Annotated in this window: 108 protein-coding genes and 2 pseudogenes (2 of these 110 only partly in view); 61 read left to right on the top strand and 49 right to left on the bottom strand. The window is 61.1% G+C overall.

What is annotated here, in order from left to right; genetic code table 11:
* From PYR71_RS07340 to PYR71_RS07315, 6 genes are all read right to left on the bottom strand, one after another.
* A protein-coding gene (locus tag PYR71_RS07340) for a branched-chain amino acid ABC transporter permease (RefSeq protein WP_183918872.1) crosses the window boundary here: on the bottom strand, positions 1-117 show its start. Its footprint begins 873 nt before the window's first position; the window shows 117 of its 990 coding nt (coding positions 1-117); its start codon is at positions 115-117; the stop codon falls past the left edge of the window.
* A gap of 1 nt (position 118) precedes the next feature.
* Positions 119-1,006 carry a branched-chain amino acid ABC transporter permease gene (locus PYR71_RS07335; RefSeq protein ID WP_012490600.1) on the bottom strand — a complete coding sequence of 296 codons (888 nt, stop codon included), beginning with the start codon at positions 1,004-1,006 and terminating at the stop codon, positions 119-121.
* 4 nt (positions 1,007-1,010) lie between these two features.
* Positions 1,011-1,712 (bottom strand): ABC transporter ATP-binding protein, encoded by a 702-nt coding sequence (locus PYR71_RS07330; protein WP_275618813.1) that lies wholly within the window; start codon positions 1,710-1,712, stop codon positions 1,011-1,013.
* Positions 1,712-2,494, bottom strand: a complete 783-nt coding sequence (locus tag PYR71_RS07325) for an ABC transporter ATP-binding protein (RefSeq protein WP_275618812.1) — start codon at positions 2,492-2,494, stop codon at positions 1,712-1,714. The genes PYR71_RS07330 and PYR71_RS07325 overlap by 1 nt, the downstream gene beginning before the upstream one ends.
* Positions 2,495-2,499: 5 nt before the next feature.
* Positions 2,500-3,705 carry an ABC transporter substrate-binding protein gene (locus PYR71_RS07320; protein ID WP_004678062.1) on the bottom strand — a complete coding sequence of 402 codons (1,206 nt, stop codon included), beginning with the start codon at positions 3,703-3,705 and terminating at the stop codon, positions 2,500-2,502.
* A gap of 332 nt (positions 3,706-4,037) precedes the next feature.
* Positions 4,038-4,277 (bottom strand): hypothetical protein, encoded by a 240-nt coding sequence (locus tag PYR71_RS07315; protein ID WP_183918876.1) that lies wholly within the window; start codon positions 4,275-4,277, stop codon positions 4,038-4,040.
* Between the two features lie 220 nt (positions 4,278-4,497).
* Between PYR71_RS07315 and PYR71_RS07310 the strand changes: the two genes are divergently transcribed.
* A complete protein-coding gene (locus tag PYR71_RS07310; RefSeq protein WP_275618811.1) occupies positions 4,498-5,451 on the top strand; it encodes a LysR family transcriptional regulator in 954 nt (317 codons plus the stop codon).
* Here PYR71_RS07310 and PYR71_RS07305 read toward each other — a convergent pair whose 3' ends face one another.
* The gene (locus PYR71_RS07305) at positions 5,452-5,790 is read right to left on the bottom strand and encodes a cupin domain-containing protein (protein WP_275618810.1); all 339 of its coding nucleotides are present in this window, start codon (positions 5,788-5,790) and stop codon (positions 5,452-5,454) included.
* 173 nt (positions 5,791-5,963) lie between these two features.
* On the opposite strand from PYR71_RS07305, the gene PYR71_RS07300 reads away from it, so the two are divergent.
* The 4 genes from PYR71_RS07300 (at position 5,964) to PYR71_RS07285 (ending at position 9,673) form a co-directional block, all read left to right on the top strand.
* Entirely contained in the window at positions 5,964-7,151 is a 1,188-nt protein-coding gene (locus tag PYR71_RS07300) for an acyl-CoA dehydrogenase (RefSeq protein WP_275618809.1), read from the top strand.
* Between the two features lie 91 nt (positions 7,152-7,242).
* Positions 7,243-7,704, top strand: coding sequence for a DUF4126 domain-containing protein (locus tag PYR71_RS07295; RefSeq protein WP_183918880.1), 462 nt, complete (start codon positions 7,243-7,245; stop codon positions 7,702-7,704).
* Entirely contained in the window at positions 7,701-9,062 is a 1,362-nt protein-coding gene (locus PYR71_RS07290; RefSeq protein WP_275618808.1) for an FAD-containing oxidoreductase, read from the top strand. The genes PYR71_RS07295 and PYR71_RS07290 overlap by 4 nt, the downstream gene beginning before the upstream one ends.
* A 41-nt stretch (positions 9,063-9,103) precedes the next feature.
* Positions 9,104-9,673 (top strand): DedA family protein, encoded by a 570-nt coding sequence (locus PYR71_RS07285; protein ID WP_275618807.1) that lies wholly within the window; start codon positions 9,104-9,106, stop codon positions 9,671-9,673.
* A gap of 15 nt (positions 9,674-9,688) precedes the next feature.
* Here PYR71_RS07285 and PYR71_RS07280 read toward each other — a convergent pair whose 3' ends face one another.
* Entirely contained in the window at positions 9,689-10,732 is a 1,044-nt protein-coding gene (locus tag PYR71_RS07280) for an NAD(P)-dependent alcohol dehydrogenase (RefSeq protein WP_275618806.1), read from the bottom strand.
* Positions 10,733-11,199: 467 nt separating this feature from the next.
* On the opposite strand from PYR71_RS07280, the gene PYR71_RS07275 reads away from it, so the two are divergent.
* From PYR71_RS07275 to PYR71_RS07240, 8 genes are all read left to right on the top strand, one after another.
* Positions 11,200-11,562, top strand: coding sequence for a copper resistance CopC family protein (locus tag PYR71_RS07275; protein ID WP_011428121.1), 363 nt, complete (start codon positions 11,200-11,202; stop codon positions 11,560-11,562).
* Positions 11,563-11,859: 297 nt separating this feature from the next.
* Entirely contained in the window at positions 11,860-11,949 is a 90-nt protein-coding gene (gene kdpF / locus PYR71_RS07270) for a K(+)-transporting ATPase subunit F (protein WP_020923123.1), read from the top strand.
* Positions 11,950-12,002: 53 nt separating this feature from the next.
* Positions 12,003-13,706, top strand: coding sequence for a potassium-transporting ATPase subunit KdpA (kdpA, locus tag PYR71_RS07265; protein ID WP_275618805.1), 1,704 nt, complete (start codon positions 12,003-12,005; stop codon positions 13,704-13,706).
* Between the two features lie 65 nt (positions 13,707-13,771).
* Positions 13,772-15,832, top strand: coding sequence for a potassium-transporting ATPase subunit KdpB (gene kdpB / locus PYR71_RS07260; RefSeq protein WP_275618804.1), 2,061 nt, complete (start codon positions 13,772-13,774; stop codon positions 15,830-15,832).
* 60 nt (positions 15,833-15,892) lie between these two features.
* On the top strand, positions 15,893-16,462 hold the full coding sequence (gene kdpC, locus PYR71_RS07255) for a potassium-transporting ATPase subunit KdpC (protein WP_275618803.1): 570 nt from the start codon (positions 15,893-15,895) through the stop codon (positions 16,460-16,462).
* A 296-nt stretch (positions 16,463-16,758) separates the two neighbouring features.
* On the top strand, positions 16,759-19,467 hold the full coding sequence (locus PYR71_RS07250) for a sensor histidine kinase (protein ID WP_275618802.1): 2,709 nt from the start codon (positions 16,759-16,761) through the stop codon (positions 19,465-19,467).
* Entirely contained in the window at positions 19,464-20,156 is a 693-nt protein-coding gene (locus PYR71_RS07245) for a response regulator transcription factor (RefSeq protein ID WP_275618801.1), read from the top strand. Before PYR71_RS07250 ends, PYR71_RS07245 begins: the two co-directional genes overlap by 4 nt.
* A 53-nt stretch (positions 20,157-20,209) precedes the next feature.
* Entirely contained in the window at positions 20,210-20,665 is a 456-nt protein-coding gene (locus PYR71_RS07240; protein ID WP_275618800.1) for a PTS sugar transporter subunit IIA, read from the top strand.
* Between the two features lie 48 nt (positions 20,666-20,713).
* On the opposite strand, the gene PYR71_RS07235 is transcribed toward PYR71_RS07240, so the two are convergent.
* On the bottom strand, positions 20,714-21,730 hold the full coding sequence (locus tag PYR71_RS07235) for a porin (RefSeq protein ID WP_275618799.1): 1,017 nt from the start codon (positions 21,728-21,730) through the stop codon (positions 20,714-20,716).
* 358 nt (positions 21,731-22,088) lie between these two features.
* Here PYR71_RS07235 and PYR71_RS07230 point away from each other — a divergent pair, with 358 nt between their 5' ends.
* The 5 genes from PYR71_RS07230 to PYR71_RS07210 all read left to right on the top strand — a co-directional run bounded on the left by PYR71_RS07230 (position 22,089) and on the right by PYR71_RS07210 (position 26,944).
* Entirely contained in the window at positions 22,089-23,114 is a 1,026-nt protein-coding gene (locus PYR71_RS07230; RefSeq protein WP_275618798.1) for a sulfate ABC transporter substrate-binding protein, read from the top strand.
* A gap of 8 nt (positions 23,115-23,122) precedes the next feature.
* Positions 23,123-23,980: a sulfate ABC transporter permease subunit CysT gene (gene cysT / locus PYR71_RS07225; RefSeq protein WP_275618797.1), complete on the top strand. Its 858-nt coding sequence runs from the start codon at positions 23,123-23,125 to the stop codon at positions 23,978-23,980.
* The gene (cysW, locus tag PYR71_RS07220; RefSeq protein ID WP_275618796.1) at positions 23,970-24,842 is read left to right on the top strand and encodes a sulfate ABC transporter permease subunit CysW; all 873 of its coding nucleotides are present in this window, start codon (positions 23,970-23,972) and stop codon (positions 24,840-24,842) included. The genes cysT and cysW overlap by 11 nt, the downstream gene beginning before the upstream one ends.
* Positions 24,843-24,852: 10 nt before the next feature.
* Entirely contained in the window at positions 24,853-25,893 is a 1,041-nt protein-coding gene (locus tag PYR71_RS07215) for a sulfate/molybdate ABC transporter ATP-binding protein (protein ID WP_275618795.1), read from the top strand.
* Between the two features lie 232 nt (positions 25,894-26,125).
* A complete protein-coding gene (locus PYR71_RS07210) occupies positions 26,126-26,944 on the top strand; it encodes a cell wall hydrolase (protein WP_275618794.1) in 819 nt (272 codons plus the stop codon).
* A gap of 30 nt (positions 26,945-26,974) precedes the next feature.
* Here PYR71_RS07210 and pepT read toward each other — a convergent pair whose 3' ends face one another.
* Positions 26,975-28,207 carry a peptidase T gene (pepT, locus tag PYR71_RS07205; RefSeq protein WP_275618793.1) on the bottom strand — a complete coding sequence of 411 codons (1,233 nt, stop codon included), beginning with the start codon at positions 28,205-28,207 and terminating at the stop codon, positions 26,975-26,977.
* 305 nt (positions 28,208-28,512) lie between these two features.
* Between pepT and PYR71_RS07200 the strand changes: the two genes are divergently transcribed.
* Positions 28,513-28,827 (top strand): DUF982 domain-containing protein, encoded by a 315-nt coding sequence (locus PYR71_RS07200; protein WP_275618792.1) that lies wholly within the window; start codon positions 28,513-28,515, stop codon positions 28,825-28,827.
* Between the two features lie 173 nt (positions 28,828-29,000).
* Entirely contained in the window at positions 29,001-31,649 is a 2,649-nt protein-coding gene (ligD, locus tag PYR71_RS07195; protein WP_275618791.1) for a DNA ligase D, read from the top strand.
* 34 nt (positions 31,650-31,683) lie between these two features.
* On the opposite strand, the gene ligD (PYR71_RS07190) is transcribed toward ligD (PYR71_RS07195), so the two are convergent.
* From ligD (PYR71_RS07190) to PYR71_RS07150, 9 genes are all read right to left on the bottom strand, one after another.
* A complete protein-coding gene (ligD, locus tag PYR71_RS07190; protein WP_275618790.1) occupies positions 31,684-32,745 on the bottom strand; it encodes a non-homologous end-joining DNA ligase in 1,062 nt (353 codons plus the stop codon).
* A 3-nt stretch (positions 32,746-32,748) separates the two neighbouring features.
* Positions 32,749-33,567 carry a non-homologous end joining protein Ku gene (gene ku, locus PYR71_RS07185; protein ID WP_275618789.1) on the bottom strand — a complete coding sequence of 273 codons (819 nt, stop codon included), beginning with the start codon at positions 33,565-33,567 and terminating at the stop codon, positions 32,749-32,751.
* Between the two features lie 12 nt (positions 33,568-33,579).
* On the bottom strand, positions 33,580-34,479 hold the full coding sequence (gene ku, locus PYR71_RS07180) for a non-homologous end joining protein Ku (protein WP_275618788.1): 900 nt from the start codon (positions 34,477-34,479) through the stop codon (positions 33,580-33,582).
* 228 nt (positions 34,480-34,707) lie between these two features.
* Positions 34,708-35,766 (bottom strand): ABC transporter ATP-binding protein, encoded by a 1,059-nt coding sequence (locus PYR71_RS07175; protein WP_275618787.1) that lies wholly within the window; start codon positions 35,764-35,766, stop codon positions 34,708-34,710.
* Between the two features lie 6 nt (positions 35,767-35,772).
* On the bottom strand, positions 35,773-36,603 hold the full coding sequence (locus PYR71_RS07170) for a carbohydrate ABC transporter permease (protein WP_011428101.1): 831 nt from the start codon (positions 36,601-36,603) through the stop codon (positions 35,773-35,775).
* A gap of 4 nt (positions 36,604-36,607) precedes the next feature.
* Complete coding sequence (locus tag PYR71_RS07165) at positions 36,608-37,543, bottom strand: carbohydrate ABC transporter permease (protein WP_275618786.1); 936 nt, start codon at positions 37,541-37,543, stop codon at positions 36,608-36,610.
* Between the two features lie 219 nt (positions 37,544-37,762).
* Positions 37,763-39,022: an ABC transporter substrate-binding protein gene (locus PYR71_RS07160; RefSeq protein WP_275618785.1), complete on the bottom strand. Its 1,260-nt coding sequence runs from the start codon at positions 39,020-39,022 to the stop codon at positions 37,763-37,765.
* A 30-nt stretch (positions 39,023-39,052) separates the two neighbouring features.
* Complete coding sequence (locus PYR71_RS07155) at positions 39,053-40,225, bottom strand: PLP-dependent transferase (protein ID WP_275618784.1); 1,173 nt, start codon at positions 40,223-40,225, stop codon at positions 39,053-39,055.
* On the bottom strand, positions 40,222-40,944 hold the full coding sequence (locus tag PYR71_RS07150; RefSeq protein ID WP_275618783.1) for a FadR/GntR family transcriptional regulator: 723 nt from the start codon (positions 40,942-40,944) through the stop codon (positions 40,222-40,224). The genes PYR71_RS07155 and PYR71_RS07150 overlap by 4 nt, the downstream gene beginning before the upstream one ends.
* 358 nt (positions 40,945-41,302) lie before the next feature.
* Between PYR71_RS07150 and PYR71_RS07145 the strand changes: the two genes are divergently transcribed.
* The 4 genes from PYR71_RS07145 to PYR71_RS07130 all read left to right on the top strand — a co-directional run bounded on the left by PYR71_RS07145 (position 41,303) and on the right by PYR71_RS07130 (position 46,969).
* Entirely contained in the window at positions 41,303-42,052 is a 750-nt protein-coding gene (locus PYR71_RS07145; RefSeq protein ID WP_275618782.1) for a sulfite exporter TauE/SafE family protein, read from the top strand.
* Positions 42,053-42,305: 253 nt separating this feature from the next.
* Positions 42,306-43,337, top strand: a complete 1,032-nt coding sequence (locus PYR71_RS07140; RefSeq protein WP_275618781.1) for a PAS domain S-box protein — start codon at positions 42,306-42,308, stop codon at positions 43,335-43,337.
* A gap of 215 nt (positions 43,338-43,552) precedes the next feature.
* Complete coding sequence (locus PYR71_RS07135) at positions 43,553-46,081, top strand: methyl-accepting chemotaxis protein (RefSeq protein ID WP_275618780.1); 2,529 nt, start codon at positions 43,553-43,555, stop codon at positions 46,079-46,081.
* A gap of 276 nt (positions 46,082-46,357) precedes the next feature.
* Positions 46,358-46,969 carry a septation protein IspZ gene (locus PYR71_RS07130; protein WP_275618779.1) on the top strand — a complete coding sequence of 204 codons (612 nt, stop codon included), beginning with the start codon at positions 46,358-46,360 and terminating at the stop codon, positions 46,967-46,969.
* Between the two features lie 350 nt (positions 46,970-47,319).
* Here the strand turns inward: PYR71_RS07130 and PYR71_RS07120 are convergent, their stop codons facing one another.
* A complete protein-coding gene (locus PYR71_RS07120) occupies positions 47,320-48,135 on the bottom strand; it encodes an endonuclease/exonuclease/phosphatase family protein (RefSeq protein WP_183918912.1) in 816 nt (271 codons plus the stop codon).
* A 92-nt stretch (positions 48,136-48,227) separates the two neighbouring features.
* Positions 48,228-49,691, bottom strand: coding sequence for a phospholipase D-like domain-containing protein (locus PYR71_RS07115; RefSeq protein WP_275619058.1), 1,464 nt, complete (start codon positions 49,689-49,691; stop codon positions 48,228-48,230).
* Between the two features lie 165 nt (positions 49,692-49,856).
* Here PYR71_RS07115 and PYR71_RS07110 point away from each other — a divergent pair, with 165 nt between their 5' ends.
* The 6 genes from PYR71_RS07110 to PYR71_RS07085 all read left to right on the top strand — a co-directional run bounded on the left by PYR71_RS07110 (position 49,857) and on the right by PYR71_RS07085 (position 53,145).
* Complete coding sequence (locus PYR71_RS07110; RefSeq protein WP_275618778.1) at positions 49,857-50,498, top strand: UdgX family uracil-DNA binding protein; 642 nt, start codon at positions 49,857-49,859, stop codon at positions 50,496-50,498.
* A gap of 143 nt (positions 50,499-50,641) precedes the next feature.
* A complete protein-coding gene (locus PYR71_RS07105; RefSeq protein ID WP_275618777.1) occupies positions 50,642-50,911 on the top strand; it encodes a DUF2934 domain-containing protein in 270 nt (89 codons plus the stop codon).
* Between the two features lie 323 nt (positions 50,912-51,234).
* Positions 51,235-51,414 (top strand): hypothetical protein, encoded by a 180-nt coding sequence (locus PYR71_RS07100; RefSeq protein ID WP_183918915.1) that lies wholly within the window; start codon positions 51,235-51,237, stop codon positions 51,412-51,414.
* Positions 51,415-51,753: 339 nt separating this feature from the next.
* Entirely contained in the window at positions 51,754-52,068 is a 315-nt protein-coding gene (locus PYR71_RS07095; protein ID WP_040111419.1) for a hypothetical protein, read from the top strand.
* 54 nt (positions 52,069-52,122) lie between these two features.
* Entirely contained in the window at positions 52,123-52,413 is a 291-nt protein-coding gene (locus tag PYR71_RS07090) for a DUF3175 domain-containing protein (protein WP_275618776.1), read from the top strand.
* A 6-nt stretch (positions 52,414-52,419) separates the two neighbouring features.
* A complete protein-coding gene (locus PYR71_RS07085) occupies positions 52,420-53,145 on the top strand; it encodes a glutathione S-transferase (protein ID WP_275618775.1) in 726 nt (241 codons plus the stop codon).
* Positions 53,146-53,154: 9 nt separating this feature from the next.
* Here PYR71_RS07085 and ligD (PYR71_RS07080) read toward each other — a convergent pair whose 3' ends face one another.
* The 9 genes from ligD (PYR71_RS07080) to PYR71_RS07040 form a co-directional block, all read right to left on the bottom strand.
* Complete coding sequence (gene ligD, locus PYR71_RS07080; RefSeq protein WP_275618774.1) at positions 53,155-54,033, bottom strand: non-homologous end-joining DNA ligase; 879 nt, start codon at positions 54,031-54,033, stop codon at positions 53,155-53,157.
* Positions 54,030-55,037, bottom strand: coding sequence for a DNA topoisomerase IB (locus PYR71_RS07075; protein ID WP_183918920.1), 1,008 nt, complete (start codon positions 55,035-55,037; stop codon positions 54,030-54,032). The genes ligD (PYR71_RS07080) and PYR71_RS07075 overlap by 4 nt, the downstream gene beginning before the upstream one ends.
* Positions 55,038-55,052: 15 nt before the next feature.
* A complete protein-coding gene (gene glgX, locus PYR71_RS07070; protein WP_275618773.1) occupies positions 55,053-57,209 on the bottom strand; it encodes a glycogen debranching protein GlgX in 2,157 nt (718 codons plus the stop codon).
* A gap of 101 nt (positions 57,210-57,310) precedes the next feature.
* Positions 57,311-58,105: an SDR family NAD(P)-dependent oxidoreductase gene (locus tag PYR71_RS07065; protein ID WP_275618772.1), complete on the bottom strand. Its 795-nt coding sequence runs from the start codon at positions 58,103-58,105 to the stop codon at positions 57,311-57,313.
* Positions 58,106-58,299: 194 nt separating this feature from the next.
* A complete protein-coding gene (locus PYR71_RS07060) occupies positions 58,300-59,514 on the bottom strand; it encodes an MFS transporter (RefSeq protein ID WP_275618771.1) in 1,215 nt (404 codons plus the stop codon).
* 126 nt (positions 59,515-59,640) lie between these two features.
* Complete coding sequence (locus PYR71_RS07055; RefSeq protein ID WP_275618770.1) at positions 59,641-60,123, bottom strand: GNAT family N-acetyltransferase; 483 nt, start codon at positions 60,121-60,123, stop codon at positions 59,641-59,643.
* 42 nt (positions 60,124-60,165) lie between these two features.
* Positions 60,166-61,371, bottom strand: a complete 1,206-nt coding sequence (pcaF, locus tag PYR71_RS07050) for a 3-oxoadipyl-CoA thiolase (protein ID WP_183918925.1) — start codon at positions 61,369-61,371, stop codon at positions 60,166-60,168.
* Between the two features lie 10 nt (positions 61,372-61,381).
* Positions 61,382-62,071: a CoA transferase subunit B gene (locus PYR71_RS07045; RefSeq protein WP_183918926.1), complete on the bottom strand. Its 690-nt coding sequence runs from the start codon at positions 62,069-62,071 to the stop codon at positions 61,382-61,384.
* On the bottom strand, positions 62,068-62,775 hold the full coding sequence (locus PYR71_RS07040) for a 3-oxoacid CoA-transferase subunit A (protein ID WP_275618769.1): 708 nt from the start codon (positions 62,773-62,775) through the stop codon (positions 62,068-62,070). Before PYR71_RS07040 ends, PYR71_RS07045 begins: the two co-directional genes overlap by 4 nt.
* A 158-nt stretch (positions 62,776-62,933) precedes the next feature.
* Here PYR71_RS07040 and PYR71_RS07035 point away from each other — a divergent pair, with 158 nt between their 5' ends.
* Positions 62,934-63,692, top strand: coding sequence for an IclR family transcriptional regulator domain-containing protein (locus tag PYR71_RS07035; RefSeq protein WP_275618768.1), 759 nt, complete (start codon positions 62,934-62,936; stop codon positions 63,690-63,692).
* Between the two features lie 48 nt (positions 63,693-63,740).
* Here the strand turns inward: PYR71_RS07035 and PYR71_RS07030 are convergent.
* A pseudogene (locus tag PYR71_RS07030) lies at positions 63,741-63,905 on the bottom strand (acid phosphatase); the annotation flags it as partial.
* 496 nt (positions 63,906-64,401) lie between these two features.
* On the opposite strand from PYR71_RS07030, the gene PYR71_RS07025 reads away from it, so the two are divergent.
* The 18 genes from PYR71_RS07025 to PYR71_RS06940 all read left to right on the top strand — a co-directional run bounded on the left by PYR71_RS07025 (position 64,402) and on the right by PYR71_RS06940 (position 84,805).
* The gene (locus PYR71_RS07025) at positions 64,402-64,929 is read left to right on the top strand and encodes a DUF4291 domain-containing protein (RefSeq protein WP_275618767.1); all 528 of its coding nucleotides are present in this window, start codon (positions 64,402-64,404) and stop codon (positions 64,927-64,929) included.
* 146 nt (positions 64,930-65,075) lie between these two features.
* Positions 65,076-66,002, top strand: a complete 927-nt coding sequence (locus PYR71_RS07020) for an ArsR/SmtB family transcription factor (RefSeq protein ID WP_275618766.1) — start codon at positions 65,076-65,078, stop codon at positions 66,000-66,002.
* Positions 66,003-66,212: 210 nt separating this feature from the next.
* Entirely contained in the window at positions 66,213-67,721 is a 1,509-nt protein-coding gene (arfA, locus tag PYR71_RS07015) for an arabinosylfuranosidase ArfA (RefSeq protein WP_275618765.1), read from the top strand.
* A 184-nt stretch (positions 67,722-67,905) separates the two neighbouring features.
* Positions 67,906-69,810: an ABC transporter substrate-binding protein gene (locus PYR71_RS07010; protein ID WP_275618764.1), complete on the top strand. Its 1,905-nt coding sequence runs from the start codon at positions 67,906-67,908 to the stop codon at positions 69,808-69,810.
* 109 nt (positions 69,811-69,919) lie between these two features.
* The gene (locus PYR71_RS07005) at positions 69,920-70,924 is read left to right on the top strand and encodes an ABC transporter permease (RefSeq protein WP_183918932.1); all 1,005 of its coding nucleotides are present in this window, start codon (positions 69,920-69,922) and stop codon (positions 70,922-70,924) included.
* A 3-nt stretch (positions 70,925-70,927) separates the two neighbouring features.
* Positions 70,928-71,785, top strand: coding sequence for an ABC transporter permease (locus tag PYR71_RS07000; protein ID WP_183918933.1), 858 nt, complete (start codon positions 70,928-70,930; stop codon positions 71,783-71,785).
* Position 71,786: 1 nt separating this feature from the next.
* The gene (locus tag PYR71_RS06995) at positions 71,787-72,776 is read left to right on the top strand and encodes an ABC transporter ATP-binding protein (RefSeq protein ID WP_275618763.1); all 990 of its coding nucleotides are present in this window, start codon (positions 71,787-71,789) and stop codon (positions 72,774-72,776) included.
* Positions 72,773-73,585: an ABC transporter ATP-binding protein gene (locus tag PYR71_RS06990; protein WP_275618762.1), complete on the top strand. Its 813-nt coding sequence runs from the start codon at positions 72,773-72,775 to the stop codon at positions 73,583-73,585. The genes PYR71_RS06995 and PYR71_RS06990 overlap by 4 nt, the downstream gene beginning before the upstream one ends.
* A gap of 8 nt (positions 73,586-73,593) precedes the next feature.
* On the top strand, positions 73,594-73,755 hold the full coding sequence (locus PYR71_RS06985; protein ID WP_275618761.1) for a hypothetical protein: 162 nt from the start codon (positions 73,594-73,596) through the stop codon (positions 73,753-73,755).
* On the top strand, positions 73,756-74,100 hold the full coding sequence (locus tag PYR71_RS06980; protein ID WP_275618760.1) for an ArsR/SmtB family transcription factor: 345 nt from the start codon (positions 73,756-73,758) through the stop codon (positions 74,098-74,100).
* A complete protein-coding gene (locus PYR71_RS06975) occupies positions 74,093-74,596 on the top strand; it encodes an SRPBCC family protein (protein ID WP_275618759.1) in 504 nt (167 codons plus the stop codon). The genes PYR71_RS06980 and PYR71_RS06975 overlap by 8 nt, the downstream gene beginning before the upstream one ends.
* A 297-nt stretch (positions 74,597-74,893) precedes the next feature.
* The gene (locus PYR71_RS06970) at positions 74,894-77,506 is read left to right on the top strand and encodes an AMP-binding protein (protein WP_275618758.1); all 2,613 of its coding nucleotides are present in this window, start codon (positions 74,894-74,896) and stop codon (positions 77,504-77,506) included.
* A 108-nt stretch (positions 77,507-77,614) separates the two neighbouring features.
* Positions 77,615-80,623, top strand: a complete 3,009-nt coding sequence (locus tag PYR71_RS06965; RefSeq protein WP_275618757.1) for an ATP-binding protein — start codon at positions 77,615-77,617, stop codon at positions 80,621-80,623.
* 129 nt (positions 80,624-80,752) lie between these two features.
* Positions 80,753-81,913 carry a YcaO-like family protein gene (locus PYR71_RS06960; RefSeq protein ID WP_275618756.1) on the top strand — a complete coding sequence of 387 codons (1,161 nt, stop codon included), beginning with the start codon at positions 80,753-80,755 and terminating at the stop codon, positions 81,911-81,913.
* Entirely contained in the window at positions 81,903-82,667 is a 765-nt protein-coding gene (locus tag PYR71_RS06955; RefSeq protein ID WP_275618755.1) for a TfuA-like protein, read from the top strand. The genes PYR71_RS06960 and PYR71_RS06955 overlap by 11 nt, the downstream gene beginning before the upstream one ends.
* 42 nt (positions 82,668-82,709) lie before the next feature.
* On the top strand, positions 82,710-83,930 hold the full coding sequence (locus PYR71_RS06950; RefSeq protein WP_416340277.1) for a gluzincin family metallopeptidase: 1,221 nt from the start codon (positions 82,710-82,712) through the stop codon (positions 83,928-83,930).
* A 19-nt stretch (positions 83,931-83,949) separates the two neighbouring features.
* Positions 83,950-84,417 carry a hypothetical protein gene (locus PYR71_RS06945; RefSeq protein ID WP_275618753.1) on the top strand — a complete coding sequence of 156 codons (468 nt, stop codon included), beginning with the start codon at positions 83,950-83,952 and terminating at the stop codon, positions 84,415-84,417.
* A 25-nt stretch (positions 84,418-84,442) separates the two neighbouring features.
* Positions 84,443-84,805 carry a hypothetical protein gene (locus PYR71_RS06940; RefSeq protein WP_275618752.1) on the top strand — a complete coding sequence of 121 codons (363 nt, stop codon included), beginning with the start codon at positions 84,443-84,445 and terminating at the stop codon, positions 84,803-84,805.
* Positions 84,806-84,825: 20 nt separating this feature from the next.
* On the opposite strand, the gene PYR71_RS06935 is transcribed toward PYR71_RS06940, so the two are convergent.
* The 5 genes from PYR71_RS06935 to PYR71_RS06915 all read right to left on the bottom strand — a co-directional run bounded on the left by PYR71_RS06935 (position 84,826) and on the right by PYR71_RS06915 (position 89,514).
* Positions 84,826-85,722 (bottom strand): GGDEF domain-containing protein, encoded by an 897-nt coding sequence (locus PYR71_RS06935; RefSeq protein WP_275618751.1) that lies wholly within the window; start codon positions 85,720-85,722, stop codon positions 84,826-84,828.
* Positions 85,723-85,851: 129 nt separating this feature from the next.
* Positions 85,852-86,346: a GNAT family N-acetyltransferase gene (locus PYR71_RS06930; RefSeq protein WP_275618750.1), complete on the bottom strand. Its 495-nt coding sequence runs from the start codon at positions 86,344-86,346 to the stop codon at positions 85,852-85,854.
* On the bottom strand, positions 86,343-86,639 hold the full coding sequence (locus PYR71_RS06925) for a type II toxin-antitoxin system TacA family antitoxin (protein ID WP_275618749.1): 297 nt from the start codon (positions 86,637-86,639) through the stop codon (positions 86,343-86,345). Before PYR71_RS06925 ends, PYR71_RS06930 begins: the two co-directional genes overlap by 4 nt.
* A gap of 106 nt (positions 86,640-86,745) precedes the next feature.
* A complete protein-coding gene (locus tag PYR71_RS06920; protein ID WP_275618748.1) occupies positions 86,746-88,863 on the bottom strand; it encodes a carboxy terminal-processing peptidase in 2,118 nt (705 codons plus the stop codon).
* A gap of 405 nt (positions 88,864-89,268) precedes the next feature.
* A complete protein-coding gene (locus PYR71_RS06915; protein ID WP_183918951.1) occupies positions 89,269-89,514 on the bottom strand; it encodes a hypothetical protein in 246 nt (81 codons plus the stop codon).
* A gap of 733 nt (positions 89,515-90,247) precedes the next feature.
* Between PYR71_RS06915 and PYR71_RS06910 the strand changes: the two genes are divergently transcribed.
* From PYR71_RS06910 to PYR71_RS06900, 3 genes are all read left to right on the top strand, one after another.
* On the top strand, positions 90,248-91,021 hold the full coding sequence (locus PYR71_RS06910; RefSeq protein ID WP_275618747.1) for a hypothetical protein: 774 nt from the start codon (positions 90,248-90,250) through the stop codon (positions 91,019-91,021).
* A 297-nt stretch (positions 91,022-91,318) separates the two neighbouring features.
* Positions 91,319-91,585, top strand: coding sequence for a DUF1488 family protein (locus tag PYR71_RS06905; protein WP_096477657.1), 267 nt, complete (start codon positions 91,319-91,321; stop codon positions 91,583-91,585).
* A gap of 38 nt (positions 91,586-91,623) precedes the next feature.
* Entirely contained in the window at positions 91,624-91,890 is a 267-nt protein-coding gene (locus tag PYR71_RS06900; RefSeq protein ID WP_096477656.1) for a BON domain-containing protein, read from the top strand.
* A 106-nt stretch (positions 91,891-91,996) separates the two neighbouring features.
* On the opposite strand, the gene PYR71_RS06895 is transcribed toward PYR71_RS06900, so the two are convergent.
* Positions 91,997-92,320: an ATPase inhibitor subunit zeta gene (locus tag PYR71_RS06895; RefSeq protein WP_275618746.1), complete on the bottom strand. Its 324-nt coding sequence runs from the start codon at positions 92,318-92,320 to the stop codon at positions 91,997-91,999.
* A complete protein-coding gene (locus PYR71_RS06890; protein ID WP_275618745.1) occupies positions 92,317-92,607 on the bottom strand; it encodes a hypothetical protein in 291 nt (96 codons plus the stop codon). Before PYR71_RS06890 ends, PYR71_RS06895 begins: the two co-directional genes overlap by 4 nt.
* Positions 92,608-93,059: 452 nt before the next feature.
* On the opposite strand from PYR71_RS06890, the gene PYR71_RS06885 reads away from it, so the two are divergent.
* Positions 93,060-93,425: a hypothetical protein gene (locus tag PYR71_RS06885; protein ID WP_275618744.1), complete on the top strand. Its 366-nt coding sequence runs from the start codon at positions 93,060-93,062 to the stop codon at positions 93,423-93,425.
* 44 nt (positions 93,426-93,469) lie between these two features.
* Here the strand turns inward: PYR71_RS06885 and PYR71_RS06880 are convergent, their stop codons facing one another.
* On the bottom strand, positions 93,470-93,685 hold the full coding sequence (locus PYR71_RS06880; RefSeq protein WP_096477652.1) for a hypothetical protein: 216 nt from the start codon (positions 93,683-93,685) through the stop codon (positions 93,470-93,472).
* 942 nt (positions 93,686-94,627) lie between these two features.
* On the opposite strand from PYR71_RS06880, the gene PYR71_RS06875 reads away from it, so the two are divergent.
* Together PYR71_RS06875 and PYR71_RS06870 are read left to right on the top strand one after the other, a co-directional pair.
* A complete protein-coding gene (locus PYR71_RS06875) occupies positions 94,628-94,936 on the top strand; it encodes a hypothetical protein (RefSeq protein WP_096477649.1) in 309 nt (102 codons plus the stop codon).
* 306 nt (positions 94,937-95,242) lie between these two features.
* On the top strand, positions 95,243-95,554 hold the full coding sequence (locus tag PYR71_RS06870; protein WP_275618743.1) for a hypothetical protein: 312 nt from the start codon (positions 95,243-95,245) through the stop codon (positions 95,552-95,554).
* 57 nt (positions 95,555-95,611) lie between these two features.
* Here the strand turns inward: PYR71_RS06870 and PYR71_RS06865 are convergent, their stop codons facing one another.
* From PYR71_RS06865 to PYR71_RS06855, 3 genes and pseudogenes are all read right to left on the bottom strand, one after another.
* Entirely contained in the window at positions 95,612-96,475 is an 864-nt protein-coding gene (locus tag PYR71_RS06865; RefSeq protein WP_275618742.1) for an NmrA family NAD(P)-binding protein, read from the bottom strand.
* Positions 96,476-96,624: 149 nt separating this feature from the next.
* Positions 96,625-98,586 (bottom strand): elongation factor G, encoded by a 1,962-nt coding sequence (locus PYR71_RS06860; RefSeq protein ID WP_275618741.1) that lies wholly within the window; start codon positions 98,584-98,586, stop codon positions 96,625-96,627.
* A gap of 466 nt (positions 98,587-99,052) precedes the next feature.
* Positions 99,053-99,962, bottom strand: a pseudogene (locus tag PYR71_RS06855) (HNH endonuclease).
* A gap of 177 nt (positions 99,963-100,139) precedes the next feature.
* On the opposite strand from PYR71_RS06855, the gene PYR71_RS06850 reads away from it, so the two are divergent.
* Positions 100,140-100,439 carry a hypothetical protein gene (locus tag PYR71_RS06850; protein WP_009986922.1) on the top strand — a complete coding sequence of 100 codons (300 nt, stop codon included), beginning with the start codon at positions 100,140-100,142 and terminating at the stop codon, positions 100,437-100,439.
* Positions 100,440-100,536: 97 nt separating this feature from the next.
* Here PYR71_RS06850 and PYR71_RS06845 read toward each other — a convergent pair whose 3' ends face one another.
* The 6 genes from PYR71_RS06845 to PYR71_RS06820 all read right to left on the bottom strand — a co-directional run bounded on the left by PYR71_RS06845 (position 100,537) and on the right by PYR71_RS06820 (position 109,612).
* Positions 100,537-101,907: an alpha-glucosidase/alpha-galactosidase gene (locus PYR71_RS06845; RefSeq protein WP_275618740.1), complete on the bottom strand. Its 1,371-nt coding sequence runs from the start codon at positions 101,905-101,907 to the stop codon at positions 100,537-100,539.
* Between the two features lie 24 nt (positions 101,908-101,931).
* Positions 101,932-103,599: an ABC transporter ATP-binding protein gene (locus PYR71_RS06840; protein WP_086156553.1), complete on the bottom strand. Its 1,668-nt coding sequence runs from the start codon at positions 103,597-103,599 to the stop codon at positions 101,932-101,934.
* Positions 103,600-103,609: 10 nt separating this feature from the next.
* Positions 103,610-104,746, bottom strand: coding sequence for an ABC transporter permease (locus PYR71_RS06835; protein ID WP_275618739.1), 1,137 nt, complete (start codon positions 104,744-104,746; stop codon positions 103,610-103,612).
* Position 104,747: 1 nt separating this feature from the next.
* Positions 104,748-105,755 (bottom strand): ABC transporter permease, encoded by a 1,008-nt coding sequence (locus PYR71_RS06830; protein ID WP_275618738.1) that lies wholly within the window; start codon positions 105,753-105,755, stop codon positions 104,748-104,750.
* A gap of 178 nt (positions 105,756-105,933) precedes the next feature.
* Positions 105,934-108,021, bottom strand: a complete 2,088-nt coding sequence (locus PYR71_RS06825; RefSeq protein ID WP_275618737.1) for an ABC transporter substrate-binding protein — start codon at positions 108,019-108,021, stop codon at positions 105,934-105,936.
* 124 nt (positions 108,022-108,145) lie between these two features.
* Complete coding sequence (locus tag PYR71_RS06820) at positions 108,146-109,612, bottom strand: alpha-glucosidase/alpha-galactosidase (protein WP_106795690.1); 1,467 nt, start codon at positions 109,610-109,612, stop codon at positions 108,146-108,148.
* Between the two features lie 244 nt (positions 109,613-109,856).
* On the opposite strand from PYR71_RS06820, the gene PYR71_RS06815 reads away from it, so the two are divergent.
* Positions 109,857-110,699, top strand: a complete 843-nt coding sequence (locus PYR71_RS06815; protein WP_077995015.1) for an AraC family transcriptional regulator — start codon at positions 109,857-109,859, stop codon at positions 110,697-110,699.
* Between the two features lie 25 nt (positions 110,700-110,724).
* Here the strand turns inward: PYR71_RS06815 and PYR71_RS06810 are convergent, their stop codons facing one another.
* Positions 110,725-111,786, bottom strand: a complete 1,062-nt coding sequence (locus PYR71_RS06810) for a methyltransferase domain-containing protein (RefSeq protein WP_275618736.1) — start codon at positions 111,784-111,786, stop codon at positions 110,725-110,727.
* Positions 111,787-111,983: 197 nt separating this feature from the next.
* Between PYR71_RS06810 and PYR71_RS06805 the strand changes: the two genes are divergently transcribed.
* The 4 genes from PYR71_RS06805 to PYR71_RS06785 all read left to right on the top strand — a co-directional run.
* Entirely contained in the window at positions 111,984-112,301 is a 318-nt protein-coding gene (locus PYR71_RS06805; protein ID WP_275618735.1) for a helix-turn-helix domain-containing protein, read from the top strand.
* Positions 112,302-112,562: a hypothetical protein gene (locus tag PYR71_RS06800; RefSeq protein WP_097581874.1), complete on the top strand. Its 261-nt coding sequence runs from the start codon at positions 112,302-112,304 to the stop codon at positions 112,560-112,562.
* Between the two features lie 10 nt (positions 112,563-112,572).
* Positions 112,573-112,812: a hypothetical protein gene (locus PYR71_RS06795; protein WP_275618734.1), complete on the top strand. Its 240-nt coding sequence runs from the start codon at positions 112,573-112,575 to the stop codon at positions 112,810-112,812.
* A gap of 259 nt (positions 112,813-113,071) precedes the next feature.
* On the top strand, positions 113,072-115,343 hold the 5' portion of the coding sequence (locus tag PYR71_RS06785) for a GcvT family protein (protein WP_275618732.1). It continues 290 nt past the right edge of the window; 2,272 of the gene's 2,562 nt are visible here — the first part of the coding sequence; it begins with the start codon at positions 113,072-113,074; the stop codon falls past the right edge of the window.

Below are 115,343 nucleotides of genomic sequence, written 5' to 3'. Positions count from 1 at the left end.
ATAGAAGAAAAACGGCGCCAAGAGCAGGAGCAGCAATCCCACGAGGAGGAAGCCCGCCTGCACCGAAAAAGCGGTTCGGCTTTTTTCCGTTCGGAGAGTTTCGGTGATATCGGTCATGTCAAGCATCCCGGCCGAAGAGGCCCGCGGGCCTGATGAGAAGCACGATCGCCATGATGACGAAGATCACGATGTTTGAAGCCTCGGGATAGAAGACCTTGGTCAGGCCCTCGGCTATGCCGAGCACATAACCGGTGATGATCGCGCCCATGATCGATCCCATGCCGCCGACCACGACGACAGCGAAAACGACGATGATCATGTTCGAGCCCATCAGCGGCGAGACCTGATAGATGGGTGCGGCCAGCACGCCGGCAAAGGCGGCAAGGCCGGCGCCGAGCGCGTAGGTCAGCGTCAGGAGCACCGGCACGTTGACGCCGAAGACCTGTACCAGCACGGCGTTTTCGGTGGCGGCCCGGAGATAGGCGCCGAGTTTGGTCTTTTCGATCAGCAGCCATGTGCCGAGGCAGACGACGAGCGAGACGACGACCACCCAGCCGCGATAGATCGGCAGGAACATGAAGCCGAGATTGGCGCCGCCGGCAAGGGCTGCCGGGGTAGCATAGGGCTGGCCGGACGAGCCGTAGAGATAGCGGAAGGTGCCTTCGACCGCGAGCGCCAGCCCGAAGGTGAAGAGCAGGCCGTAAAGCGGATCGAGATCGTAGAGCCGGCGCAGGAACAGTCGCTCGATGATCGCCCCGGCAAAGCCGACGATGACGGGCGCCAGGATCAGCGACGGCCAGTAGCCGATGCCGGCATAGGTCAGCAGGAGATAGGCAACGAAGGCGCCGAGCATATATTGTGCGCCGTGGGCGAAGTTGATCACCCTGAGCAGACCGAAAATGATAGCGAGGCCGAGGCTGAGCAGCGCATAGAAGGAACCGTTGATCAGGCCGATCAACAGCTGGCCGAGCAGCGCCTGCAGGGGAATGCCGAAGATCATCGTCATCTGGTCACACTCCCAGAACCTTGTGCAGCGTATCCATGCGCTGCGGCAGTTCGCCGACCGGGAATTCCGACACCATCTGCCCATGATCCATCAGATAGAAGCGATCGGCAATACGGCTGGCGAAGCGGAAGTTCTGCTCGACGAGCAGGATCGTCATGCCGCGCCCTTTCAGCGTCTGCAGCACCTCGCCGATGCGCTGGACGATGACCGGGGCAAGCCCCTCCGTCGGTTCGTCGAGAATGAGCAGCCGCACGCCGGTGCGCAGGATCCGGGCGATCGCCAGCATCTGCTGCTCGCCGCCCGAAAGCTTGGTGCCGGGGCTGCCGCGGCGCTCGTAGAGATTGGGGAAAAGCTCGTAGATCTCGTCGAGCGTCATGCCGCCCTTCGCCACGACAGGCGGCAGCAGCAGGTTTTCCGACACGGTGAGCGTCGAGAAGATGCCGCGCTCCTCCGGCACGAAGCCGATACCGCGATGCGCCGTCTTGTGCAGCGGCACCTGCATCATGTCGCTGCCGGCAAAACTGATCCTGCCCTTGCGGGCGCGCACGATGCCGGTGATGGTGCGCAGCGTCGTCGTCTTGCCGACGCCGTTGCGGCCGAGAATGGTGATCGTCTCGCCTTCGGCCACCCGCATGTCGACGCCGTGCAGGATGTGGCTTTCGCCGTACCAGGCATTCAGTCCCTGGACTTCGAGGAGATCGGCCATCAATGCTCCTCCGTGCCCATATAGGCGACGCGCACGCGCTCGTCCTGGCTGACCGTGGCATAATCCCCCTCGGCGAGGATCTCGCCACGCTGCAGCACAGTGACATGCTGGCAGATATTGGCGACGACGGAGAGATTGTGCTCGACCATCAGCACCGCCCGGTCGCGGGCGACGTCGCGGATGATCGCCGAGACGACGCCGACATCCTCCAGCCCCATGCCGGCCATCGGCTCGTCGAGCAGCAGCACCTTGGGATCGAGCGCCAGCGTCGTAGCGATTTCCAGCACGCGCTTGCGGCCATAGGAAAGGTCGGCGGCGATATGGTCGCGCTCCTTGGAAAGGCCGACGCTGGCGAGCAACTGCTCGGCGCGCTCGTTCAGCCGGTCGAGCGCCGAAAGCGGCCGCCAGAACTGGGTAGACAGATTGTTCGGCCGCTGCAGCGCCACGCGCACATTGTCGAGAACGGAAAGATGCGGGAAGACCGCCGAGATCTGGAAGGAGCGCACCAGTCCCATGCGCGCGACCTTGTCGGGCGGCGTGTAGGTGATGTCGGTGCCCATCAGCGTGATCGTGCCCGCCGTCGGCTGCAGGAACTTCGTCAGCAGATTGAAGACCGTAGTCTTGCCGGCGCCGTTTGGGCCGATCAGCGCATGGACGCTCGCGTCATGGACGTCGAGATCGACGTTCTTGACGGCCGTGAAGCCGCCGAAATCGCGGCGCAGGCCGCGGGCGGATAAAACCACCCGCGGCTTGGCCTGACTTTCAATCGCGGAAACCGCCATCGCGCTCACTTCACCAGATCGCAGCCGCTCTTGGCGGGGTCGATATAGGCTTCCTTGCCGGGAATGGTGGCGAGCACGTTGAAGTAATCCCACGGCTCCTTGCTGTCGGCAGGCTTCTTGACCTGCAAGAGGTACATGTCGTGGATCATCCGGCCATTGGCGCCGACCGTGCCGCCGCGGCCGAAGACGTCATCAACAGGCATTTCATGCAGCGTTTTGGCAACGGCTTCCGTCTCGTCGGTGCCGGCCTTCTGCACCGCCTTCAGATATTGCGTCACCGCCGAATAGGTGCCGGTATGGATCATGTTCGGCATCTTGCCTGTGCGGGCGAAGAATTTCTTGGCGAAGGCGCGGCTTTCGTCGTCGCGGTTCCAGTAAAAACCTTCCGTCAGCGTCAGGCCCTGCGCCGCCTCGAGCCCGAGGCCATGGACTTCGGCAAGGGTGAAGAGCAGCGCCGCCAGATGCTGGCCGCCCTGGGTGATGCCGAATTCGGCCGCCTGCTTGATGGCGTTGGAAGTATCGAGGCCGGCATTGGCAAGGCCGATCACCTTGGCGCCAGAGGATTGCGCCTGCAGCAGGAAGGACGAGAAGTCCTGGGTCGACAGCGGATGGCGGACGGCGCCGACGACCGTGCCGCCGCTCGCCTTAACGTAGTCGGTGGTCTGCTGCTCCAGCGAATAGCCGAAGGCATAGTCGGCGGTCAGAAAGAACCAGCTGTCGCCGCCCTGCTTCACAAGCGCGCCGCCGGTACCGACGGCCAGCGCATGCGTATCGTAGGCCCAGTGGAAGCCGTAGGGCGAGCAGGCCTTGCCGGTCAGATCCGTCGTCGCAGCACCGGTGACAATGTCGATCTTCTTCTTTTCCTTGGCGATCGCCTGCACAGCGAGCGCCACCGACGAGGTCGTCAATTCCATGATCGCATCCACCTGCTCGGTGTCATACCATTGGCGGGCGATGTTGGAGGCGATATCCGGCTTGTTCTGGTGATCGGCATCGACGATCTCGACCGGAACGCCCAATACCTTGCCGCCGAAATCCTCGACCGCCATCTTGGCGGCTTCGACGGAGGATTTGCCGCCGAAATCCGCATAGACGCCCGACTGGTCGTTCAGGATGCCGATCTTGACCTTGCCGTCGGTCGCGCTTTGCGCGAGCACAGCGGTGCTGCTGGCGAGCAAAAATGCAACGGACGCAATGAGATTCTTTCGCATATTCTCTCCTCCCAGAGATGAGCAAGATTACCGGTCTGTTCATATTTGGCCGGTCGCACTCCTCAGAACGACGGCTCTCGTCTTACGATCATGGAAATTTCTCCCTGAGGCAACGGGCGGAGTACAACTAATTCCAAACAGTATCTGTTCATTTTTGCACAGAAACACAGCCGCACAACGTCAAACCAAGCCTCGGGATGCGCAGGACGTAAGCGCTAAGCACTAGACTTAGGGCAGTTCCGACGGTTGTGCAGGGTTAGTGGCGTTAGACGAAGGACCAATTATCTATTGGTCCTTCGTCGCCGGCAGATTTGACGCATTTCCGCCTGCCGTTACTTCCATTGCGTCCCGTTGTCGGCGGCGCAGCCATAGGGAGGCAAGGCGCTGCCGAACGTCGCTTTCAGTTTGGCACAGCCCCAGGCATTCAGCGGGCCAGGCATCGACGAGTTGAGCGTAATGCCGACTTCGTCATAGGGGCTGTCGGTGTTGGTGATGTAGCGATACCAGCGAAAACCGATGACCACGACGAATGCGAGCACGATCGTCAGCAGCAGGCGAACCAATTTTTTCATCAATATTTCCTCAGAATGCAAACGTGGCCGTGTAGCACTCACCAATAGCAACTGAAAGCACCGTCTCCGGGGATCAACCGGTTTCCAACAAGCGTCTCGGCTTCTCCTTGCGGTGATTTCTCCGTTCTTCGCGACGTAAAATGCAAATCAAAACAATGAATTGTTTAAACATCTGAAGATCGTGCTATGCGTTAGCGCTTGTTGAACGGAGGAAATGGCGATGAACAATCCGCCGCAGTTCACCTGGGACGATCTGCAGTTTTTTCTCGCCGTCGCCCGTACCGGGCAGCTGTCGACGGCTGCCCGGCAGCTGCGTTCCAGCCACGCCACCGTTTCGCGGCGCATCGACCGGCTGGAATTCACCCTCAAGGTCAAGCTGTTCGAGCGCAATCCACGCGGCTATGTGCTGACCGCGATGGGCACGCGCTTCGTCGAAACGGCAGAGCGGATGGAGCAGGAGACCGAGCGGCTGCGCGCCGATCTCGCCGATGGCTCGATGGCGCAGCGCGGCCTGGTGCGCCTCAGCGCACCGGAAGGCTTTGCCAATTTCTTCTTCGCCACCGTGCTGCCGCAGTTTGCCGCCCAGCATCCGCATCTCTCGCTCGAACTGGTGACCATCCAGCAGATCATGTCACTGTCACGCAAGGAGGCCGATCTTTCCGTCGTGCTCGACGAACCGAAGGGAGGGCCTTATTTCGCCGAGAAGCTGACCGACTATCACCTGCAGATCTATGGCTCCCGCCACTATCTGGCGAAGGCGCCGGCGATTACCTGCCGCGACAACCTGCTTGAGCACCCCTTCGTCAGCTATATCGAGGAGATGATTTTCGCGCCGGGCCTGGATTATCTCAGCGACGTGCATCCGCGCATCAAGCCGCAGTTCCAGAGCTCCAGCATCTTCGCGCAGCTGACTGCCACCCGAAATGGCCTCGGCCTCTGCATCCTGCCCTATTTCTTCGCCAGCCGTTATCCCGAGCTCGTGCGTGTGCTGCCCGAGGAAATCGACCTCAAGCGCCAGTACTGGATCACTTGCCATCGCGACCTGAAACAGGTGCCGCGCGTGCGCGCCGTCATTGACTTCCTGCGCGAGGCCGTGCGCGGCGAGGACGCACGCTTCGTGCCGCCCTATGTCACCGCCGCCGGCTCGGCGCGCCGGTCGGAGCCCGAAAGCTGATTACTTGAGAAATTCGGCACGATGTGGCGTGAAGCTATCGATCAGCCGGCCCTTTTCCAGCGCCTTGACGCCATGGACGAGATTGGGGGGCACGATGAAGCTGCCGCCCCGCCTGAGCACTTCGGTCCGGCCATCAATCGTCACTTCGAAGCTGCCCTCGGCGATATAACTTGCCTGAATGTGCGGATGCGAATGAGCCGCACCGATAGCGCCGCTTTCGAATGCCACTTCCACCATCATCATCTCCGGCAGATAGGTCATGATGCGCCTGGTAACGCCGGGCTCCGGATTGACCCATTCGGCGCCTTCGGCCGATACGAACAGATCGCTTGACGACATTTCCGCCTCCTCATGCCAGAATCAAACGCGGGCAAAGTGGAGCATGCCGACGCTTTTGAAAAGATGGCAAGGCTCGTCTTTCCGATAGGCTGGCTTGTGTTGACGCGGTTGGCTGGCGGGTCTATGCGACCTTGAACGAGGCAAGCCTGAATCGTGAGTGAGGAGACGCCGCCATGCAGCAGACGCGCGAGGTTTTCGACTGGGCCGATCCGTTCCGCCTGGTGGAGCAGCTGACCAACGAGGAGCGCATGGTGCAGGATACCGCCCATGCCTATGCGCAGCAAAAGCTCGCGCCCCGCGTTCTCGACGCCTTCCGCCATGAAAGGACGGATCCCGCAATCTTCCGCGAAATGGGTGAACTCGGCCTGCTCGGCCCGACGATCTCCCCCGATTATGGGGGCGCCGGTCTTGGTTACACCGCCTACGGCCTGATCGCCCGCGAGGTCGAACGGGTCGACAGCGGTTATCGTTCGATGATGAGCGTGCAGTCCTCGCTGGTCATGGTGCCGATCGAAACCTTCGGGTCTGAGGCACAGAAGCAGAAATACCTGCCGAAACTCGCCACGGGCGAATGGGTCGGCTGTTTCGGTCTGACCGAGCCCGATTACGGCTCCGATCCCGGCTCGATGGCGACCCGCGCCAAGAAGGTCGATGGCGGCTATAGCCTCACCGGCTCAAAGACCTGGATCTCGAATGCGCCGATCGCCGATGTCTTCGTCGTCTGGGCAAAGACCGAGGACGGCCTCATCCGCGGCTTCATCCTGGAAAAGGGCTGGAAAGGCCTTTCGGCTCCCGCCATCCACGGCAAGGTCGGCCTGCGCGCCTCGATCACCGGCGAAGTGGTGATGGACGGGGTGTTCGTGCCGGAGGAAAACCTGCTTCCCAATGTTACCGGCCTCAAGGGTCCTTTCACCTGCCTCAACTCGGCCCGTTTCGGCATCGCCTGGGGCGCGCTCGGGGCTGCCGAAGATTGTTACGCCAGGGCACGGCAATACACGCTCGAGCGCAAGCAGTTCGGCCGGCCGCTTGCCGCCAACCAGCTGATCCAGAAGAAGCTCGCCGACATGGCGGCAGAAATCTCGCTCGGCCTGCAGGGCTGCCTGCGGCTCGGCCGCATGAAGGAGGAAGGCCATCCACCGGTCGAGCTGACCTCGATCCTCAAGCGCAACAGCTGCGGCAAGGCGCTGGAGATCGCGCGCGCGGCCCGCGACATGCTCGGCGGCAACGGCATCTCCGACGAATTCGGCATCGCCCGCCACCTCGTCAACCTCGAAGTGGTCAACACCTATGAGGGCACACACGACATCCACGCGCTGATCATCGGCCGGGCGATCACCGGCATCGCCGCCTTTGCGAACTAAACCGTCGGTTCGGCTGGGCGAATTGCCACGCGCCTGACAATGTGCAACCTTCCCTCTCGCGGCACGACGCCGGCAATGAGGGGGATCGCGCATGTTTCTTTTTCTTGCATTGCTGATCGGTGTCATCTCCGGCCTGCGCGCCATGACCGCGCCCGCCGCCGTCGCCTGGGGCGCGGCACTCGGCTGGTTCGACGTGTCGCAAACGCCGCTTGCCTTCATGGGTTACCGCTGGACGCCGTGGGTCTTCACGGTTCTCGCCATCGTCGAGCTGATCACCGATCAGCTGCCGTCGACACCGTCGCGCAAGGTGCCGTTGCAGTTCGGCGCCCGTATCGTCACCGGGGCGCTCGCCGGGGCGACGATCGGCGCCGCCAGCGGCCTGCTCTTCGGCGGCCTGATCGCCGGCGTGATCGGCGCCGTCATCGGCACCTATGGTGGCGCCGCCCTGCGCGGCAGGCTTGCTGCTTCCTTCGGCAGGGACCTGCCGGCGGCCCTGATCGAGGATGCCGTCGCCGTCATCGGTGCGGCGCTGATCGTGGGAGCCGTGTCATGAAAAGCTTCGACGCCATCGTTATCGGCGCCGGCCAGGCCGGCCCCTTTCTGGCCGCCCGCATGGTCGAGAAGGGCATGAAGGTGGCGCTGATCGAGCGCAAATTCCTCGGCGGCACCTGCGTCAATGCCGGCTGCATGCCGACGAAGACGCTGGTCGCCAGCGCCCGCGCCGCCCATGTGGCCAGAAGCGGCGCCGCCTACGGTGTTAAGATCCCCGGCGAGATCGGCATCGACATGAAGGTGGTCAGAGCCCGCGCCGAAACGGTGACGATGAACGCCCGCAACGGCCTGATCGGCTGGTTTGCCGGTATGGATGGCATGCGCGTGATCTATGGTCATGCGCGTTTCGAGGGACCGAGATCCGTCCGCGTCAACGGCGAAACGCTCACCGCGCCGCGCATCTTCCTCAATGTCGGCGCGCGGCCCATCATCCCCGAGCTGCCGGGCATTGCCGATATCGATTACCTCACCAGCACCTCGATCATCCAACTCGACATGCTGCCGCGGCATCTTGCGGTCATCGGCGGCAGCTATATCGGGCTGGAGTTCGCGCAGATGTATCGCCGTTTCGGCGCCGAAGTCAGCGTCATCGAGCACGGCCCGAAGCTCGCTTCGCGCGAGGACGAGGATATATCCGATGCGATCGCCGAGATCCTGCGTTCAGAAGGCATTGGCGTCCATACCGACGCCGATAACATCGCCTTCGCAAAAAACGGCGGTGGCGTGAGCGTCACCGCCGGCGCGGCGAAGATCGATGCCAGCCATGTGCTGATCGCCACCGGCCGAAAGCCGAATACCGACGATCTCGGCCTCGATGCCGCCGGCGTGGCTACGGATAAGCGCGGCTATATCACCGTCGACGATCGGCTCGCCACCAATGTCGAGGGCATCTTTGCGCTTGGCGACTGCAACGGCCGCGGCGCCTTCACGCACACGTCTTACAATGATTTCGAGATCGCCGCCGCCAATCTCTTGGACGGCGACGACCGCAAGGTCTCGAGTCGCATCCCGGCCTATGCGCTTTATATCGACCCGCCGCTCGGCCGCGTCGGCATGACGGAAAAGCAGGCGCGAGAGTCGGGGCGCAGGATCATGGTCTCGACCCGCCCGATGAGCCGCGTCGGCCGCGCCAATGAGCGCGGCGAGACGAAGGGCTTCATGAAAGTGGTGGCCGACGCCGAAAGCAAGGAAATCCTCGGTGCGGCGATATTGGGCATCGAGGGCGACGAGGTGATCCACGGCCTGATCGACGCGATGAATGCCGGCACAACCTATCCCACGCTGAAATGGTCTGTGCCGATCCATCCCACGGTCTCGGAGCTGATCCCGACGCTGCTCGGGGATTTGAAGCCGGTTTAGCCTTGACCTGACGCTTCGGAAACAGCTGGGGGCGGGTCGCCATGTCTATCGAACTGCTGATTGAGAATTACGGCCTGCTGGCAATTTTTCTGGGGGCTGCTTTCGAAGGCGAAACGGCCGCTTTCCTAGGCGGCGTGATCGCTCATCGCGGCTTGCTTACCTATTGGGCGGCAGCGTCTGCGGCAATCGCCGGATCCTTCGCCGGCGATCAGTTCTGGTTTTTTGCCGGCCGTTACGCCGCCCGATGGAGCCTCGTCCGCCGGCTGCTGGAAAGACCGGCGCTTGCCCGCGTCACCCAGCTTCTGGAAACATATCCCACAGGCTTCATCCTTGCCTTTCGTTTCCTGGTCGGGTTGCGGACGATCAGCCCCGTCGTCATTGGGACGACTAGGATATCGACCGGGAAATTCGTCGTCCTGAATGCGGTAGCCGCACTGGTCTGGGGACAGCTTTTCACCGCGCTCGGTTATCTCTTCGGGCACGGAATCCAGCAGACATTGGGCCACCTCCCCCTTCACCACCATCTGCTCATCGCGGTCGGAGCGGCGGCCTTTGTCGCAGCCGCCGCTCTTGCCGTTCGCAAGATGAGACCGAGTGCCGGGCACTCATAGAGGTGGTCCGGCGCCCTACTCCATCACGATCTGCAGCTTCACGTCGCTCGGCCGGGCCTCGACGGCGCGATCGAAGGCCTTGATCGAATCCTCGAATGTGAAGGTCTCCGATATCAGCGGCTTCAGATCGACGCGGCCCGAGCCGAGCAGCGCGATCGAGCGCTCGTACTGATGGGCGTAACGGAACACCGTTTCGATGCGGATTTCTTTGGTCGTCGCCGTCGAGACGTCAAAACCAACAGGATTGACCGGCAGGCCGACGGCGACGATGACGCCGCCCGGGCGCGGCAGCGCCATAATCGTCTCCCAGGCCTTCGGCGAACCGGAGCATTCGAAGACGACATCGGCGCCCCAGCCGTCGGTCAGCCTGCCCACTTCTTCGATCAGATTCGTCTCGCGGATATTGACCGGGATGACGCCCTGATACTGCGCGGCGATATCGAGCTTCGGCTGGGCGAGATCGGCAACGATCGCCCGGGCGCAGCCGCCGGCAAGGGCGGCAATCGCCACCATCGTGCCGATCGGGCCGGCGCCAAGAACGATGGCGGTATCGCCCGGCGCAATCTTCGCCTTGCTCGCCGCCTGCATGCCGACCGCGAAGGGCTCGACCATAGCGCCTTCGGCAAAGCTGACATTGTCGGGCAGCTTGAAGGTATAATTGGCGGGATGCACGACCTCCGGCGTCAGCACGCCATGAACCGGCGGCGTCGCCCAGAAACTGACGGCGGGATCGATATTGTACATGCCGAGCCGGCTTGCCTTGGAATTCGGGTCGGGGATGCCGGGCTCCATGCAGACGCGGTCGCCGACTTTCAGATGCGTGACACCGGACCCGACCTCGACCACCGTGCCCGCCGCCTCATGGCCGAGCACCATCGGCGCGTTGACGATGAAGGGACCGATCTTGCCGTGGGTATAATAATGCACGTCCGAACCGCAGACGCCGACTGTATGAACCCTGATCTTGACCTGCCCCGGTCCTGTCTCCAGCGGCAGATCGATATCGCGAAGCGCAAGTTCATGCTGGCGCTCCAGTACCAGCGCACGGACTTTGGTCATGATCGGTTTCCTTCCCTTTTCGCCCCGCGATTTATCGGGGTGCCGTCGACACGGATTATAAGACGGTAAGCGGCGGCAATTCAATCGCACCGATCAAGCTTTTGCTCAACTCGTGATGAAATGCCCATTTTCTGTAATCCGAAAGATTCACGCTCCAAAACCTCCGTATGATTCCAGCCGGAGCCGACGGGGAGTACATTCTCAATTCCGAGATCTCGGCGATGAGGACAGGCGGAGAGATGAAAAACGGCCCAACATTATCAAGGTCATTCCGAAAATTCTGGCAGCGGCTTACTGACCTGATCGCCGCGCTGCCGAAAGGCCGCCAGCCGCGGCCGGTGCGCGCTATCGCAAAAACTAGGGATCGAAATCATCCCCCGCAGCGTTCATAGTGACACGTCGGCATGGCGTCACGGAAGCATGAGGGCTCCGGGCACATGCGGATCGGCACGATAAGGAAGACCATCATGAAGTCGATCGCGTCATTCTGTCTGTTCGCCTTCCTTCTCTTCACCGCAAGTGAAGCGTCCGCGGCCTTGGAACAAGCCTCGCTCCCATCGCAACAGCAGGAACAACAGCTCGTTCCTGCCAATCTCGAGCTCACTTTCACCGGCCCGGTCGATCTTGCCCGCTCGACGGCCGTCCTGCTGGATGCCCAGGGGATGGCGCTTCCCACCGGCAAGCCGTTTCTTTCCGGCCCTGAAGGATCGATCTTCAAGATCCCTCTCGATCCTGCCATGGCGCCCGGCCTCTATACCGTCGACTGGCGCGTGCTCTCGATGGACGGCCGCAGCGCCGAAGGCCGATACCAGTTCCGGGTCGACCCTTAGCTCGCTTACTGAAAGCCTTTATAAGATTTTTATATAGATGGCCGCTTGCCCGTCTCGAACCTTTATGCCCTTCCGATCCATATTCATGGCCGAGAGATCGAACGATCCTCTCCACGCCAGAAAGCATAAAAGGCGGCCGTCCTGCGGGATGGCGCCCTTTGTCTTATCTGACTCCAGGACGAACGACAGGAGTCACCATCATGATGGATATCATTCTACTCGGCACCGCGATCATCTTCTTCGCGCTGTGCTTTGCCTACACCAGAGCCTGCGACAGGCTTTAGCGGGAGAAACGCCATGACCCTCGATTACGTCTTGAGCGGCGCGGTGACCGTGTTTCTCACCCTTTACCTCACCTACGCTCTGCTTCGCCCGGAGCGCTTTTGAAGAAAGCCGGCGCTTTCAGTTGCGAGGCGGCCGGTCATAGAAAGTCTACCTCCATGACCCTCAACGGATGGCTTCAGATCCTGCTTTATTGCGGGATCGTTCTCGCGCTCGTTAAACCGCTCGGTGGTTATATGACGCGTGTCTTCGGCGGCGAGCGCACTTTTCTCTCCCCGGTCCTCGTTCCCATCGAACGCGGGCTTTACCGCGTCGCCGGCACCAGCGAGAGCGAGGAGCAGCATTGGACCTCTTATGCCTTCGCCATGCTGACGTTCAATCTTCTCGGCGTCATCGTGCTTTATGCACTGCAGCGGCTGCAGGCCGGCCTCCCCTATAATCCGGCCGGCATGGCAGCCGTCCCCCCGGAGCTTTCCTTCAATACTGCCGTCAGCTTCGTCAGCAATACCAACTGGCAGAACTACGGCGGCGAAAGCACGATATCCTATTTCACCCAGATGGCCGGCTTCACCGTCCAGAACTTCGTTTCAGCGGCAACGGGCATCGCTATCGCGCTCGCCTTTATCCGCGCCTTCTCGCGCGCCTCGGGCAAGGCTATCGGCAATTTCTGGGTCGATATGACCAGGGCAACCTTCTATGTGCTGCTGCCGATCTCGATCGCGCTGACGCTCGTCTATGTCTATCTCGGCGTGCCGCAGACGCTCGGACCCTATGTCAATGCGACGACGCTCGAAGGCGCCAAGCAGACGATCGCCGTCGGCCCCGTCGCCTCGCAGCTGGCGATCAAGATGCTCGGCACCAATGGCGGCGGCTTCTTCAACGCCAATTCCGCCCATCCCTTCGAAAATCCCGATGCAATCTCCAACCTCATCCAGATGGTGTCGATCTTTGCGATCGGTGCGGCTCTCACCAACGTCTTCGGCCGCATGGTCGGCAACCAGCGCCAGGGTTGGGCGATCCTTGCTACCATGGGCGTGCTGTTCCTCACCGGCGTTGTCGTCACCTATTGGGCAGAAGCCGCCGGCAATCCGTTGATGCATGCCTTCAGCCTTCAGGGTGGCAATATGGAGGGCAAGGAAGTCCGCTTCGGCGTGGCCCTCTCGTCGCTCTTTGCGGTCATCACCACCGCTGCCTCCTGCGGCGCGGTCAACGCCATGCATGGCAGCTTCACCGCGCTCGGCGGCCTCGTTCCGCTGATCAACATGCAGCTCGGCGAGATCATCGTCGGCGGTGTCGGCGCCGGCTTGTACGGAATCCTGCTGTTCATCATCGTCGCCGTCTTCGTCGCCGGCCTGATGGTCGGCCGCACGCCGGAATATCTCGGCAAGAAGATCGAGGCGAAAGAAATGAAGATGGCCATCCTCGCCATTCTCTGCCTGCCGCTCGCCATGCTTGTCTTCACCGCGATCGCCACGGTGCTTCCTTCCGCCGTCGCCTCGGTCGGCACCGCCGGTCCGCACGGCTTCTCCGAAATCCTCTATGCCTATACCTCGGCTGCAGCCAATAACGGCTCAGCTTTCGGCGGCCTGACCGGCAATACACCCTGGTACAACGTGACGCTCGGCATCGGCATGCTCGCCGGCCGCTTCCTCGTCATCATTCCGGCGCTCGCCATTGCCGGCTCGCTGATCGCCAAGAAGGCGGTTCCGGCCTCTGCAGGCACCTTCCCGACCGACGGCCCGCTCTTCGTCGGCCTGCTCGTCGGCACGATCCTGATCGTCGGCGGCCTGACCTTCTTCCCGGCGCTGGCGCTCGGGCCTGTCGTCGAGCACCTCGTCGGCCTCGCCGGCCAGACTTTCTGAGGCGATGCCGTGATTCTGCGTCACAGGATTCGGTCGCCATCCTCGTTTCAAAGCTGGAGTCTCCTATGAGCCAGGCAAAATCCGCGAGCATCATCGATTCTCGCATTCTCGTTCCGGCCGTCGGCGCCGCCTTGAAAAAGCTCGACCCCCGCGCGCTGGCCAGAAATCCTGTTATGTTCGTCGTGGCCACGGTCTCGGTGCTGACCACCGTGCTCTTCCTGCGCGACCTCGTCACCGGCAACGGCAATCTCGGCTTCTCCTTCCAGATCAATCTCTGGCTCTGGTTCACCGTGCTCTTCGCCAATTTCGCCGAAGCCGTCGCCGAAGGCCGCGGCAAGGCGCAGGCGGATTCGCTGCGCAAGGCGCGCACCGAAACCCAGGCAAAGCTGCTCACCGGCAATAATGGCAGCGATTATCGCATGGTGCCGGGCACCAGCCTCAAGGTCGGCGATATCGTGCTTGTCGAAGCCGGCGACATCATCCCGTCGGACGGCGAAGTGATCGAAGGCGTCGCCTCCGTCAACGAAGCGGCGATCACAGGCGAATCCGCCCCGGTCATCCGCGAATCCGGCGGCGACCGCTCGGCAGTGACCGGCGGCACGCAGGTGCTGTCCGACTGGATCCGCGTGCGCATCACCGCGGCCGCCGGCGCTACCTTCCTCGATCGGATGATTTCGCTCGTCGAGGGCGCTGAGCGCCAGAAGACGCCGAACGAGATCGCGCTCAACATCCTGCTCGCCGGCATGACGCTGATCTTCGTGCTCGCCACGGCGACGATCCCGAGCTTTGCCATCTATGCCGGCGGCTCGATCCCGATCATCGTGCTCGTCGCCCTTTTCGTCACTCTGATCCCCACGACGATCGGCGCGCTTTTGTCGGCGATCGGCATTGCCGGCATGGACCGCCTCGTCCGCTTCAACGTGCTCGCCATGTCCGGCCGGGCGGTCGAAGCCGCCGGCGACGTCGATACGCTGCTGCTCGACAAGACGGGCACGATCACGCTCGGCAACCGCCAGGCGACGAACTTCCGGCCGGTGCGCGGCGTCTCCGAACAGGACCTTGCCGATGCCGCCCAGCTCGCCTCGCTTGCCGACGAAACGCCGGAAGGCCGCTCCATCGTCGTGCTCGCCAAGGAAAAATATGCGATCCGCGGCCGCGACATGGCGAGCCTCAAGGCGACCTTCGTCCCCTTCACCGCCCAGACCCGCATGAGCGGCGTCGATCTCGAAGGCGCCTCGATCCGCAAGGGTGCGGTCGATACGGTGCTGACCTACGTCAATAGCGACGTCCCCTCAAAAAACGGCAGCGAGGTCGTGCGCGAGCTGCAGTCGATCGCCGACGAGGTAGGCAAATCGGGCGGCACGCCGCTCGCCGTCGCCCGCGATGGCCGGCTGCTCGGCATCATCCAGTTGAAGGACATCGTCAAAGGCGGCATCCGCGAACGCTTCACGGAGCTGCGCCGCATGGGCATCCGCACGGTGATGATAACAGGCGACAACCCGCTGACGGCGGCCGCCATCGCCGCCGAAGCCGGCGTCGACGATTTCCTCGCCCAGGCAACGCCGGAGATGAAACTGGCGCTGATGCGCGAGGAACAGGCCAAGGGCAAGCTGGTCGCCATGTGCGGCGACGGCACCAACGATGCCCCTGCGCTTGCCCAGGCCGATGTCGGCGTCGCCATGAACACTGGCACGGTCGCCGCCCGCGAGGCCGGCAACATGGTCGATCTCGACAGCGATCCGACCAAGCTCATCGAGATCGTCGAGATCGGCAAGCAGCTTTTGATGACGCGCGGCGCGCTGACGACGTTCTCGATCGCCAACGACATCGCCAAATACTTCGCCATCATCCCGGCGATGTTCCTGACCTTCTACCCGCAGCTCGGCGTGCTCAATGTCATGGGACTGTCGACGCCGCAAAGCGCCATCCTGTCGGCGATCATCTTCAACGCATTGATCATCATTGCGCTGATCCCGCTGTCCTTGAAGGGCGTGCGCTACCGCCCGATCGGCGCCGGCGCACTGCTGTCGCGCAACCTGCTGATCTACGGCCTCGGCGGCATCATCGTCCCCTTCATCGGCATTAAGGCGATCGACATGGCCGTCGCCGCCCTCGGCCTCGCCTAGCGGAAGATACGGTTCCTCACCGGAACCGGTCTCCACGTGAACTTTCCAAGGAGCAGAACAATGTTGAAAGAATTTCGCCCGGCGGTCGTCATGATCCTTGCCACCACCGTGATCACCGGCCTTCTCTACCCACTCGCCATGACCGGCGCTGCACAGGCCCTGTTCCCCACCCAGGCGAACGGCAGCCTCGTCGAGAAGAACGGCGCGGTGATCGGCTCGACGCTGATCGGCCAGTCTTTCACCAGCGACAAATATTTCCGCGGCCGTCCCTCGGCTGCCGGCGACGGCTACAATGCCGCCGCCTCCAGCGGCTCCAACCTCGGCCCGACCAGCCAGAAGCTGATCGACCGGGTCAAGGGCGACTACGAGGCGGCCAAGGCGGAGAACCCGAATGCGGCGGTGCCCGCCGACCTCGTCACCGCCTCGGGCAGCGGCCTCGATCCCGATATTTCGCCGGAGGCCGCCTATTTCCAGGTGGCACGTGTCGCCAAGGCGCGGAGCCTTGACGAGGCCAAAGTGAAGGCGCTGGTCGACGGCGCCGTTCAAGACCGCGAACTCGGCATTCTCGGCGAACCCACAGTCAATGTTCTGGCGTTGAATCAGAGCCTTGATGCTTCTATGACTGAGTGATGTTCGTTGGCTGGGTGGAGAGTAAGCAGGCGGCCTGATGAGCATCCGAGACGCGGTGCGCTTGCTGGCCGGGGCGCCTTTGGCGAGAAGGCCAACCCCGCCCTCCGTCATGCTCGGCTCAAGGCCGAGCATGACGGAGGGCGGGGCGGGCTTAAGGAGCTATTCGCAGCTAGAGGCCCTGGATGCCTTCCGCCAACTGAGCCAAGCGACGTCGGCCCGTCGGCTGAAGTGATTTAACGAGGGGTCGCGAGGAGAACCCATCCTCAAGCACAGGTATCTGCAGAAAGACCACACGCATGCCAGACGACAATCGCGACCCGGCCGGCAGGCCCTCGCCCGACGCGCTTCTCGAAAAAGCCCGGGCGGAAACGCGCGGCCGTCTGAAGATTTTCCTCGGCGCCGCCCCCGGTGTCGGCAAGACCTACGAGATGCTGATCTCCGGCCGCGCCAAGATCGCCGATGGTCTCGACGTCGTCATCGGCGTCGTCGAAACCCATGGCCGCAAGGAGACGGAGGCGCTCGTCGCCGGCTTCGAGATCATTCCCCGCGTCGAAATCGACTATAAGGGCCGGCTGCTCGAGGAAATGGACCTCGACGGCATCCTCGCCCGCCGGCCGGATCTCGTGCTCGTCGACGAACTCGCCCACACCAATGCCGAGGGCAGCCGCCACCCGAAGCGTTACCTCGACGTCAAGGAGCTGCTCGATCGCGGCATCGACGTCTATACGACGCTCAACATCCAGCATGTCGAGAGCCTGAACGACGTCGTCTCGCAGATCACCCGCATCCGGGTGCGCGAGACGGTGCCGGATTCGATCATCGATCTTGCCGACGATGTCGAGATCATCGATCTGACGCCGGACGATCTGATCAAGCGCCTGCATGACGGCAAGGTCTACATGCCGCGCACGGCCGAGCGGGCGCTGACCAATTATTTCACGCCGGGCAACCTGACGGCGCTCCGCGAGCTGGCGCTGCGCAAGACCGCCCAGTGCGTCGACGACCAGTTGCTGACCCACATGCAGGCTCACGCCATATCGGGCCCCTGGGCGGCGGGCGAACGCGTTCTCGTCTCCGTCGATCATCACCCGCGCTCGGCCTCTCTGGTGCGCTATGCCTCGCGCATGGCCTCGCGGCTGCGGGCGCCCTGGGCCGCCGTCTATATCGAGACCAACCACTCGATCAACCTCAGCGAAGCCGAGCGCGATACGATCGCCGCCACCCTACGGCTTGCCGAACAGCTCGGCGGCGAGGCAATCACCATTCCTGGCCGAGAGGTGGCCGAGGAGCTCGTCCGCCATGCCACCGCCAACAACGTGACCCACATCGTCATCGGCGCCCCGAAGAAGCCGACCTGGCGCGACTGGTGGGGCCGCTCGATCACCGACGAGCTGATCCGCAAGACAGGTGAGATCAGCGTCCATGTCATCTCGGGCACCGAGAAGGACGGCACCACCGCGCGCGGGATCAAGGCCGCCGCCGCCGCGCCGCAACTGGATTTCCGGGCCTATCTGCTGGCGACCGGTTATGTCGCCATCGCGCTGGGCGTCAGCATCGTCCTCGACCAAGTGCTTGACGTGCGCAACCTCGCCCTGGTCTTTCTGATGGCGGTGCTGACCTCCGCCGTCCTCAACGGCCTGCGGCCGGCGCTCTACAGCTGCATTCTCGGCGCGCTATCCTTCAACTTCTTCTTCCTGCCGCCGCGCTACACGCTGACGATCAGCGATCCGGAAAGCGTGCTCGCTTTCTTCTTCTTCCTCGGCGTCGCCATTATCGCCAGCAACCTGACCGCGACCGTGCAGCGCCAGGCTGCCGCCGCCCGGCAGCGGGCGCGTACGACGGAAGATCTCTATCTCTTCTCGAAAAAGCTCGCGGGCACCGGCACGCTCGACGACGTGCTCTGGGCGACGGCCTTCCAACTCGCCTCGATGCTGAAGGTTCGCGTCGTGCTGCTGCTGCCCGAGGAAGGCACTATCGCCGTCAAGGCCGGCTATCCGCCCGACGATACGCTCGACGATGCCGATATCGCCGCTGCCCGCTGGGCCTGGGAGCACAATCACGCCGCCGGCCGCGGTGCCGACACCCTGCCCGGCGCCAAGCGCCTGTATGTGCCGCTCCGAACCGGGCGCACCGCCGTCGGCGTCATCGGCCTCGACAGCGACCGCCGCGACGGGCCGCTGCTGACGCCCGAGCAGCAGCGGCTGCTCGATGCGCTGGCCGACCAGGCAGCCCTTGCCATCGAACGCGTCCAGCTCGTCGCCGACGTCGACCGGGCAAGACTTGCGGCTGAAGCCGACCGGCTGCGCTCGGCCCTGCTCACCTCGATCTCGCATGATCTGAAGACGCCGCTTGCCGCCATCCTCGGCGCCGCCGGCACGCTGCGCGATTATTTCGCCTCGATGCCGGAGGAGGATCGCGCTGACCTGCTTTCCACCGTCGTCGACGAATCGGAGCGTCTCAACCGTTTCATCGCCAATCTGCTCGACATGACCAAGATCGAGTCCGGCGCAATGGAGCCGAACTCTGCGCTGCACTATGCCGGCGATATCGTCGGCAGCGCGCTGGCCCGCGCCGCAAAGATCCTGGAGCATCACAAGACCGAGATGAGCATCCCCGCCGAGCTGCCGATGGTGCGGGTCGATCCTGTCCTGTTCGAGCAGGTGATCTTCAACCTGCTCGACAATGCCGCCAAATACGCGCCTGCGGGATCGGTGATCCAAATCGAAGGCTGGGCCGATGCCGACAATGTCGTCGTGCAGGTCTCGGACGAAGGCCCGGGCATTCCGCCGCCCGACTTTGCCCGCGTCTTCGACACTTTCTACCGGGTCCGCAAGGGCGACCAGGTGCGCGCCGGCACCGGGCTTGGCCTGTCCATCTGCCGCGGCTTCATCGAGGCGATGGGCGGCACGATCGCGGCCGGAAACCGGAGGGGACGCCCGGGCGCCGTCTTCACCATCCGCCTGCCGAAACCCAACGACATTCCGAAACTGGATGAACTCAAATGACCGGTTCAGCCGTCAAAATCCTCGTCGTCGACGACGAGCCTCCGATCCGCAAGCTGCTCCGCGTCGGCCTGACCGCGCAGGGCTATGACGTGCAGGAGGCGCCGAATGCCGAGAGCGCCCGCCAGTCGGTCGCCGACGACATGCCCGACCTCGTCGTGCTCGACCTTGGCCTGCCCGACACGCCGGGCCATGACCTCTTGCAGGAGTGGCGCGGCGGAGGGCTTTCCATGCCTGTTGTCATCCTGTCCAGCCGCACCGACGAGGCCGGCATCGTCAAGGCGCTGGAAAGCGGCGCCGACGATTATGTCACCAAGCCCTTCGGCATCAACGAGCTCGGCGCCCGTATCCGGGTGGCGCTGCGTCACAGACTGCAGCAACAGGGGGAAAAGGCGATCTTCCAGACCGGCGGGCTGTCGATCGACCTCGTCAAGCGTATCGTCAAGGTCGACGGCGAGGAACTAAAACTGTCGCCGAAAGAATACGACATTCTGCGCGTGCTGGCCCAGCATGCGGGCAAGGTGCTGACCCACCAGTTTCTGTTGAAGCAGGTATGGGGGCCGGCGGCTGACGTGCAATATCTGCGCGTCTACATCAGACAGATCAGGCAAAAGGTCGAGAAAATTCCGGATCAGCCGCACTATATTACCACCGAGACCGGAGTCGGCTACCGGCTCAGGGAACCGGACTGACATCCCTCCCCTTCCCCGTTGCTGACCTTCGAGCCGACTATATCGAGAATGACATGAACCTTCCCAACATCATCCGGCCGGAACACACTTTCATCGGCGTGTCGGCTCCGGCGAAATGGCGAGCGCTGCAGACCATCGCGGACAAGGCGGCCATGGCCTTTTCCGTCGACGCGCAGATCATTCTGAAGGCGCTCGAAGCCCGTGAAAAGCTTGGCTCCACCGGGATCGGCAACGGCATCGCCATTCCGCATGCGGCGATCGAGACCATGAGCAGCCCGCGCGGTCTGCTCATCCGCTTTTCCCGGCCGCTGGATTTCGAGCCGATCGACGATATCCCGGCCGACATCGCCGTGGTGCTGCTTTTCGGGGAGGACAACCGCGGCGAATATCTGAACGTGCTGTCCGCCATCGCCCGGCGGCTGCAATCGGACGACGTACTCGCCGCCATGCGCAAGGCAAGGACGGCCGACGAATTCTATTCCGATTTCATCTCCGACCCGCGGACATGAAAAAGGCGCGGCCCGAAGGCCGCGCCGCTCGTCTGCAATCAGGCGATCTTAGAAATCGCGCTGGAAGCGCAGGAAGCCGAAGACTTCGTCGTCGCCTTCGTCCTCATCGTGATACTGCACGCTCAGCTTCGAACGCAGGTCTTCGACGATCTGGTAGTCGATCGTGACACCGGTCGTGTAGGCGCTACCGCCGGTGAAGCCATTGCCGTCAGCCTCGAGAGCGATGTTTTCGAAGTACTGGAAGCCGGGGGTGACCGACCACTTGTCGTTGATCTTCAAGGCATATTCTGCTGCGATCGTCCACTCGGACTCTTCGTAGTAGTAGTTGGCGCCGCTTGCCCAGATGCCGGCGATGCCGAGCGTGCCCGGACCGATGTCGGCATAAACGATGCCGCGGACGGCGACTTCGCTGGTGTCGGTGTCATAACCGGCAAGCAGGTAAGCGCTGATGGCGCCGGCCTTGTAGGAAACCTGGCCTGCGACACCGAAGTTGTTCGGGCCTTCGCCCGGCTTGGTGGCATAGTCTTCTTCCAGCTCGTCGACCGAGAGGCCGGCGGCGAAAGCGCCATTCTCGTACTGATAACGGATCGAGTTGTGGGTTGTCTCGTTGCTGGCGAGCGTATCGGTCTCGCCACTCATGTCGTCATCCCACCAGCTATAGAGCTTACCGACGCGGAAGCCGGCGATATCGAGATAGCCTTCGTCCAGCAGCGCTTCCTGATCGGAGGCGTTGTCGGCATTGTAGCGCAGGGTCATGACGCCGGTCAGCGTGCCGAACTCGGTGTCGTTCTTGGCCTGGAAGGTGACCTGACCGCGGGTCCAGAAGTTTACGTCGGAATCGCCGGAAATGTTGTCACCGAAGCGCACTTCGGTACGGATGTAGCCGCCGATCGAAAGGCATGTTTCCGTTCCCGGAATATAAAAATAGCCGGTGCCGTAGGCGTCGCAAACGCGAACATATTCCACGGGCTCGGGTTCCGCCGCCACGATGGCGTCGGCTGCGCGTGCTCCGGAGGCCGCGGCAAGGGCGGCAACGGAGGCAAACAGGATAGTTCTGATAGTCATTTTGAATGGCCCTAACAGGTTGGAATGCGAGGCGCATTTCAAGGGATGCCCCCACGTAGCGGCCGGCAAATACGACCGCACTGCCGCCATATAGGAATCCGCAAATGTCATCGCGGCAGAATCCGGGCAAAAATCAGCATCGCCCGCGTCTGTTGTGGAGAAACTGTGGCCAAAAAAACACGGTTTCGCGGCAGGGTGGCGGCAACGGCCCCGATTGGCCGCGGCCAACTCCGGCATCTCCATTTCAAAATCTCCCTTGAAATGGAATGACATTCTAACTGGCCCGGCAGAACCGGAAGATGTTTCGTTTCATTATACGACTAACTTGATAGAGTAAGACATAAACAGGAGGGTTCCCATGCAGACACAACGGCTCACCCGGCTCCTCGCGGCTGCGGTCATGGCGGGCAGCTTCGCGATCGGCAGCATTGCTCCGGCCTTCGCGGATCAGACGCTTCTTAACGTTTCCTATGATCCAACCCGGGAATTGTATAAGGATTTCAACGCCGCCTTTGCCGCCAAGTGGCAGAAGGACAGCGGTGAAGCCGTGACCATCAAAGCGTCTCATGGCGGTTCGGGCGCCCAGGCGCGCTCCGTCATCGATGGCCTCGACGCCGATGTCGTGACACTGGCGCTCGAAGGCGATATCGACGCCATCGCCAAGGCGACCGGCAAGATCCCGGCAGACTGGAAGACGAAGCTTCCGAACAATTCAACGCCCTACACCTCAACGATCGTCTTCCTCGTCCGCAAAGGCAATCCGAAGGGCATCAAGGATTGGGGCGATCTGATCAAGGATGACGTGCAGGTGATCACCCCGAACCCGAAGACCTCAGGCGGAGCGCGATGGAACTTCCTCGCCGCCTGGGCATGGGCCAAGCAGGCGAATGGTGGCGATGACGCCAAGGCGCAGGATTACGTGACGAAACTGCTGCAGCACGTTCCCGTCCTCGATACCGGCGCGCGCGGCGCCACGACCACCTTCGTTCAGCGCGGCCTTGGCGACGTGCTGCTCGCCTGGGAAAACGAAGCCTATCTTTCGCTCGAAGAGCTCGGCCCCGACCAGTTCGAGATCGTAACACCGAGTTTCTCCATCCGCGCCGACCCGCCGGTCGCCGTCGTCGACGGCAATGTCGACAAGAAGGGCACGCGAAAGGTCGCCGAAGCTTATCTCAACTACCTCTATTCGGACGAGGGCCAGAAAATTGCCGCCAAGCACTATTACCGGCCGATCAAGCCCGAAGCCGCCGATCCGGCCGACATCGCCCGCTTCCCGAAGCTGACACTTGCCACCATCGACGATTTCGGCGGTTGGAAGGAAGCGCAGCCGAAATTCTTCGGCGACGGCGGCGTATTTGACCAAATCTACGAGCCGGCTCAATAATAGACTTCATGAAAGCACATAGCCCCACGCGGTGGCGGTTCAGGCGGCCGAGCGTCATTCCGGGTTTCGGAATGGCGCTCGGCCTTACCTTGACCTGGCTCACCCTTCTGATCCTCATTCCGCTCTCCGGCCTTGCCGTCCGGTCGAGCGCACTCGGCTGGGAGAAATTCTGGTCGATCGCGCTCGATCCGCGCACGCTGAACGCGTTGCGCATCAGCTTCGGCAGCGCCTTCATCGCCGCGGTCGTCAATGCCGTCTTTGGCATCATCCTCGCCTGGGTGTTGGTGCGCTACCGCTTCCCGGGCAAGCGCGTCATTGATGCCATGGTCGACCTGCCCTTCGCACTGCCGACCGCGGTTGCCGGCATCGCGCTGACGACGCTCTATGCGCCGAACGGCTGGGTCGGCCAATTCCTGACGCCGCTCGGCATCAAGATCGCCTTCACGCCGGCCGGCATCGTCGTGGCGCTGATCTTCGTCGGCCTCCCCTTCGTCGTGCGCACCGTGCAGCCGGTCATGGAGGAAATCGACAAGGAGGTCGAGGAGGCCGCCGCGACGCTCGGTGCCAATCGCTTCCAGACGATTTTCCGTGTCCTGCTGCCGGGGCTGGCGCCGGCCGTGCTCACCGGCTTCGCGCTCGCCTTTGCCCGCGGCGTTGGCGAATATGGTTCGGTCATCTTCATCGCCGGCAACTTGCCGTTCAAATCGGAGATCGCGCCGCTGCTGATCATCATCAAACTCGAAGAATATAATTACGCGGCGGCGACCGGCATTGCGGCGATCATGCTGATCCTCTCCTTCACCATGCTGCTCGTCATCAACCTCATCCAGAGCTGGAGCAGGCGGAGGTACGGCTATGGCGCTTGATACGATCGCGCAACCCGCTAAGCTGCGTTCGGTGACAACGGAACACCGGATCGCGCGCTACAGCCTGATCATTCTGTCGCTGATCTTCCTGCTGCTGATCCTGCTGCTGCCCCTTGCCGCCGTCTTCGTCGAAGCCTTCCGCAAGGGGGCCGGCCCCTTCATAGAAGCGCTGCAGGATGCGGAGACCTTCTCGGCGATCCGCCTGACGCTGATCGTCGCCGGCGTCAGCGTGCCACTCAATCTCGTCTTCGGCGTCGCCGCCGCCTGGGCGATCGCCAAGTTCGAGTTCAAGGGCAAGGCCTTCCTGACGACGCTGATCGACCTGCCCTTCTCGGTCTCCCCCGTCATCTCCGGCCTGGTCTTCGTCCTTCTCTTCGGCGCCAATACGTGGCTTGGTCAGTGGCTCAGCGCCCATGACATCAAAATCCTGTTCGCCGTGCCGGGGCTGATCCTCGCGACCATGTTCGTTACTTTCCCCTTCGTCGCCCGCGAACTAATCCCGCTGATGCAGGAACAGGGAACGGCGGACGAGGAGGCAGCCCTTTCGCTCGGCGCCAGCGGCTGGCAGACCTTCTGGCATGTAACGCTGCCGAACATCAAATGGGGCCTGCTTTATGGCGTGCTGCTGTGCAACGCCCGCGCCATGGGCGAGTTCGGCGCCGTCTCGGTGGTATCAGGCCATATTCGCGGCCAGACCAACACCATGCCGCTGCAGGTCGAGATTCTCTATAACGAATATAATTTCACCGGCGCTTTCGCCGTGGCCACGCTTTTGGCCTTGCTCGCGCTCGTGACTCTTGTTTTGAAGACGCTGCTGGAAATGCGTTACAGCGCGGAGATCTCCGCCAGCCGGCGGCACTGAAGGATTTGCAATGGAAGTACGCGTTCAAAACATTCGCAAGGAATTCGAGCGGTTTCCGGCACTGCACGATGTCTCGCTCGACATCCGCTCCGGCGAGCTGATCGCCCTGCTCGGTCCTTCGGGTTCCGGCAAGACGACATTGCTGCGCCTGATCGCCGGCCTGGAAAGTCCGACGGAGGGGCAGATCTTCTTCGGCGACGAGGACGCTTCGAAAAAATCAGTGCAGCAGCGCAATATCGGCTTCGTCTTCCAGCATTATGCCCTCTTCCGCTACATGACGGTGCTCGACAACGTCTCCTTCGGCCTTAGGGTCAGAAGCGGCGCCCGGCGTCCGGCGAAGGCCGATATCCGCCGGCGGGCGCTGGAGCTGCTCGATCTCGTGCAGCTTTCCGGCCTTGAAACACGTTATCCGGCGCAGCTTTCCGGCGGCCAACGCCAGCGGGTGGCGCTCGCCCGCGCCATGGCCGTCGAACCGAACGTGCTGCTGCTTGATGAACCCTTCGGCGCGCTCGACGCTCAGGTCCGCAAGGACCTGCGCAAATGGCTGCGCGAGATCCACGACCGCACCGGCCACACCACGGTTTTCGTCACCCACGACCAGGATGAGGCGCTGGAGCTTGCCGACCGCGTCGTCGTCATGAGCCAGGGCGCGATCGAACAGGTCGGTACGCCGGATGAGGTCTACGACTATCCCAACTCTCCCTTCGTCTTCGGCTTCATCGGCCAGTCGAACTGCCTGCAGGTCGAGATATCGGACGGCGACATCCGCTTCGAAGGCCGCTCGCTCGGCCTCAATGCCGAAGGCGAGCCGGAGGGACCGGCGCAGCTCTACTTCCGCCCGCATGATGTCAGGCTCTGCGAATCGGCGGAAAACTGCATTGCCGGCCAGCCGGTCTCCAGCCGCCGCGTCGCCGGTACGCGCCACATCGAACTCGATATCGGCAATGACCGGCCAAATATCGAAATCGAGCTGCCGCCGAGCGAGGCCGACAGGCTCGACCGCAACCGCGTCGCGTTCAAGCCGACCCGCTGGAAGCTGTTTCGCAGCTGATCTCGATTGCGAGCGTCTTCCTGACGCGCGCACGGCGCCTTGCTTAATATCTCGTTAACCCTTCGGATTTATGCAGCAGTGGGCTGCAGGATCGACGCCGCAATCGCATTTGACGCGAGTCCTTCCAGCCTTTTGTTATCTAAGGTTGTTTGAATTTCATTCATATGACGAGTAAAAGATTTTTCGCGTTAATCATAAAGGGCTGGACTAATCCCATAGGAGGCACCTGGCGTTGAGGGCGGAGATTTCCTTTGGAAAATCCCTGATCGGGATTTTATTCGTAGGACTGGCGGCCGCAGGCTGCACCACAACACCGAAGCCGGCGACGACGCCGGCAAAGACAAAACAGGCTCAAGCGGCGAAAGTCACTTTCAATTATACCGCCAAGGATCGCGACTGCCTGAAGCGCGCGATGTATTTCGAATCGCAGCATTCCGACGAGGATGGTTATCTGGCCGTCGGCACCGTCGTCATGAACAGGCTGACGTCGGGCGCCTATCCACCGTCGATCTGCGGTGTTGTCGCCCAGGAGAAGCAGTTTGCGCCTGGGGTCATGACGCGGGAAGTCAAGCCGCAGGCCGAACCAGAACTCGCCACGGCGGCCGATGCGATCCTGCTGAAGGGTGCGCGCCATCCGGCGGTGAAGGATGCGATGTTCTTCCACACCGACGGTTTGAAATTCCCCTATGACAACATGCACTATGTGACGGTCGCCGGCGGCAACGCCTTCTACGAGAAGCGCGACTCCAACGGAATGCTCGAAACGCCGCCGCCGCTGCCCTCCTACGAAGTGGCGATGAATTATGTGCCCGGCGAAAGCATGCTGCCGCCGCAGTTCGACGCGCTGATCCCTTCGGCCGTTCCCGTTCCTCTGCCGGCGCCCGATCCCATGGCCACGGCGAGCACGGCGCCGATGCGGATAACCGCGCCGGTGACCCCGCCGGAACCCTCGATCGCGCCCGAGCCGGGAATGCCGATCGCCATCCCCACGCCCCGTCCCGCCTATGATAGCGTGATGCTACGCGGCGAGTTCCCGGTAAATGGTGGCTGAAACTGGATTTCGTTCAGCAGGAAGAGCGCCTTAAGCGCGCTCTTCCCAGATCTTCGCAAGCTCCACGATCGTTGCGACCGCTTTTTCCATATCCTGGCGACTCACCCATTCGAGCGGTGAGTGGAAGGCATGGCCGCCGGCAAAAATGTTCGGGCACGGCAGCCCCATGAAGGAAAGGCGCGAGCCGTCCGTGCCGCCGCGAATGCTGCCGCGCACCGGCGTCATGCCGGCACGACGCACGGCTTCAAGCGCGTTCTCGACAATCTCCGGATGGCGGTCGAGCACCGTCTTCATGTTGCGATATTGTTCCGACACCTGGAAATGGTAGGTCGAGCCGGGATAGGCCGACATCACCTCCTTGACGATGGTTTCGAGCATCGCCTCTTTTTCCACGAGGCCCGCCTCGGTGAAATCGCGGATGATGAAGCTCAGCGACGCCTTCTCCATCGAGCCGGTCACCCCGACCGGATGGATGAAGCCCTGCTTGCCCTCGGTCGTCTCCGGCGCCAGGTCATTCGGCAGCCGGTCGATGATGGCGCCGGCGATCTTGATGGCATTTTCCATACGGTCCTTGGCGAAGCCCGGATGGATTGGCACGCCTGTTATGCTGATCTCGACGCCGTCTGCCGAGAAGGTTTCGTCCTCGATGTGACCCGCCGTCTCGCCGTCCATCGTATAGGCGAAGTCTGCTCCGAGTTTACCCAGATCGACCTTGTTGACGCCGCGGCCGACCTCTTCGTCTGGCGTGAACAGGATCTTGATCGCTCCGTGCCGGATATCGGGATTGTCGACAAGGATCTGAGCCGCAGTCATGATTTCCGCCAGTCCCGCCTTGTCGTCGGCGCCGAGCAATGTCGTTCCATCGGTCGTGACGATGTCGTTGCCGATCTGGTTGCTGAGCTCGGGATGCTCGGCGACGCGGATCACCCGGCTAGAATCCCCGACAAGCCTGATATCGCCGCCCGCATAATTCCTGACGATCTGCGGCTTGACGTTGGTGCCGCTGAAGTCGGGCGCCGTGTCCATATGCGAACAGAAACAGATAACCGGCACTGTTTTGTCGCTATTGGCCGGAATGGTCGCATAGACATAGCCATGCTCATCGAGATGGGCGTCGGAGAGCCCAATCCGCAGCAGTTCATCGACGAGCAGCCGCCCGAGATCCTTCTGCTTCTCGGTGGTCGGCTGCGTCGATGAAGAGGGATCGGATTGGGTGTCGATAACGACATAACGAAGAAAACGGTCGAGAACGGTGTCGGTCATTTCAATCCAGTCCAGTGAGATCACCAGAGGATATAGCCCTCCCGGGCGAAGCGGCAAAAGATTTTTGCGCTCGGCGATGGTGCTGGGACGGCGTTTCACTGAGGAGCCGGGATGACCTGGCTCCCCGAGCGTCCAGCCGCGGCGCTATTGCAATCTTTCTCTCGCATCCAACGGCGGCAGGCGGAATTTGTCCTGAAGGCAGCATCCGACTCACTCCATTAACGGAATATCGCTGCGGTCTTGAACAGCCGGAAGCCATTTCCAATATTCTTGGGGATCAAGCTGGCATCGAAAGGAGGAAGAAAATGCCGCTGAACGATGTGCTCTGGACTCGTCCAGTGACGGTCCGGCTGCAGTGCGGCCTGGAACGAACTTTTACGAGCGTCTATGATGCCTTGGATTTCCTGGAAAACGAATGGCCATTGGGCCACGGAGAGCGCCACCAGCGAGCTGTCAAGACCTGTCGCGGCGCTCTAAACCGGGTTATTGCCCCGTTGATCGCGCGGGAGGCTTTCATGGCCGCGTGCGTCGAAGCCGGCATGCCGGCAGTCGTGGCACCCTGGCAGGTGCAGGCCACCCGCCGCCCGGCGCGGCCCACGCGTGTCGCCGCACTCCGCTAAAGGTCAAGGGTGCGCAGGTCACGTCGGGATCCGGACTTCGAGATATTGGTCGCGCGGCCCCGGAAGGAGCCGCGCCAGCTCAAAACCCGAGGCACCTCGATCTCCTTCGCCTTCTGCGGCTGGAACAACGATCACCGCTATTTCGTTTGAGGAACGAATGTCCGGGAACAGCCATGGCCAGCGACAAGCTATCAACCTACCGATCAAAACGCGACTTTCAGAAGACCGCTGAGCCCAGCGGCGAGCGGTCCCTCAAACAGAGCAACCGCCGTCGCTTTGTCATCCAGAAGCATGATGCGACACGGCTGCACTACGACCTGCGGCTCGAGCTCGACGGCGTGTTCAAGAGCTGGGCAGTCACCAAAGGGCCATCGCTCGATCCGCATGACAAGCGGCTGGCGGTCGAGGTCGAGGACCATCCGCTCGACTATGGCGACTTCGAAGGCACTATTCCGAAAGGCCAGTATGGCGGCGGCACGGTCATGCTGTGGGATCGCGGCTATTGGGAACCGGAGGGGAAGAAGAGCCCGGAGCAGGCGCTTTCCAAGGGCGATTTCAAGTTCACGCTCGAAGGCGAGCGCCTGCATGGGAGCTTCGTGCTGGTGCGCATGCGCAACGATCGCGAGCGCAGCAAGCGTACCAACTGGCTGTTGATCAAGCATCATGACGAGTTCTCCGTTGAGGAGAACGGTGCTGCCATCCTCGAAGACAACGTCACCTCGGTGGCCTCAGGCCGCAGCATGGAAATGATCGCAGCCGGCAAGGGGCGCAAGCCGAAACCGTTCATGGTGGAGGGCGGAAAGGTCCAGGCTGACGCCGTCTGGGACAGCAATCACGGATTGGCCGCCGAGGAGCGGCAGTCGGAGGCGAGTGCGGGAAAGCGCGCCGGTACTGCGACGGCGGTTGATCTTCCCGATTTCATCGCGCCGCAACTCTGCGAGAAGGTCGAGCGACCGCCCGGTGGGGACGGTTGGATCCATGAGATCAAGTTCGACGGTTACCGCATTCAAATGCGCGTGCTCGATGGCGAAGTCACCTTGAAGACCAGGAAAGGCCTCGACTGGACGGCCAAGTACCCCGAAATCGCCGAGGCGGCGTCTGCGCTTCCGGATTGTATCGTCGATGGCGAGATTTGCGCTCTCGACGAGCAAGGTGCACCTAACTTCGCGGCACTGCAGGCGGCGCTATCGGAGGGCAAGACAGCCAGTCTCGTCTACTTCGCCTTCGACCTGCTCTATGACGGCGGCGAGGATCTCCGTTCGAGGCCCCTGATCGAGCGAAAGAGGCGATTGCAGGAGCTCCTCACCGAGGCCGGCAACGATCCTCGGATCCGCTACGTCGAACATTTCGAGACCGGCGGTGACGCCGTCCTCAGATCGGCCTGCAAGCTCTCGCTGGAAGGCATCATCTCAAAACAGTCAGATGCCCCCTATCAATCCGGACGGACGGAAAGCTGGGCGAAGTCGAAATGCCGGGCGGGGCACGAGGTGGTGATCGGCGCCTACGCCAAGACCAACGGCGGGTTTCGTTCCCTTCTCGCGGGTGTTTTTCGCGGCGATCATTTTGTCTATGTCGGCCGTGTCGGAACCGGCTACGGCGCCAAGAAAGTCGAAACGTTGCTTCCAAAACTGAAGGCGCTGGAGACGGCGAGATCGCCCTTCACGGGTATCGGTGCTCCGAAGAAGCAGGCCGAGGTCGTCTGGGTGAAGCCCGAGCTTGTCGCCGAAATCGAATTCGAGGGGTGGACCGCGGACGGTCTCGTCCGCCAAGCAGCCTTCAAAGGATTGCGCGAAGATAAGCCGGCTAGGGAAGTCGAGGCGGAGCCACCCGTAAGACCCGCCAAAGCGGACATCGCGGAGCCGGTTCCGAAGGCCAGGCAAACACCGGCGCGCCGTAAGGGTGCGAAGGCTGATGTCATGGGAGTGCTCATCTCAAACCCGGACAAACCATTATGGCCGGAAGCCAACGGCAGCGCCCCGGTCACGAAGGAAGAATTGGCGGGCTATTACGAGGCAGTCGGCGACTGGATGATCGACCACATCAAGGGCAGGCCCTGCTCTATCATCCGCGCCCCTGATGGAATTGGCGGCGAGCAGTTCTTTCAGCGCCATGCGATGCCGGGACAATCGAACTTGCTCGACCTGGTCAAGGTATTCGGGGACAAAAAGCCATACCTGCAGATCGATCGCATCGAAGGCCTTGCCGCGGTCGCCCAGATCGCGGCGGTCGAACTCCATCCGTGGAACTGCGAACCCGGTCAACCGGAAGTTCCAGGTCGTCTGGTATTCGACCTCGATCCCGGGCCTGACGTTCCCTTTGCCACGGTCGTTGCCGCTGCCCGCGAAATGCACGATCGGCTGGAAGACCTCGGACTGATCAGCTTTTGCAAGACGACGGGCGGCAAGGGCCTGCATGTCGTGACCCCGCTTGCAGTCAATAAGCGCAAGCCGCTGTCTTGGCCCGAGGCAAAGGCCTTCGCGCACGACGTCTGCCAGCAGATGGCCCGGAACAACCCCGATCTCTACCTTATCAAGATGACGAAGAGCCTGAGGGGCGGTCGCATTTTCCTCGATTACCTGCGCAATGATCGCATGGCGACGGCCGTAGCGCCGCTTTCCCCTCGAGCCCGCCCCGGTGCGACGGTATCGATGCCTCTGACGTGGACGCAGGTGAAATCAGACCTCGACCCTAAAAGGTTCACCATCCGAACCGTGCCTGCCTTGCTATCGAAGTCGTCCGCCTGGAAGGATTATTGCGAGGGGCAGCGTCCCTTGGAGCAGGCGATTAAAAGGCTCGGCCGCGCCGGCAAGCATGCCGCGTGACCAGGAGCCGGGCAGCTCGCGGCCCTGAATGACTTCATCTGATCGCAGCCGGGCCGTCAGCCATATCGAAGACGGCAGCATTATCCTGGATCTCGCGGAGCCCCTTATATGAGGGGTGGCGTAGGCTGCCCTCACGCGTCCAGCCGCGAAACTCGATTTCGGCGATGAGGGTCGGTTGCGAAAAAACAAGCCGCTTCCCTTTCAGCGGCACGACGGGTTTTTTCGTTTGGAGACGGTTCAGCGTCTTGCGCAAATATTCCGCCTCGGTTCGATTGAACCCCGTGCCGACGGACCCGACATAGATCCAGTCGTGACCCTTTCGACCCGCAAGCAACAGACTCCCGAGCCCGCCGCGGGTGCTGGCAGATTCCTCGTAACCGACGATCATGAAGCTGTCGCTCTGAACACATTTGATCTTCAGCCAGTCCCCGAGGCGGCCACTCCGATAAGGACTGTCCCTGCGTTTTGCGATGATGCCTTCCAGGCCCAGACGGCATGCGTGCTCGAGCAGTTCCTCGCCACCCCAATCCAGTTCGTGCGAGAACCGAATGGCGCCACTGGTCTCGGGGATCAGATCTTCCAGTAAATGACGGCGCACCGACAGTTCCGTGCGCGTCAGGTCGTGACCGTCGAGATACAACAGATCGAAGGCGTAGAATATGGATTCGGTTGAGATCCGCTTGCCGCCCCTGCCGCCGAGCGAGCGCTGCAACGCTCCAAAGTCCGAGCGACCCTCTTCATCGAGGACGACGGCTTCTCCGTCGAGAATGCAGCTCGACACACCGAGTTCTCTTGCCCCTGCGGCGATCGTCGGAAATCGTTGGGTCCAGTCATGGCCGCCACGAGTGAGAATGCGAATGCCCTTTGGTTCGATGTGGAGCGCCAATCGGTAACCGTCCCACTTCACCTCATAAAGCCAATCCGGCCCTTGCGGCACCGTCTGCTTCAGCAGCGCCAGGCATGGCTCCACTCTGGACGGCATTGCATCGAACGGCAGGTTTGGCTGATCCGGATCACGCCGACGGACAGGTCGCGATTGTATCGAAGAACTGGAGTCTCGAAGGAGGGGGGCGGAAGGGCGCCGGGGTCTGGTCATCACTCAATGCCTGCCGGATCGGTTCTCGGCATCGACGGATTTGCGCAGCGCCTCCATGATATTGATGACGTTGCTGGGAGCCGGCTCTGCCTTCTCCCTGCCCTTGGGTTTCGCTTTAACAGGCTTTTTCATCTGTTTCTTCTTGGCCTCGATGAGGTCGAGCAGCCTCTCCTGCACCGGGTCGGACGCCATCTTCGGATTCCAGTGCTGCGTCTGCTTCTTGATGAGTTGCTGCACCAACGGCATCATCTGACTGTCCGCTGGCTGATCGTCCACCCTATCGAAATAGTTTTCAGCGTCGCGCACCTCGTCGCCGTAACGCAGGGTCCAAAGGACGATGCCCTTGCCGCGAGGCTCCAGCATCACGGCGCGCTCGCGGCGCGCGATCACCAGCCGCGAGATGCCGACCATGTCCTCAGCCGCCATCGCGTCGCGGATCACCGAGAATGCTTCCTGGCCAACCGGATCGTCGGGTGAAAGATAGTAGGGCGTGTCGAGCCAGATCCATTCGACACTGTTGCGCGGCGTAAAGACTTCGATATCGATCGTCTTGGTGCTTTCAAGCGCAACGTTTTCCAACTCCTCATCTTCGAGCAAGACATATTCGTTCTCACCGCGCTGATAGGCTTTCACTTCGTCTTCATCTTTCACGTCCTTGCCGGTGACGGCGTCGACATAGTGGCTGACGACGCGGTTTTGGGTAACAGGGTTGAGTGTGTGAAAACGCACCTTCTCATTTTCGGAGGTGGCCGGCATCATCTGCACCGGACAGGTGACGAGCGACAGTTTGAGGTAACCTTTCCAGTAAGGCCGGATCGCCATGGAAGCCTCCTATCACCCGGCGCGGCGCTGGTGAGCGCCGCCTGAGCTGCGCGATTTCGGCGCCGACGCGCGCGTTGCCTTCTGCCTGTTCTTGCCCGCATTGGCATTTGCAGCGGTGCGCTTCGCCTTCGCCGGCGCCGCCATGCCGGCGCTTTCGCGCAGGGCCTGTAGCAGGTCGCTCGGTTTCGGAGCCGGCGGTGCCTTTTTCTGCGGAAGGGCGCGGCCTTCGATCTTGGCCTTCACCAGTTCGGCGACGGCGGCTTCATAACGGTCGTCGAACTGCTTCGGGTCGAACTCGCCCTTCTTGGTGTTGATGATGTGCTTGGCAAGCTCCAGCATCTCGCCTTCGATCTTGAGATCCGGCATCTCTTCGAATGCCTTCTCGGAGGAGCGAACCTCATAATCGAAGTTCAAGGTTGAGCCGACCAGCCCCTTTCCATGGGGGCGGATGAGGACCGTTCGCAAGCGCCGGAACAGCACCGTCCGGGCAATGGCGGCGACTTTGGCTTTCTCCATGCCATCCCTCAGGAGTTTGAAAGCGTCGCTGCCCATCTTGTCGGGAGCCAGGTAATAAGGCTTGTCGAAATAAATGTCGTCGACCTCCTCAAAAGGAATGAATGCCTCCACCTTCAGCGTCTTGTCGCTTTCGGGAATGGCAGCCGCGACCTCCTCCGGCCCGAGCACGACATAGCGACCGTCCTCGATCTCAAAACCCTTGACCTGGTCCTCGCGCTCGACCGGATCGCCGGTCTCGCCGTCCACGAATTCTCGGCGCACACGGTTGCCGGTCTTCCTGTTCAGCGTGTGAAACGCAATCCGCTCGGATGTGGAGGCGGCGGTGTAAAGCGCCACCGGGAAAGCCACTTCTCCGAACTTGATAAAACCCTTCCAATTCGCCCTCGGGGCAACCATCTCGCTCGCGCTCCTGACGCAACCAGTGCGAGTCAACCGAATCAGTTTACGATTGGTTCCGAGTCAAAACGAATCAAATTTCAATGGCTTAGCCAGAATTATCCACGCCTTTTCCGAGTCTCTTTCATCTCCTTGAATCTGAACGATCTTTTTTTCTCGCCGGGTGCTTTTACTGTGAAAACAATCAGGAGATAAGGTCGCTAAGGGCCGATTCCCCGTCGCGCCTGCTCAATCGACGCGCTGTCCCTCGCCGTCGAACACATGCAGATATTGGGCGGGGAAAGCCACATTGAGCTTCGGCCCCGCCTTCAGCGCTTCGCGGTCGAGCGTGAAGATCTTGAAGGGCAGGCCGTGCAGGGCGAGGTGGAGGATGATGCCGAAGCCTGTGGGTTCGACGAGTTCCACGTCGGTGACGAGCCCCGTCCCGTCATTTGTCATCAGCACATGCTCCGGCCGAATGCCGAGCGTCACCTTCATGCCGTCTGCAAGCGGCAGCGGCCTTGCCAGCGGCACGATTGTACCATCCTTCAGCTTGACGCCGCCTGCCGTATAGCTGGCCTCGAGGAAATTCATTCCGGGCGAGCCGATGAAACCGGCGACAAAGAGATTGGCGGGCCGGTCGTAGAGTTGCAGCGGACTGCCGACCTGCTGCACCACGCCGCCATGCATTGCGACGATCCGGTCCGCCAGCGTCATCGCCTCGATCTGGTCGTGGGTGACGTAGATCGAGGTTGCCTTCAACTCCCCGTGCAGCTTCTTGATTTCGGCACGCATCTGTTCGCGCAGCCGCGCATCGAGGTTGGAGAGCGGCTCGTCGAACAGGAAGGCCTTCGGCTGGCGCACGATGGCGCGGCCCATGGCGACACGCTGGCGCTGACCGCCGGAGAGCGCCTTCGGCCGCCGTTCGAGCAGCGGGTCGAGGCCGAGCTTGGCGGCAGCCGCCGCCACCGCGCTCGCGATCTTCTCCTTCGCCGTCTTCCGCAGCCTTAGGCTGTAGCTCATATTGCCGGCGACATTCATATGCGGATAGAGCGCATAGGACTGGAACACCATGGCGATGTCGCGGTCCTTGGGATGCAGTTCATTCACCCGGGCGCCCGCAATGCGGATCTCACCCGATGTGACTTCCTCCAGCCCGGCAATCATCCGCAACAGCGTTGACTTGCCGCAGCCGGAGGGACCGACGAGCACGACGAATTCGCCGTCCCTGATGTCGAGATCGACGCCGTGCAGCACCTGCACGTGGCCATAGGCCTTGCGGATATTCTGGATATCGATCGATGCCATTTTTGTTTAACCCTTGACCGCGCCGGCCGTCAGGCCCTGGACGAGATAACGCTGGATGAGCAGGAAGAAGAGGCCGGCCGGGATGAGCGCCATGACGCCCGCCGCCATCATTTGCCCAAAATCCACCGAGAATTTCGAAACGAAGGTGAGAAGCCCCACAGGGAAGGTCGCGGCGTCATTGCCGTTGATCAGCATCAGCGCGAAGAGCAGTTCGCTCCAGGCCGCGGTGAAGACGAAGCCGAGCGTCGCCGCGATGCCGGGCAGCGTCAGCGGCAGGATGATCTGGCGAAACGCGGTGAATTGCGTCGCCCCGTCGATCATCGCCGCCTCTTCGAGATCCTTGGGAATGCCGTCGAAGAAGGACTGCATCAGGAAAGTGGCGAAGGGCACGTTGAAAGCGGTGTAGACGATGACAAGCCCGGTCAGGCTGTTGGTCAGATGCAGGGGCGACAGGATCTTGAAGATCGGCGCCACCAGCATGACGAGCGGAAACATCTGGGTCAGCAGCATCAGCGCGACAATCCAGTATTTTGCCCGAAAATTGAAGCGCGACAGTGCGTAGCCCGAGAGCGAGGCGCAGATCGTCACGGTCACCGCCGTCGAAGCCGAAACGATCAGGCTGTTCTTGAAGAAGGTCGGGAAGGCGCTGTGCTGCAGCACGAAGGCATAATGATCCCAGCTCGTGCGCGACGGCCACATGCGCACGCCTTCGGTGTAGAGCAGATCGTTCGGCGTCACCGAGACCTTGAGCAGCCAGAACAGCGGGAAGAGCGCAAAGGCAATGTAGCAGAGGATCGCTAAGCGATGCGCGATGGTAGGAAGGATTGATCGTCTCATGGTCTCAATCCTTGTTCAGCAGCGTCTGCCGCAGCAGGATGATCAGCATCGAATAGGCAAGCAGCAGCGCGAGCAGCACCAATGCAATGGCCGAGGCGTAACCGAAATCGAGCCGCTTGAAGGCGGTGGTGAAGATATAGCTCGCGACGATCTGGGTGCGGTCGGCCGGTCCGCCATTGGTCATGACGACGATGAGATCGGCGAAATTGGAAATCCAGACGGTGCGTAAGAGCACGGTGATGGCGATTGTCGGCGCCAGAAACGGCAGGGTGATCGAGCGGAAACGCTGGAACCAGCCGGCGCCGTCGATCGAGGCCGCCTCGTAGAGATCGCGCGGAATCGCCTGCAGCGCCGCAAGCAGGGTGATGGCAAAAAACGGAATGCCCCACCAGACATTGGCGACGATCGGCCCCCACATTGCATGATCGGGATCGGATAGAATGTTGCCCGGCTCATGCATCAGCCGGAGCGCGAAGAGCCAGTGCGGGATCGGCCCGATGACCGGATTGAACAACCAGGCCCAGTTGAGACCGGCGAGAAAGGACGGCACCGCCCAGGGCAGGAAGACCAGCGCCTGCGCGATCGCCCGGCCCGGGAACGGCTTGTCGAGCAGTAACGCCAGGATGAGGCCGAAGGTGAATTGCAAGACGACCGAGGCGCCGGTCCACCAGAGCGTGTTCCTGAGCGCCCCATAGAAGGCGGCGTCGCCCGCAAGCTCACGGAAATGATCGAGTCCGACGAAACCGCCGGAAAAGGGGTTGAGCAGCTGGATATCGCGGAAGGCATAGGACAGCCCGAGTGTCAGCGGCACCAGCATCACCGCAATGATCAGGATCAACGATGGAGCGCTGTAGAGATAGGGCTCCGAAGCATCGGCAAGACGACGCAGCCACGGCCTGCGGTCGCGATGCATGTCGAGCATATCGGCGGAGATGGTCATCAGTGCGTAATTTCCATTGTCTACCCGGTTGCGGATTCTCGCGCGGGTAATGCTTCTGAAAACTGGGCGGCTAAGGCCCCCTCATCCGACCCTTCGGGCCATCTTCTCCCGCTGGGGAGAAGGGGAATGCGGCGGGGCCACCAGTCTCTTCTCCCCAGTGGGGAGAAGGTGCCCGTAGGGCGGATAAGGGGGCTTCTGTCTCGAAGCCCCCTTATCCAACTACTTCTTGCTCAAGAACTTCTGCTGCGCTTTGGTCAGATAATCCGCCCACTGATCGGCCAGATCCTTCGCCGAAATATCGCCAAGCAAGGCCTGCTGCGAGGTCTTGATCGCCAGCGAGTCCTTGAAGAAGGCGAACTCTTCCAGATAGGTCGGCATGACCGTCGGCACAGTATTCGGATCCGCCAGTTCCTCGAACCAACCCTTGAACTGATCGCCGGCATAGAAGGGATCCTTTTCGGCCGCGGTATAGGCCGGCAGCGCGCCGATGCGCTTGTTCCACTCGATATTGCCTTCCGGCCCTTCGAGAGTGGCGATCAGCTTCCAGGAAAGATCCTTGTTAGCGCTCGTCGAAAACATCGACCAGCCGCCGTAACCGATGGTCGGGAAGGACTTGCCGTCAGGACCCTTCGGCAGCGGCGCAACGCCGAAATCGTCCTTCTTCATGCGCTCGGCGATAGCGATCAGCGCATCCGGATCCTGGTCGAGGAAGGCGCAGGTGCCGGAATAGAAGCCGGCGACGACTTCGTTGAAGCCCCAGTTGACGCTGTCCTTCGGCGCGTAGCCCTTCTTGTAGAGATTGACCATCCATTCGATGCCCTTTGCCCAGCCTTCGCTGTTCATGGTCGAGGTGCCGTCTTCCTTGAAGTACTTGTTGTCGCCGGCCATCGTGGCGGCAAAGATCATCCAGCCGTTCAGGCCGCCCGGTCCGCCGCGCATGCAGTAACCGTATTTGCCCGGCAGCTTGGAGACCTTTTCCGAGGCGGCGGTAAACTCCTCCAGCGTCTTCGGCGGCGCGGCGACGCCGGCTTCCGAAAGCAGCTTCTTGTTGTAGAACATCGCCCTGAGATAGAAGCCGTAGGGCAGCATATAGGCGGTGTCCTTGACGTCGCGGCCGAGCTCGAGCGCACGCGGCGTCAGCTCCTTGGTGTGCTCCCATTTTTCGAGATAGGGCTCGAGGCTTTCGAGCATGCCGTTATTGGCATAGAGCGACAGCCAGGTATCGGGCATCTCCATCACATCGGGCACGTCGCCGGCCGACACCATGGTCGCGAATTTCTGGAAGGCTTCGTTCCAGGGCAGCGAGACGATGTCGACCTTGGTGCCGGGATTGGCGGCCTCGAACTTGCCGACGATCGATTTCAGCGTTTCGGTGCGCTCCGGGCTGGTTATGACTTCGACAAGCTTCAGCGTCGTATCGGCAAAGGCCGTACCCGCCATCATCGAAACAAAGAGCGTCGAGATTATTAGCTTTTTCATGCTCAGTTCCCCCTTTTAGGTTCTCTCGGTTCAAGATTGCGAGGCGGCGGCGAGCGCCTCCTCGATGTCTCTCCACAGCGCCTCGGTTCCTTCGAGACCGACATGGAGACGTACGGATCGCGCATGGATGCCGAAGGTTTGCGCGGAATTCGGCTGTGCCTTCTGTTGCAGCACGACCTCGCCCGGTACGATCAGGCTTTCATGCCCACCCCAGCTTACTCCCAATTTGAAGAGCCTGAGGTGATCGGCGAAGGCGCGAATATCGACGCCTTCGCGGAAGATGAAGGAAAACAGGCCCGAGGTGCCGTTCAGCCCGGCGGGCAGTCGGTTGGCGAGCCCGGGATGACAGACCGTCTCGACCACGTCGAGCCGCTGCAGCCGCCGGGCGATCTCGAGCGCCGAGGCTTCATGCGCCTTCATGCGCAGCGGCAGGGTGCGGAGACCGCGGATAAGCAGCCAGGCGTCAAAGGGCGAAAGCTTGCCGCCGAGATAGGGATAGGCCTCGGCCTTGATGCGCGCGATCATTTCTTTCGAGCCGGCGACGATACCCGCCACCACATCGCTATGGCCGCCGAGATATTTCGAGGCCGAATGGATGACGAGATCCACGCCGAGCGTCAAAGGCTGCTGAAAGAACGGGCTTGCCCAGCTGTTGTCGATCATCGAGACGACGCCGTGCCGCCTGGCGAGGGCGGCAAGCGCGCCGACGTCATGCGCCTCCATCACCCAGCTCGTCGGGCTTTCCAGGTACAGGAGCTTGGCGCCGGGCAGCGCTTTGGCGACGGCCTCCTCGTCGCGCCCGTCGACATAGGTCACTTCGATCTTCATCCGCTTCAGGATAGTGCCGAACAGGCGGAAGGCATCGGGATAGACGTGTTTGACGGCAACGATACGGTCGCCCGGCTCAACGAAACTCAGCACGGAAGACGAAATCGCCGCCATGCCGCTGGCAAAACCGAGCGCATCCTCGGCACCTTCGAGCTTGGCCAGCATTTCCTCGAAGGCCCGCACCGTCGGGTTCAGCCCGCGCGTATAGGTCGGCCGCACCTTCTCGCCGCGATAGACGGTGATCATCTCGTCATAATCGGAAAAGGTGAAAAGCGAGGTCTGAAAGATCGGCGGCACGACGGCGTCGGCAAAGTTGCCGTCGTCGTGGGCGGTGATGAGGGAAGCGAGATCGAACGGGTCTGCGCCGTTGCTCATTTGGACATTTCCTTGATGTCTTCCTCGACGATATCGAGAATTTTCAATGTTTCCGCACGCGCCGCTTCTGGGTCCCCGGCAGTGATCGCGTTGAAAAGCGTGCGGTGAAAGGGAAAGGACCGGCGGGCGAAATCCTGCCGGTCGAACGGATGCTCCCAGAAGCGCTCGAAAGTCTCGCGCATCTGCTCGAGCAGCTGGCGAAACAGCGGATTGTGGGTGGCGTCGTAGACGGCGAGATGGAAGGCGAGATCCTCCGGCCCGGATGTGCCCTTTTCCAGATGCACCCGCTCCATCTCGTTCAACTTCTCCTCGATGACAACAAGGTCCTTGGCGGTTCGCCGCCGGGCCGCGACCATGCCCGCCTCGCATTCGATGCCGCGGCGAACTTCCAGCGTCTGCAGCAGCGCGTCGCGCAGATGCACCGCATCGAATGACAGCGGCATATGGATCGTCGCTCTCGAAACCGGCTTCAAAAGATAGGTGCCGCTGCCCTTGCGCGTCTCGATCACGCCAAGCGCCTGGAAATGCCGGATCGCCTCGCGGATGGTCGAACGTCCTACCGCAAGAGCCGACATCAGCTCCCGCTCGGCCGGTAGCCGGTCGCCCGCCTGCAGCCGCGCTTCTTCCACATAATCCGCCAACGCATCGGTAACCTGACGCGCCCGGTCCATGACGGGAAGCGGCCGGATCACCGGTCTGTTGCTGCGATTTTCCTTCATGGTTCCCTATTTTTCTATCAGGCAATCAGATATGGAATTGGTCTGACATCTTAGCATTTCGCAAACGAGGGAAGACGTCAAGGCATGTTGTCTGTATGAGGCCAATTCTGCTGCCTCGCTCCCTGGGCAGAAGCGGTTGTACGGTTTGCCATTCTGCGGCGGTAGGTCACCATGTGCCCGGGCAGCCTTCTTAAAGGCCCCCTTGAATTAAAACTCAGCTATTTTTGGGAAGCCACTTTATCAGCAGGACCTAGGCAAGGATTGCCCCGTCACCGGGAGCGCGCTAAAGCGTCGGCGCCTCCAACCCGCCCGGACCGCGATTTTCGTTAAGCGTGTCGCGGGATAAAGCGATCTGAACATGTACGATACCATTCTCCTTTTCCTAGCCGGCTTGTTGGCAGGCAGCATGAACGCGTTAGCGGGGGGCGGGTCGTTCGTATCCCTGCCTGCGCTGATATCGGTCGGAGTGCCGTCGGTTGCCGCAAACGCGACCAGCACTTTAGCCTTGTTTCCCGGCGGTCTGGCGAGCTCATGGGTTTACCGTGATGGGGTTCGAAGGGTGTGCGGCATCAATGCCGTGGCCATTGCTATGGTGACGGTGGTGGGTGGCGTCGCCGGAAGCGTCCTATTACTTCTGACCCCATCCAGGATTTTCGATGGAATCCTGCCATGGCTTTTGCTCGTGGCGACATTGATGCTGGCCGCAGGGCCGAGGCTCAGCGCCAAGCTCCGGACGCAGGCGCGCCCAAATGTTCCGGCCTTCGCAACGGTCCAGTTCTTTCTCGGTCTTTATGGTGGCTATTTTGGCGGCGCAGTGGGCCTTATGATGCTGGCGGCATGGAGCGTTCTCGGGGGCGGGGAGATCAAAAGCTTGAATCCGACAAGAATGGTGATGGTGACCGCCGCAAACGCGGTCGCCGTCGTCGTCTTTGTGCTAGCCGGGGCTATCGTTTGGCAACAGTGCGTTTCCATGACGTTTGGAGCCGTTATCGGCGGGTGGATCGGAGCGCATGTCGGACGTAGGCTGCCATCAACGGTCGTCCGGATGCTAACCCTTGCGGTCGCCCTTTTGACGACTGCGGTGTTCTTTTCGCGAGCTTATCTTTAAGTGGAGGTCGGGCCCTCGAGAATCGAAGCATCAGGTGAGATTGACGGCTTGGTTGCTGATTCGACCTTTCAGACGATCATCACTTAGGTAAATTTGCGCGCCAAAGCTGCGGCTTAGCGCTTCGAACTTCTGACGGCACCAAGGCATCTGTTGCGTTTGATGAAAGCACTTCGAGTTGAAATGATGATACGATATGCTCCAAATTGCGGCTGCGAGAATTCGCTTTTTCAGGCATACAACTGAGGCGACCACGATGAGTTTGGGTGATCAAGGAACACAAGCAACCGCCGACGCTGTCCCCGCAGCTTATGATGCCGCGGCCTTTCTTGCAGCCATTGTCGAATCGTCAGACGATGCCATTGTCAGCAAAAGCTTGGCCGGCATCATCACTACGTGGAACAAGGGTGCCGAGCGAATCTTCGGATATACCGCGGACGAAGCAGTCGGCCAGCCCATCACCATCGTCATCCCGGCGGATCGTCTTGATGAAGAACCTGCCATTCTCGCGCGCATTCAAGCCGGTGAACGCGTCGATCACTTTGAAACGGTAAGACGTCGCAAGGACGGCAACCTGATCGACATCTCTTTGACAATCTCCCCCATCAGAGACGACAGCGGCACAATTATCGGAGCATCGAAAATCGCTCGCGACATCTCGGAGCGCAGGCGGGAAGCCGAGCACCGGGAAATGCTCCTTCGGGAGATGCATCACCGAGTAAAAAACCTCTTTGCGGTTGTCGCCAGCATTATCACCCTCGCAGCCCGAAACGCGGTGACGCCGAGCGATCTCGCCTCCAGCATGAAGGATAGGCTCATGGCTTTGGCGCGCGCGCACGAGATAACGTTGCCAAGCCTTGCCGGCCAGTCCATTGAAGACCCCCCAGCCACGCTGTTTCAGCTTCTTTCAAATATCCTTGCGCCCTACGGGCACGACGACCATCGGCAGTGGACACTGCATGGGGATGACGTCGAGGTAAGCCGTGCGAAGATCACCAATCTCGCGCTCCTGTTTCACGAGCTCGCAACGAACGCTGCGAAGTACGGAGCGCTCTCCGTTGGCGACGGGACCGTCGATATCACGTTGACCATCTCACCGGACGCTATCGAGTTGGTTTGGCTTGAGGCGCACGGCCCGATAGATGCAGATCCGACCCAGCCCTCTTCCGGCTTTGGAAGCATCCTCGAGCAAAAGATAGCGCAAAGCCTTGACATCCATATCGAGCGATCATGGACGCCCGGTGGATTATCAATTCGGCTTTCGCTTCCACGTCTCGCGATCACGTAGTCCTGGCCTTCCGGCTCGCCTGGGCTTACGTCCTCGTCTGAGCCGATGCATGTCATGGCCATCGCCATGCCGAAATGACGCCCGAAATTCGGCAGCCTCCGTTTGGCGATTCGGCCGCTGTTGTTCTGCGCGGCGGCGACCAGGGGACGGCTAGTCCCTTCATCGGTCCTTAAGAAAAGGATGGCAGCTTTACCTTCAAATTTGGGGGTGGATTTATGGTACATGGTTTGATGTCGCGGGCTCGCATTCAGACGAAGGTGCTCGCGCTCTTGGCGCCATTCGTCATCAGCCTATGCGCAGTAGGATTGACGGGATACTACGCGTCGAGCCTTCTCGAAGGGCGGATGGAGATCTCCAACCATGTTTTGCAGTCTCTGAACGGGTTCAAACATGTTTCTTCAAGCATGACCGGCTTTCTGATGAAGCCGTCGCTGGAAGCTCGTGACACCGCGCTTGCGGACGCCCGAGAGCAATTGGCAAACCTGAACCGGACGATCGAAACTTTAAGGCCGACGACCGATGTGGGGCTTCTCGACCGGGCGCTCGACCAGTCGCAAATCATCCCGCAAAAGATCGAAGCGATCTGGCAAATCGAAACGGGACAGCAGAAAATTCTCAGTGACGTGGACGCTGCTTCGGCGGCACTTCTTGACCTGCAAGGGCAGGTTGGCAAGCGCTCGTTCATGCTGATGGCGAGTGCGAAAAAGATGGAAAATGCCAACAAGAGCGGCCTCAGCAACGCCGTCTCCATCATTGCAGCCGCCAATGTTGCGACAAAATTTCGCAATGATTATACGAACGCTACAACGCCTCCGGACAAGCTTAGCCTTCTGGCTAAATATGCGCCCGATTTGCAGAAGGCAAGGGAGCAGCTTTCGCCTGCGATAGCGACCGACAGCCAAGCCCTCGCCACGCAGTATGCCGCTGCGGTAGATGCCATCGCCAACGCTTCGAAGGCGTCGCCGGACACTTTGGATGTCCCGACAACGGATACCGCCATCGCCAATCTTGCTGCAACTGGCGACAGTCTCAAGACGATTGGCGACGATCTGATGCGGACCTCCGTACTCGCGCTTGCCGCGTCGGACAAGGATATCTCTCAGGCGACGAATGTCGGCAACGAACTGCGTGCTATCGTTAATAGCAATAATGAGATCCGCGTCGGCTTCGCCGAACTCGCCGGCAAACCAGACGACGCGCGAGTGAAAAAAGTCCAGCAGTCGATCTACATGTATCAGACCGAGCTCGGCCGTCTCGCCGGCGTGGTGACCGACGATCCGGTTTTTGCCGAAATTCCGAAGAAGGCTCAACCCGTTCTCGATCTGCTTGCGGCGAACGCGGCAGCGCTCTCCGAAGGTGCGGCGCGCAAGCTTGCCGAGTTCGACAGCGCCGCGGGGCAGATCGACAACACCTGGAACCTGCTTGCGCAATTCGCCGAGACCCAGAAGGAAAATGCTGGGCAGGATCGTCAACAGGCCAATAGAATATCCGGCGGCGCGATTGTAATCGGCATCCTGATTGCTATGGCCGCAGGTGCCGCGCTGGTCTTCACCCTGAAGGGACCTATCACCCAGATTACCGCAGCGATGCGCAAGATCGCAGAGGGAAGGCTCGACACCACAATCACCGGCGAGACGCGGGGCGACGAAATCGGGGAAATGGCCCGTGCGCTTTCCATCTTCAAACAAAATGCGCTGTCGAAAGTCGAAATGGAACAACAGGCCGAGATCGCGCGTCGTGAGGCGGAATCTGAGCGCGCCCACAACGAACTCGAGCGGCGTAGCGCCAAGGTTCAGGTTGACGCCGCAATCGAGGCGCTGGCAGAAGGTCTCACGCGGCTGTCGCGCGGGCAGTTGAATTTTGCGATCGATACGCCCTTTGCCCCCGAACTCGACCGGATCCGTACCGATTTCAACATGTCGGTGGCGGGCCTCAGAGAGACGCTCTGCGAGATCCGCGAGACGTCTTCGCTCATTAGCGACAATGGCCGCCAGATGGCGGAAGCCGTTGATGACCTGGCCAGTCGAACGGAGAAGCAGGCGGCTGCCCTTGAAGAAACCGCAGCGGCTGTGGAGGAGATTTCTTCCGCCGTCAACACCTCTTCAGGACGGGCAGCAGCAGCGCTTGCGCTTGTCCAGCGCGCCAAACAGGGCGCCGACGCCTCGGCTTCGGTTGTCCAAAACGCAGTATCGGCTATGGGACGAATTGAGGACGCGTCGGGCAAAATCGTGCAGATTGTCAGCGCCATCGATTCCATCGCTTTCCAGACCAATCTCTTGGCCCTGAATGCGGGAGTCGAAGCAGCGAGAGCGGGTGAGGCCGGCAAGGGCTTTGCAGTCGTGGCGCAGGAAGTGCGGGAGCTGGCGCAGCGATCGGCTCGCGCAGCCAAGGAAATCGGCGAGCTCATCAACAATTCCGTCCGAGAGGTTGCGTCGGGCTCCGAGTTCGTCGGCCGCACTGGCGATGCGCTGATGGAGATTTCCAGCGAGATCGTCCACATCGTCGGCCATATTGAACTGATCGCCTCGTCAAGCCGCGACCAAGCGACGACACTCCATTCGATCAATGCGTCGGTGAACGATATTGATCGTATGACGCAGCAAAATGCGGCGATGGTAGAAGAGACCAATGCCGCCACGCAACAGCTATCGTCAGAGGCGCTCGCACTTACCGAGATGATCGAACGCTTTCAGCTTGAAGGCCTTGAGAGCCCGGCTTCTAGAGGCTACGAGGCCGCGGCATGACGGCAGAGTGTATTCGCAGACCCGTGACTTGCTTTGAGATGTAAATCATGAGTGCCTGCTGCACGTCGTCATCAGCGTGAGCTCGGTGTGCGCCGCCCGCTAAATGACGGTTCACACATCGACACGCCATCCATCTCTTAGCTCGCCAAACTCATGGGGTTCAGTTTAGCTTATCGACATCGCAGCGCGTCACTGCCAAGTCACACACCAATCTCTTGATGGAGGCCGCCATTCGCTCTACGGAGCCCGAACCAGTCCCGATGGTGCCCGCGTCTCATGAAAGCTTTCCTGCAAACAGCTAGATTGCTCAGCGATCTGGCTTCGAGCCTGCTCTTCCTTATCCTGTTTTCCTTTACGCGCAACGCTGCGCTTTCGGCCGGCTTCGGAATGTTGCTTGGCGTCATTCAGATTGCGCTGCAACTCGGCCGGCGAAAGCCGATAGACGTCATGGAGTGGATGAGTGTTTTTCTGGTGATCGCATCAGGGACGGCCACAGTGCTGACGGACAGTCCGCGCTTCGTGCTATTCAAGCCGACTGCGATCTACGCAATCGTCGGCATCGTCATGCTGAAACCCGGCTGGATAAACCGCTACCTGCCTTCGATTGCCCGGGAAGTCGCATCCGATGTCGGCTTTGCATGGGCTGGTCTGATGTTCGTTTCCGCCACGCTGAACGCCTATCTTGCCTTGAACAGTGTACTGGCAACCTGGGCTATGGTCATGACGATCTTCGGGATAGTCGGAAAGTTTGTTTTAGGCATTGCCGGATTTGTGGCCATACGCCTCACGGTGCGGCATCGGCTTCGTGCCATGTCGGCCGAAGAGCGTGAAGCCCTGCTGATCTCCACAGGCTGGAAGGCAAAATCGCCGCCCGTGGCGGAGAAATGAACTTATCTGGAGATCGCGATTGATTGTTGTTTGCGGCATCGTATCAGCCGGCGATAGCGATTCGCTGCCAGCAGAGGAAAATTTTGCTCAACTCTCGAGCCATTGGCACAGCCGCACCATGCCGCAGTGGCTGAATGGCGAGCGGATCGGCATCATCATCGATGATACTGGCTGGCGGAATACGACCGCTTTCGATCTGGGTGTGAACCGCCTGAGCAGTCGAGGCCGTTATCGGAGAAGTGTCAGACGCATCAGACGCATCCGCAACGGCTGCAGCACGGCAGCTCCAGTGGGCAAGAATGTTGCCCCTTCACACTCGTCGGAAGCTTTCAAAACAGCAGCTAGAGGTGCTAATCGGCCACTGATTTCAAATCGACCAGCGCCTTGATCGGCAAATGATCCGAGGCAATACGCGCCAGCGGCGTATCATGCGCTTCCACTTCGGTGATGATCCCCTTGCGGTTGGCGATGATGCGGTCGAGGGCCAGAAGCGGCAGGCCGGCAGGGAAGCTGGGGACTGCGGGCGGCAGCTCTCCGAAGGCGGATTGGAAAGTGTTGAGCGAGGAGCGGTCGCCGAGGCGCCATTCGTTGAGGTCGCCGAGAAGGATGGTCGGCATCTCGTGGCGGTCCTTTATCAGTTCCACCAAAGTGCGGGCCTGCTGGGCTCTGTTATGCCGCAGCAGGCCGAAATGCGCGGCAATGATGCGCAGCACGCCGCCCTCTTCGAGCTCGATCTCGGCGACAAGGGCGCCGCGCGGCTCCAGCCCCGGCAGCCTGATCTGATGCACGTCATGCACCAGCCCCTTCTTGAACAGCACGACATTGCCGTGCCAGCCATGCGCCTTGGCCATGCCGGGAACCGGCACCGGTATCAGTCCCGTCTCTCGCTCCAGTCGGCCGAGATCGAGAATGCCGGTGCGCTCGCCGAAGCGCGTATCGGCCTCCTGTAGCGCGATCACGTCTGCGCCGATTTCATGGATCACCCGGCTGGTGCGCTCCGGGTCGAAGCGGCGGTCGGTGCCGACGCATTTGTGCACATTGTAGGAGGCGATCAGCGTTCCGGCGCTACGCGGCCTTGCCTCCAACTGGGCCGCGTCGAGCCGCTTCTTCCGGCTCCTGATCGAGGCGAGAATGCTGGCGGGAAGGCTGTCTTTTTTGGCGTGCATCGGAAGAGCGCACTGGTTTGGTTGATCAAAAACGCTTCACCCGCAGTATAGGCGGGCAAGCGGAACTTGCCATGTCCGAGATAAAAAATCGTTCAAAGATAGGGCGACCCCAACCACAGCACCTTCTCGAGTAGCCGGACCGGAAAGGGCCGCGCGCGCAAGCCCTCCAGCGTCACCAGCGTCGCCGATTTCAGGGTTTCGTCGATATGCTCGTCGATCTCGGCGGCAAAGCCGTCGTTCAGCACCTCGAGATCAACCTCGAAATTCAGCCTGAGCGAGCGCGGATCGAGATTAGAAGAGCCGACATAGGCCCAGGTGCCGTCGACCGTCAGCAGCTTGGAGTGGCTGAAGCTGCCGGTCGAGCGCCAGATGCGGCAATAGTTCTTGAGGATCTGATCGAATTGCGCCGTCATCGCCCGGTCGACCAGCATCAGATTGTTGACGTCAGGCACCACGATATCGACTTCTACGCCCCGGCGCGCCGCCGTCACCAGGGCGCTGATCAGTTCGCGATCCGGCAGGAAATAGGGCGACATGATGCGGATCGATTGCCGCGCGACGGAAAAAGCGCCCATCAGCATCTTGTGGTTTGTTTCGACGCTGCGATCCGGTCCGGAAGCGACGACGCGCATCAGGATGGGATCGCCGGGATTGCGCTGCGGCGGTTCGATGCGCCAGGCTTCGCCGTTCAACAGCTCTCCGGTGGTGAAACGCCAGTCTTCGGCGGCAAGGTCGAAGAGGTCGGCGACGACAGGGCCGGTGACGCTGAAATGCGTATCATGGGCGAAGCTTTCGCCCGTCTCCTCCTCGCTGAAGCCCGCCCTGATATTCATTCCGCCCGTCAGCGCAATACGGCCGTCGACGATCAGGATCTTGCGGTGGGTGCGCAGATTCGCATAGGGCAGCCGCAAGCCCATAATGACGTTGCCGTTGAAGACGGCGACGGTGACGCCGCCCTCCTTGAGATAACCGAGAATGCTTGGCACCGAATAACGCGCGCCGACCGCATCGATCAGCACCCGCACCGCAACGCCGCGCTTGACCGCCGCAATCAGCGCGTCGGCGATGCGCAGCCCGATCGCGTCGCGGTCGAAAATATAGGTTTCGAGCAGGATGCTGCGGCTCGCCTCGTCGACGGCTGATTTCATCGCTGCATAGGCCTCGTCGCCGGTCTCCAGCATGTCGATCGCATTACCCGAGGTCAGCGGGTTGCGGGTCACCCGGTCGCCCAGCGTCTGCAGCGCCGCAAAGCGGCGGCCGAACTGGCTGATCACCGTCTCGGCCTCGGCGTCGAACGTCTCCAGCTCGTCGATGCCGGGCGCAAGCAGCAAGGCGTCGCGGCGAATGCTCAGCGATTTGCGGCGGATGCGGTTGATGCCGGCAATCGCATAAAGCAGCGCGCCGACGATCGGAGACAGGATGATGACGCCGACCCAGCCGATCGCGGCGCGCACTTCCTCCTTGGTCATGGCGGCATGGATCGCCGCCGCGGCCCCCATGGCGACCGAAACGACAAAGAGGATATGCGGCCAGTAGGTCGACAGGAGATAGAACATCGCTGGCCAATATAGCCGCGAAACGGCGGCGTTCAATTGCGCCTGCTCTCTCCCATGGCGCGAAATTTCTCGCGCGTTGCCATCCTTCCGCATTCGGCGCCGGCTCGGCGGCGGGAACAATCCCCGTTGCGAGCGATTGATCCCGAGGAGATGAGGATCGCGATCATGAATATCGCCGCAAACCTCGGCCCTGCCTTGACGCTCGAAATCGCGGATGCGGACAGCATTGCCGAACTGTGCCATCAGGCCGAAGGCTGCACCCGTTGTGACCTCTACAGGAACGCCACGCAGACCGTCTTCGGCGAAGGCCCCGACAAGGCCGAGATCGTTCTTGTCGGCGAGCAGCCGGGTGACCGGGAAGATATCACCGGCAGGCCCTTTGTCGGCCCTGCCGGCCATCTGCTCGACCACTGTCTCGAAGAAGCCGGTCTCGATCGCGAGCGCTGCTACGTCACCAATGCGGTCAAGCACTTCAAGTTCACGCCGCGCGGCAAACGGCGCCTGCATGCCAAACCCAATGCCGGCGAGATTCGGCGGTGCGCCTGGTGGCTCGGCGCCGAGCTCAACATCCTGCAGCCGAAGCTCGTCGTGGCGCTGGGCGCAAGCGCGCTCTACGCACTGCTTGGACCGAAGGCGAAACTGACGCCGGAGCGCGGCCATATCCTGCAGCCGAGGAACCATCCGCCCGTTCTCGTCACCATCCATCCTTCCTTTCTGCTGCGCATCCGTGACGAGAAAGAGAAGCACCGACAGCGCCAGGCGTTCGTGTCAGATCTGCACAAGGCGGCGGAATTTCAGTCTCGATGAATGCCGATTCTCAACCCTGATATGCTGCGACGCAAAATATTTAGGGTTGTAGGCCGATTTTCACTTGCAACAGCGGCCCTCCTCTGGAACCATCCAGGCAGTATCGCGTTCGAACGACGGCATTATGTGACTGGAGATCAGCGATGGCAGAAACTCGGGAAGAGTGGATCAAGAAACGTGCATACGCCCTCTGGGAAGAAGAGGGCTATCCGACAGGGCGAGATTCCATTCATTGGGAACAGGCACGCCACGAGCGCGAAGCGCTTGAAGGCTCTGCTGCCAACGGCAAGGAAGCCAAGTCCAAGGCCAAACGCGCCGTAACGGCCCCGAAGAGCGTTGCAACCGGCGCCAAGACGAACGGCGTGGTTACGCCGGCGCCCAAGCGGACTGCGAGCCGCAAGACGGCGTCCTGAAACACGGCACATACCGAACACATCGATCAAATGGGCGTCGCGCGACGCCCATCGGCTTTTCTTTGTCATACGCCTGAATTAGTTGTGTTTTATGAAGGTTTGGAGGTGGGCTATTCCACGCGGGGGGTGAACAGAGACCGGATGACGCTGCAAGCTTTGAGGCTTCCAGAAGCTGACCTCTCGCCCGATCGTCGGGAACAAGCGGTACCAGCGCTGTTTGCGGCGAAACCGGGAAAATTATCATGACAGACGGCCCTCCCGTAATCCTTGCCTTGCCCGCTTCCGCAGCCCGCGGACGCGCCTTCACCGTGGTCGTATGAGATATGGAGATCTCGCTCCTGCTCGTCGCCGCGCTGCTCTATCTCGGTCTCGCCTTCGGATTGATCCTTGTCGTAGACAAGCTCGTCGGACTGGTTTTCCGCGATCCCCGCAGACCGCTACAACTGCCCTCATTCGACATTGGCCGCACCCTGGCAGCGTCGCAAAAATTCTACCGAAAATAACCGCTCGAACACGGCCGCGTTGCTAACCCCTCTGCAGCAGCCAATCGCGCGGCGCCATCAGGCATAGGAATGGCTCATTCCCTCCTTGAAGCGGACGGTGTAGGTGACCGGGGATATCTGGCCGTTCACGTCGATCAGCGGTTCCATCGGCTGACGAGGTGTTTTTGCATGTTCTCGGCTCTTTGCTATATCAGGATTATGCAGCCCTTCCCGTCGACAACCTGGCAAAACCGGCTTTTGTTCCGGGGCAACGACCTCCGAGGGAACTTTTGCGCTCCGCACCGGTTGGATTTTTCTTAAACACGCGTTCCATCGCTTTGCAAACAACAGGAGGAGAAGATGCCGCGAGGAGACAAATCTGACTATACCGACAAGCAGAAGCGCAAGGCTGAGCATATCGAGGAAAGCTACGAGGATCGCGGCGTTTCCGAGAAGGAAGCTGAACGGCGTGCCTGGGCGACGGTCAACAAGGAAAGCGGCGGCGGCAACAAATCCGGATCCGGCCGCGGCAAGAAGGATACGCATGAATCCTCAGAAAAGGGGGGACGCGCCGGCGGCGCTGCATCCGCGGCGCGCTCGAAAGAGGAACGGTCCGCTTCGGCCAAGAAGGCGGCAGCGACGCGCAAACGCAACGAGCACCACAGCCATCACTAAGGGGGCGGAAACGGCGGCGGCCTGCGCCGCCCGTGTCCGGCAGAGGATTTCGCCATGGCCAAATCAAAGAAGAAATGGTCGCAGGATGTCACCGAGCACAGCGACGCAATGGACCTGAAGGAAGGCGTGTTCAAATCGGACGATCCGAAGAAGATTGCCCGCTCGGTCAAGCATTCTGCCGAGGACAGCCATCGCCTCAAGTCCAGCCCGTTTCGCGCGGCCATGTCGATGCTGACCTTCTACATCAACCGCGCCGGCGACCAATTGACGAAAAAACGGCGGGCCACCCTTGAAGAAGCCAAGGACGAACTGCGAAAAGACTTCGGTCGTAAACCGAAGGATTAAGCTGAGATGGCCTATGAGCTTTATTACTGGGACGGCATTCAGGGGCGCGGCGAATTCGTCCGGCTCGCGCTGGAAGAGGCCGGCGCCGATTACGTCGACATTACCCGTGACCCCCGCCGCGGCACCGGTGCCATATTCGAGATCCTGGAAAGCGAAAGCGAAGCGCATATTCCCTTCGCGCCACCCTTTCTCAAGCACGGCGATCTAATCATCCCGCATGTCGCCAACATCCTGTTTTATCTCGGCCCGAGGCTGGGGCTTGCGCCTGGAGTTGAGGGCCTTCGTCATGTCGCCAACGGCCTGCAGCTCACAGTCACCGATTTCGTGGCCGAGGTGCACGACACGCATCACCCGATCGACATGGGGCGATATTACGAAGAGCAGAAGCAGGAGGCGAAGGCCCGCTCGGCGGCCTTTATCGCCCAGCGCATTCCGAAGTACCTTGGCTATTTCGAGCGTGTGCTGCGGCAAAACCCTGATGGTTCCGGCCATATGGTCGGCGGCGCGCTGACCTATGTCGACCTTTCGCTCTTCCAGGTGATCGAAGGACTGACCTATGCCTTTCCGAAGGCGATGGCGAAACGCAAGGCGGATTATCCTGCTCTGCTGACCCTGCATGCTGCGGTAGCAAAGCGGCCGAACATCGCTCGCTATCTGGCCTCCCCTCGCCGCCTCGCCTTCAACGAGGAGGGGATTTTCAGACATTATCCCGAGCTCGATAGCACGGAATGAGCGGGCCATTCATTGCAGGGGCACGGCTACATCGAAGAAATCACCCCAGGGATCGCGCGGCCTTGTCTCCAGCCGCTGCGGCACATTGGCGAGAGTGAAGGCGGCCGGACCGTTGAGTTCCTTCAGGTCGGACCAGTCGAGCGGCATCGACACCGGCGCACCCGGCCGCGCCCGCGTCGAATAGGGCGCGACCGCCGTGCTGCCGCGGCCGTTGCGGAGATAATCGATATAGATATGCCCACCGCGTTTTGTCTTCGTCGCGGTTGCCAGATATTTCTCCGGCGCGTCGGCCGACATGCTTTCAGCCAGAGCGTGGGCAAAATCCTTCACCTCGGCCCAACCGGCCTTCGGCGCAAGCGGCGCCACCACATGTAGTCCCTTGCCGCCGGAGGTCTTGACGAAGGCGGCAAGCCCGCGGGCTTCCAGCCGCGCCTTTACGTCAAGTGCAGCCGATGTCACCGTGCTCCAGGCCACGTCCTCGCCGGGATCGAGATCCATGATGATCATATCGGGTCTTTCCCAATGATCAGTCGTCGTGCCCCAGGGATGAATTTCAAGCGCCGCCGATTGCACCAGCGCGACAAGCCCGTCGAAATCGGAGATGCGCAGCAGTTTCTCGCCGTCCGTGTCCTGCGGGTCGGCGATCTCCTCGACATGGGAATTCATGCCTTTCCAGCCGTGTTTCTGGAAAAATCGCTGGTGGCTTTTAATGCCGTCCGGCAGGCGCAACAGCGCCAACGGCCGGTTGACGAGATAAGGTGCCATGAAACGCCAGACAGCGGCGTAATAATCCGCCAGCTTCTGCTTGGTCACACCCTCGTCCGGCCAGTAAAGCCGGTCGGGATGGGTCAGGGATACGTCCGATGTCGGCGGGTTTGCAGGGCTCATTCCTCGATCTCGCGTGTCAGGAAATCAAGTAGCCTATTTTCTTCCGCCCGCAAGCCTCGCAGCGGCTCGTTGCGACCCTCGATCACAGGATGGTCATTGCCGGCGAGCGCGATGATCGCCGGATGGATGTAGCTCGAGCGTGAAATTGCCGGCGTATTGTGCAGCGCCTCGGCTGCCGCCTCCGACATTTCCTTGACCGTCGGCCGGCCGCCGCCGGCAATTTTTTCGCGGGCCGCGCCGAAGGCTGCCAGCGATCCGGCCCAGGTGCGGAATGTCTTGGCGGAAATCGGAATACCCGATATCTCCGCCAGATAGGCATTCAGCCGGCCGGAATCGACGGGTTTCAACGCGCCGCTCTCATCCTTCCAGACGAAGAGCTGCCGGCCGGGCAGATCGGCGATCTCTTCGAGGATCTTCTGCAATCTGGGATGCTTGAGGCTGCGCTGGACGCGCTTGCCGCCCTTGGCGCGGAACTTCAGCTCGATCCGCCCATCAACGATCCTCAGGTGCCGCTTCAACAGCGTCGTTGCGCCATAGGTGCCGTTCTCCCTGACATAGGCCTGGTTGCCGACCCGCAGATGCGCTTCGTCGAGCAGTGTCGTCAAAGCAGCCAACACGCCGTTGACATCTTCCGTGCCGGTGTCGAGATGACGCAGCACGGTGCGGCGAATCTTCGGCAATGCCCGGCCGAATTCGATCAGCTGATGGAATTTTCCGGCGCTGCGGAAGGATTGCCAGTCCTTGTGATAACGGTATTGCTTGCGCCCGCGCGCATCGAAGCCGGTCGCCTGGAGATGGCCGTTCTCGTAAAGGCAGATCCAGACATTCTCATAGGCCGGCGGCAGGCCGAGCGCGCCGATGCGTGCCCGCTGCACCTCGTCGGATAAGGTCGTGCCATCAGGCATCACATAGCTGAAGCCCTTGCCTTTCCTTCGCCTGCGAATGCCGGGCTCGGTATCGCTGACATAGATTAGACCCAGTTCGGTGATGGCTTCGGCATTCATACTTTCGATGACCTACTATCGGGTCCTGAAACCAAACTGGAACCAGCGGCGGCGCTCGGCCTTGGTCGCGTCTTTCGGCGGTTCAGCCTGCTCCCTCGGTGCGAAGACCGCGACACTCTGAGCGTAAACCATCGCCGGATTTTCCGGATCATGCACCTGAAAGGCGTTCGTCTCCATTCCGGTATCCAGAACTCTGGACCATTGGCTCACGCCGTTGACGCCAGGCAGGTGGACTTCGCAGTCGCCGCCAGCGTTGAAGACCAGGAAAAGATCGTCCATCTTTTCGGTGTCCATCGCGTGCACGCTCTTCGAGACATAAACGCCGATGACCTGTAATCCATCATCATTCCAGGCCCCGTCGTCCATGAAACTACCGTCCGGCTTGTACCAGGCGATCTCGATGCGGCCATCCTCGCTCGTCTCACCCGTCAAGAACCGCTCTTGCCGCAGGACGGGATGCACCTTGCGGAAGGCGACGGCCTGCCGACAGAAATCGAGAAATGGATCGTCGAGCCCCTCCCAACTCGTCCAGCCGATCTCGTTGTCCTGACAATAGGCGTTGTTGTTGCCGCCCTGACTGTTGCCGAGCTCGTCACCGGCAAGGATCATCGGCACGCCCTGAGACAACATCAGCGTCGCCATCATGTTGCGCCGCCGGCGTGCGCGCGCCGCATTGATTTCTGCATTGTCGGTGGCGCCCTCGGCACCCATATTATCGGAATGATTGTCCGAATGGCCGTCCCGGTTGTCCTCGCCATTCGCCTCATTGTGCTTGCCGTCGAAGGACACCGTGTCCATCAGCGTGAAGCCGTCATGGGCCGACAGGAGATTGATCGAAGAGGTCGCTCCCCGGTCCGAATGGTTGAACTGCGGCGCCGAGCCAGTGATGCGCGCCGCCAGCTCCGACACCATGCCCCCGTCGCCTTTCCAGAAGCGGCGCACGTCGTCCCGGAACTTGTCGTTCCATTCGCGGAAAGGATGGGGGAAACCGCCGACCTGATAGCCGCCCGCGCCAATATCCCAGGGTTCTGCGATCAGCTTGACCCCGGAAAGGATCGGATCCTGGCGGATAGCGCCAAAGAACAGGCCCTGGCGGTCGAACTCCAGATCCTGCCGGCCGAGCGTGCTGGCGAGATCGAAGCGGAAACCATCAATATGCATGACGCCCACCCAGTAACGCAGGCTGTCGAGCACCATGCGCATCACCATCGGATTGGCGACATTCAGCGTATTGCCGGTGCCTGTCGTATCGAAGGTGTGGCGCGGATCATCGGGAGAAAGGATATAATAGCTCGCATTATCGAGCCCGCGAAAGGAGAGCGTCGGTCCTTTCTCACTGCCTTCGGCCGTATGGTTATAGACCACATCCATGATCACCTCGATGCCGGCGGCATGAAACCGCTTCACCATGGTCTTGATCTCGGTGATCTTGTCGCCGGACAGATAACGCGATTGCGGCGCGAAGAATCCAAGCGTCTGGTAGCCCCAATAGTTCCTCAGGTTCTTTTCCAAGAGATAGCGGTCGTCGAGGAAATACTGGATCGGCAGAAGCTCGATCGCGGAAATCCCGAGCTTGACGAGGTGGTCAATGATCGGGTCGCTGCACATGCCGAGGAAGGTGCCGCGCAGCCGGTCAGGCACTTTCGGATGCGTCATCGTCAGGCCGCGCACATGCGCCTCGTAGATGATGGTGTCTGGCCAGGGCCGGCGGATTGCTTCTTCACCCGCCCAGTCGAAGTCCGGATCCTGCACAACGCTCTTGACCATGAATGGCGCGCTGTCTCGATCGTCGAAGGAAAGATCGTCCTCGCCGATCCGATAGCCGAATAGAGAATCGTGCCATTGGAGCTCGCCCGTTACTTGTTTTGCATAGGGGTCGAGCAGAAGCTTGTTCGGATTGAAACGGTGGCCGGCGCCGGGGTTGTAGGGGCCGTGGGCGCGATAGCCGTATACGGTTCCCGGTCCGATGCCGGCAATATAGCCCGACCAGATGTCGCCCTCGCGTTTCGGCAGAGGCAGCCGCGCGATCTCATCCTTTCCGTCGGGGGAAAAGAGGCAGAGCTCGATCTGTTCCGCATGGGCCGAGAAGACGGCGAAGTGGGTGCCTGAGCCGATATATTCCGCCCCGAGCTCCGGTTTGAGGAAGTCGAGTTCCGAAAATGAAAAGCTCATGGTGCCCCGCTTGAAAATATGGCCAAGCGGGAAACGTGACGGCGTTTCGAAAGTTCCCTGCGGAGAGGCAAAAGGAAAGAGAGCGCCTCCGGAGGTATGCTTTATGGCATCAGCTGGCCGCCATTGACCTCGATGATCTGGCCCGTGATATAGCCGGACAGTGTCGGCGAGGCGAGGAAGAGATAAGCGCCGACGCAATCCTCCGATGTGCCGACGAAGCCCATCGGGATCGACTTGCGCTGCAGCTCCATCTGCTCGTCATCCGTATAACGCTCGTGGAAGGGCGTGGCGATGACGCCCGGCGCCACGGCATTGACGCGAATCCTGTCGCCGACGAATTCCTTGGCGTGGCCGCGCGTGATGGTTGAGACGAAGCCCTTGGAAGCCGCATAGAGAATCGCGCCGTTGCCACCGCCGTTGCGTGCGGCGATGGAGGTAGTGTTGATGATGAAGCCGCCCTGCTTTTTCAGCCAGGGATGGGCCGCACGCGTCGCCGCCAGCACCGAGCGGGCATTGAGGTCCATGACCGCCGCATAATGCGCATCGGTATATTCCGAGGTCGGCTTGCGCCCCAGCATGCCGCCGGCGTTGTTGATGAGGCCGTCGAGATGACCGAAGGTCTTCGCCGTTTCTTCGACGACCCGCTCCGTCTCGCCTTCCCGCGACACGTCGCCTTGGATCAGATGCACCGTGCCGCCGGCAGTCCGGATTTCTTCGCCGAGCTTCTCCGCCGGCTCGCGGCTGGCGTTATAATGCACGCCTACCTTGGCGCCCTGCGCCGCAAAGGCGCGGGCGAGCGCCGCCCCGATCCCGGTCGAGGCGCCGGTGATCAGCAGGGCCTTGCCTGACAGATCCGGTAATTTGATAGATGCGAGCATTTGAGCAAGTTCTGTCATGGCTATAACGCCTCCCGAAAAAACCAAAGACATAGGTGATGAAACAGGCACGGGAAGTCTATCAGCCGAAACCTAACAAGGGCAATGCACGAAAGAGCGAGAGTCGAGGTCCTTGCGACACGCTCGAATTCATTTTAGCGGGCATCGTCGCCGATGCCCGCTGATGGAAGTTCACTGGACCTTGAAAGAAATCGTTAGGAAGACACGTCAAAAGCTGGCTGCGGCTTCAGGCGGGCGAGTGGCGGGAAGGCGAGCGCGATCGCCGCCGCACCCAGCCCAACCATCGCGGAGCCGATGAACAGCCAGGAATAATTGGCGAAAGTGTCGAAGATCCAGCCGCCGATGAGAGGGCCGAAGGCCATGCCGAGGCTGGAGAGCATCGTCGCCGCGCCAAGGACAGTGCCGATGATGCGCTGTCCGAAATATTCCCGCGCCAGGACGGCATAGAGCGGCATCACGCCGCCATAGGCGCTGCCGAAAATGATGGCGAGCGCGTAGAATTCGCCGAGCCTACTGACGAAGAGGTAGGTCGCGAGCGCCGCCGCCTGTACCAGCAAGCCGGCAACCAGAACCGGCTTCACGCCAATCCTGTCGGCGAGGCTGCCATAGAGCAGCCGACCGCCGAGCCCGGCCAGGCCCTCGACGCTGTAGATGCTGACGGCGGCCATCGGGGCGACGCCGCAGATCGTCGCATAGTTCACCATGTGGAAGATCGGCCCGGAATGGGCGGCGCAGCAGGCAAAGAAGGTCAGGCCGAGCACGATGAATTGCGGCGAGCGGAAGACCTTCGACAGCTGTGGCCGGGCACCATCGACCGCGAACTCAATATCGGTTTCAGCGGCAGAAGCAGGCGGACGCCGAACCAGAAAGGCAGCCGGCAGCAGCAGAACCCATACGGCAATGCCGATGATCAGCATGGCGGGACGCCATTCATATGCGGAAATAAGCCAGCGCGCGAAAGGCGAGATGGTCATCGGCGCCACGCCCATGCCGGCGGAGACGAGCGACACGGCAAGCCCGCGGTTTTCGTCGAACCAGGCGGTCGTCGCCGCGATCATCGGCGCGAAAAAGGCGCTGGCGGCCAATCCGACGAGCATGCCGTAGGTCAGCTGGAATTGCATGAGCGTGTCAGCGCGGCTCGCGAGCACCAGCGCCAGACCGAGCAGCACGGATCCGATCATCACGACGATCCGCGGACCAAAGCGGTCGCTGGCAGCACCCCAGAGGAAGCCGCCGATGCCCATGACGATGAAATTCAGCGTCATCGCGCTGGCAATCCCGACATGCGACCAGCCGGTCGCGCTGGCGATCGGTTCCTGAAAAATTGCCAGCGAGAACATCGCACCGATTGCCACGCACGACATCAAAGCGCCGACGGCGACGATGACCCAACGATAGGAAACACCCATGGCTTAAACCTCCCTGCCGACGGAGTGATCGCGAGGCATGCGGCCGGCCGCATCTCGCCTACGATCAAAGACGTTTGGACCGTTGCAATTTCGACAGCGCCGTCACATCTTTTTTTCCGTACGATCCTACAGGGTTCGAAACATTACCAGTGCGTCGACATAACCTTCGGTCGGATGGAGGAAGACGGCGGGAAGCCGGCCGACGATCTCGAAGCCGAGCGATTGCCAAAGCGCAACGGCGCGGCGATTGTTGCTGACAACGAAATTAAACTGCATGGCCCGGAAGCCCCTGGCGCGGGCATGCTCCAGCGAATGTTCGTGCATGCGGCGGGCGACGCCACGGCCGCTCGCGGCAGGATCGGTCATGTAGCCGCAATTGCAGACATGGCGCCCGCCGCCGGCCTGATTGGCCTTGATATAATAGGTGCCGAGGATGACGCCATCCTCTTCAGCGACGAAGGTCTCGCGGTCCGGCCCCATCCAGTAGGCGAGCGCATCGGCTTCCGAGAGATCGCGGTCGAGCGCATAGGTCTCGCCGGCACGGATCGTCGGCCCGATGATCCTCCAGATGGCACTCCGGTCGTCGTTGTTCGCAGGTCGGATCAGCATGCCCGGTTTCTATCGAAGCACGACGCGGCGCGCAACGGCGTGTCAAGCCCTTTCGAGCGCGATCGCAATGCCTTGACCGACGCCTATGCACATCGTCGACAGCGAATATTTTCCGCCGGTCTCCACAAGCTCGAGCGCCGCCGTGCCGGTGATGCGGGCGCCCGACATACCCAGGGGATGGCCGAGCGCGATCGCGCCGCCATTGCGATTGACCCGCTGATCGTCATCGGCGATGCCGAGCGCGCGCAGCACCGCCAGCCCCTGGCTGGCAAAGGCCTCGTTGAGTTCGATGACGTCGAACTGTTCCTGGGTCATGCCGAGCCGGGCCATCAGCTTGCGCGAGGCCGGGATCGGGCCGATGCCCATGACGCGAGGCGGAACCGCGGCGGTGGCGCCGCCGAGAATGCGGGCGATCGGTGTCAGGCCGTATTTCCGCGCCGCCGCTTGCGAAGCGACAATCAGCGCCGCCGCGCCGTCATTGACGCCGGAGGCATTGCCTGCGGTGACCGTGCCCCCCTCTTTCTTGAAAGGTGTGGCAAGTTTCGCCAGCGCTTCCAACGTCGTCGCGCGCGGATGCTCGTCCCTGTCGACGACGACGGGATCGCCCTTTCGCTGCGGAATGGTGACCGGGGTAATCTCCTTCGCCAGACGTCCGCTTGCCTGGGCGGCGGCGGCCTTGGCCTGGCTGCGCACCGCAAAGGCATCTTGGTCCTCGCGGCTGACATGATAATCCGCGGCGACGTTTTCGCCGGTCTCCGGCATGGAATCGACGCCATACTGCTTCTTCATCACAGGATTGACGAAACGCCAGCCGATCGTGGTGTCGTGAATTTCGGCCACGCGCGAAAAGGCCGTCTCGGCCTTCGGCATGACGAAGGGCGCGCGTGACATGCTTTCGACGCCGCCGGCGATCATCAGTTCGGCCTCGCCGGCGCGGATGGCGCGTGCAGCCGTGATCACCGCATCCATGCCGGAGCCGCACAGCCGGTTGATCGTCGTGCCCGGCACGGCGATCGGCAGGCCGGCCAAGAGCGCCGACATGCGCGCGACATTGCGGTTGTCCTCACCCGCCTGGTTGGCGCAGCCGAAAATAACGTCGTCGACGGCTTCCCAGTCGACGGCGCCGTTGCGCTGCATCAGCGCCTTCAGCGGGATGGCGCCGAGATCGTCGGCGCGCACCTGCGAGAGCGAGCCGGCGAAGCGGCCGATCGGCGTCCTGACATAGTCGCAGATAAAGGCTTCGGTCATGGCTTTTCCTTTAGAGTTTCGGAACGACGAGATCGGCAACCGGCCCTTCGACATGAAGCGGCGCACCCGTCATCGCCTGCAATTCCTCCTCAGACATCGCAGCCAGCTTTTCGCGTAGGACAAAGCGCCCATCGACGATGTCGATGACAGCGTGGCTGGTGTAGACCCGGGTGATGCAGGCCACGCCCGTCAGCGGGAAGGTGCATTTCTCCACCAGCTTCGGCTCGCCCGTCTTGGTGACGTGCTCGGTGATGACGCAGACCTGCTTGGCGCCGTGCACGAGATCCATGGCGCCGCCGACAGCAGGGACGCCCTTACTGCCCACCCGCCAGTTGGCGAGATCGCCATTCTGCGCGACCTGATATGCACCGAGGATGGCGACGTCGAGATGGCCGCCACGCACCATGGCGAAACTGTCGGCGTGGTGGAAGAAGGCAGCGCCCGGCTTCAGCGTCACCGCCTTCTTGCCGGCATTGATCAGATCCCAGTCTTCTTCACCTTCCGCCGGAGGCTCGCCGAAATTAAGGATGCCGTTTTCGGTATGAAAGATCGCTTGGCGGCCGGGCGGCTGATAACGGGCGACCATTTCCGGAAAACCGATGCCGAGGTTCACATAGGCGCCGTCGGCGATGTCCTGGGCGGCGCGCCAGGCGATCTGCGCATTGGAAAGCTTGATGTCTTCTCTGGTATCGACGGTCATACGTAGGCCACTCCGGCTCGAATGAGCTCTTCTTCCTGCTGCGGATTGGCAACGGCGACGACGCGGTCGACGAAGATGCCGGGGGTCACCACATGCTCGGGATCGATGCCGCCGGCCGGCAAGATCGACGAGACCTGGGCGATGGTCTTTTCCGCCGCCATGCACATCAGCGGATTGAAATTGCGGCCGGCCTTGTTGTAGGTGAGGTTGCCGTGTGTGTCGCCGACCGCAGCCTTGACGATGGCGAAATCGGCCTTCAGCCAGCGTTCCTGCACATAATGGCGGCCGTCGAATTCGGCGATGACCTTGCCCTCGGCGAGTTCGGTGCCATAGGCCGTCGGCGTGTAAAAGGCCGGAATGCCGGCCCCACCGGCGCGGATGCGTTCGGCAAGCGTTCCCTGCGGCACCAGTTCGAGCTCGATTTCGCCGGCCAGATATTTGTCGGAGAAGGCGCGCGGATCCGACGAGCGCGGGAACGAGCAGATCATCTTTCTGATCATGCCGGCATCGATCATCGCGGCGATGCCGATGCGGCCGTTGCCGGCATTGTTGTTGATGACGGTGAGATCCTTGCAACCCTTGTCGATCAAGGCGTGGATCAATTCGATCGGCGCGCCCGAACCGCCGAAACCACCGATCATGACGGTCGCGCCGTCGCCAATCTCGGAGACAGCCTCTGCCGTGCTCGCGACTGTCTTGTCCATTTGCCGGATATCTCCTTGACTCGATCGGCCAGACGCCTGCCTGTGCCGTCCTCTTGTTCAGAGATAAAGCGCAGCAGGGGCATTCTGCAAGATCATTTGTGCGATATTTGACATTTGTTCATATGTCGCACAAAATCCCAACATCGATTGGAGAACCCATGCGTGAAACCGATTTCGTCAGCGGCTTTGCCCGCGGCCTGAAAGTCATCGAAGCCTTCGGCGAGACGCGGCAGCGGCTTTCCATTGCCGAAGCTTCGAAGCTGACGGATCTCGACCGCGCCACCGTGCGCCGCTCGCTGCTGACGCTCGCCGAACTCGGCTATGCCGATTATGACGGTAAGTTCTTCACCCTGACGCCGAAGATCCTGCGGCTCGGCCATGCCTATCTCTCAGCGACGCCGTTGCCGGCGCTGTTGCAGCCGCATCTCGATCATCTCTCGGAACGCGCCGGCCAGAGCGCTTCGGCCTCCGTCCTCGACGGCATCGACATCGTCTATGTCGCCCGGGCCTCGCAGCGACGGGTCATGTCAATCAATCTCACCCCGGGCAGCCGCCTGCCGGCCTATTGCGCCTCGATGGGCCGCGTGCTGCTCGCAGCTCTTCCCGAAAGCCAGGCCCGCGCCATCCTTGCCCGCAGCGAGCTGAGGCAAAACACAGCGAATACCAAGACCGATCCCGAGGAACTCATTGCCGAATTCCGGCGCGTGCGCGCCGAAGGCTACGCCGTCATCGATCAGGAGCTCGAACTCGGTCTCTGCTCGATCGCCGTGCCCGTGGAGAACGACCGCGGCGTAACGGTCGCGGCGATCAATATCGGCGCGCCGGCCGCCCTCGTCCCGGCGGCGGAGATGAAGGCGCGCTATCTGTCAATGCTGAAGGAAACGCAGGCCGCATTGCGGCCGCTCCTGCACCGTTGACGGCAGGTTTAAAGCGAGCGGCCCCGTTGCCGGAGTCGCTCGCAGCGGTTAATGCGTCAGGTCGAGCGCGGCGGTCAGGTCACCCATCGGCGGGCGGCCATTATCGCTCAGCGCCTTGTCGCGGGCGACGATACCCGGCAGGACTGGCAGATCGTATCGGGCGGTGATGAGGCGTATGATCGAGGTCGTCTCGTACTGGGTATGATCGACCGACAAAGACTGGCGGGCACCATAGGCAGCGACACCGTCGCCACTTGACGGATGCCGATTTACACCCGGAGGCGGTGGCGCAGGCATTGAAGAATTTCCACCGCCGCCTTACCACTGAATGGCTAAGGATTACAACGATCTCGGCGACATTGATCGCTCAGATGCCAGCTCCGCCTGATTATGCCGCATCGTCGCGACCGGCTCCAACGCCGTGCAACGATGAAAGCGTTGTCCTCCCCCGATTGCTTGCAGCGCACCTATTGATGCATCAACCATTGCTAAAACCACTTACGCAACTCCGAGCAAGATGGAAGGCCTCGAATTTCCGCCGGTTGCTTACACCTCGCCATCTGGCGTAATCACACCGCCGAGGCGCTGATCGCCGCTGATGAAAATTCGGCCGCGGGTCAGCTCCCGAAGCCAGATCTGTTAAGTGAGGCCGATGAACCTGATTCCAGAACATCAAATTCGAGCCGTCTACGACGAATAAACGATCCGGGTGTATCAAGCCTATAGCGACCAGATCGCCGATGCGGCTCTGCGTCAGGGCACATTCGCTTCGCCGCCCTTCAAGATAGATCGCATGACCTGGATCAAGCCTTCATTCCTGTGGATGATGTATCGCGCAGGATGGGGCCTGAAGGATGTCGGGCAAGCCCGTATTTTGGCGATTGATATTTCGCGCGAAGGCTTTGAGTGGGCCTTAAAACATAGCTGCCTGAGCCATCCCGACGCATCAATGAGCAAGGACGAATGGCTGCGCGTCATAGAGACTACCCCCGTGCGCATCCAGTGGGACCCCGATAGGGACTTAAAACTTCAGCCGCAACCGTATCGTGCGATTCAAATCGGCTTGAGCAAGCAGGCCGTGGAGCTCTATGTCCGGCAATGGATCGAACGCATTTCCGACATCACCTCGGATGCCCACGACATTCATGCGCTTGTACTCCAGGGGAAGTTCGAAGCAGCGCAAAATAGGCTGCCTATGGAGCGGCACTATTATCCCGAGGGCGCTGTCAAAACCTAGCCGCTGCTAGTCGACCTTCATTCAGGTCTGCCAGCGGGTCCTTCCCATAGGGATCCGCGTCGCATTATTCCTCCGGTCACTTCAAGTCCCCTACTTGATGTATCATAATTTCCGATATACATCATTTCATCGGAATCATTGGGGGAATGATGGAACGTTCGTTTTTAACGATCGCCGCAGGCGAGAATAGTGAGGCGATCCGCGCACTTTCTGCCCCGGCGCGGATCGAGATTCTCAAGCTGCTCTGCGCCAAGGGGCCGCTCAACATCAACGATATCGCCCAGACGCTTTCCCTGCCGCAATCCACCGTTGCCACCGGCATCCAGATCCTGGAAGATGCTGGACTTGTCGATGCCCGGCTGGCCAGGGCCCGCAAGGGCAACCAGAAGATCTGCTCGGCGGTCTATAGTGAAATCCTGATCAGCTTCGAGGAAAGTGCGGCGCAGCGGGCGAACAACATCATCGAGGTCGAGATGCCGGTGGGGCTCTATACGAGCTGCGACGTGCATGCGCCCTGCGGTCTCTGCTCGACCGAAAGCGTCATCGGACCGCTCGATGTGCCCGACTATTTCCTCGACCCGCAGCGCATGCAGGCGGGGCTCGTCTGGTTCGGCCGCGGTTATGTCGAATATAAATTTCCCAACAACGCCAAGGTGTTGAACAAGGAAATTCGGGCGATCGAATTTTCGCTGGAGCTGTCGTCCGAGGTGCCCGGCACCAATCCGGACTGGCCCTCCGACATCACGCTCTGGGTCAACGGCATGGCGATTGGCACCTGGACGTCGCCGGGCGATTACGGCGACAAGCGCGGCGCCTTCACGCCGGCCTGGTGGAAGCTCGAGGGTTCGCAATACGGGACGATGAAGACCTGGCGGATCTCGACCCGCGGCACCTTCATCGACGGCATCGCCGCATCGAATGTCACGCTTAGCGACCTGGCTCTCGGCCAGCATTCGTCCATCCGGCTGCGCGTCGGCATCGCCGAGAATGCCGGCCATACCGGCGGGGTCAACATCTTTGGCCGCGGCTTTGGGAATCACGGCCGCGACATCATCATGCGGCTGCACGTCTGAAAATAACATATCGGATATCCTGATTTAAAAAAGTCATTTATTTCCGATTTTAGTGCCCGCTAATTTTAATCAACATGTTGTAAATTCACGATTTTATGGGTAATCCTCAATAGTATGATTAAATGCGGCACTCAGTTGACAGAACGACATTCCTGATATCAAGTTAGAGGCAAGATAACAAAATTCTTGATACATAAACGGGAGGATCCGTTGAAAACGAGTGTCGTTGCCCACCGCGATTTTCGCATCTCGACCATTGACGCCAGGCTGTACAGCTCGTTTCTCGAGCATCTCGGCAGGGCGATCTATGGCGGTATCTATGAACCAGGACATCCGACGGCCGACGAGGACGGCTTTCGCCGTGACGTGCTCGATCTGGTGCGTGAGCTCGACACACCCTACTGCCGCTATCCCGGCGGCAATTTCGTCTCTGCCTATAATTGGGAAGACGGCGTCGGCCCGCGCTCGGAGCGCCCGGTTCGCCTCGATCTTGCCTGGCGCACCCGCGAAGCCAACCAGATCGGCGTGAACGAATTCGTCGATTGGTGCAAGAAGGCCAATACCAAGCCGATGCTCGCCGTCAATCTCGGCTCCCGCGGCCTCGATGCCGCCCGGAATTTCCTGGAATATTGCAATCATCCCGGCGGCACCTACTGGTCGGACCTGCGCCGCAAACACGGCTGGTCAAACCCGCACGACGTGAAACTCTGGTGCCTCGGCAACGAGATGGACGGCCCCTGGCAGGTCGGCCACAAATCGGCCTATGAATATGGCCGGCTGGCCGACGAGACGGCGAAAGCCATGCGCGGCTTCGACAAGTCGCTCGAACTCGTCGTCTGCGGCTCGTCGAATTCCGACATGAAGACCTATCCGCAGTGGGAGGCCGAGGTTCTGGAACAGTGCTATGACAGCGCTGACTACATCTCGCTGCACATGTATTTCGCCAACCGCGAGAAGAATACGCTGAACTACCTTGCCCGGGCGACGAAACTCGACCGCTACATCACCACGATCGGCGGCGTGATCGACTACATCAAGGCGAAGAAGCGCTCGAAGAAGACGATCGGCATTTCCTTCGACGAATGGAACGTCTGGTACCATTCCAACCAGCAGGACAAGGAGATCCTGGCGCGCGACGAGTGGCCGGATGCGCCGCATCTGCTCGAGGATATCTATAATTTCGAGGACGTGCTGCAGGTTGGCGGCATCCTCAACACCTTCATCCGCCGCTCCGACCGGGTGCGGATCGCCTGCATCGCACAGCTCGTCAACGTCATCGCGCCGATCATGACCGAGGACGGCGGTGCGGCCTGGCGCCAGACGATCTATTACCCCTTCTACTACGCCTCCCGCTATGGCCGCGGATCGGCGCTGCAGCTCGTCGTCGACGGCCCGACCTATGACAGCGACGAGGAGAACGAAGTTCCCTATCTCGATGTCTCGGCCGTTCATTCCGAGGACGGCAGGACGCTCACCTTCTTTGCCGTCAACCGCCATCCGGATACGACACTCGATCTCGACGTGCGGCTGGAAGGCTTCGGCGGCGCCCGGCTGATCGAGCAGGTGGAAATGACCCATGGCGATCTCGAGGCCGTCAACACGGCGCGGCGGCCGGAGACGGTCGTGCCCGCTAAGGTCGAGAGCGCGAAAATCGAGGACGGACGGGTGCGTGCGCCGCTGAAACCGCTGTCCTATAATGTGATCCGGCTGTCGGTGTGACAGCGGCAGCCGGGCCCGATCGGCCCGGCTGAGAGAGTTCGGCTCCCTGCGAGGAGGCAGGTAGCCGGAGGGATGGTCCGCCGAAGCTGAGGGCTCGCAAGCCCGGCTTCTGCGAACCGACAACCGCGACTTGCCCATGCGTGCCAATGCGGCCGCCGCATCGTCGCTTTCAAGGGAGGAGTTCATGCAAAAGTGGAAGAGGTTTGCATTCGGCTTCGTGCTGGCTACGCTCGGTATGACCGCCGTCGCCACAGCCGAAGATTATACCTCCTTGCCGCGCAAGGAGACGCTCATCGTCGAAAATCCGGAAGGGACGATCAAGAATCCCGGCTGGTTCAACATCTGGGTCAATGGCGGCGGCGGTGTTTCCACTGGCCTGCAGCAGCTGACCATGGATACGCTCTGGTATATCGACCCCGAACAAGGGCTTGGCGGCGCGACCTGGGACAATTCGCTCGCCGCCGACAAGCCGCAATATAATGCCGACTTCACCGAGATGACCGTGAAACTGCGCAAGGGGCTCTTCTGGAGCGACGGCGTCGAGTTCACCGCCGATGACGTGGTCTATACTGTCAAGACCCAGATGGACCACCCCGGCATGATCTGGAGTGCGGCCTTCTCGGTGCAGGTGGCAAGCGTCGAGGCGACCGACCCCTATACGGTGGTGTTCAAGCTGAAGAAGCCGAATGCGCGCTTCCATTCGATCTTCACCGTGCGCTGGAACGGCGCCTGGATCATGCCGAAGCACGTGTTCGAGAAGGTCGAAGATCCGCTGCGTTATGATTTCGCCAATCCCGTTTCGCTCGGCGCCTACAAGCTGAAGGCCTACGACCCGCAGGGCAAATGGTACACCTGGGAGAAGCGCGACGACTGGCAGCGCAGCTCGCTTGCCCGCTTCGGCGAGCCGGCCCCGAAATATGTGACCTACACCGATCCCGGCCCGCCGGATAAACGCACCATCGCCCAGCTCGAGCACAATCTCGATATCATTCACGACAATACGCCGGAGGGCATGTTCACTCTCAAGGAGAAATCCAAGACCATCGAGACCTGGTTCCCGGGCTTCCCCTTCGCCCATCCGGATCCGACACTGCCGGCGGTGATTTTCAACACGCAGAATCCGCCGTTCGACAATGCCGATGTGCGCTGGGCGCTGGCGCTGTTGATCGACATCAAGGCGGTGGACATGGCGAGCTATCGCGGGACGGCGACGCTTTCCGCGCTCGGTGTGCCGCCGACGGCAGCGACGATGAAGGACTACCAGGAGCCGATGCAGGACTGGCTGAAGAACTTCGAGATCGATACCGGCAAAGAGAAGATTAAACCCTATGACCCGACGGTCGGGCAGCAGATCGCCGATCTCCTGCGCAAGCAGCCGAAGTTCAAGGACCAGATCCCGTCCGACCCGCAGGCAATCAGCAACGCCTTCGGCTACGGCTGGTGGAAGCCGAATCCGAAAGCGGCCGGTGAACTGCTTGAGAAGGCGGGCTTCAAGAAGTCGGGCGGCAAATGGATGACCCCGGACGGTCAGCCGTTCAAGATCCGGATCACGGTCGAGGGCGATACGCGCTCCGTCTTCACCCGGGCCGGCACGCTGATCGCCCAGCAATGGGCCGCCTTCGGCATCGACGCCAAAGCTGTGCCCACCGAGAAACTGTGGCAGGTGGCGCTGCAGCCCGGCGATTTCCAGGTGGCGATCGCCTGGAGCGTCGAGACCTGGGGCGGCGATCCCGATCTCTCCTTCTTCCTCGACAGCTGGCACTCGCAGTTCGTCGCCAAGAAGGGCGACGTTCAGCCGCCGCGCAATTGGCAGCGCTGGTCCAATCCGGAACTCGACAAGATCATCGAGAACATCCGCGGCATCGCCGCCGATGATCCGAAGGGCCTCGAGCTCGGCAAGGATTATCTGAAGCTCGTCGCCCGTGAAATGCCGACGATCCCGCTGATGTCCTATAACGTCTTCACCTCGATGGATACGACCTATTGGACTGGCTATCCCACCATCAAGGACCCCTATACGGATCCGGTGCCGAACTGGGCGAACTCCAGGCTGATGATGGTCAAGCTGAAGCCGGCTCAACCGAAATAACCCTCCCAACGCCGGCGCGGAGCCATCGCGCCGGCCCCCTCATCGACGGGCATGTGCCCCATGCTCGTCGATCCTTTCCAGAAAGGAAGCAGAGAGGAACTTTCGCCTTATGACGCCCTATCTGATCTTTGTGCTGAAGCGGTTTGGTCAGTTTCTGCTCGTCGTTTTTCTCGGCGTGACGATCACCTTCTTCGTCACCCACCTGACCCCGATCGATCCGGTCGAAGAAAGCATAGGCGCCATCACCCAGATGGGTCAGTCCGATCCCAACGCGATCGAGCTGATGCGCCAGTCACTGCGCGAGCTCTACGGGATGGAAGGCTCGATCTGGCAGCAATATCTGCATTTCTGGCTGCGGCTGGCGACCGGTGATCTTGGCCCGTCACTCTCGGCTTTCCCGACGCCTGTCACCACCATCATCCTGCGCTCGCTGCCCTGGACGATCGGGCTGATGGCGGTGTCGACGCTGATCACCTTCGTGCTCGGCAATGCAATCGGCGCGCTCGCCGGCTATTACCGGAAGACCATGGTGCTGAAGGCCGTCAGCCTTGTCTTCATCGCCCTGCTGCCCATCCCCTATTATATCCTGGCCTTCGTGCTTCTCATCATCTTCGGCTATCTCTGGCCGGTGCTGCCGATCAATGGCGGCTACGAGATGAACGCCAATCTCAACCTTTCCTTCGCCCTGGTGCTCGACATTCTCAAACATTCGATCCTGCCCGCCTTATCGCTGATCCTGGTCGGCGCCGGCAGCTGGCTGATCGGCATGCGGGCGCTCGTTTCCAACGTCATTACCGACGATTACGTCGTCTTCGCCGAGCTCGGCGGCGTGCCGAAGGGAAAGATCCTGCGCTCCTACATCGCCCGCAACGCCATGGTGCCGCAATTTACCGGACTTGCCATGTCGCTTGGTGGGATCTTCAACGGCACCGTCATCACCGAAATCGTCTTCGGTTATCCCGGCATCGGCAACCTTCTGATCTCGGCGGTGCATGCCGGCGATTACAGCCTGGTGCTCGGCCTCGGCGCTTTGTCGATCGTCGGCGTTGCCGCCGCTGTCTTCATCATCGACGTGCTCAGCCCGCTGATCGATCCGCGCATCAAGGTGGAATAGGCCATGTTTACGATCATCCGCGACCTCGCGCGCCAGAATATGGAATTCCTCTGCGGCCTGCTGCTCTTTGCCGTCATCGTCGCCGCCGTCATCCTCTCCTATTTCTCGCCCTATGGCGCGACCGACATCTATCTCCTGCCGCCCGACATGCCGCCGGGTAGTGAATACTGGCTCGGCACCACCTCGCGCGGCCAGGACGTGTTCTGGCAGCTGACGATTGCGCTTCGCAACACCCTGTTCTTCGGCATCGGCGTCGCCTTTCTCTCGCGCATCATCTCGCTGGTCGTCGGGCTGGTGGCCGGTTATGCCGGCGGGGCGGTCGACCGGGTGCTGATGGCGATCAACGACAGCGTCATGGTCATCCCACAATTTCCGCTGCTGATCCTGTTTTATTTCGTGCTGAAGGACAACATGACTTGGGCCGTGTTGATCGTCATCATGGCCTCGCTCGGCTGGTCTTATGACGCGCGCCTGATCCGCTCGGTGGCGCTCGGCCTGAAGAGCCGGCCGTTTACCACCCAGAGCGTCTATTCCGGCATGACCATGCGCAAGATCCTCGTCGAGGAGCACCTGCCCTATGTGCTGCCGATCGTCTTCGCCACGACGATGAACAACATGATCTGGTCGATCGGCATGGAGATCACCCTTTCGGTGCTCGGCTTCACCGACATCGAGACGCCGACCATGGGCATGATGATCTACTGGGCCAATGCGCATTCGGCGCTGATCTCGGGCATATGGTGGTGGGTGGCAGCCCCCGTCGCCGTCATCGTCATTCTCTTCCTGGCGCTCTTCCTGCTCTCCATGTCGATGAACGAATACAATGATCCGCGCAGCCGGCTCAACCGGATGGGAAGTTAGCATGGAGAATTTGGTCGAAATCCAGAACCTGAAAGCCTATTATCGCGCCTTCCTTTATGGGGTCGATCGCGAGGTGCGGGCCGTCGACGATATCAGCCTGACGATCGCTCGCGGCGAGGTCTATGGCGTCGCCGGTGAATCGAGTAGCGGCAAGACGACGCTGATCAAGACCATCGCCGGCGCCATCCGGCCGCCGCTGCGGGTCGTCTCCGGCAGCGTCAAATTCCACTTCGGCGGCGGCACCCAGGATCTCTATGCGATGACGCCGGAGGAGCGCGTGGCGCTGCGCTGGAAGCATCTCTCCTATATCATGCAGGGCTCGATGAATGTGCTCAATCCGGTGCGCCGGATCCGCCACTCCTTCACCGATTTCGCCTTCCGCCACATGACGGTCAGCAAATCAATCTTCTTCGAAAAGGTCGCCGCCCACCTGCAAAGGCTGAAACTCGATCCGCAACTGCTCGACGCTTATCCGCACGAACTTTCCGGCGGCATGCGCCAGCGCATGACCATTGCGCTCGCCACCATCCTGATGCCGGAGTTCATCATCGCCGACGAACCGACGACCGCGCTCGACGTGATCGTCCAGCGCGACGTGTTGACGATGATCCGCGACATCCAGCGCGAGATGGGCTCATCCTTCCTGTTCGTCACCCATGATATGGGTGTCCACGCCACCGTTTCCGACCGTATCGGCATCGTCTATGCCGGGCGTCTGGTCGAAGAAGCGCCGACCGCCAAGCTCTTCAGCATGCCCCTCCACCCCTATACGCAGCACCTGGTTGGCAGCCTGCCGAAGATCGGCGATGCATCGACGCGGCCATCGCTGGAGGGCCGGCCGCCGAACCTCGCCATGCCGCCCGAAGGCTGCCGCTTTCACCCGCGCTGTCCGAAGCGGATGGACATCTGCTCGCAGAAGGTGCCGCCGCTCGTCACCGTTGAGCCGGGGCGGCGCGTGGCCTGTTTTGCAGTTACGGGAGATCAGCTTTGACTGCTCTGCTTCACCTCTCGAATGTCACGAAAGTCTACCGCCAGGGCGGCATGCTCGGCCGGCGGCTGATCACGGCGGTCAAGGACGTCAGCTTCGAAGTCGGGGCCGAACCGGAGATCCTGTCGATCGTCGGCGAATCCGGCTCCGGAAAATCGACGATTGCGGCAATGATCCTCGGGCAGACCACGCCGACGGAAGGGCGGCTGGAATTTTCCGGCAAGACCGTCTCCATCCATAGCCGATCCGAACGCACAGCTTTCATGAAGGAGGTCCAGCCTGTCCTCCAGAACCCCTTCGAAGCCTTCAATCCGCTGAAACGGGTCGATCGCTACCTGTTCGAGACGGCGCGCAATTTCTATACCTCGGGAAAGCGGCCCGACCGCAAAGAGGCCGAGCGCATGGCCGATGCGGCGCTCCATCACGTCGGCCTCACGCTGGAAGAGGTGAAGGGCCGCTTTCCCCACGAACTCTCCGGCGGTCAGCTCCAGCGCGTCGCCATCGCCCGCGCGCTGATTCCGCAGCCCCGCCTGCTGGTCGCCGACGAACCGGTTTCCATGGTCGACGCCTCGCTGCGCATGGCGATCGTCAACCTGTTCGGCCGCCTGAAAAACGAACTCGGCCTTTCGATCATCTACATCACCCACGATCTCGCCACCGCCTATTACATCAGCGACAACATCATCATCATGCGCAAGGGCGAAATCGTCGAACGCGGACCTGCGCGCGCCGTGCTCGACAATCCGCAGCATCCCTATTCGCGGGCGCTGAAGGATGCGGTGCTGGCGGCGGATTTTAGTGTGGCGGTGTAGTACCCTGGTTGCTGACAATCGTTTGCCAGCGGCTCGAAAGTCCGCTTGTTGACCTGCAGACGATCTTTGCTGCCGCCGCCGCGGTGCATGACTTGGGAAATCCGATTTACGGCCTGGAAAGTTCGGAACGCTTGCGCTTCCCGCACAAGCAGGCTAAAACACTGAACTAGATGGTTCAGTATGCAAGTCCCCTCGACCTCTCGTTTGCGGCGCTGTCCGATGCAACCCGCCGCCGGATCATCGATCAGCTTGGGCGGGGGGACGCGTCGATCACCAGTCTGGCGGATCAGTTCCAGATGACGCTGACCGGCATGAAGAAGCACGTCCAAGTTCTCGAGCGGGCGGGGCTGGTCGTCACGCAGAAGGTCGGACGGGTGAGAACCTGCAAGCTTGGGACACGCGGCCTCAAGGCGGAGGCCGAGTGGATCGAGGCGCATCGCAAGCTCTTCGAGGCCCGCTTCGAAGCATTGGATGAGATCATCAGCGAAATGAAACGGGAGGGAAGCGATGACTGAGCAGGTTAACGGTGCAGTGGCTGCTGAGAACCGCACGTCGGTCGAGCGCAGAGGCGATCGCGAACTCCTGGTAACCAGGACATTCGATGCGCCGCCGAGCACGGTTTACAGGGCGTGGAGCCAGCCCGAGCTGTTCCGGCGCTGGTGGGTGCCGAAATCGGTATCCGGCGTTTCGCTCGTCTCATGCGAGATGGACGTGCGTACCGGCGGCAAATATCGGCTGGAATTCGGCGCCGCCGGTTCCGACACCATGGCCTTCTATGGCAAATATCTCGATGTGGTGCCGAACGAACGCATCGTCTGGACCAACGACGAGGGGGAAGAGGGCGCGATCACGACGGTGACCTTCGCGGATCAAGGCGGGAAGACACTCCTGACTTTCCACGAAGTCTATCCGTCCAAGCAGGCGCTTGAGGAAGCCCTGCAGGGCTCGGCGGCCGCATTGCCGGAGCAGCTGGAGCAGCTCGACGAATTGCTGTCCAGCATAGGCGGGTAGCGCCGGTCGGGGAAATCGCCTGGAGGGAGCGTCTGCTCTTGGGAAGCGGCCCCACCACCCTTTCTCGCCGAACGAGGGCGCGTTCCCGCCAGACATTAATCCTTAGTCCAAATGTTCGGGTGCCCCGCAGCTCTAAGAATGACAAACCTGAGATCCAAACAGCCGTATTGAGGGCGCGAAGCGGCCTTCCCGAGCTCGAAATTTCGTCGCCCCAAGCTTGTGCAGCCGCAAATTACTTGACTGACATTATCAAGGATTATACGCGCTTCGCCAGTTTCTGCCATTCGAAGCGCGAGCATGATCCCCGCCGACCTGTTTTCTGAAATCACTCGCGCCGATCAGCGCCCAGCCCTTGTCTTCGCCGACGGACGGATGGTCTCCTATGCCGACCTCCACGCCCGGACGCTGCGCTTCGCCGAGCAGCTGGGGCGGGGGGAAAAGCGGCTTGTGGCGATTTCGGCGGATGTTTCGGAACATGTGATCGTCGCCTATCTCGGCGCGCTGCGCGCCGGCCATGCTGTGGCCATGCTGCCGCCCTGCGATGACAGGCTGTGGCAAGAATTTCTCCCAGCCTTTCAGCCTGATTTCACCTACCGCCCCGCCGGCGGCCGTTGGCGGCTCGTCCGGGAAAACCAGCCTCAACAAAGCGACACGCCGCTGCACCCGGATCTCGCCTTGCTGCTGATGACCTCAGGCAGTTCCGGGCTCGCGAAAGCTGTGCGCCTTTCCTATGCCAATCTTGACGCCAATGCGCGCGCGATTGCCGGTTATCTCGAACTCTCCCCTGCCGACAGAACCGCGCTCGTTCTGCCGCTTCATTATTCCTACGGTCTCTCCGTCCTCCATTCGCACCTCGTTGCCGGCGGCAGCATCTTCATTCCAGGCGTCTCCGTGGTGAGCGAGGACTTTGCAAGACTGCTCGGGGAAAGCGGCTGCACCAATCTTTCGGGCGTGCCCTATTCCTATGAGCTGATGGAAAGGACGCGCTTCCGAAGCCACGAGCTGAAGGCGCTGCGCTTCATGACGGTGGCCGGCGGACGGCTGGCGCCCGAACTTATCCGCCTCTACCGCGACCATATGCGCGCGAACGGCGGCCGCTTCTTCGTCATGTACGGCCAGACCGAGGCAGCCGCCCGCATCGCCTTCGTGCCGCCGGAAAGCCTGCTGGACAATGAGGAGCGGATCGGCATCGCCATTCCCGGCGGCAGTCTCAGTCTCGTCGACGATGACGGGCATCCACTCGACCGACCTGACGTTGCCGGAGAACTCGTTTATGCCGGCCCGAACGTGATGATGGGCTACGGCGCCGATCGCGCCGATCTTCAGCGGGGCACCGAGGTCGCGACATTGAACACCGGCGATATCGCCATGCGCGACGAGGACGGTTTCTTCCGGATCGTTGGCCGCAAGAGCCGTTTCGCCAAAGTCGCGGGGCTGAGGATCGGCTTCGACATCATGGAGCAGGTTCTGGCTGAAGTGGGGATCGCGGCCGCCGTCGTTGGCGACGATCACGGACTGCAGGCCTGTGTGACCGATGCGCGTGACGCCGACCGGGCGCTCCAGGTGCTCGTCGAGGCGAGCCATCTTCCGGCGAGCCTTGTTACCGTCAGGGTGCGAAGCGAGCTTCCGAGGCTTGCCTCCGGCAAGATCGATTATGCAGGCCTCAGCGCCGAGATGCTGGCGGCTCGCGAGACAAGTCGCGCCGCGGCGGTGAGCGTGCTCGATGCCTATGCCAAAGTCTTCTATCCCCACACTGTCAGCCGCAACGACAGCTTCGTCTCGCTCGGCGGCGATTCCCTGCGCTTCCTGCAGTTGACGATGGAGCTCGACCGGCTCGGCGTCGAGCTGCCGGAAGGCTGGGAGCAGAGGCGGATCGCCGAAATGGATATAAGCCCGCGGGCCACCGCGTCAGGGCGGAGCGCAGAGGTCAGGGCGTTGCCGACCGATCGGGTTCTGCGGGCGATCGCCATCCTGCTCGTCGTCACCCATCACGAGATGCTCTGGCCCATTCCCGGCGGATCGGGCGTGATGCTGCTCCTCGTCGGCTTCAGTCTGGCACGCTTCCAGTCGGGCCATTTCCTCGCCGGCAATTTTCGCCAGGCGCTGCGGCCGGCGATCAATGTTCTTATTCCCTATTTTCTCATCGTCGCTGCCTATGGGCTTGCCTGGCGCACTGTTCCCTGGGCCTCGGTCACGCTGACCGGCAATTTCGGCTATGCCGAGCCGGAGCGTCACGAGATGCTTCCCTATCTCTACTGGTTCATCGAAGCCTATGCGCAGACGCTTCTGGTTTTCTCGCTGGTTTTTGCCGCGCCTGCGGTGCGCAGGCTCGCGCGGGCGCAACCCTTTACCTTCTCGCTCGCACTCCTGGCGCTGGCGGTCGCGGCGCGGTTTTCTCTGCCGCCCCTCTTCGATATCGGCGGGCGGCAGATTTTCACCATCTACTGGGGCCTGCATCTCGGGATGTTCGGCTGGTGCTCCGGCTTGGCCGGCAGGAAGGCGCAGCGGATCATCCTGACGTCGATTGCCGCCGCCGTGCTCGGTTATCTCGCCTTCTGGGAAACGCTGTGGATCGGAACCACGGTCAAGTATCTGACGATCTTCGCAGCGCTTCTCGCCCTTCTCTACCTGCCGCGCATTCACCTGCCCGTGCGGCTTGGGCGTCTCGTGACGCTTATCGCCGTCTCGGCCTTTCCCACCTACCTGCTGCACCGTTTCGTGCCGGAACTGCTGATGCCGCAGGCAGCGGCCATGCTGCCGGTTCCCCTCCTTCATCTGCTGGCGATATCAGGTGGCCTGGCGCTCGGCGTCATCGCCAACAAAATCGCGGCTGACCTTCGCAATCTGCTTGGTGGGATAGCAATGGCCCGCGGCACGGGCGGACGTACTGTAATGGCGGAGACTGTCTGAACCGCAAGCGAACAGCAGAATATATTAGCAGCACCGCACGAAAAGCTTGCACGCAGGCATTAAATCGGATGTCCTGAGCATGGCTTCAGTGGTGTTGGGCGCCCCGCTATGAAAACCCTCGACGCACGAATTCGGTTTACAGGTGAGCGGCGACAGGTCACGGCCCTTTTCTATGACATTGTCGGTTCCACCGAGCTCTTGTTGCGCAGCGAGCCGGAGAAATTCTTCCGGTCGGTCTCGGCGTTACATCAGAGCGCCGAGACGGTCATCAGGAAACACGGGGGGTTTCTTCATCAGCGGCTCGGCGATGGCGGATGCTGCTTCTTCGGCTATCCCGAGCAGTCCGAGGATGCAGCTGAAAGCGCGGTGCGCGCTTCTCTGGAGCTGCTGCGCGTCGCGGCAGGGGCCGAGACCACGACCCAGGCCAAGGCCAAGGCGCGCCGGCCGTTCCGGCTGCGGATCGGGGTTGCCACCGGGCTCGTCGTCTTCTCCACGCAAGGCGATGAGATCGTCGGCACGGCGCCGGTTCTGGCGGCCCGGCTGCAGGCCGAGGCCGACCCCAATTCCGTCCTCGTCGCCGATTCGACCGTCCAGCTCACCCGGCAGAAATTCGATTACAGCCTGCTGCGGGAGGCAAGGCTGAAGGGCTTCGAACATCCGATTGCCCTCTGGCGTCCGCAGGAGCGCGATCGATCGACCGCCGAGCCATCGCCGTTCCAGGGCCACGACAGGCCGATCCGCGGCCGGCAAAAGGAGCTTGCCGCCCTCGCCAGCGCCTGGAATTCGGCCCTCGGCGGCAAGGGAAGTCTGATCGCCGTCGTCGGCGAGCCCGGCATCGGCAAATCCAGGCTGGTCGGCGAATTCGCCGAAGGTCTGCGGCAGAGCGCGCATGAGACCATGGTCTTCCAATGCGGCAGGCGGCTGGAGAGCCAGCCGCTGCATCCATTCGTTTCGTTTCTCGAACGGCTGGTCGCCGAACCCTCGGTCCTGAAGGATGGCGACAACGACGCCTTCATGCGGGCTCTTCAAGCGTCCGGCCGACAGCTCGATGCATCCGTCGCCGACACCATCCTCGCTTTCACCGCCGACCGTTCGCCGGCGACGTCGCGCAATATCCGCGTTTCCGATCTCTCCGGGCGCGCCTTCAGGCGGAAGGTCATCGAAGCCGCCGCCGACATTCTGACATGCAAGGCCGCCGGTCTCCCGACGCTCCTCATCTTCGAGGATGTGCACTGGGCCGACGACATGACGCTGGAGCTGATCGACAGGCTGGGATCGCTGGCGGCCAGGCTTCCGATCCTGGTCATTCAGACATCGAGAATCCGACGATCTCTCGCGGTCGCCAGCGAGATCGAATTGCCGGGGCTGACCGCGGCCGCGGTTCGCGATCTCGTCGCCTCGATCTGGCGGGAGCGTCCCCCGCCCGGCCTGTCGGATTTCATTCTCGACCAATGCGACGGCATGCCGCTCTATGCGGAAGAACTCGCCAGCTTCTTCCGCGGCAGGCAGCCATTGGGCAAATCGCTCTCGGAATGGAAAGGACTGCTGAGGGAAGGCGGCGTCACCTCGCTCAACGATCTGTTGTCGGCCAGGCTCGCTGCGACCGGTTCGGCACGCCAGGCGGCGCAATTTGCCAGCGTCATCGGCCGCGAATTCAGCATCTCGCTGCTCACCTATCTCCTCGAAGGGGTCAGCCGCCGCAGCGTCGACGTCGATATCGAGCAGCTTCTGTCGCAAGGCATCATCGAGCGTTCGACCACCTCGCACGGCTCCTATCAGTTTCGGCACGTGCTGGCGCAGGAAGCCGCCTATTGCAGCCTTCTCAAGAGCGACCGGCGCCGCATCCACCGGCGGATCGCCCATCTCCTGATCGGCGAAGAAAAACCCAGCCTGCCGGCTGCAATCGCCGCCTGGCAGTGTGCCGAGGCAGGCCTGCATGACGCTGCCGCCCGATTTGCCCTGGCGGCGGCGGAGGCAAGCGTCCTCCGCTCGGCAATGCAGGAGGCAAATGTCTCGCTCGAACTCTGTGCCGAGGCGGTCGGCAGCCTTTCCCGGCGCCACCCCGACCGCACCGAACTCGCGCTCAGCCTGTTCGAACTTCAAGGCGTCGTCGCAAGCGCACTCGAAGGCGAGGGATCGGAGAGCGCGCGGCGGGTCTATGCCCGCGCCATGCAGCTTCTGCGCAAACAGCCCTCGGCCGTGCGCGTCAAACATTTCCCGGTCTATTGGGGATGGTGGTTCACCGCCCCCAACATTCTGACCCAGCAGTCACGCGCGCGCATTCTCGTGGCCGACATGCAAGGCGTCGAGGATCGGGAGACGCGGCTTCAATCCTATCACTGCGGCTGGGCGACGAGCTTCCACGCCGGCGAACACGGCTTTTGTCTCGACTGTGTCGCCAAGGGCCTCGCGCTCTACGATCCAGAAAGCGCGGTGCGCAATCGAGCCTTCTTCGGCGGTCATGACGCCAAGGTCTGCGGGCTCGGCGAGAGCGCCCTTTCCTACCTGCTGCTCGACGAATCCGAGGCGAGCGAACATGCGATCGGACAATGCCTGGAATGGGCAAGCGCGACCGATCACGCCGGCAGCATGGTGCATGCGCTCTATTACGCCATGGTGCTTGCCCGCTGCCAGGGCCGCTATGACGAGGTCCACGCGCTCGGCGAACAGATGCTGTCGCTCGCCGAGCGGCACGGGCTGGCGGCAAGCCAAGCGCGGGCGAACATGTATTGCGGCTGGGCGGAGCTGATGACCTCGTCCGCAGCCGGCGGCGAAGAGCGTTTTGCCGTCGGCCTGGCTCTCCAGCAGCAATTGGGCACCGACGACAATTTTTCGATGCACAGCGACATGCATGCGCAGGTGCTGCGGCAGCGCGGCCGGTCTGCCGAAGCCCTGACGACCGTCCAGAACGCGATCAATGTCGGGCGCAGCAGCGGCCAATCGTTTTGGCTTGCCGAACTCTACCGCCTCAGCGCCCAACTGAAGCATGATCTGAACGAGCCGCCCTCATCGATCAGACGAGACCTGACACGCGCCATCCAAATTGCCGACGGACAAAAGGCCGCCTGGTTGGCGGAACGAGCAAAGCAAAGCCTGGACGGACTGCCGCGGCCCTAGAACAGGATGATTTTAGGCCCGGTCGGCCTAATCTGAATCCTGTTCTAAATTAACGAGTTAGAGCATGATGTCGCCCGAAAACCGCTCACACTTTTCGGCATCATGCTCTAGCAAAGATGGAAGGATGTGATGGACGAAGCGACGCTCGATAACATCCTTGATATCATCCTGAAGACCGAAGTCGCCTCGCCTCCCGATCCCCGGCAGACGGTGCAGCACATCCTTGCGCGCAGACAGGATTACGGCATCACCAGGCTCGGTTCGATCACCGGGCTCGATTGGATCGGAGTCCCGGTCGTCCAGGTCGTTCGGCCGCGCTCACGCTCCGTCGCCGTCAGCCAGGGCAAAGGACTGACCTTTCCGCTGGCGGCGATATCGGGCCTGATGGAATCCCTGGAAGGCTGGGCCTCGGAGCGGATTGATCAGGAGCGCATCGTCACGGCAAGCCTGCGCGCCATGAACGCACGGGGAGACTGGTCGCACCTCGGCATCGGCCGGGACGAGGAGATGCTCTCCTGGATTGCCGGGCTGGATCTCCTTTCAGGGCGGCAAATGGCCGTTCCGCTTGCCCTCGTCGATACCGCCTACATCGTCCCGTCGCCGCATCCCCATTGGATCGCCCGCGACACCACGGGCCTCGCTGCCGGCACGAGCCTGCAAAGCGCTGTTCTGCATGCCTGCCTGGAGATCCTCGAGCGACAGGCCCGCTGCACGGCGATGAAGACCCCGCATTTCTTCGACCGCTGCCAGATCGACGCCCGGTCGGTGCAATCGGGAAACGCCGGCGACATCATGCGGCAGCTCTCAAAGGCCGGTTTTGTCGTCGGCATCTGGCAGATCCCGGCGCCGCATGCCCTGCCGATCTACTGGTGCCACATCATGGAAGATGGCGGCAGAGCCCCCTTTGCGCCGCTGCCGGCCGAAGGTTTCGGCTGCGATATCAGCCATGATCGCGCGCTGACCAGCGCCTTGCTGGAAGCCTGCCAGTCCCGCCTCGGCGTCATTTCGGCAGCGCGCGACGATATCAGGACGGAGCTTTATAATCATGCCGATGCCGGGGAACTGGCCGCCTGGCGCCTGCAACTCGCAAAAGCGGGCCGTTCCTTGTCCAAAGACTGTTCTGCGGCCGAAGAGCGATCCCTTGCGCCCGTCATCGAGGCATTGAAGCTCGCCGGCGCGCATGCGGCCGTTCTTGTGGTTCTTCATTCGGACGATCGCATTCCGCTGCACGTCGTCCGCGTCGTTGCGCCGCCTTTGGAAACCAATCCGGAGGCCGATCTTGCGGGATGACATCGTGGTTTTTCTCGGCCCTACCCTCTCCGAGCCGCAAGCCCGGACCTATCTGGATGCCGTCTATCTTCCTCCCGTCGGCTGCGCGGATGTCGTGCGGGCCGTGGCTAAATATGCGCCCGCGGCGATCGTGCTGATCGATGGCGTCCTCGGGCAGCTTCCGGCCGTTCGCCACCAGGAAATCCTGTGGGCGATGGTCCGCGGCGTGCGCATCTATGGCGCCTCCAGCATCGGCGCGCTGCGGGCCGCCGAACTCGCGCCGCTGGGCATGATCGGCCACGGGCTGATCTACCGCTGGTACAGGAGGCACCCGTTCGCCGACGATGCAGATGTGACGGTGCCGATGGCGCCCCCCGCAATCGGATCCCGCGCATTGGGCGACGCCCTCGTCGACATCAGGCTGACGCTCAAGAAAGCCGAACGCATCGGCATCATTCAAAGACGGCTGCGATGCGAGCTCGAATCCTTGGCGCGCGCGCTTCACTTCAGCGAAAGGTCCTTCCCGAAGCTTATGGCGGCGGCCGAAAACAATTGCGGCGCCGCGGACGAAATCGAAGCACTAAAGGCTTGGCTGAAAACTGGCGCCGCAAGCCGGAAGCGGATCGATGCGGTAAATCTGCTGACACATCTCGCTAATCAAAAGATCAACCGGCCGAATGAACGCCTTCATTTCGAGTTTGAACTTACGGAATCATTCGCCAACGACATGGAGTACTACAACATGATCGATAGTCTATTGTCGAAAGGCACGTAGTACTGGTATAGTCGACGATCGCTTGACGTTGGGCAACGAGCGGTGGGGGCAGCATTGGATGCCATCACGCATACCGAGGGCGCAGGCCACGAGGCAGCTCCAGAGCGGCCGCTTGGGACGCGTTTCCTCGTCTTTCCCCAGCCATCCTTCATTCCCGGTTACGAAAAGCCCGAGGTGGTGTGGATCGGGCCTTCGGCAGGGCCGATCCTGGCGGGGCCGTCCGACAGCCGCATCTATGTGGCAAATCCGGTCGAGGCGAAATCGCCCTATGCCGCGCCTTATATCCCGCCCTATCCCGGCCTGCTGCAGCCGCCGGCCGAGCCCGGCCCCGACGGCCATTTCGATCACATCGGGCCCGGCTCACCGGCCTTCCTTGCGACCCACAGCTATGCCTGCACGCGGCGCGTTCTCGACATCTGCGAGGGCTATCTCGGCCGTTCGGTCGTCTGGTTCTTCCAGCCGACGCTGGAACGGCTGGAAATCGTCCCCCGCATCCCGCATTGGCAAAACGCCCAATCCGGCTTCGGCTTTCTCGAGCTCGGCGAAAGCGAGGAGCACGGCCGGGCATCCTGTTTCGCGCTGAATTTCGACGCGGTCGCCCACGAAATGGGCCACCTCATTCTGCTCAGCGAACTCGGCATCCTCGAAAACGACGGATCGGGCTGCGATTTCTTTGCCTATCACGAAGCGATCGCCGATTTCATCTCGCTGCTCGGACTGCTGCACTTCGACACGGCGCTCGATCGGCTCTTGCGCCGGACCGGCGGTAATCTGCTGCTGCACAACGAACTCGACAAATTTGCCGAGCTCAGCGACGAGAAGCAGGTCAGATCGCTCAACAATTCGCTTCGCATCGGCGATGTCAGCCGCGAAGTACACGACCGGTCGAAGCCCTTTGCAGCAGGCCTCTTCGACTGCCTCATCGAGGTCTACCAGTCGCTACTGTTCGAACGCGGTGTGTCGGACATCAATCCGAGGCGGTTCAGCGACCTGCGCCAGCAGATGGCGCCGGCCCTGATGGAAGAAGCACTTCACGTGTCGCCAGCATCCTACGAGCTGATGCATTTCGCCGCCAAAGCCGCCCTGCAGGAGGCGCGCGACATCATCGGCGAAGCGCTCATACGCTCCTGGAAATACCTCGATCCCGACAGCCTGACCTTCGAAGCGGCGGCCCTGGCCTTCCTCGAGGCGGCGAGCCGCGGGCGCGGGATCTCCTATCTCGACCAGCTTGACGATTGCATGAGGTGGCGCGGCATTCTTTAACCAACGACGGGAGGCATCGATGACAGACGAAAGCGTTCCAGCACCTTCTGGACCCCGCTATATCGCGGATGAAATCATACTCTATGGCGTAGAATTGAATGACACGAGTGGCGTTGCCCATCTCAATGTCGGGATGGTGGGAAAGGCGGAACTGCAGGTAAGACTCGCAAGCACGGTCGGCATCACTGGATCAACCGTCCTGGCCTATGGCTACGCCTTCGAAGGTCACTGTTACCGATTGGATTCCACCCGCATTTTCATTATCACAGGCCCGAATGCCGAGGATGCAAAGGGCTGCGGCTTCGACGGTCTGGGTTATAAAATGTGGCGAGTGACGGCCGCCTCGCAAATTCTGGAAATCTCGACGGCCTTCGGCGACGCAAGAACGCTTATTCTTGACGCCCAGTTGCCCGGCAAGAGGTCGCCAAGTTCATACGCCATTACACTTAGAATGGCCCATCGCAATGGTCGCCTCAGCAACGATTAGCTCGGCTCTAACGGGGAGAACAATCATGCCATGTGACGTGACAATCAATGTGACGGGAGACTTTACAGCTTTCACTGTAGACGACGGGTACAGCCCCTACGTGGACAAGAGCAATAAGAAACTCGAGAACTTGACAGTCGTGGGGTCGGCCACCTTTTACATATCGGTTCCGCTCGACAGCAACAACGAAGGCGTGGTCTTCGTACGAGCGACAAACGCAAAATCCGTAACCTCTTCCTCCACATACAACATACCAGATGACTGCGCTCCCGGAGGGAACATCTACGTTCCCAAGATATCGGCCGCATCGCAAAGCGATCTCGACAATCTTGACGCAAAGGTCAACGCTTTAGCGCAGCAAATCGCGGGCAATAAACGCGGAAAGTAGCGCATTCGAACGCCGACACCCTACGCCGCGCGTACCCTGTCGCGGCCGCTCATCTTGGCGTCATAGAGCGCCTGGTCGGCGCGCCGGTAAAGCTCCGATGCGCTGTCGGACGGCAGACTGGCGGCGATGCCGGCGGAGCAGGTGTAGCTGAAGTCGGGCGAGTCGGCGAGCGGCCGGGAAAAGCGGATCACCGTCAGCATGCGCTCGACCATGGCCAAGGCGTCTTCCGCGCTCGTCGATGGCATGACGAGCAGGAATTCCTCGCCGCCGACCCGGCCGAAGCAATCGTTGCGGCGCACATTCTGGTGAATGCGGTGGGCGAAATCGCGCAGCACCAGATCGCCGGCGTGGTGGCCGAGCCGATCGTTGATGCGCTTGAAATTGTCGATGTCGAAGACGGCGAGGCAGCCGCTGCTTCCATGCCGGGCGGCCGCCAGCATGTCGTCGACGCGGGCCATGACGAAGCGGCGGTTGGCGACGCCGGTGAGTTCGTCTGTATAGGACGCCTTGATCGCCTGATCGCGATCCTGCCGGACTGTCCTGCCCTGCGCTCTCAACCGGGTGATGTCGCTGGCGATGCACAACATCCAGCCGTCCTGCTGCACCGCCTCGGTCATCCACAACCAGCGGCCGTCACACAGATCGGTCTCGAAGGCGCGATAGCCGATCTTGCCGCGGGGCGACTGGGTCGAGCGCAGCCACGCCTCGAAATCATCGGTCCGCAGGACGGTGCCCCGGCCGAGCTCGAAATTGCGCCGCATGAGATCGGGCCAGAGCGGCGTCTCATCGGGCTCGATGAAATAGGCCGAACGAAAGGCGCTGTTGGCATATTGCAGCCGGTCATCCCCATCATAAACCGCAATCAGCGTTTCGGTCTGTGCAGAAAGATTGAGAAGCTGTTCGACGTGTGCGTCCATACCGTACCCTGTCTGGTTGTCCTGGCATGACATGGCGCAGAAATCCTATGAGGAAAGGGCCGGCTGCGGCAAGCAAAGGCGCCTCCCGTGATTACGGAAACGTCAACAAACACCGCGCCGCCGCCGGCTTCACCGCAGCGCGCTGTTGAGATCATGCAATCCGACCATCAGCATCATGGGATCGGATGGCGACGGCAGGAAGCCGACCGCCTCATAGAAGGCGCGCGCGTCGTCGGAAATTGCATGCACCAGCAGACCGCGAATTCCGAGAATTTCTGCGGCGTTGACCAGGCGCAGGCCCGCATCGCGCACCAATGCCCTGCCGATACCGCGCCCCTGGTGGGATTGATCGATGGCGAGGCGGCCAAGCACGGCAACCGGGATAGGGTCGGGCATGTTACGCCGAAAACGGCCGGGCGCTTCCGGCTGCCGCACCGCTCCAGAGGCGAGCGCATAATAGGCGATGACCCGGTTTCCCTCGCACACGACGAAGGTGCGCGACGCGCCGCCTGCCTGATTGGCGCGGGCGCGGCGACGCAGCCATTCGTCCAGTTCAGCCACGCCGGACCTGAATTCGGCCAGCTCGTGATGATCGGCCAAAGGCGCCGGAGCGCTGAGAGTCACGCTTCATCCCATGGCGCTTTGGTCGACATCGTCCGTTTCAGACGCGCATTGGGCTCAGCCGGCGCATCAAGGCGGGCAAGATATTCGGCATGGATCTCGGGGCTGACCGTGAATACCGTCCGGTCGAGCAGCACTTCCTCAGCCCGGCGCTCCGAAGCCTCCAGCATGAAATCCGTGCGCGTCTTGCCAAGCAGCTCGGCGGCGCGGTCGATCAAATTACGGGTCGCAGGCTTGATGCGCATATTCAGCGGCACGCTTGCCTCCGGACCTTTGTTCCTGGACGAGGCGGGCATGGGAAACTCCTATCTGGAGCCTTACAAATAGCGTAACGACACCATCTTTACAAGCATCGTAAAGATATCGCCGTTACGCTATCGATCGTTCGCGCTGCGCGGGCCCCTATTTTCCCTGGGGCTTTCCCGTTTGTGTCGTCGCTGCCTTGACGCCGCCCTGCTGCAAATCCGCCCCATCGGCAACAATGGCGGCCGCCTCGTCGAGCAGGACGTCCTTGGCCTTCTTGCGGGCGTTTTCCATGGCGATATCGGCGCTGAGGCTGCGCTCGTCCGACTGCAGGCCGTCATCGCCAGTCGGATCCTCGCCGTCGCTCGCCTCGGCCCGATCCTTGAACCGCTTCTCGCGGGCCGCCGCTTCCTTGCGGCGCTCGGCTTCATTCAGCGACACGACGCCTTTTTCGCGCTGCGCCTTCAGCTCGGCAATGTCCTCGATCAGACGCTGGAAATCCGGATCGCTCTTGACCCGCGCGTCATGACGGCTTTGCAGGGCCGGCAGCAGAGCCGTGACATCGCCTTCCGGGGTATATTTCGCCGGCTTGATCTCTGCCCAAGGCAGGGCATTGTCATAGCTCGTCTCGCCGAAGCTCGTCGGATCGGACAAGCCCGGCAAGCTGATATCAGGGGTGACGCCGCGCAGCTGCGTCGTGCCGCCATTGACCCGGAAGAACTGCGAAATCGTCACCTTCAGCTCGCCGAGCTCGGGCTTGCTGTTGTGAACTACCTCGTCGAGATCGACGACCGTCTGCACCGTACCCTTGCCAAAGCTCGGTTCGCCGATGATGACGCCGCGCCCGTAATCCTGGATGGCGGCGGCAAAAATTTCCGAAGCCGAAGCCGAGCCGCGATTGATCAGCACGCCCATCGGGCCTGTCCAGGCGGGGGCTGCAAACTCGGCGCTCTTCACCGCGATCTTGCCATTGCTGGCGCGCTGCTGGACGACCGGGCCCTTGCCGATGAAGAGGCCGGTGAGATCGATCGCCTCGTCCAACGAGCCACCGCCATTGTTGCGCAGATCGATGAGGACGCCGTCGACATTCTCCTGGCTCAGTTCATCGAGCAGCTTGGCGACGTCGCGGCTGGCGCTCTTATAATCCTTGTCGCCCTTGTTCTTGGCTTCGAAATCCTCATAGAAAACCGGCAGGGTGATGATGCCGATCTTGCGGGTGGCATCGCCCGCCTTGACTGAGAGTACCGTCTTCTTGGCGGCCTGCTTGTCGAGGCTGATCTTATCGCGCACCAGGCTTACGACCCGATGCGTGGCATCGGCGCCGGCATCGGCCGGCAGTATATCCAGGCGTACGACGGAGCCTTTCTTGCCGCGGATCATCTGCACGACTTCATCGAGGCGCGTGCCCACCACTTCCTTGATCGGCCCGTCCTTGCCCTGGCCGACGCCGGTGATCCGGTCGCCGACGGCAAGCTTGCCGGAGAGCTGCGCCGGCCCGCCGGGCACGAGCTCACGGATCGTTGTGTAATCGTCGCGCTCCTGCAGCACCGCGCCGATACCGAACAGCGACAGCTTCATCGAGACATTGAAATCGGCCGAAGCGGCCGCTCCGAAATAATCCGTGTGCGGATCGATCGCGTTTGAATAGGCGTCCATGAACGACTGGAAGACATCGTCGCTCTTGAACTTGTAGGCGCGCTCGAGCGTGTTTTCATAACGCTTGTCGAGCGTTTCGCGAATGGCGGCATCGGTCTTGCCGCCGAGCTTCAGCCGCAGCCAGTCGCTCTTGACGCGCTTGCGCCAAAGCTCGTTGCTCTCGGCTTCTGACTGCGGCCATGGCGCCTTCTCGCGCAGCACCGCATAATCTTCCTTCACGCTGAAATCGAACCCTTGCTTCAGCAGGCTGCGCGCATAGGTCATGCGATCGGCAACGCGCTGCTCATAAGCATTGAAGATCGCAAACGGGATTGTCAGATCCTTCCGTTCGATCGCATCGTCGATCTTGCTGCGGTCCGCCATGAACTTGTCGATATCGGCCTGCAGGAAGAGCATGCGGTCGGGATCCAGTGACTTGATGAACCCATCCATCACCCTCGCCGACAAGGCGTCATCGAGCGCAACCGGCTTGTAGCTGTAGCGCGACAGAAACTGCGCGCTCAACAAAGCCGCATCCGCCTGCCGCTCCAGCGGCTTCAAAACAGGCGGCGGTGCAACTTCAGCATATGCGGACGGCGCAATTGCAAGAAATGCACCAAGAAAAACGTAGGCTATGCGCATTCAGCGTGGATCCAATTCTTATGCGTGCTTTGTCGATGGGTGATTTAGGTGGCGCAATTATGGTTTTTTGGCAAGCGGGGAGCAAATGGGTGTGTCTAGGGAGCCATTTTAGTATTCGGCCGGGAGGCCATGAACCGGAACGAGTCGTCCAGGACTATCGACCCCGTTATTACGGGTTCTCCTGGTAATAAATTCGTAGGCTAGCCTGGTAATTTTTACCTGTCTGCAATGATGGATATGTTGAAAAACCTGCGCGAGGCCGCTGTCGAAGCAGCAAGCTGGTGTCGTTCCGGAATGCCGCAAAACCAGCTGGCCTTCGAAGCTGGAAACGCCAAGAGCGAACACAACCTGAGTTAATAATACTCGCCTCTTGTTCGCGCCGCAGCTCGCATTGGCACCACCGCCTCACGACTTCCGGCGCGTCAGCGGATATGCCTCGGCTTCATAGAGTTTGCGCATCTGCAAACCATCGAAGCGCGCCTCCTCGACTTCGAGCACGGATCCTCGAAGGAGCGAGGCCGGCATGTCCTCGATCGCAAAGCGAAGGGCTTCGGCGACGGAATCGAACCTTATGTAACCGAGCCTGCTTTTTCTGTTGATTGTCTTGCACGGGTAAAGCCCCGCGCCGGCACTATAGTCAAAAACGGTCATAACCTAATCCTTGCGATTGGAGCGATTGTCGAGGACAGTTTGATCATCACCGTCCTGTCTGCGGTATCATGGGAAAACACAAGTCAGGCCAACCGTTCCGACAGAAGCTGCTGCATCTTGGCGTATGTCTCGCCTCCAAACCGCTGCAGCCAGTATGGTGAAGTTCGAAACGTTCGCAGAATCAGGATTTGCCAAGCAACCGACGCGGCCGGGAGGATCAGGTAGCCGAAAGGCTGAAAACGTGCAGTTTATATAAGGGTTTGATCAGCCTCTTTCAACGCACCACATGAATCGCAAAACCTTGCTTGCCAAAGGCGGAAATGAAGTCCAGGGTGCGATATCGGCTGCAACTGGTCAGGGCGCTGCCGCCTGAGGGACATGTGCGCGCCCTAGCCCCGACAAGAGGAGGACGCGATGACGTCCCGATCCTCACATGCCTGCTTCCTGCTTTATTTCCAGAAAATGCTCCTGAACGCCAACGGCGAAAGCAAGCACAATCCGGGCAACTGGGAAGTCCATAGAGCCTTTCCGATGGTTCGCAAGAGACGGCAACTTCATGGCTCGTCACTTGTCGGTCATGAGATACGGCCGACGCCCATTTTTCCTCAGAAAGCTCCCGAGAAAAAGCCAAGGCTCTGGTAGCACCGTATCTGTCTTTCCCTCTTTAACCATCAGCGTTGTATCTCGGAATCCGGACCTGGAGATTGCAGATGCAGGCCCTTGGAGACAACTCATGCGCCAATCATATTACAGGGCGCTGGCCCTCACGATGACCGTCCTCCTGCAATCTGCATCGGGACTCAGCTCCTCGGCGTTCGGCAAGACCGCAAGGCCGGTGCCTGAAAATGCCCAGGCAAGCCGATACGGCTCCGGCTGGGAATGCAATCTTGGTTTTCGAAGGCGGGATGACACCTGCTTCGAGGTGCAGCCTCCAGCCAACGCGTTTCTGACGAACTCCTCCTTTGGCAATGGCTGGGATTGCCATTACGGCTTTCTCGAGAAGGGGGACCAGTGCCTCACCGTCCAAATCCCGACCAATGCATATCTCGACCCATCTTCCGGCGACCGCTGGAAATGCCTGCGTGGTTACCGTCAAACCAATGTGGGTTGCGACCTTATTAAAGTCCCGGAGAAAGCATTCCTGTCCGATAACACCACAGAATCCGGCTGGGAATGCGAAAGAGGTTATCGCGCGACACAACAAGCATGCCTCAAGCTCGAACTCCCTGCCCACGCCTATCTGACAACCGGCGGAAATGAGTGGAGGTGCGATAGAGGCTTTGAAAAGAAGGATCAGGCGTGTGCCGCCGTCCAGGTTCCGGAGAATGCCATCTTCGTCGACACGTCCCACGGGCAAAAATGGAAATGCGACCGAGGCTTCGAGATGACGAGCAATCAATGCCTGCAGGTCAAGCTTCCCGAAAACGCACATCTTAACTCGGCGGGCAACGGCTGGGACTGCAATCGTCCGTACCAGCTTCGCAGTGGTGCCTGCATGAGCGATTAAAGAGCAGCGGAAGTCCCTGTCCGGCGCCTCCCACGCTCTCGGCAGATTCTGGCCACCCGGCCCCTACATTGCAATTCGAATGCCGCGCCCTATATTTCTAGAGGAGCGGAACTGCGAAGTGCAGCCGTTCGCGGGAATTCGGGCGACCCGAGGATGATGGTGTTTCTGCATCCGTAGCACACCGGCAGTTTGAGCAGCCTTGCCGCGCCTCAGGCGAGATCGGCTACTTCGTCCCCAACAACATGTTCTTGCTACAGTCCTAATGCATGGCATTAATGACCATCCGGGAGAGAATGCGTGACACTGACCTTTCCCAATAAAAGCCGCAGTTTTGATGAGAGCCGGAATGCGGTCCGCTTCTCCGGTTATGACGGCATGTTCGAAGTGCGGTTTTTGGTCGAAGCTAACGCCTTGCGGACCGCGAGCCAGCCCGGCCGCTCCGAGGACGAGTGCCTGAGAGCCTTCGACATGGCGCGCGAGATCATTCTCGAAGCGGCTACCCATGCCTATGGCCGCAGCGGCAAAGACCGATATACCCTGACGGCGCAGGATATCCGCCGGTAGACTTTTACACCCGGAAAGGCCGTGCAGGAGCCGAACCCATGTCAGTCGACAGAAAACACCTCAGTGTCGCGGGCCGCGTGGCGACCCGCTGTCCCGACCAGGGCGATCTTGAATCGGCCGTCTACAGCGCGCTCGCCCATGCCGGCGATCTCGACCCCAGCTATATCTTCGTCACCGCGCACGGCCGCGACATCACGCTGGCCGGATGGGTGCATTTGAAAGCGGAGGTGTCACGGGCCGAGGAGATTACACTGAGAACCAACGGCGTGCGCAAGGTTCACAATGAACTGTCGCCGGATTTATGAGGCAAGTCCGTCCGGCACTATTTCCATGGCGCGGCTGCGTCGTATTCCGGCCCGGCCGCTAGCCAAACCCGGGACAGCTTTCGCTAGCGGCAGATGGATCTCCCGATCATAAAGAGGGTTGCCGGGCGATATCCTGCGTGGCGGCAGCGCTCAAAGCCTCCATGCGCTCCCGCAAGGCTCTTTCATCGAGATCATTTCCGGTCGAGCGCAAATCTGCAAGGATTTTGGCAATCACGGCTTCATCGTCAGCCCCTGACATCCTGAGATCGACGATCTCTCCGACATAGGCTTTGACATCGGCAGCGCCTGTTATGCCGCAGACCCAGACCGCCAGTAGACGGTCGCGGCGCGATCGCACCTTGAAGGCCATTTCCGAGTTCAGGAAATAGATCTCCTCAAGCGCTTTCTCACGGTTTTCGATGGCGTTCATCGGGACAGCTCCTGCGTCGCATTCGTCGCCGCCAAGAGATCAGCGAGCGCCGTCGGCTCGATCCGGACGATCCTGCGCAAGCGGTTGCCCTGCGCAATCGACGGCAGATGAATGTAGGTTGCGGTGCGGCGGTAGGCAAGCCACGACAGGCCTTCGATGCGCTCCTCATCCTGCGCGATCTTGTAATCGCCGGCCGGATGCACCTCACCAACAAGATCGGGAAGCGCGAAAGGGGTGGAGAAGTGAACGATGGTGTCCGTCGTGCGTGTGGAGGATAGGTCGGACATGGTGACAGGCTCCAGTTGAAGGCGGTTAGCCAAGGCCCGCTAATACTTCCTAAAGGGCATTGGCATGGCGATCGGAATTCGGAGCGATGATGGTGTTCAAGTCTCTGACACGGACGAGAACCACAGGGCCAAACGACGACAGGGGACTCTTACGCCCCAATTGCGTCACAACTGGGACAAAATCCTAAAATGAAGGTTTTATTTAGACTCGATTGGTCAAATTTAAAATATTATTGGTAGAAAATCTAAATTAAACTAGCCATCCAATAAAGCCGTATTCGCCTTTTTATTGCGCTATTTTCATGAAATACAAGATACCTTAATTCAAAGGATCGGATTTTGCAGAAATATACACTACCTTCGCCAGCCTGCTCGACAAGCAGGAACTCGGCCGCGAAAGCGCGTCCCGCGCGAACGGCAGGCTCATGACTTCATGAAAAAGAGGCCTTCAAATGTCGAGACATAACAACGCCAAGCCCCCTACCGCAAGTGACCGCCACGACTTCGGCGCTAACGGCAAGCGTCCAGACGGCAATCCCTCCGCGAAGGAATTGATCGCCCATGCCGTCGCCGCACGCACCGACCTCGCCGTGCCGTCCGAGGAAGCGCGCGCAGTTGACGAACTGCGTGAAGCAAAGAACCCGCGGCATCGAGTCACAAAGCGCCGAAGCACTGAGACCGAAGATGAGAGCCTGGCTGTCCGGGATCTTCCTACAATGGGTGAACTCGAGCAGGCGCGGACCGATCACAGCAAGAAGATCGCCACCCGGGAAGCCGTGAGGCGTGCCGAGGAGCGTGACGAAAAAGCTGGGGAATGAACAAGGATTAGACCCGCCGACCGCCCCCGTGGGCGGCGGCTGGCTCAGCGCTCCAATCGGATCGACGCCTGAATCAGATCCTGATGGAAGCAGTGGTTGCGCAAATCCTCTGTCAACTTGACCAGCCTTTCCCTGGCCAGCCCGGCAGGCTCGCCTCGCGCCAGCATTCCGTCGATCAGGCCCTGCTGAGCGCAAATCATCTGCCGGTCGACAATCACTTGCCGGCGCGCGAGTTCCAGGTCCTTCGGAGAATAGGTCATAAGAGACTATATCACACAGGCGGCGAAAGTAGGATTCAATTCGGGGCCGCCCGGTATTATCGCGGCCGTCAACTTGTTGTCGTCGCCGAACGAGCTAAGACAAAGCCCGCGCCTCTCGCCCCGTGACCGAGTGGCCCCGGGACGGAAAATTATAGAGGCGCCTTGCACAGCGTTCGTCGCTTTTGCCTTGGATAAAGCGCAATGGAGGCGCATATTCGCATATCGGCAGCCAATGAAACGGGCGCTGCCGATCAAGGGGTGGCTCCCTTCGCCCCAATCAAAGGAGGACAAGATGTCTTCCACCTTCAAGCACTCTTCCCATACCGTGGCTTACGGCGACTTCTTATTCAGGGCTTCCATCCTGGCGAGCTTCGCCGTCATCATTAGTTTAATTTTGAGAGGATGGTTATGGTAGTAATCATCACGACTGGAACTGCTGCGAAACGCGACGAGAATTGGCGGCTGCGGTCCATCCTCAAGCGAGCGGACTATGCGACGACAGATCTCGTTGCTTCAGAAAATGGCGACCATCACGAAGAGGTGATGGTGATTAGACGCATCAGGGCGGCGACGATCCCGGCGCCCACCTACCCCTCTTCGAGGCGGCGGAAGCTGCATGCCGATCCTGAGGCTTTGGCATCATGGGAAAACGAAGGAGGCGCCACGCGAGCTGTGCACCCGCCTGCGGACAAGAAAAATTGATGACGCCGCGGGCGATTCAGCGAGGAACGTCTTTTGGCGCGGTGACTATCGAACCGGGAAACGATGATTGCGAGAATAACTACATTCGAACGCATAAGCCTGACCGCTTCCTGCTACCCCGGAATATTTAGTTTGCCAGCCGCATTGATTAGGCGCAGGATGCATCTTCAGTAGCTGTTTCTCAGGGCGCTACTGCGTGGAGGTCGGTTGTCCCTTCGCCCCAAATTGAAGGAGGACAGCATGTCTTCCAATCTCAACATCTCCGTGCGGACCTCTGACCTGGCTGTATTGCAAGGCGTCCTCGACGACGCCGGATACGATTCCACAAGTAGCCTCGCAGATCCGAAATATTACAACATCGCGGTCAAATTGCTGTTCAATCTCTATAATGATGGAATGACCTCGCCCGCCGCCCTTTCCATCGAACTCAGCCGGCACTTTGGAAAAACACCACTGTCCTCGAAATCATCCGCGGAGTTCGAAAAAAATCGCAAACGGGTACAGGGGATCCGATCAGCCGTTGTGGTTAAGTCGCCCACGGGCGCTTGAACAGACGCGTGGTGAGTTACTAATTCGACGAAGCCATTGCCACCCGGATGGGAGGTGCATGTCGGAGCGGTTCGAACAGCTAGACGAGCTTCTCATCGCCCTTGGCGCAGCGTCGGCGGCGCAGGAAGTCAACGGCGTCGGAATGCCCCCGGCAGATGTATCTGCTGCTTTGATATATCATCGGGGTCGCCCGGCAGAGCGACCAAGCCGTTCACTCGATCCCCTTTGCTGCACTTGCCGAACCATAGATGGGCGACAGTGCGCCGGGAAGCGGCACAATAATGGGCACCATCAGAGGAGGCTGGAATGCCAGAAGCACCAAAAGAATTCGCAGCGAGCGCAAACGGAGACAAATGGTATCTCGCTCATGCCGAAACCGCGGACCAGCATATCGTGATCCATCACGCCAACGACGCCTCCGGCGGCACGGAGACGAGATGGCCGATTTCGAGCTTTCTGGAGCACTTCGGCGATCATCCGCAAGGTCAGGCTCTTCGCGAGGCACTGCGCGATGCCGGACCTGCTGAACAGGAAGCACCAAGCGAACATACGCCCGTTGCGCAGAAACCGGTGATTTCTTTCCCTTGGTCTCGCAATATGGACCGCCTTAAGGATTAGTCAGTAATCACTCACCTCAAAGGATAGCCCCACGGGCTGGCGGCGGTGGTGGCGCAATTATGGTATTTTAGCCGCGACGAGCTTGCCTATGTAGGTCTGGAGCGAGATCGATCCTCGAATTGGATCCTCGGGATATTCGGGACCGTCAGCGGTGAGAGCCGTCATCCTTGCATATGAATGAGCCGCCGCGTCGGAGAAGCCCAAGCTGCGGTATGCGTCTTCCCAGGTTTCACGCGGGATCACGTCGACGCGAACCGCCCGGCCAAGTGCGGAAGCGAAGGCTGCGGCGACATCATTGGGGGAGTTCCGTTCCGGCCCCTCTACGGGGTATACGCCGATCTGTTCGATCGGCGCCTGCAGGAGCCGCGCGGCCACCCTTCCCAGATCCTCCGGCGCGACCATCGGGAGCTTGAGGTCGGCAGGGAGCATGGTTGATAGCACCCCGTCCTTCATGACAGACTCCAACATCATATCCCAATTGCTGTAGTAGTAGGCTGCGCGGATGACACTGGTAGAAATCGGCTGGTTCCTCAGGCCCACTTCCAGTTCGTAAAGGACGTTGAGATCGCCGCATTCCTTGCCCGGCTGCGCGCCCAAGGTTGATTGCGCCACGACCTTCTCCAGTCCGGACCCTTCGATCGCCTCAAGCAGGCAGCGCACGGTCTCGCGCTCCTCCTGATCCGTATCGCTCGAAATGTCAGCGTTCGGGTTCAGTAGGAAGGCCCGCTGCCCGCGGCAGAACACCTCACGCAGCGAGGCTACGTCGTGGACGTCGGCGACGGCGACCTCCGCGCCCCGCCGTTGCCATGCGCCGGCCTTCTCACGGTCTCGCGTGACGATGGTAACGGCCTCGCCTTCATCGAGCAGTGTCTTTGCCACGGCGGAACCGACGTGGCCTGTCCCGCCAACAACGATGTACATTAGCCAGTCTCCAGCAATGAGGCGCATAACGTTTCGCCCCCTTCGAAGGTTCCCTGCTCAATTCACCGACACCGATCCCGACTGCCTTGCCGCTCTTGAGCTCGGTTCGATCCGATCATGCTTGAGCGCCTTGAAATGGCGCGAACGTTTCAGTGTGCGGTGCCTGCTTTCTCCTTTGCCCTCACAATGGCGTCCGCTTCCTTGCCGTATAGTTCCTCGAAGTGATCGAAGGTCTTTGAAAAATAACCAATGCCCTGCGTCGCCGAGCGCAGCGCCCGCGCCAGATCTTCAAGTGCGCCGCCCGGAACGAGCGCCCGGAAGATATCCCATCCCTTGGCGGTTTCATCACGGTCGAAGCCGAGAACCTGACCGTTGAGAGCGGCGACGATCTGGACAAGGCTGCCTGAATAGACCGACGGGATGTGGAACTCCGTGCGGAAGACCGGCTGCATCAAGACGGGCGATCCTTCGGAGAGCGCCTGTCGCACCCCCATTTTCGACGCAGTCCGGAAGGCGTGTTCCGAACTGTCGACGGCATGGTGCTGACCATCCAACAGCGTTACGCCGACATCGATGACTTCGAAGCCTAGCGGTCCTTTCTCCATTGCTTCGCGCGCGCCCGCTTCGACGGCGGGGAAGTAATTGCGCGGAACGGCGCCGCCCTTGATGCTTTCGCCAAAGGAGAAGCCCTGGCCGCGCTCGTTGGGGTGAATGCTCAACTTCACATCCGCGAATTGCCCGGCACCGCCGGTCTGTTTGCGATGGCGGTAATGAACCTCCGATGGTTTCGCGATCGTCTCGCGGTAGATTGGGCTGGGCGTTCGGTCGGTCACCGAGATGTGAAAGACTTCCGCCAGCGTTCGGCAGAGATCACGCAGATGCACCGGCCCTTGGGCGCGGACGAGTTGAGCGCCCGTGCCTTCCTCCTGCAAGACTTTCAGGCCGCGATCCGTCTCGGACAGTTTCGCCAGCGTTTCGGAAAGTTTGTTTTCATCGCGCTCGCTGCCCGGAACCAGGATCCTTTCAAGCATCGGCGTCGGTGGTTCCGTCCACTCAGGCGGGGCGACCACCGCGCCGGAGGTCAACAGCGAAGGGACGGGCAGGTGGTCGGACTTGATCGTCGCGAAGACATCTCCCGGCGCCGGCAGAACCGCCGAATTGGACCGCCCGTTTGCGAGATTTTGGACGGCGCCGAGGCCGGAGCCGCCGAGCGAAGCGCCTTGCCGCAGTCCCTCGCCAAGTGCGCGCACGAGCACCGTCTTGCCGACATTCTGGCGATGATAGGCATGGAAGCTCACGGCCACCAGCTTGCCTTCATCGACAGTTCCCGCATGAGCGAGACGCTGCCGAAGAACGCCTACCGGCGGCGCCTCGTGGCGCAGCGCCTTCATCAGCCTCATCATGCCGTTGCCGTGACTTGCAGCACCGATGAGGACCGGGACAATTCTATTTTCCCTGAGAACCCGTGATGAAATGGCATAGAGCGCGTCGCTGGATGGCTCGCGGTCCTCGATCAGTTCCTCGAGAAGCCAGTCATCAAATTCGGACAGGTGTTCCAGGAGCTCGGTGCGCGCTTCGTGCTCGCGTTCGGCAGTGCTTTCGGGGATTGCGATCAGCGCCGAAGGCTGGCCTTCCCGGTAGCGCCACGCCCGCTCCGAAATCAGATCGCAACTGCCAATGATCCTGTCTCCCTCGCGGATCGGGATCTGGCGAAGCAAAAGGGTGTGGCTGGCGTAGTCTTGAAGCGCGGCGATCACGTCCCTCAACCGCCCTCTCGGTTCGTCCATCCGGTTGACGAAGAGGATGCAAGGCGTCCCCGAGGCCTCGATTATCCTGAGATAGGGCGCGGCGAGCACAGCCTCCTCGGGTGCCGATGAAACGCACAATATGCAGGCGTCGCTGGCAAGAAGCGCGTGCTGCGCATGCGCCAACGCTTCGTTGGGTCCTGGCGCATCCAGTGCACACCACGCCTCGTTTCCGAAGGTGAACTCTGTGAGGTTCAATCCGTAAGGGGAGCTGGATTTTCTCGGCGTCCCCTCCAGCGAGCCGAGCTTTTCCACGACTGTCGATTTTCCGGTCTGCGAAGGTCCAAGCACGGTAAAGCAGCGCATCGGCATTCCTCCAACTGCCAAAACACAATTTTCAGCCATCATAGGATGCCCTGAACCGCTGCAAGGCGCCAGAGGTGTTCGGTTTGACAACGCTTTTGACCTGATTGGCGGGCAACGCCTCCCGATAAGTAATGCCTATTGGATTTGGACTTCCCGCACGTCGTAACTAGCACCTATCGGAGGATAGGATTTGCTCAATATGCAGGCCGCCACGCCGAAAGACGTTTTCGTATGACAAGAAATGCACCAAGAAAAACGCATGCTATGCGCATTCAGCGTGGATCCAATTCTTATGCCAGCTCTGTCGATGGGTGATTTAGGTGACGCAATTACGGTTTTTTGGCAAGCGGGCGGTAAATGACTTGGTCTATAGCGCGGCAGAAGGCCTCTAAAACGCTCGTCGGCAGCGGCGGTTTTTAGGTAGCTCTCGCGGCACTAACGGCTCAAACGATCCGGGCTATCTTTGCTACTGCTTGAAGCAATATTGGCGATGCCACTGGAGAAAATGAGGATGTGGCCGCTCGAACTGCCGGGGCGGCACAATCGCCTTTCCAGATTGTTGATCAGGCTTCGGATACTTTCCCGATCGTTGGCTTGCCGGGAGATTAGGATATCGAGTTCATCCGAGAGGCCGATCAGCCCGCGGTCGAACATCCAGTGTGCGGTACCAGAAAGAGCAATGCCGTTCGTGAGAATATCGGGTCCATTTGCCTCCATGGGGCGGATATGCGCAGCGTCGACTTCCGCACGCCCGCCGCCGTTTATCAGCTTCAGTCCGGTGATTGCGCACCGTTTGTCATAGGCCTGCAGCACAAGTCGGCGAAATAGCCGATTGCGCACTATCCGCGACGACAGCTGCATAACTCGATCGCGGTCGTGGTCGAATGTGAAGAGCGCTTGAGCTCTGTCTCCAAATCCGTCGGCACGGGGCGCTGCTCCTGGCTCATCCAACCGAGGCAGCTCAGGCTCATGCTCATCTAAGCCAATCAACACGATCCGATTGAAATCTGCAGTGGATATCGGGCGTACAGCGGCCTGTGCTCGACCGGAATCCGCCCCTCCTCATTCAGCACCCCCCGCTCAATGACACCGTCCGGCCCGCTAAACGGAACGGCATTGACGAAATCGAGGTAACTGCCAGGCTCGATGAGTGCCAGATACATGCCGGACGCCTTCGGATCCGGAATGACCTTGGCTACCTTGGCGACAGCAAAATAGCCGCGGGTCACCGCAACCTTGCGCGGCTCGTAATAAATAGTCCAGTCTCCGAGGCAAGCTTGCACGCGACCGAGATATTGACTCGGGAACTGATATTGTTCTGCCGGGCTGTTGTCGTAGATCGAATCTGAGCGGTGGATGAAGACCCCGAATCCCATGTCCGATGCGTAGCACGACCAGATCGGTTCAGGTACCGCATTTGCATCCTCCGTTTGAAGAGAATTGATCAGGAAAGATTCTTTGGATCGGACAGACGAGGGCTCCGCAAAGTTTGGGTTGACCGCCTTCGATGACAAGGCAACACTTGCACCAGCAGCAAGGCAGGAGGAAAATCGATGGATGAACCAGACCGCTGGCGCAATATGGCAACCGCACCGAAGGACGGCAGCCGGATCCTGGTGACGATCCGGGCGTCCGAGCAGGGGCCGGCGGAGGTTGACCTCGCCTATTGGTCGCATGGCGATCAATTCGCGGGAGAAGGGTGGCGCGCGTCTGATTCGTCGCCCGGGCACATCATCGAATATGCCGAGCCGGAGTTGAAGTGTTGGATGCCGATGCCATCGGCCAATCGCACCTCGATGCCTTCGCCCTGGGAAGGCGATGACGACGAGCAGCTGGATGGGTCGGGGATTTAGAGTTTCCGGCAAATGCATGCCGACAGGCGCCCCCAAGCAAAAGCCCCGCGGTTGTTGCCACCGCGGGGCTCCTTGATGCCCGACCAGGGAGAGGCGGTCAGGCGGCCTGGACTTTTTTCGTTGTGCGGGCCCATTCCGGCAGCCAGTCGCCGTGGGTGGCGAGCAGGTCGTCGACCAGCGACCAGATCTGGTCGAGGTCGAGTTCGGCGGCGGTGTGCGGATCCATCATCGCGGCGTGGTAGATGTGCTCGCGATTTTCGGTCATCAGCGCCTGCACCGTCAGCTCCTGCACGTTGATATTGGTGCGGATCAGCGCGGTCAGCTGCGGCGGCAGGTCGCCGATGAAGGTCGGCTGGATGCCGGAGGCGTCGACGAGGCAGGGCACTTCGGCGGCGCAATTTTCCGGCAGCGAGGTGATGCAGCCATTGTTGCGGACGTTGCCGTAGATCACCGAGGGTTCGCCGGTCCAGACCGAGTTGATGATCGAGGAGGCATATTCCTTCGATGGCTGAACCTCGATCTTGTCGGCGCTGCGGTAGGCCTCCGCCTGGCCCTTCCAGCGCTCGATCTGCTCGATGCAGCGCTTCGGATATTCATCGAGCGGAATGCCGAATTTCTCGATCAGGTCATCGCGGCCCTCCTTGATAAAATAGGGCGTGTATTCGGCGAAATGCTCCGAGCTTTCGGTGACGAAATAGCCGAGCCGCGTCAGCATCTCGTAGCGCACCTTGTTCGGGCAGCGCGGGTTCCAGCCGGGCTTCGGCGCCCTGCCCTCACGATAGGCGCGCAAGAGATCGGGATAGAGGTTGCGGTAGGAGCCGTCGGCCTGGCGATGCTCGAATTTGAGATAGAAGGCCATGTGGTTGATGCCGGCGGCGCGGTAGCGGATTTCCTCGTAGGGAATGTCGAGATCGTGGGCGAGCTCCATCGCCGTGCCCTGCACCGAGTGGCAGAGGCCGACTTGGCGAATGGTCGGGTATTTCTCGGCGATCGCCCAGGTGTTGATCGCCATCGGGTTGACATATTGCAGCATGATCGCTTGCGGGCAGACGGCGAGCATATCCTCGCAGACCTTCCAGAGATGCGGCACGGTGCGCAGGCCGCGCATGATGCCGCCGACGCCGAGCGTGTCGGCGATCGTCTGGCGCAGGCCGTATTTCTTCGGCACCTCGAAATCGGTGACGGTGCAGGGCTCATAGCCGCCGATCTGGAAGGCGACGACGACGAAATCGGCGCCGGCCAGCGCCTTGCGCTGGTCGGAATAGGTCTCGGCCCTGGCCTTGACACCGAGCGTCGAGATCAGCTTGTTGACGACGATGGCGCTTTCTTCCAACCGCTGCGGATTGAGGTCCATAAGGGCGATCGTTGCGCCCGAGAGCGCCGGACGCTGCAGCACGTCGCCGATGATGTTCTTCATGAAGACGGTGGAGCCTGCTCCGATGAACGTGATTTTGGGATTTGCAGCCATTATAACCTCCGGCATGCGGGTCAATCATGCTACCTCGAAAGCGGCCTTGACGAGCCGTTCGGTGTAGGCGGTCTTGGGATGGGTGAGAACTTCGTTGACGGGACCTTCCTCGACGATCTTGCCATGCTGCATGACGATGACGCGGTGGCAGAGCGCCCTCACAACCTTGAGGTCGTGGGAGATGAAGAGGTAGCTGAGGCCCCGCTCGTCCTGCAGCTTGCGCAAGAGTTCGATGATCTGCGCCTGGACGGAGAGGTCGAGGGCCGATGTCGGTTCGTCGAGCAGGATGAATTCCGGCTCCAGCGCGATGGCGCGAGCAATGGCGATGCGCTGGCGCTGGCCGCCGGAAAATTCATGCGGGAAACGCGAGAGGATATTGCCGGGCATGCCGGCGGCAACAAGCGCCTCGCGCACCCGGTCCTGCCGCTCGGCCCTGGTGGCGCCGAGCCGGTTGACGACGAGGCCTTCCTCGATGATCTGGCCGATCGTCATGCGCGGGTTGAGCGATGAGAACGGATCTTGAAAGACGATCTGCATGCGGGCGCGGAAGGGGCGCATCTCGGCGCGGGAGAGGCCGTGGATCGGCTGGCGGTCGAAATGGATTTCGCCGGCCTGCGGCGTGTTGAGCCGCAGGATCGCCTGGCCGAAGGTCGTCTTGCCGGAGCCGGATTCGCCGACGAGACCGAGCGTCTCGTGGCGGCGCAGCGTCAGGCTCAGGCTGTCGACGGCGACGAGTTCGCGCATCTCCGGCTTCAGGAAAGTGCCGTGGCGCATCATGAAGCCGACGCGCACACCCTTGGCGTCGAGGATGATATCGGATCCCTCCGGCAGCGGATTGGCCTGGCCGCGCGGTTCGGAGGCGAGCAGGTGTTTGGTATAGGCGTGCTGCGGATTGGCAAACAGCGCTTCGGTGACATTGTGCTCGCGCACTTCGCCATGCTGCATGACATAGACGTAGTCGGAGAACTGCCGCACCACCGTCAGGTCGTGGGTGATGAGGATGACCGCCATCCCCAACTCTTTCTGCAGGTTGCGGATCAGGTTGAGGATCTGCGCCTGCACGGTGACGTCGAGCGCCGTCGTCGGCTCGTCGGCGATCAACACATCGGGATCGTTGGCGAGCGCCATGGCGATCATTACACGCTGGCGCTGACCGCCGGAAAGCTGATGTGGATATTGCATGAGCCGAGCGGCGGGATCGGGGATCTGCACATGTTCCAGCAGTTCCAGCGCCCGCTTTTGCGCATCCCTGCGGCTCATGCGCCGATGCACGCGGATCGCCTCGACGATCTGGCTGCCGATCGTATAGATCGGGTTCAGCGAGCTCATCGGCTCCTGGAAGATCATCGAGATGCGGTCGCCGCGCAGCTTGCGGCGGGCCCGCTCCGAGAATTTCAGAATATTGCTGCCGTCATAGGAAACAGTCGATTTGTCGGAGACGACGGCACGTTTCGACAAGAGCCCCATCACCGTGCGCGCCGTCACCGATTTGCCGGAGCCGGATTCGCCGACGATGGCGATCGTCTCGCCGCGATAGAGCTGGAAGGACACGTCCTTGACGGCTTCGACCATGCCATGCTCGACCTTGAAATTCACCGCCACGTTGCGCGCATCGATGATCGGCGTCTCCGACCGGCCATCATGGTCATGACGGACGGGTGGGGCGAAGGAATTGACCAGGGAAAGAGCCATATCAATCACCTCAATAGGGGTCGACAGCATCGCGCAGTCCGTCGCCGAGCGCATTGAAGGCGAAGACGGTGACGAGCACGAAGCCGACGGGGGAGAGAATCCAGGGATAGGAACCGATGACCGAGTAGGTCGCCGTATCCTGCAGCATCAGCCCCCAGGAGATCAGCGGCGGCTTGACGGCAAAACCCAGGAAACCGAGGAAGGATTCCAAGAGCACGACGCTCGGTATGGCCAGCGTCACCGCGACGATGACGTGGCTCATCACATTCGGGAAAATATGCTGCATGATAATGCGCCGGTCGGTGGCGCCGACGGCCATCGCCGCCCTGACGTAATCGATACGGGCGAGCGCCAGGGTCTTGCCGCGCACCTCGCGTGACATCTGCGCCCAGCCGAGCGCCGACATCACGACGATCACGAAGCCGAGGAAGACATTGGTCGGCGCCGTCACCGGGATCAGCGAGGTCAGCGCCAGATAGAGCGGCAGCTGCGGGAAGGCGAGCACCAGCTCGACGAAGCGCTGCACCCAGATATCGAAGGTGCCGCCGAAATAGCCCGACACCATGCCGACGGTCGTGCCGATCAGGGTGACGATGAAGACGACGGTCAGCGCGATCATCAGCGAGATGCGCGAGCCGATGATGGCGCGCGACAGCACATCGCGACCGAACTTGTCGGTGCCGAGGAAATGCACGGGCTGGCCGTCGGTCGAGCCGAAGAAGTGGCGGTCGGCCGGAATGAGGCCGAACAGCTTGTATTCGGCGCCCTTGACGAAGAAGCCGAGCAGGCGCGGATTGTCGTAATCCATGCCGACGATCGGCTGGAAGGTGACCGGGTCGAGCTCCTCGGAATCCGACAGCGCATAGACGCGGGGCTGGAAGACGAAATTGCCGTCCTTGTCGTGGAAGCTCATCACCTGCGGCGGCGCGAAGCCGACATCGGTCGCCTTCGGATCCATCGGCGCGAAGAAATCGGCAAAGACCGCCATGAGGATCAGGAGCCCGACGAGCACCAGCCCGGCCATGCCGGTCCAGGAGCGCCGCAGCCGGCGCCAGACGAGCGCCAGATAGCTCTCATTGCCGTGCGGAGGCTTCTTGATCGCGCGCTCGGTTGTCGGAGGCGTGTCGGAAGAGTCGAAAGCAAGCATCTCAGGCTCCTCCGAATTGGCGTACGCGTGGATCGAGCAAGGCGAGCAGCATGTCGGCGATGATATTGCCGACGATCAGCGTTGCCGACAGCACCATCATGAAGGTCGCGGTGACGTAGACGTCGCCGACCGCCATCGAGCCGACGATCGCCGGCCCGACGGTCGGCAGCGCGAAGATGATCGCGGTTTCGATCTCACCGGTCAGCATGTAGGGCAGCACGACGCCCTGATACATGACAAGCGGATGCAGCGCGTTCGGCACGGCGTGGCGCATCACCACCGCCCCGCCCGTAAGACCTTTGGCCTTGGCGGTTTCGACATATTGGGCATTCAGCGTGTCGAGCAGATTACCGCGCATGACGCGCATATTGTAGGCAAGCCCGCCGAAGGTGGCGATCGCCACAACCGGCCAGACATGGCGGACGAGATCGACGAACTTCCCCCAGGACCAGGGCGCGCCGCCATATTGCGGCGAAAAGAAGCTGCCGATCTCGGACACGTTGAACTGGAAGACCAGGAGATAGACGATGATCAGCGCCATCAGGAAGCGCGGCACCGTCATGCCGAGGAAGGAAATTCCCGAAAGCAGGCTGTCGATCCAGCTGTACTGGCGCGTCGCCGCCCAGATGCCGAAACCGATGCCGAGCACGGAAGCGAAGATGTGGCAGACGAGGGCCAGCAGCAGGGTCCGCGGCAGGCGCTCGCCGACGACGTCGGCAACCGGTTTGTTGTAGAACATGCTGTAGCCGAAATCGCCGCGGGTGACGATGCCGCCGATCCAGTTGACGTATTGCACGACCAGCGGCTTGTCGAGGCCGTGCTCGACCCGGTAGGCCTGCGCCTGCGCTTCGGCCTGGGCGTAGGAGGCGCCACCCTGGTTGATCAGCTGGGATCTTATGTAATCGGCATAGTCACCGGGCGGAGCCTGGATGATCGCGAAGGTCACCACGCTCAGGATGAACAGAACGGGGATCGCGGAGGCTATGCGCACGAGCAGGAATCGTAACATCGGACGGTCCGCTTCTCCTTGCTGCCAGTCGCTCCTTGTCGGCGCGGCCGGCTTGTTGGTCATATCAGGCCGCGCGCCACGCGCGGCCTGACTCTCGCTTCAGCTGGGAGGGAGCTTTTTCCCGCGCGTCGCATCACCAGCGACGCGCTTTGGCTCTTTCATTCCTGATGCCAATGCATCAGTTGATCGGACCCTTGTCGCCGGGCTTGCCGGGCAGCTGCTCGGGGAACAGCTCGTATTTGCCCTGCTTGTCGGCGGCCACCCACAGGCGTTCGCGGATCACCGAATCTTCAGCCCAGTTGAACATGAAGATCGGTGTGCCCTGGGGAACGTTCGAGAAGCGCTTGTTGATGATGAGCGCGCCCGGATATTCCGTCAGTCCGACGGTGTTGACGTGCTCGGTCGAGATCTTCTGATACTGCTTCATCAGATTGACGCGCTCGTCATTGTTCTGGCTCGTCGTAAACTTGTTGACGACGTCGACCAGTTCCTTTTCGAAGGGCATCAGATCGAGCTGATCATCCTTGCCGGCGCGATGCTGCCAGCTGGTGCGCGGGCCGACCGGGGCAAGCTGCTCGGTATTCTGCACCACCGACGACAGTTCCGTGGTGTTGCGCTGGATCAGCCAGTCGAAGCGGCCGGCATAATGCGCATCGTCACGCTTGGCGCCGTCGAGCGCATTGAGGACGATCTTCAGCCCGAGCTTCTCCATCTGGCCGACCACACCTTCGGCAAGGCTCTTGTCGGTCGTGTACTGATTGTTGACCAGCATGACGATTTCGACATTCTTGCCGCCCGCCGTGCCGGCCGGGAAGTTCACGATGCCGTCGCCGTCGGTATCCTTGAGGCCGGCCTTAGCGAGCTCGGCCTTGGCGCCCTTAAGATCGAAGGGATAGTAGACGGTGGAGTTGCGGTCGTAGAAGCTGGTGCCGGAGGAAAGCCCGCCGGGATAGATCGCCGTGAACGGCCCCTTGACCAGCGAGTCGCCGATCGCCTTGCGATCCAGCGCCATGGTGACGGCCTTGCGGAAGTCCTCGTTGCGGTTGAGCTCGCGGATCGCCTGGCCGCGCTCGTCCGGGTTGCCCCAGCCATTGGCGGAGAAGTTCATGCGCAGGTTATAGCCGATCAGGCGCGGCCCGAAGGCAAGTCGGGCGGGCGCAGTCTTTTCTGCGGCGCGCTTCAGCGAAGCGACGAAGTTTTCCGGCTGCTCGAGGTTGGAGATATCGGCGGAGCCTGCCACGGCCTGAACGTCGCGATCAGCCCAGGTCGAGAGCTTGTAGTGCAGCTCGTTGAGATAAGGCAGCTGGTTGCCCTTCTCATCGACCTTCCAGTAATAGGGGTTGCGGCGCAGCACGATGATGTCGTCGGAGCGATATTCCACCGGCACCCAGGCGCCCATCACAGGCATGTTCATATATTCCGGCGGGAAGGCGTTTTTGAACTGGTCGTAGGTGTTCTTCGAGTATTTCGGGTGCTGGGGCTTCAGGATATGCGACGGACCCGGGCAGAAGTTCGGATAGGCCATCGTGTAGAGATATTGCTTCGGGAAGGCCTCCTTGAAGGTCCATTCGACCGTGTAGTCGTCGATCTTCTTCAGCGTCGTGCCGACACCGAAAGCCTCAGGCGATGCGCCGCCGCCGAGCGGCGAGACGTTCGGGTCGATCACTTCGTCGTCCCAGTAGAACATGATGTCGTCGGCATTGAAGGGCGCGCCGTCCGACCATTTGGCGCCTTCGATCAGATGCATGGTCAGCTTGTGGCCGTCCTCGGACCAATTCCAGCTCTTGGCCAGGTTCGGCAGCGGCTCGGTGTCCTGGGCTTTCACCTGGAACAGCGGCGCGGTGCGCGTCAGGCATTCGGATAGGCCGATATCGATGCCGCCCCAGCCCTGCGTCTGGCCGGCGCCGTAGTTCCAGCCTTCCGGCCGGCCGCCGATGACATGGCGCATCGTATCGCCGTAGACGCCGACGCCATCGGGCATATTGCCCGTCTTGAAGACCATCGGCTCCTTCGGCAGACGATCCTTCACGGGGGGAAGCTTGCCGGCGGAGACGAAATTCTTCGTCACCCAGTCGGGCTCGTGATATTCGGGCAGCGCCTTGAACTCCAGAATGGAGTCGCGCGCGACATAGTTGATCTTGCCTTCGGCCGGAAATTCCGGCGGCACCGGCGGCACCGTCGGTTCGGAAGCATGGGCATGCAGCGCCAAGACCGAGACGCCGAGCGCCAGTCCGGCCAGAATGCCTGCTTTGCGGAAATTCATCATCGTTTCTCCCTCTTGTTTCGGAGCACGGGGGCAGCCGGCTCCTTTCTCCTCGAACGGCGTGACGGCGGGTTGATGTCATGGATTTCCCTCCCGGAAATCCATGACGACCCATCCTTCACGTAAATCAGCCGGCCTGTTTCAGCGCCGCCTTTTCCGCGCGCAACTCCTCGATCGAGCGGACGCTGCGGCGTGCGGCCCCGGCCCAGTCTCGGGTCTGCACCTTGGATTTCGACAGCCGCTCCTTGGCGGCCGGCACGGCCTCGGCATATTGCGGCAGCCAGCGCGCTTGGGCAACGACCATCTCGTCGACCATCTGCCAGACCTCCTCGGGCGTCGAGACGGCGCCGACCAGCGGATCGTGCAGCACGGCGAGCTTCAGAAGGTCGATGTCGCCGGAGATCGCGGCATGCACCGACATGCGCTGGACGTTGATCGAGGCAATGCAGGTGGCCGCGCAGGCTTCCGGCAGGGTGACGCCGGAGACCATGTTGATGCCGAAGCGGTCGACGAAGCCCGGCGATTCGATGATCGCATCGGCCGGCAGGTTGGTGATGACACCATTGTTCTTGACGTTGAAATGGCCGCGATAGACCCGGTTGGTCTCCAGCGCCTCGAGAATATGGCTCGCATGTTCGTTCGAGCGCTTGGCTGGATCGATCGGCTTGCCGGCGGATTCCAGGAATTGCGGGAATTCCGTCTCGAACCAGTTGCGCGTTTCGGTGGAATAGCGGAGATAACCGCCGGTCTCGCCGTGGATCCAGTCGGACATGTCGATCCAGCGGGTAATTTCCTCCGGCCGCTTGCGGTACCAGGGCAGGTATTCCGAAAGGTGGCCGTTGCTCTCCGTCGAATAGACGCCGAAACGCTTCAGCACGTCGATGCGCAGTTTCTCCTGCTGCGAATAGACGGGATGCGCCTCGAATGCGGCCACCAGCTCATCCTTGCCGATCTTGCGGCCGTTGAGGCGCAGGTCGATGAACCAGGTCTGGTGGTTGATGCCGGAGCAGACATAGTCGAGCTCGCCAAGCGATTTGGCGCCGAGCACCTCGGCGATCTGTTCGGCGCCGTGCTGGACACCGTGGCAGAGACCGACGGTGTCGACCTTGCCATATTCGATCGCCGCCCAGGTGTTCATCGCCATCGGGTTGGCATAGTTCAGGAATTTCGCGCCCGGCTCGGCGACCTCCCGGATATCTTTGCAGAAATCGAGAATGACGGGGATGTTGCGCTGGCCGTAGAGGATGCCGCCGGCGCAGATCGTATCGCCGACGCACTGGTCGATACCGTATTTCAGCGGAATGCGGATGTCGTCGGCATAGGCCTCGAGCCCGCCGACGCGCACACAGCTGATAATATAGCGCGCGCCTTCCAGCGCCTGGCGCCGGTTGGTCGTTGCCGTCACCTTGGTCGGCAGCCCGTTCGACTCGACGATGCGGTCGAGGATCGCCTTGATCATTTCGAGATTGTGTTCGCTGAGATCGGTCAGCGCGAATTCCACGTCCCGGAACTCCGGAACGCACAATATGTCGGTGAACAGCTTCTTGGTGAAACCGACGCTGCCCGCACCGATGATAGCGATTTTGAAACTCATGATCTTCACCTCGACCCAATGGAATGCTAGAGAAAAGACGGTTGTGGAGGACCAGGCCGCATGCCGGCGCATGTGGTTGAAAGGGCCGTAAAACCTGCCTGTTTTCCTCCCGGCCACCGTATCGGCCGCGTTCTCCTCTTTTTGTTGAGCGGGATTATGCCCGAATCCGGCGGGCCGACCAGAGAAGGATTATGCTTTCAGGGGTAATTTTGTGCTGCAGGATTTGATCGCCAACGGACAGTCGATGAGGACGGTTTCGCTGCCCCGCGGCCGCCAGCGTCTGCACGCCATGCCGACCAGCGCCGGTTATGAAGTGCGGGAGAACGAGACCTATGACTGGGACGGCAGACGGCGCGGCCAGACCCCCTTCACCGTGCTGCAGCACACGATCAGCGGCAGCGGCCGGCTGCGCTACCTCAATCGCAATTATCGCCTCCAGGGAGGCGATACGCTGCTGGTACTCGTGCCGCACAACCACCGCTACTGGCTGGAGAAGGGCGAGCGCTGGGAGTATTTCTGGATCTCAATGAACGGCGAGGAGACGCTGCGCATCCACCAGCTGGTGCTGTCCACCGCCGGCCCGGTCCTGAAGCTGCAGCCTTCGACCATCGATCATCTTGCCGATTGCAGCCTGCGCCTCGTCAAGGGCGCGACTTCGCCGGGTGCTGCCTCGGCGATCGCCTATGAAGCGGCGATGGCGCTCTATGACGACGTCTTCAATTCGCCGGCCTTTGCCGCCGAGCTCAGCCTGATGCAGCCGGTGATCGACCATATCAACGCCAATCTCGACAAGCCGCTGCCGGTCAATGAACTCGCCGCCATCGTCGGCCTCAGCCGCGCCCATTTCTCGCGCAGCTTCGCCGAGAGCGAAGGCGTGCCGCCGGCCGAATTCGTGCTGCAGCAGCGGCTGCAGCGCGCCGTCAAGCTGCTGACCAAGGCGGACTTCCTGCCGGTCAAGGAAGTCGCCATCATGTGCGGCTTCGAAGACGCCAATTATTTCTCGAAGGTCTTCCGCCGCGTCTACGGCACCAATCCCACCGAATTCCGCACGACTGGCATGTATGCCAGCATCGGCCGGCCGAAATAGCGCCGGCCGCCGCGCCGCCGGCTTCTCAGGCCCGGACTTCGAACACCATGTTGAACGGTGTTTCGGTCGCCCGGCGGAAATGCTTGAAGCCGGCGTCGAGCGCCACCTTGCGCAACCTCATTTCCCCCGCCTGGGCGCCAAGCCCGAGCCCCACCTCCTGGGAGAGCGATGCCGGCGTGCAGATCATCGTCGAGGCGCCGTAATAGACGCGTCCGACAGGATTGAGATTGTCCTTGAGGTGGTCATGGGCAAAAGGCTCGACGATCAGCCAGGTGCCGTTCGGCGCCAGCGTCTCCTTGACATGCCGGCCGGCGCCGACCGGATCGCCCATGTCGTGCAGGCAGTCGAACATGGCGACCATATCGTAGTCGCGCCCCGGAAATTCCGCTGCCTTGCCCTGCTTGAAGGTGACGCGGTCGGCGACGCCCGCCTCTTTGGCGGCGGCCTTGGCTCTTTCGATCGACGGGCCGTGATAGTCGAAGCCGGTAAAATGCGAGGCGGGATAGGCCTGCGCCATCAGGATGGTCGAGGCGCCGTGACCACAGCCGACATCGGCGACATTGGCGCCGGCCTTCAGTTTCTCCTCCATCCCGGCAAGCGCCGGAATCCATTCATTGACGAGATGGCTGTTGTAGCCAGGACGGAAGAACCGCTCGGTGCCGCGGAACAGGCAGGTGCTGTGTTCGTGCCAGCCGAGACCCTTGCCGGTGCGAAAGGCTTCGGTGACCTTCGGCTCGTCCATCCACATGGATTGCACGACCTCGAAGGCGCCGACGAAGAAGGCCGGGCTGTTTTCCTCGGCAAACACCATCGCCTGTTCCGCCGTCAGGCTGAAACGATCGGTCTTTTCGTCGTAAACGATATAATCCGCAGCCGCCTGGGCGCTCAGCCATTCCCGGACATAGCGCTCCTTGATCCCGGTCTTGGCGGCAAGCTGCTCAACGCTCACCGGCTTCCCGTCCGCCATCGCCTTGAAGAGCCCCACCTTGTCGCCAAGCACGACCAAGGCACCTGACACGGCGGCGCCGACATCGCCGACGAGACGACCGACAAGTGCATCGAGTTTCTGCATATCTGGCTCACGCATCGTTGCCTCCCGGGCGTGATAAAAGGGCATTAAATTAGACTCTAATAATATGCAGTCAATCAATCCTCCCCATCGCCCAATGAGGAGAGGCATCGAAGGTCGGAGCAATTGCATCGGCTTGCCTTCTGCGGGCGCGCTCACATTTTCATAGAGCTGCCCCAGCGCCAAATCAGAGTCTCAATGCCAGGTGGATATTCATGCTGTCTCCAGCCCAATGCCGTGCCGCGCGTGCTCTTATCGCCTGGTCCAAGCAGGATCTGTCCGCAGCCTCTCAGATAACCAAGGCGACGATTGCCGGTTTCGAAACAGGAAGGCTTTCCCCTGACGAGCGAACGCTGCGGCATATCAAGCGCGCCCTGGAAGACGCCGGCGTGCTTTTCATCGCGGAGAATGGCGGCGGCGCCGGCGTTCGCTTGGCAAAACCGGCGTCGGCTTCTATAGACACGGACGAGACCGAGACGGTCCAATATGAAGAATATCTCAAAAACGACGCCCCTCCCGGCGCTGGCGGCTGAATGACAAAGAAGCAGAAGATTGAGCACTCCGAACTGGCCGGAGAATTCACCGACGACGGCATCACCGTGCTCGTCGATATTTTTCGAACCGCCGGCAGCAACGAAGACTGGACGATGGAAGTCGTCACCCAGTCTGAAGATCTGATCCGCTGGGACGAGCCCTTCGCGACCGACCGGGAGGCTTTTGACGAATTCCTCGCGGTGGTGGCGCGCGACGGCATCCGGTCCCTTCTCGAAGACGAAGAACCTTCCGTGCATTGAGGGGCAGCCCGTGAAAAGCATCAATGATCTCGTCGCCTCGGCGAAAACCGTCTGTGACCGATACCGGGCCGGGCGGATGGAGCGCGAAACCGTGCGCGAATGGGTCCTTGGACTGGGCGCCTATCCATCGCCGCATGGCGAGCGCGTGCGCGAGGCGATGGAATGGTTCCGCCTGCAAAATCGCGAGCCTGTTTCGGAAGAGATCGTGCGCGTCGATATCGACCGGCTCCAGGCGATTTCGGCGCCGTGACGGGGAAGCGCTTTGCTTCAGCGGCGATCCGGACTAGCGCAATTGCGCCGTTACTCGGCGGCGTAGGACCAATGACGATCATGAGCCTTAGGCATAATGCCCTCATCTCAGCTTCCTTGCGAAGAGGCCTGGGGGTTTTGCAGCTTCGGTAAACGTGACACGCTTACGAGGCTGACATGGCTCCTGGATCTCATGCGTGAACCGCAAACCAAGCGCGGCTAGGTTATTTAATTCGTGCCATAAGTAGAAGGAACAGCACGTGGCAGCATTTCCGGAAAAGGCAAAGGTCGTCATCATCGGGCTCGGGGGCATCGTCGGTGCCTCCATCGCGCATCATCTCGTCGAGCGGGGATGGGACGATATCGTCGGCATCGACAAGTCGGGCATCCCGACCGATATCGGCTCGACAGCCCATGCCTCGGACTTCTGTTACACCACGAGCCACGACTATCTGTCGGTCTGGACCACGCAATATTCGATCGATTTCTACGAGAAGATGGGCCATTATGCGCGCATCGGCGGCCTCGAAGTGGCGCGCACCGGCGACCATGCCTGGATGGAGGAAATCAAGCGCAAGCTGTCCTCGGCCCGCGCTTTCGGCACGCGCGCCCATTATGTCAGCCCCTCCGAGATCAAGCAAAAGTTCCCGCTGATCGAGGAAGATCAGGTAATGGGCGGCCTCTTCGATCCGGATGCCGGCCTCGTCATTCCGCGCTCGCAGACCGTTGCCGGCAAGCTGGTCGACGCCGCCGAAAAGGCCGGCAAGCTTAAGGTGTTCGGCAACACGCCGGCGAAGTCGCTGATCGTCGAGAACGGCCGGATCAAGGGCGTCGTCACCCATCGCGGCACGATCATGGCCGACCACGTCATCGTCTGCGCCGGCCTCTGGGGACGCCTGATCGCCGAGATGGTCGGCGAAGACCTGCCGGTCATGCCGGTCGACCACCCGCTCACCTTCTTCGGTCCCTATAACGAGTTTGAAGGCACCGGCAAGGAGATCGGCTTCCCGCTGCTGCGCGACCAGGGCAACTCCGCCTATATGCGCGATACCGGCGACCCGGCGACGACCGAGGGCGGCCAGATCGAGTGGGGCTACTACGAAGCCACCAACCCGCGCATGTGCCATCCGCGCGAGCTCCTCGAGAAACACGAAGCGCGCCTTTCGCCCTCGCAGCGCGATCTCGAGATGGAACAGATCATCGAGCCGCTCGAGCGCGCCATGGAATTGACGCCGATCCTCGGCGAACTCGGCTATAACGAAGGTCACTCCTTCAACGGCCTGCTGCAGGTTTCCGCCGCCGGCGGCCCGTCCTGCGGCGAAAGCCAGAAGGTGCGCGGCCTCTGGTACTGCGTCGCCATCTGGGTCAAGGACGGCCCGGGCTACGGCAAGCTGATCGCCGATTGGATGACCGACGGCCGCACCGAAATCGACCACAACAGCATCGACTATGCCCGCTTCTATCCGCATCAGTTGACAGAAGAATTCATCGAAAACCGCTGCTTCGAAGCCGCCCAGAAGATCTATTTCCCGGCCGTTCATACCCGCGAACCCTATGCATCCAGCCGCAACGTCAAGCGCTCGCCGTTCTACGAGCGCGAAAAGGAGCTGGGCGGCTACTTCATGGAACTCGGCGGCTGGGAGCGTGCGCACGGCTACGCCGCCAACGAGCACCTTCTGGAAAAATATGGCGACCGCGTGCCAGTGCGCGAGAATGAATGGGACAATCGCCATTTCTGGCGCGTCTCGAATGCCGAGCATCTGGCGATGAGCGAGGATTGCGGTATCGTCAATCTCAGCCACTTCCACATGGTCGATATCGAAGGACCTGACCATGTCGAGCTGATGGAATGGCTGTGCGCCGCCAAGATCGGCGGCGATGCCAACATCGGCAAGGGCGTCTACACCCACTTCCTCGACGACGAAGGCATGGTCCGCGCCGACTTCACCGTCTTCCGCATGGCCGACCGCTGCCGTCTCGTCAACGGCGCCGATGCCGGCCCGCGTGACCTGCATTATATGCGGCGTGTCGCCCAGGATCGCGGCCTTGATGTGACGATCTCCGATGTCTCGGAGAAATACATCACCATCGGCATCTGGGGACCGAATGCCCGCGAGACGCTGAAGAAGGTCGTTGCCGATCCGGCCGGGCTCGATCAGGAAAACTTCGCCTTCGCAGCCATCAAGCCGATTGAAATCGCCGGCAAGACGGTCACCGCCTTCCGCATCTCCTATGTCGGCGAGCAGGGCTGGGAACTGCATATGAAGTACGAGGACGGCCTTGCCGTCTGGGATGCGCTGCGCTCGACCGGCGTGATGGCCTTCGGCGTCGAGACCTATGCAAACTCGCGCCGCATGGAAAAGAGCCTGCGCCTGCAGAACGCCGACCTCCTGACCCAGTACAACCTGATCGAAGCCGATCTCGCCCGTCCGAAGGTCAAGGAAGCCGATTTCCGCGGCAAGGCGAAACATCTTGAATACAAGGCGCGTGAGCACCAGCCGGCCATGCTCTGCACGCTCGTGATGACCGAGA

It is taken from the genome of Rhizobium mulingense, assembly GCF_029194105.1.
In the GTDB taxonomy this organism is placed as follows: Bacteria; Pseudomonadota; Alphaproteobacteria; order Rhizobiales; family Rhizobiaceae; genus Rhizobium; species Rhizobium mulingense.
Note: the sequence above shows the minus strand (reverse complement) of the source record. Positions and strands in the feature narration are given on the sequence as shown.

Coding starts and splice junctions, on each gene's coding strand:
- PYR71_RS07335 (WP_012490600.1), bottom strand. CDS start 1,006: ATGACGATGATCTTCGGCATTCCCCTGCAGGCGCTGCTCGGCCAGCTG.
- PYR71_RS07330 (WP_275618813.1), bottom strand. CDS start 1,712: ATGGCCGATCTCCTCGAAGTCCAGGGACTGAATGCCTGGTACGGCGAA.
- PYR71_RS07325 (WP_275618812.1), bottom strand. CDS start 2,494: ATGGCGGTTTCCGCGATTGAAAGTCAGGCCAAGCCGCGGGTGGTTTTA.
- PYR71_RS07320 (WP_004678062.1), bottom strand. CDS start 3,705: ATGCGAAAGAATCTCATTGCGTCCGTTGCATTTTTGCTCGCCAGCAGC.
- PYR71_RS07315 (WP_183918876.1), bottom strand. CDS start 4,277: ATGAAAAAATTGGTTCGCCTGCTGCTGACGATCGTGCTCGCATTCGTC.
- PYR71_RS07310 (WP_275618811.1), top strand. CDS start 4,498: ATGAACAATCCGCCGCAGTTCACCTGGGACGATCTGCAGTTTTTTCTC.
- PYR71_RS07305 (WP_275618810.1), bottom strand. CDS start 5,790: ATGTCGTCAAGCGATCTGTTCGTATCGGCCGAAGGCGCCGAATGGGTC.
- PYR71_RS07300 (WP_275618809.1), top strand. CDS start 5,964: ATGCAGCAGACGCGCGAGGTTTTCGACTGGGCCGATCCGTTCCGCCTG.
- PYR71_RS07295 (WP_183918880.1), top strand. CDS start 7,243: ATGTTTCTTTTTCTTGCATTGCTGATCGGTGTCATCTCCGGCCTGCGC.
- PYR71_RS07290 (WP_275618808.1), top strand. CDS start 7,701: ATGAAAAGCTTCGACGCCATCGTTATCGGCGCCGGCCAGGCCGGCCCC.
- PYR71_RS07285 (WP_275618807.1), top strand. CDS start 9,104: ATGTCTATCGAACTGCTGATTGAGAATTACGGCCTGCTGGCAATTTTT.
- PYR71_RS07280 (WP_275618806.1), bottom strand. CDS start 10,732: ATGACCAAAGTCCGTGCGCTGGTACTGGAGCGCCAGCATGAACTTGCG.
- PYR71_RS07275 (WP_011428121.1), top strand. CDS start 11,200: ATGAAGTCGATCGCGTCATTCTGTCTGTTCGCCTTCCTTCTCTTCACC.
- kdpF (WP_020923123.1), top strand. CDS start 11,860: ATGACCCTCGATTACGTCTTGAGCGGCGCGGTGACCGTGTTTCTCACC.
- kdpA (WP_275618805.1), top strand. CDS start 12,003: ATGACCCTCAACGGATGGCTTCAGATCCTGCTTTATTGCGGGATCGTT.
- kdpB (WP_275618804.1), top strand. CDS start 13,772: ATGAGCCAGGCAAAATCCGCGAGCATCATCGATTCTCGCATTCTCGTT.
- kdpC (WP_275618803.1), top strand. CDS start 15,893: ATGTTGAAAGAATTTCGCCCGGCGGTCGTCATGATCCTTGCCACCACC.
- PYR71_RS07250 (WP_275618802.1), top strand. CDS start 16,759: ATGCCAGACGACAATCGCGACCCGGCCGGCAGGCCCTCGCCCGACGCG.
- PYR71_RS07245 (WP_275618801.1), top strand. CDS start 19,464: ATGACCGGTTCAGCCGTCAAAATCCTCGTCGTCGACGACGAGCCTCCG.
- PYR71_RS07240 (WP_275618800.1), top strand. CDS start 20,210: ATGAACCTTCCCAACATCATCCGGCCGGAACACACTTTCATCGGCGTG.
- PYR71_RS07235 (WP_275618799.1), bottom strand. CDS start 21,730: ATGACTATCAGAACTATCCTGTTTGCCTCCGTTGCCGCCCTTGCCGCG.
- PYR71_RS07230 (WP_275618798.1), top strand. CDS start 22,089: ATGCAGACACAACGGCTCACCCGGCTCCTCGCGGCTGCGGTCATGGCG.
- cysT (WP_275618797.1), top strand. CDS start 23,123: ATGAAAGCACATAGCCCCACGCGGTGGCGGTTCAGGCGGCCGAGCGTC.
- cysW (WP_275618796.1), top strand. CDS start 23,970: ATGGCGCTTGATACGATCGCGCAACCCGCTAAGCTGCGTTCGGTGACA.
- PYR71_RS07215 (WP_275618795.1), top strand. CDS start 24,853: ATGGAAGTACGCGTTCAAAACATTCGCAAGGAATTCGAGCGGTTTCCG.
- pepT (WP_275618793.1), bottom strand. CDS start 28,207: ATGACCGACACCGTTCTCGACCGTTTTCTTCGTTATGTCGTTATCGAC.
- PYR71_RS07200 (WP_275618792.1), top strand. CDS start 28,513: ATGCCGCTGAACGATGTGCTCTGGACTCGTCCAGTGACGGTCCGGCTG.
- ligD (WP_275618791.1), top strand. CDS start 29,001: ATGGCCAGCGACAAGCTATCAACCTACCGATCAAAACGCGACTTTCAG.
- ligD (WP_275618790.1), bottom strand. CDS start 32,745: ATGACCAGACCCCGGCGCCCTTCCGCCCCCCTCCTTCGAGACTCCAGT.
- ku (WP_275618789.1), bottom strand. CDS start 33,567: ATGGCGATCCGGCCTTACTGGAAAGGTTACCTCAAACTGTCGCTCGTC.
- ku (WP_275618788.1), bottom strand. CDS start 34,479: ATGGTTGCCCCGAGGGCGAATTGGAAGGGTTTTATCAAGTTCGGAGAA.
- PYR71_RS07175 (WP_275618787.1), bottom strand. CDS start 35,766: ATGGCATCGATCGATATCCAGAATATCCGCAAGGCCTATGGCCACGTG.
- PYR71_RS07170 (WP_011428101.1), bottom strand. CDS start 36,603: ATGAGACGATCAATCCTTCCTACCATCGCGCATCGCTTAGCGATCCTC.
- PYR71_RS07165 (WP_275618786.1), bottom strand. CDS start 37,543: ATGACCATCTCCGCCGATATGCTCGACATGCATCGCGACCGCAGGCCG.
- PYR71_RS07160 (WP_275618785.1), bottom strand. CDS start 39,022: ATGAAAAAGCTAATAATCTCGACGCTCTTTGTTTCGATGATGGCGGGT.
- PYR71_RS07155 (WP_275618784.1), bottom strand. CDS start 40,225: ATGAGCAACGGCGCAGACCCGTTCGATCTCGCTTCCCTCATCACCGCC.
- PYR71_RS07150 (WP_275618783.1), bottom strand. CDS start 40,944: ATGAAGGAAAATCGCAGCAACAGACCGGTGATCCGGCCGCTTCCCGTC.
- PYR71_RS07145 (WP_275618782.1), top strand. CDS start 41,303: ATGTACGATACCATTCTCCTTTTCCTAGCCGGCTTGTTGGCAGGCAGC.
- PYR71_RS07140 (WP_275618781.1), top strand. CDS start 42,306: ATGAGTTTGGGTGATCAAGGAACACAAGCAACCGCCGACGCTGTCCCC.
- PYR71_RS07135 (WP_275618780.1), top strand. CDS start 43,553: ATGGTACATGGTTTGATGTCGCGGGCTCGCATTCAGACGAAGGTGCTC.
- PYR71_RS07130 (WP_275618779.1), top strand. CDS start 46,358: ATGAAAGCTTTCCTGCAAACAGCTAGATTGCTCAGCGATCTGGCTTCG.
- PYR71_RS07120 (WP_183918912.1), bottom strand. CDS start 48,135: ATGCACGCCAAAAAAGACAGCCTTCCCGCCAGCATTCTCGCCTCGATC.
- PYR71_RS07115 (WP_275619058.1), bottom strand. CDS start 49,691: ATGTTCTATCTCCTGTCGACCTACTGGCCGCATATCCTCTTTGTCGTT.
- PYR71_RS07110 (WP_275618778.1), top strand. CDS start 49,857: ATGAATATCGCCGCAAACCTCGGCCCTGCCTTGACGCTCGAAATCGCG.
- PYR71_RS07105 (WP_275618777.1), top strand. CDS start 50,642: ATGGCAGAAACTCGGGAAGAGTGGATCAAGAAACGTGCATACGCCCTC.
- PYR71_RS07100 (WP_183918915.1), top strand. CDS start 51,235: ATGGAGATCTCGCTCCTGCTCGTCGCCGCGCTGCTCTATCTCGGTCTC.
- PYR71_RS07095 (WP_040111419.1), top strand. CDS start 51,754: ATGCCGCGAGGAGACAAATCTGACTATACCGACAAGCAGAAGCGCAAG.
- PYR71_RS07090 (WP_275618776.1), top strand. CDS start 52,123: ATGGCCAAATCAAAGAAGAAATGGTCGCAGGATGTCACCGAGCACAGC.
- PYR71_RS07085 (WP_275618775.1), top strand. CDS start 52,420: ATGGCCTATGAGCTTTATTACTGGGACGGCATTCAGGGGCGCGGCGAA.
- ligD (WP_275618774.1), bottom strand. CDS start 54,033: ATGAGCCCTGCAAACCCGCCGACATCGGACGTATCCCTGACCCATCCC.
- PYR71_RS07075 (WP_183918920.1), bottom strand. CDS start 55,037: ATGAATGCCGAAGCCATCACCGAACTGGGTCTAATCTATGTCAGCGAT.
- glgX (WP_275618773.1), bottom strand. CDS start 57,209: ATGAGCTTTTCATTTTCGGAACTCGACTTCCTCAAACCGGAGCTCGGG.
- PYR71_RS07065 (WP_275618772.1), bottom strand. CDS start 58,105: ATGACAGAACTTGCTCAAATGCTCGCATCTATCAAATTACCGGATCTG.
- PYR71_RS07060 (WP_275618771.1), bottom strand. CDS start 59,514: ATGGGTGTTTCCTATCGTTGGGTCATCGTCGCCGTCGGCGCTTTGATG.
- PYR71_RS07055 (WP_275618770.1), bottom strand. CDS start 60,123: ATGCTGATCCGACCTGCGAACAACGACGACCGGAGTGCCATCTGGAGG.
- pcaF (WP_183918925.1), bottom strand. CDS start 61,371: ATGACCGAAGCCTTTATCTGCGACTATGTCAGGACGCCGATCGGCCGC.
- PYR71_RS07045 (WP_183918926.1), bottom strand. CDS start 62,071: ATGACCGTCGATACCAGAGAAGACATCAAGCTTTCCAATGCGCAGATC.
- PYR71_RS07040 (WP_275618769.1), bottom strand. CDS start 62,775: ATGGACAAGACAGTCGCGAGCACGGCAGAGGCTGTCTCCGAGATTGGC.
- PYR71_RS07035 (WP_275618768.1), top strand. CDS start 62,934: ATGCGTGAAACCGATTTCGTCAGCGGCTTTGCCCGCGGCCTGAAAGTC.
- PYR71_RS07020 (WP_275618766.1), top strand. CDS start 65,076: ATGATGGAACGTTCGTTTTTAACGATCGCCGCAGGCGAGAATAGTGAG.
- PYR71_RS07010 (WP_275618764.1), top strand. CDS start 67,906: ATGCAAAAGTGGAAGAGGTTTGCATTCGGCTTCGTGCTGGCTACGCTC.
- PYR71_RS07005 (WP_183918932.1), top strand. CDS start 69,920: ATGACGCCCTATCTGATCTTTGTGCTGAAGCGGTTTGGTCAGTTTCTG.
- PYR71_RS07000 (WP_183918933.1), top strand. CDS start 70,928: ATGTTTACGATCATCCGCGACCTCGCGCGCCAGAATATGGAATTCCTC.
- PYR71_RS06995 (WP_275618763.1), top strand. CDS start 71,787: ATGGAGAATTTGGTCGAAATCCAGAACCTGAAAGCCTATTATCGCGCC.
- PYR71_RS06980 (WP_275618760.1), top strand. CDS start 73,756: ATGGTTCAGTATGCAAGTCCCCTCGACCTCTCGTTTGCGGCGCTGTCC.
- PYR71_RS06975 (WP_275618759.1), top strand. CDS start 74,093: ATGACTGAGCAGGTTAACGGTGCAGTGGCTGCTGAGAACCGCACGTCG.
- PYR71_RS06970 (WP_275618758.1), top strand. CDS start 74,894: ATGATCCCCGCCGACCTGTTTTCTGAAATCACTCGCGCCGATCAGCGC.
- PYR71_RS06965 (WP_275618757.1), top strand. CDS start 77,615: ATGAAAACCCTCGACGCACGAATTCGGTTTACAGGTGAGCGGCGACAG.
- PYR71_RS06960 (WP_275618756.1), top strand. CDS start 80,753: ATGGACGAAGCGACGCTCGATAACATCCTTGATATCATCCTGAAGACC.
- PYR71_RS06945 (WP_275618753.1), top strand. CDS start 83,950: ATGACAGACGAAAGCGTTCCAGCACCTTCTGGACCCCGCTATATCGCG.
- PYR71_RS06940 (WP_275618752.1), top strand. CDS start 84,443: ATGCCATGTGACGTGACAATCAATGTGACGGGAGACTTTACAGCTTTC.
- PYR71_RS06935 (WP_275618751.1), bottom strand. CDS start 85,722: ATGGACGCACACGTCGAACAGCTTCTCAATCTTTCTGCACAGACCGAA.
- PYR71_RS06925 (WP_275618749.1), bottom strand. CDS start 86,639: ATGCCCGCCTCGTCCAGGAACAAAGGTCCGGAGGCAAGCGTGCCGCTG.
- PYR71_RS06920 (WP_275618748.1), bottom strand. CDS start 88,863: ATGCGCATAGCCTACGTTTTTCTTGGTGCATTTCTTGCAATTGCGCCG.
- PYR71_RS06915 (WP_183918951.1), bottom strand. CDS start 89,514: ATGACCGTTTTTGACTATAGTGCCGGCGCGGGGCTTTACCCGTGCAAG.
- PYR71_RS06910 (WP_275618747.1), top strand. CDS start 90,248: ATGCGCCAATCATATTACAGGGCGCTGGCCCTCACGATGACCGTCCTC.
- PYR71_RS06900 (WP_096477656.1), top strand. CDS start 91,624: ATGTCAGTCGACAGAAAACACCTCAGTGTCGCGGGCCGCGTGGCGACC.
- PYR71_RS06895 (WP_275618746.1), bottom strand. CDS start 92,320: ATGAACGCCATCGAAAACCGTGAGAAAGCGCTTGAGGAGATCTATTTC.
- PYR71_RS06890 (WP_275618745.1), bottom strand. CDS start 92,607: ATGTCCGACCTATCCTCCACACGCACGACGGACACCATCGTTCACTTC.
- PYR71_RS06885 (WP_275618744.1), top strand. CDS start 93,060: ATGTCGAGACATAACAACGCCAAGCCCCCTACCGCAAGTGACCGCCAC.
- PYR71_RS06880 (WP_096477652.1), bottom strand. CDS start 93,685: ATGACCTATTCTCCGAAGGACCTGGAACTCGCGCGCCGGCAAGTGATT.
- PYR71_RS06875 (WP_096477649.1), top strand. CDS start 94,628: ATGTCTTCCAATCTCAACATCTCCGTGCGGACCTCTGACCTGGCTGTA.
- PYR71_RS06870 (WP_275618743.1), top strand. CDS start 95,243: ATGCCAGAAGCACCAAAAGAATTCGCAGCGAGCGCAAACGGAGACAAA.
- PYR71_RS06865 (WP_275618742.1), bottom strand. CDS start 96,475: ATGTACATCGTTGTTGGCGGGACAGGCCACGTCGGTTCCGCCGTGGCA.
- PYR71_RS06860 (WP_275618741.1), bottom strand. CDS start 98,586: ATGCGCTGCTTTACCGTGCTTGGACCTTCGCAGACCGGAAAATCGACA.
- PYR71_RS06850 (WP_009986922.1), top strand. CDS start 100,140: ATGGATGAACCAGACCGCTGGCGCAATATGGCAACCGCACCGAAGGAC.
- PYR71_RS06845 (WP_275618740.1), bottom strand. CDS start 101,907: ATGGCTGCAAATCCCAAAATCACGTTCATCGGAGCAGGCTCCACCGTC.
- PYR71_RS06840 (WP_086156553.1), bottom strand. CDS start 103,599: ATGGCTCTTTCCCTGGTCAATTCCTTCGCCCCACCCGTCCGTCATGAC.
- PYR71_RS06835 (WP_275618739.1), bottom strand. CDS start 104,746: ATGCTTGCTTTCGACTCTTCCGACACGCCTCCGACAACCGAGCGCGCG.
- PYR71_RS06830 (WP_275618738.1), bottom strand. CDS start 105,755: ATGTTACGATTCCTGCTCGTGCGCATAGCCTCCGCGATCCCCGTTCTG.
- PYR71_RS06825 (WP_275618737.1), bottom strand. CDS start 108,021: ATGATGAATTTCCGCAAAGCAGGCATTCTGGCCGGACTGGCGCTCGGC.
- PYR71_RS06820 (WP_106795690.1), bottom strand. CDS start 109,612: ATGAGTTTCAAAATCGCTATCATCGGTGCGGGCAGCGTCGGTTTCACC.
- PYR71_RS06815 (WP_077995015.1), top strand. CDS start 109,857: ATGAGGACGGTTTCGCTGCCCCGCGGCCGCCAGCGTCTGCACGCCATG.
- PYR71_RS06810 (WP_275618736.1), bottom strand. CDS start 111,786: ATGCGTGAGCCAGATATGCAGAAACTCGATGCACTTGTCGGTCGTCTC.
- PYR71_RS06805 (WP_275618735.1), top strand. CDS start 111,984: ATGCTGTCTCCAGCCCAATGCCGTGCCGCGCGTGCTCTTATCGCCTGG.
- PYR71_RS06800 (WP_097581874.1), top strand. CDS start 112,302: ATGACAAAGAAGCAGAAGATTGAGCACTCCGAACTGGCCGGAGAATTC.